This is a genomic window from Pseudomonas sp. GL-RE-29, from assembly GCF_019947275.1.
In the GTDB taxonomy this organism is placed as follows: domain Bacteria; phylum Pseudomonadota; class Gammaproteobacteria; order Pseudomonadales; family Pseudomonadaceae; genus Aquipseudomonas; species Aquipseudomonas fluorescens_A.
This window is the reverse complement of sequence record NZ_JAGYGD010000021.1, coordinates 1-115,029: the sequence shown is the minus strand read 5'-3', so window position 1 is coordinate 115,029 and position 115,029 is coordinate 1. Positions and strand designations below refer to the sequence as shown.

General features: G+C 60.3%; 103 protein-coding genes (1 of these 103 only partly in view). 58 read left to right on the top strand and 45 right to left on the bottom strand.

Translation table 11 applies throughout. From position 1 onward, the window contains the following. The 11 genes in view from KGB21_RS18425 to KGB21_RS18375 are tightly spaced (at most 30 nt apart) and all read left to right on the top strand, a layout consistent with a single transcriptional unit that may run on beyond the window. A protein-coding gene (locus KGB21_RS18425) for a hypothetical protein (RefSeq protein WP_034151248.1) crosses the window boundary here: on the top strand, nt 1–317 show its final stretch. 487 nt of this gene lie to the left of the window's left edge; the window shows 317 of its 804 coding nt (coding positions 488–804); its start codon lies beyond the left edge, outside the window; it ends in the stop codon at nt 315–317. A gap of 1 nt (nt 318) precedes the next feature. After that, the gene (locus KGB21_RS18420; protein WP_034151249.1) at nt 319–864 is read left to right on the top strand and encodes a PilN domain-containing protein; all 546 of its coding nucleotides are present in this window, start codon (nt 319–321) and stop codon (nt 862–864) included. Then, nucleotides 851–1,399: a GspMb/PilO family protein gene (locus KGB21_RS18415; protein ID WP_034151250.1), complete on the top strand. Its 549-nt coding sequence runs from the start codon at nt 851–853 to the stop codon at nt 1,397–1,399. The genes KGB21_RS18420 and KGB21_RS18415 overlap by 14 nt, the downstream gene beginning before the upstream one ends. After that, nucleotides 1,399–1,917: a hypothetical protein gene (locus tag KGB21_RS18410; RefSeq protein WP_223506206.1), complete on the top strand. Its 519-nt coding sequence runs from the start codon at nt 1,399–1,401 to the stop codon at nt 1,915–1,917. The genes KGB21_RS18415 and KGB21_RS18410 overlap by 1 nt, the downstream gene beginning before the upstream one ends. Beyond that, nucleotides 1,914–3,746 carry a secretin N-terminal domain-containing protein gene (locus KGB21_RS18405; protein WP_223506204.1) on the top strand — a complete coding sequence of 611 codons (1,833 nt, stop codon included), beginning with the start codon at nt 1,914–1,916 and terminating at the stop codon, nt 3,744–3,746. The genes KGB21_RS18410 and KGB21_RS18405 overlap by 4 nt, the downstream gene beginning before the upstream one ends. Nucleotides 3,747–3,748: 2 nt before the next feature. Then, nucleotides 3,749–4,222, top strand: a complete 474-nt coding sequence (locus KGB21_RS18400; protein WP_223506202.1) for a type II secretion system protein — start codon at nt 3,749–3,751, stop codon at nt 4,220–4,222. A 4-nt stretch (nt 4,223–4,226) separates the two neighbouring features. Next, nucleotides 4,227–4,601 carry a type II secretion system protein gene (locus KGB21_RS18395; RefSeq protein WP_034151254.1) on the top strand — a complete coding sequence of 125 codons (375 nt, stop codon included), beginning with the start codon at nt 4,227–4,229 and terminating at the stop codon, nt 4,599–4,601. Further along, nucleotides 4,576–5,115 carry a type II secretion system protein gene (locus tag KGB21_RS18390; protein WP_034151255.1) on the top strand — a complete coding sequence of 180 codons (540 nt, stop codon included), beginning with the start codon at nt 4,576–4,578 and terminating at the stop codon, nt 5,113–5,115. The genes KGB21_RS18395 and KGB21_RS18390 overlap by 26 nt, the downstream gene beginning before the upstream one ends. Further along, entirely contained in the window at nt 5,112–5,501 is a 390-nt protein-coding gene (gene csgE / locus KGB21_RS18385) for a curli production assembly/transport protein CsgE (protein WP_034151256.1), read from the top strand. Before KGB21_RS18390 ends, csgE begins: the two co-directional genes overlap by 4 nt. Beyond that, nucleotides 5,498–5,932 (top strand): curli assembly protein CsgF, encoded by a 435-nt coding sequence (locus tag KGB21_RS18380; protein ID WP_223506200.1) that lies wholly within the window; start codon nt 5,498–5,500, stop codon nt 5,930–5,932. The genes csgE and KGB21_RS18380 overlap by 4 nt, the downstream gene beginning before the upstream one ends. 30 nt (nt 5,933–5,962) lie before the next feature. After that, entirely contained in the window at nt 5,963–6,829 is an 867-nt protein-coding gene (locus KGB21_RS18375; protein ID WP_034151258.1) for a CsgG/HfaB family protein, read from the top strand. A gap of 1,431 nt (nt 6,830–8,260) precedes the next feature. Here KGB21_RS18375 and KGB21_RS18370 read toward each other — a convergent pair. The 4 genes from KGB21_RS18370 to KGB21_RS18355 are packed head-to-tail and all read right to left on the bottom strand — an operon-like array spanning nt 8,261 to nt 13,890. Then, nucleotides 8,261–9,709, bottom strand: a complete 1,449-nt coding sequence (locus tag KGB21_RS18370) for a curlin (RefSeq protein WP_223506198.1) — start codon at nt 9,707–9,709, stop codon at nt 8,261–8,263. Nucleotides 9,710–9,736: 27 nt separating this feature from the next. Continuing rightward, the gene (locus KGB21_RS18365; protein ID WP_034149859.1) at nt 9,737–10,198 is read right to left on the bottom strand and encodes a curlin; all 462 of its coding nucleotides are present in this window, start codon (nt 10,196–10,198) and stop codon (nt 9,737–9,739) included. Nucleotides 10,199–10,258: 60 nt separating this feature from the next. Next, nucleotides 10,259–12,508, bottom strand: coding sequence for an Ig-like domain-containing protein (locus KGB21_RS18360; protein WP_223506196.1), 2,250 nt, complete (start codon nt 12,506–12,508; stop codon nt 10,259–10,261). 35 nt (nt 12,509–12,543) lie between these two features. Then, nucleotides 12,544–13,890, bottom strand: coding sequence for a hypothetical protein (locus KGB21_RS18355; RefSeq protein ID WP_034149857.1), 1,347 nt, complete (start codon nt 13,888–13,890; stop codon nt 12,544–12,546). 292 nt (nt 13,891–14,182) lie between these two features. Here KGB21_RS18355 and KGB21_RS18350 point away from each other — a divergent pair, with 292 nt between their 5' ends. The 5 genes from KGB21_RS18350 (at nt 14,183) to KGB21_RS18330 (ending at nt 22,730) form a co-directional block, all read left to right on the top strand. After that, nucleotides 14,183–15,631, top strand: a complete 1,449-nt coding sequence (locus tag KGB21_RS18350) for a sensor histidine kinase (RefSeq protein WP_223506194.1) — start codon at nt 14,183–14,185, stop codon at nt 15,629–15,631. Nucleotides 15,632–15,806: 175 nt separating this feature from the next. Continuing rightward, nucleotides 15,807–18,614: a multicopper oxidase domain-containing protein gene (locus KGB21_RS18345; RefSeq protein WP_223506192.1), complete on the top strand. Its 2,808-nt coding sequence runs from the start codon at nt 15,807–15,809 to the stop codon at nt 18,612–18,614. Further along, on the top strand, nt 18,611–19,735 hold the full coding sequence (locus KGB21_RS18340; RefSeq protein WP_034149854.1) for an SCO family protein: 1,125 nt from the start codon (nt 18,611–18,613) through the stop codon (nt 19,733–19,735). Before KGB21_RS18345 ends, KGB21_RS18340 begins: the two co-directional genes overlap by 4 nt. Before the next feature lie 102 nt (nt 19,736–19,837). Next, nucleotides 19,838–21,331 (top strand): sensor histidine kinase, encoded by a 1,494-nt coding sequence (locus KGB21_RS18335; RefSeq protein ID WP_223506190.1) that lies wholly within the window; start codon nt 19,838–19,840, stop codon nt 21,329–21,331. Then, a complete protein-coding gene (locus KGB21_RS18330; protein WP_223506188.1) occupies nt 21,300–22,730 on the top strand; it encodes a sigma-54-dependent transcriptional regulator in 1,431 nt (476 codons plus the stop codon). Before KGB21_RS18335 ends, KGB21_RS18330 begins: the two co-directional genes overlap by 32 nt. Before the next feature lie 52 nt (nt 22,731–22,782). Here KGB21_RS18330 and KGB21_RS18325 read toward each other — a convergent pair whose 3' ends face one another. The 5 genes from KGB21_RS18325 to KGB21_RS18305 all read right to left on the bottom strand — a co-directional run bounded on the left by KGB21_RS18325 (nt 22,783) and on the right by KGB21_RS18305 (nt 26,159). Next, complete coding sequence (locus tag KGB21_RS18325) at nt 22,783–23,163, bottom strand: hypothetical protein (RefSeq protein WP_034149851.1); 381 nt, start codon at nt 23,161–23,163, stop codon at nt 22,783–22,785. 111 nt (nt 23,164–23,274) lie between these two features. Continuing rightward, nucleotides 23,275–23,583 carry an addiction module antidote protein gene (locus KGB21_RS18320; RefSeq protein ID WP_223506187.1) on the bottom strand — a complete coding sequence of 103 codons (309 nt, stop codon included), beginning with the start codon at nt 23,581–23,583 and terminating at the stop codon, nt 23,275–23,277. Nucleotides 23,584–23,585: 2 nt separating this feature from the next. After that, a complete protein-coding gene (locus tag KGB21_RS18315; RefSeq protein WP_034149849.1) occupies nt 23,586–23,879 on the bottom strand; it encodes a type II toxin-antitoxin system RelE/ParE family toxin in 294 nt (97 codons plus the stop codon). Nucleotides 23,880–24,013: 134 nt separating this feature from the next. After that, the gene (locus KGB21_RS18310; RefSeq protein ID WP_223506185.1) at nt 24,014–24,808 is read right to left on the bottom strand and encodes a ChbG/HpnK family deacetylase; all 795 of its coding nucleotides are present in this window, start codon (nt 24,806–24,808) and stop codon (nt 24,014–24,016) included. Between the two features lie 301 nt (nt 24,809–25,109). Then, complete coding sequence (locus KGB21_RS18305) at nt 25,110–26,159, bottom strand: AraC family transcriptional regulator ligand-binding domain-containing protein (protein ID WP_223506183.1); 1,050 nt, start codon at nt 26,157–26,159, stop codon at nt 25,110–25,112. A 71-nt stretch (nt 26,160–26,230) separates the two neighbouring features. Between KGB21_RS18305 and KGB21_RS18300 the strand changes: the two genes are divergently transcribed. Further along, nucleotides 26,231–27,145 (top strand): LysR family transcriptional regulator, encoded by a 915-nt coding sequence (locus KGB21_RS18300; protein ID WP_034149846.1) that lies wholly within the window; start codon nt 26,231–26,233, stop codon nt 27,143–27,145. A 166-nt stretch (nt 27,146–27,311) separates the two neighbouring features. Here the strand turns inward: KGB21_RS18300 and KGB21_RS18295 are convergent, their stop codons facing one another. Next, nucleotides 27,312–28,235 (bottom strand): LysR family transcriptional regulator, encoded by a 924-nt coding sequence (locus tag KGB21_RS18295; protein WP_034149845.1) that lies wholly within the window; start codon nt 28,233–28,235, stop codon nt 27,312–27,314. Between the two features lie 97 nt (nt 28,236–28,332). Here KGB21_RS18295 and KGB21_RS18290 point away from each other — a divergent pair, with 97 nt between their 5' ends. The 5 genes from KGB21_RS18290 (at nt 28,333) to KGB21_RS18270 (ending at nt 36,221) form a co-directional block, all read left to right on the top strand. Then, complete coding sequence (locus KGB21_RS18290; protein ID WP_034149844.1) at nt 28,333–29,172, top strand: AraC family transcriptional regulator; 840 nt, start codon at nt 28,333–28,335, stop codon at nt 29,170–29,172. 995 nt (nt 29,173–30,167) lie between these two features. Next, nucleotides 30,168–31,994, top strand: coding sequence for a DUF1302 domain-containing protein (locus KGB21_RS18285; RefSeq protein ID WP_223506181.1), 1,827 nt, complete (start codon nt 30,168–30,170; stop codon nt 31,992–31,994). An 11-nt stretch (nt 31,995–32,005) separates the two neighbouring features. Continuing rightward, entirely contained in the window at nt 32,006–33,343 is a 1,338-nt protein-coding gene (locus KGB21_RS18280) for a DUF1329 domain-containing protein (RefSeq protein ID WP_223506179.1), read from the top strand. Between the two features lie 146 nt (nt 33,344–33,489). Continuing rightward, the gene (locus KGB21_RS18275; protein ID WP_223506177.1) at nt 33,490–34,839 is read left to right on the top strand and encodes a DUF1254 domain-containing protein; all 1,350 of its coding nucleotides are present in this window, start codon (nt 33,490–33,492) and stop codon (nt 34,837–34,839) included. Beyond that, on the top strand, nt 34,836–36,221 hold the full coding sequence (locus tag KGB21_RS18270) for a DUF1254 domain-containing protein (RefSeq protein WP_223506175.1): 1,386 nt from the start codon (nt 34,836–34,838) through the stop codon (nt 36,219–36,221). Before KGB21_RS18275 ends, KGB21_RS18270 begins: the two co-directional genes overlap by 4 nt. Before the next feature lie 171 nt (nt 36,222–36,392). On the opposite strand, the gene KGB21_RS18265 is transcribed toward KGB21_RS18270, so the two are convergent. Beyond that, nucleotides 36,393–38,366, bottom strand: a complete 1,974-nt coding sequence (locus KGB21_RS18265) for an alkyl/aryl-sulfatase (protein ID WP_223506173.1) — start codon at nt 38,364–38,366, stop codon at nt 36,393–36,395. Nucleotides 38,367–38,503: 137 nt separating this feature from the next. Here KGB21_RS18265 and KGB21_RS18260 point away from each other — a divergent pair, with 137 nt between their 5' ends. From KGB21_RS18260 to KGB21_RS18235, 6 genes are all read left to right on the top strand, one after another. Further along, on the top strand, nt 38,504–39,172 hold the full coding sequence (locus KGB21_RS18260; RefSeq protein WP_223506171.1) for an ABC transporter ATP-binding protein: 669 nt from the start codon (nt 38,504–38,506) through the stop codon (nt 39,170–39,172). Between the two features lies 1 nt (nt 39,173). Continuing rightward, nucleotides 39,174–41,645, top strand: a complete 2,472-nt coding sequence (locus KGB21_RS18255) for an ABC transporter permease (protein ID WP_223506169.1) — start codon at nt 39,174–39,176, stop codon at nt 41,643–41,645. Then, complete coding sequence (locus KGB21_RS18250) at nt 41,635–42,708, top strand: lipocalin-like domain-containing protein (protein ID WP_223506167.1); 1,074 nt, start codon at nt 41,635–41,637, stop codon at nt 42,706–42,708. Before KGB21_RS18255 ends, KGB21_RS18250 begins: the two co-directional genes overlap by 11 nt. 119 nt (nt 42,709–42,827) lie before the next feature. Further along, nucleotides 42,828–43,070 carry a hypothetical protein gene (locus KGB21_RS18245; RefSeq protein ID WP_034150359.1) on the top strand — a complete coding sequence of 81 codons (243 nt, stop codon included), beginning with the start codon at nt 42,828–42,830 and terminating at the stop codon, nt 43,068–43,070. Nucleotides 43,071–43,080: 10 nt separating this feature from the next. Beyond that, entirely contained in the window at nt 43,081–43,248 is a 168-nt protein-coding gene (locus KGB21_RS18240; RefSeq protein ID WP_223506165.1) for a hypothetical protein, read from the top strand. A gap of 86 nt (nt 43,249–43,334) precedes the next feature. Then, nucleotides 43,335–43,916, top strand: a complete 582-nt coding sequence (locus KGB21_RS18235; protein ID WP_034150358.1) for a hypothetical protein — start codon at nt 43,335–43,337, stop codon at nt 43,914–43,916. 344 nt (nt 43,917–44,260) lie between these two features. Here KGB21_RS18235 and KGB21_RS18230 read toward each other — a convergent pair whose 3' ends face one another. Beyond that, on the bottom strand, nt 44,261–44,779 hold the full coding sequence (locus KGB21_RS18230; RefSeq protein ID WP_034150357.1) for an Hcp family type VI secretion system effector: 519 nt from the start codon (nt 44,777–44,779) through the stop codon (nt 44,261–44,263). 327 nt (nt 44,780–45,106) lie between these two features. On the opposite strand from KGB21_RS18230, the gene KGB21_RS18225 reads away from it, so the two are divergent. Next, nucleotides 45,107–45,784, top strand: coding sequence for a type 1 glutamine amidotransferase domain-containing protein (locus KGB21_RS18225; RefSeq protein WP_034150356.1), 678 nt, complete (start codon nt 45,107–45,109; stop codon nt 45,782–45,784). Between the two features lie 91 nt (nt 45,785–45,875). On the opposite strand, the gene KGB21_RS18220 is transcribed toward KGB21_RS18225, so the two are convergent. From KGB21_RS18220 to KGB21_RS18210, 3 genes are all read right to left on the bottom strand, one after another. Beyond that, entirely contained in the window at nt 45,876–47,252 is a 1,377-nt protein-coding gene (locus tag KGB21_RS18220) for a VOC family protein (protein ID WP_223506163.1), read from the bottom strand. 104 nt (nt 47,253–47,356) lie between these two features. Further along, the gene (locus KGB21_RS18215; RefSeq protein WP_034150354.1) at nt 47,357–48,313 is read right to left on the bottom strand and encodes an alpha/beta fold hydrolase; all 957 of its coding nucleotides are present in this window, start codon (nt 48,311–48,313) and stop codon (nt 47,357–47,359) included. Nucleotides 48,314–48,335: 22 nt separating this feature from the next. Further along, entirely contained in the window at nt 48,336–49,790 is a 1,455-nt protein-coding gene (locus KGB21_RS18210) for a flavin-containing monooxygenase (RefSeq protein ID WP_223506160.1), read from the bottom strand. A gap of 281 nt (nt 49,791–50,071) precedes the next feature. Here KGB21_RS18210 and KGB21_RS18205 point away from each other — a divergent pair, with 281 nt between their 5' ends. After that, on the top strand, nt 50,072–51,145 hold the full coding sequence (locus KGB21_RS18205; protein ID WP_034150352.1) for a diguanylate cyclase: 1,074 nt from the start codon (nt 50,072–50,074) through the stop codon (nt 51,143–51,145). A 130-nt stretch (nt 51,146–51,275) separates the two neighbouring features. Here the strand turns inward: KGB21_RS18205 and KGB21_RS18200 are convergent, their stop codons facing one another. The 3 genes from KGB21_RS18200 to KGB21_RS18190 all read right to left on the bottom strand — a co-directional run bounded on the left by KGB21_RS18200 (nt 51,276) and on the right by KGB21_RS18190 (nt 54,394). Then, the gene (locus KGB21_RS18200) at nt 51,276–52,145 is read right to left on the bottom strand and encodes an oxaloacetate decarboxylase (RefSeq protein WP_034150351.1); all 870 of its coding nucleotides are present in this window, start codon (nt 52,143–52,145) and stop codon (nt 51,276–51,278) included. Between the two features lie 169 nt (nt 52,146–52,314). Then, the gene (gene astA / locus KGB21_RS18195; protein WP_223506158.1) at nt 52,315–53,349 is read right to left on the bottom strand and encodes an arginine N-succinyltransferase; all 1,035 of its coding nucleotides are present in this window, start codon (nt 53,347–53,349) and stop codon (nt 52,315–52,317) included. A 28-nt stretch (nt 53,350–53,377) separates the two neighbouring features. Then, entirely contained in the window at nt 53,378–54,394 is a 1,017-nt protein-coding gene (locus tag KGB21_RS18190; RefSeq protein WP_223506156.1) for an arginine N-succinyltransferase, read from the bottom strand. 595 nt (nt 54,395–54,989) lie between these two features. On the opposite strand from KGB21_RS18190, the gene KGB21_RS18185 reads away from it, so the two are divergent. Beyond that, entirely contained in the window at nt 54,990–55,562 is a 573-nt protein-coding gene (locus tag KGB21_RS18185; RefSeq protein WP_223506154.1) for a histidine phosphatase family protein, read from the top strand. Beyond that, the gene (gene cobF / locus KGB21_RS18180) at nt 55,562–56,317 is read left to right on the top strand and encodes a precorrin-6A synthase (deacetylating) (protein WP_223506152.1); all 756 of its coding nucleotides are present in this window, start codon (nt 55,562–55,564) and stop codon (nt 56,315–56,317) included. The genes KGB21_RS18185 and cobF overlap by 1 nt, the downstream gene beginning before the upstream one ends. Nucleotides 56,318–56,425: 108 nt before the next feature. Here the strand turns inward: cobF and ftrA are convergent, their stop codons facing one another. Next, complete coding sequence (ftrA, locus tag KGB21_RS18175) at nt 56,426–57,400, bottom strand: transcriptional regulator FtrA (protein WP_223506150.1); 975 nt, start codon at nt 57,398–57,400, stop codon at nt 56,426–56,428. 101 nt (nt 57,401–57,501) lie between these two features. Here ftrA and KGB21_RS18170 point away from each other — a divergent pair, with 101 nt between their 5' ends. From KGB21_RS18170 to KGB21_RS18155, 4 genes are all read left to right on the top strand, one after another. Then, on the top strand, nt 57,502–57,930 hold the full coding sequence (locus KGB21_RS18170) for a rhodanese-like domain-containing protein (protein ID WP_223506148.1): 429 nt from the start codon (nt 57,502–57,504) through the stop codon (nt 57,928–57,930). A gap of 428 nt (nt 57,931–58,358) precedes the next feature. Continuing rightward, a complete protein-coding gene (locus KGB21_RS18165) occupies nt 58,359–59,141 on the top strand; it encodes an ABC transporter substrate-binding protein (RefSeq protein ID WP_223506146.1) in 783 nt (260 codons plus the stop codon). A 217-nt stretch (nt 59,142–59,358) separates the two neighbouring features. Continuing rightward, nucleotides 59,359–60,471, top strand: a complete 1,113-nt coding sequence (locus tag KGB21_RS18160) for a succinylglutamate desuccinylase/aspartoacylase family protein (RefSeq protein ID WP_223506144.1) — start codon at nt 59,359–59,361, stop codon at nt 60,469–60,471. Between the two features lie 147 nt (nt 60,472–60,618). Further along, nucleotides 60,619–61,335 (top strand): alpha/beta hydrolase, encoded by a 717-nt coding sequence (locus tag KGB21_RS18155; RefSeq protein ID WP_223506142.1) that lies wholly within the window; start codon nt 60,619–60,621, stop codon nt 61,333–61,335. A 2-nt stretch (nt 61,336–61,337) separates the two neighbouring features. Here KGB21_RS18155 and KGB21_RS18150 read toward each other — a convergent pair whose 3' ends face one another. From KGB21_RS18150 to KGB21_RS18140, 3 genes are all read right to left on the bottom strand, one after another. Continuing rightward, a complete protein-coding gene (locus KGB21_RS18150; protein WP_034150342.1) occupies nt 61,338–61,910 on the bottom strand; it encodes a hypothetical protein in 573 nt (190 codons plus the stop codon). 281 nt (nt 61,911–62,191) lie between these two features. Then, on the bottom strand, nt 62,192–62,866 hold the full coding sequence (locus KGB21_RS18145; RefSeq protein WP_034150341.1) for a glutathione S-transferase family protein: 675 nt from the start codon (nt 62,864–62,866) through the stop codon (nt 62,192–62,194). 84 nt (nt 62,867–62,950) lie between these two features. Next, a complete protein-coding gene (locus KGB21_RS18140; protein WP_223506140.1) occupies nt 62,951–63,742 on the bottom strand; it encodes a hypothetical protein in 792 nt (263 codons plus the stop codon). Nucleotides 63,743–64,032: 290 nt separating this feature from the next. Here KGB21_RS18140 and KGB21_RS18135 point away from each other — a divergent pair, with 290 nt between their 5' ends. Beyond that, nucleotides 64,033–65,352, top strand: a complete 1,320-nt coding sequence (locus tag KGB21_RS18135) for an Nramp family divalent metal transporter (RefSeq protein ID WP_223506138.1) — start codon at nt 64,033–64,035, stop codon at nt 65,350–65,352. A gap of 273 nt (nt 65,353–65,625) precedes the next feature. On the opposite strand, the gene KGB21_RS18130 is transcribed toward KGB21_RS18135, so the two are convergent. Genes KGB21_RS18130 through KGB21_RS18120 form a run of 3 tightly spaced genes read right to left on the bottom strand, consistent with a single transcriptional unit; the run spans nt 65,626 to nt 68,219 of the window. Further along, nucleotides 65,626–66,807, bottom strand: coding sequence for an acetyl-CoA C-acetyltransferase (locus KGB21_RS18130; protein WP_223506136.1), 1,182 nt, complete (start codon nt 66,805–66,807; stop codon nt 65,626–65,628). A gap of 11 nt (nt 66,808–66,818) precedes the next feature. After that, nucleotides 66,819–67,484, bottom strand: a complete 666-nt coding sequence (locus KGB21_RS18125; RefSeq protein WP_034150337.1) for a CoA transferase subunit B — start codon at nt 67,482–67,484, stop codon at nt 66,819–66,821. 36 nt (nt 67,485–67,520) lie between these two features. Next, a complete protein-coding gene (locus KGB21_RS18120) occupies nt 67,521–68,219 on the bottom strand; it encodes a CoA transferase subunit A (RefSeq protein WP_034150336.1) in 699 nt (232 codons plus the stop codon). A 273-nt stretch (nt 68,220–68,492) separates the two neighbouring features. On the opposite strand from KGB21_RS18120, the gene KGB21_RS18115 reads away from it, so the two are divergent. Beyond that, nucleotides 68,493–69,398, top strand: a complete 906-nt coding sequence (locus KGB21_RS18115) for a LysR family transcriptional regulator (RefSeq protein WP_223506134.1) — start codon at nt 68,493–68,495, stop codon at nt 69,396–69,398. A 109-nt stretch (nt 69,399–69,507) separates the two neighbouring features. Here the strand turns inward: KGB21_RS18115 and KGB21_RS18110 are convergent, their stop codons facing one another. Together KGB21_RS18110 and KGB21_RS18105 are read right to left on the bottom strand one after the other, a co-directional pair. Next, nucleotides 69,508–70,350: an NAD-dependent protein deacetylase gene (locus KGB21_RS18110; protein WP_223506132.1), complete on the bottom strand. Its 843-nt coding sequence runs from the start codon at nt 70,348–70,350 to the stop codon at nt 69,508–69,510. A 148-nt stretch (nt 70,351–70,498) separates the two neighbouring features. Further along, nucleotides 70,499–71,545 carry a class I SAM-dependent methyltransferase gene (locus KGB21_RS18105; protein WP_223506130.1) on the bottom strand — a complete coding sequence of 349 codons (1,047 nt, stop codon included), beginning with the start codon at nt 71,543–71,545 and terminating at the stop codon, nt 70,499–70,501. Between the two features lie 445 nt (nt 71,546–71,990). Between KGB21_RS18105 and KGB21_RS18100 the strand changes: the two genes are divergently transcribed. From KGB21_RS18100 to KGB21_RS18085, 4 genes are all read left to right on the top strand, one after another. After that, entirely contained in the window at nt 71,991–73,325 is a 1,335-nt protein-coding gene (locus KGB21_RS18100) for an acetamidase/formamidase family protein (protein WP_223506128.1), read from the top strand. 144 nt (nt 73,326–73,469) lie between these two features. Beyond that, complete coding sequence (locus KGB21_RS18095; protein WP_223506126.1) at nt 73,470–74,309, top strand: DUF692 domain-containing protein; 840 nt, start codon at nt 73,470–73,472, stop codon at nt 74,307–74,309. Further along, nucleotides 74,302–75,063 carry a DUF2063 domain-containing protein gene (locus KGB21_RS18090; RefSeq protein ID WP_223506124.1) on the top strand — a complete coding sequence of 254 codons (762 nt, stop codon included), beginning with the start codon at nt 74,302–74,304 and terminating at the stop codon, nt 75,061–75,063. The genes KGB21_RS18095 and KGB21_RS18090 overlap by 8 nt, the downstream gene beginning before the upstream one ends. A 360-nt stretch (nt 75,064–75,423) precedes the next feature. Beyond that, nucleotides 75,424–77,049 (top strand): methyl-accepting chemotaxis protein, encoded by a 1,626-nt coding sequence (locus tag KGB21_RS18085; protein WP_223506122.1) that lies wholly within the window; start codon nt 75,424–75,426, stop codon nt 77,047–77,049. Between the two features lie 43 nt (nt 77,050–77,092). Here KGB21_RS18085 and KGB21_RS18080 read toward each other — a convergent pair whose 3' ends face one another. Further along, nucleotides 77,093–78,403, bottom strand: a complete 1,311-nt coding sequence (locus KGB21_RS18080) for an ATP-binding protein (protein WP_223506120.1) — start codon at nt 78,401–78,403, stop codon at nt 77,093–77,095. Beyond that, complete coding sequence (locus tag KGB21_RS18075; RefSeq protein WP_034150327.1) at nt 78,400–79,140, bottom strand: response regulator; 741 nt, start codon at nt 79,138–79,140, stop codon at nt 78,400–78,402. The genes KGB21_RS18080 and KGB21_RS18075 overlap by 4 nt, the downstream gene beginning before the upstream one ends. A 305-nt stretch (nt 79,141–79,445) precedes the next feature. On the opposite strand from KGB21_RS18075, the gene KGB21_RS18070 reads away from it, so the two are divergent. The 3 genes from KGB21_RS18070 to KGB21_RS18060 all read left to right on the top strand — a co-directional run bounded on the left by KGB21_RS18070 (nt 79,446) and on the right by KGB21_RS18060 (nt 81,341). After that, nucleotides 79,446–79,709: a DUF2790 domain-containing protein gene (locus tag KGB21_RS18070; RefSeq protein ID WP_223506118.1), complete on the top strand. Its 264-nt coding sequence runs from the start codon at nt 79,446–79,448 to the stop codon at nt 79,707–79,709. 48 nt (nt 79,710–79,757) lie between these two features. Continuing rightward, the gene (locus tag KGB21_RS18065; protein ID WP_034150325.1) at nt 79,758–79,970 is read left to right on the top strand and encodes a hypothetical protein; all 213 of its coding nucleotides are present in this window, start codon (nt 79,758–79,760) and stop codon (nt 79,968–79,970) included. A gap of 156 nt (nt 79,971–80,126) precedes the next feature. After that, nucleotides 80,127–81,341: a cytochrome c biogenesis protein DipZ gene (locus tag KGB21_RS18060; protein WP_223506116.1), complete on the top strand. Its 1,215-nt coding sequence runs from the start codon at nt 80,127–80,129 to the stop codon at nt 81,339–81,341. Nucleotides 81,342–81,372: 31 nt separating this feature from the next. Here KGB21_RS18060 and KGB21_RS18055 read toward each other — a convergent pair whose 3' ends face one another. Then, complete coding sequence (locus KGB21_RS18055) at nt 81,373–82,359, bottom strand: AraC family transcriptional regulator (protein WP_034150323.1); 987 nt, start codon at nt 82,357–82,359, stop codon at nt 81,373–81,375. A 188-nt stretch (nt 82,360–82,547) separates the two neighbouring features. On the opposite strand from KGB21_RS18055, the gene KGB21_RS18050 reads away from it, so the two are divergent. Together KGB21_RS18050 and KGB21_RS18045 are read left to right on the top strand one after the other, a co-directional pair. Further along, nucleotides 82,548–82,817 carry a DUF4242 domain-containing protein gene (locus KGB21_RS18050; protein WP_223506114.1) on the top strand — a complete coding sequence of 90 codons (270 nt, stop codon included), beginning with the start codon at nt 82,548–82,550 and terminating at the stop codon, nt 82,815–82,817. Between the two features lie 46 nt (nt 82,818–82,863). Then, a complete protein-coding gene (locus KGB21_RS18045) occupies nt 82,864–83,676 on the top strand; it encodes a class I SAM-dependent methyltransferase (protein ID WP_034150321.1) in 813 nt (270 codons plus the stop codon). Nucleotides 83,677–83,782: 106 nt separating this feature from the next. On the opposite strand, the gene KGB21_RS18040 is transcribed toward KGB21_RS18045, so the two are convergent. Together KGB21_RS18040 and pcsA are read right to left on the bottom strand one after the other, a co-directional pair. Then, nucleotides 83,783–84,169, bottom strand: coding sequence for a DUF488 domain-containing protein (locus tag KGB21_RS18040; protein WP_223506112.1), 387 nt, complete (start codon nt 84,167–84,169; stop codon nt 83,783–83,785). A 4-nt stretch (nt 84,170–84,173) separates the two neighbouring features. After that, the gene (gene pcsA / locus KGB21_RS18035; protein WP_034150376.1) at nt 84,174–84,896 is read right to left on the bottom strand and encodes a phosphatidylcholine synthase; all 723 of its coding nucleotides are present in this window, start codon (nt 84,894–84,896) and stop codon (nt 84,174–84,176) included. 249 nt (nt 84,897–85,145) lie between these two features. Between pcsA and KGB21_RS18030 the strand changes: the two genes are divergently transcribed. Next, nucleotides 85,146–85,895, top strand: coding sequence for a tellurite resistance TerB family protein (locus KGB21_RS18030; protein WP_223506110.1), 750 nt, complete (start codon nt 85,146–85,148; stop codon nt 85,893–85,895). A 147-nt stretch (nt 85,896–86,042) separates the two neighbouring features. Here the strand turns inward: KGB21_RS18030 and KGB21_RS18025 are convergent, their stop codons facing one another. After that, nucleotides 86,043–86,501, bottom strand: a complete 459-nt coding sequence (locus KGB21_RS18025; RefSeq protein WP_223506108.1) for a cupin domain-containing protein — start codon at nt 86,499–86,501, stop codon at nt 86,043–86,045. A 192-nt stretch (nt 86,502–86,693) separates the two neighbouring features. Between KGB21_RS18025 and KGB21_RS18020 the strand changes: the two genes are divergently transcribed. Continuing rightward, complete coding sequence (locus KGB21_RS18020) at nt 86,694–88,079, top strand: iron-containing redox enzyme family protein (protein ID WP_223506106.1); 1,386 nt, start codon at nt 86,694–86,696, stop codon at nt 88,077–88,079. Between the two features lie 56 nt (nt 88,080–88,135). Then, nucleotides 88,136–90,727 (top strand): DNA ligase D, encoded by a 2,592-nt coding sequence (gene ligD / locus KGB21_RS18015; protein WP_223506105.1) that lies wholly within the window; start codon nt 88,136–88,138, stop codon nt 90,725–90,727. Between the two features lie 159 nt (nt 90,728–90,886). Here ligD and KGB21_RS18010 read toward each other — a convergent pair whose 3' ends face one another. The 3 genes from KGB21_RS18010 to KGB21_RS18000 all read right to left on the bottom strand — a co-directional run bounded on the left by KGB21_RS18010 (nt 90,887) and on the right by KGB21_RS18000 (nt 94,569). Continuing rightward, nucleotides 90,887–91,567: a DUF3313 domain-containing protein gene (locus tag KGB21_RS18010; RefSeq protein ID WP_034150315.1), complete on the bottom strand. Its 681-nt coding sequence runs from the start codon at nt 91,565–91,567 to the stop codon at nt 90,887–90,889. Nucleotides 91,568–91,609: 42 nt separating this feature from the next. After that, nucleotides 91,610–92,878, bottom strand: coding sequence for an OmpP1/FadL family transporter (locus tag KGB21_RS18005; RefSeq protein WP_034150314.1), 1,269 nt, complete (start codon nt 92,876–92,878; stop codon nt 91,610–91,612). 77 nt (nt 92,879–92,955) lie between these two features. Next, entirely contained in the window at nt 92,956–94,569 is a 1,614-nt protein-coding gene (locus KGB21_RS18000) for an arylsulfatase (RefSeq protein WP_223506103.1), read from the bottom strand. 324 nt (nt 94,570–94,893) lie between these two features. On the opposite strand from KGB21_RS18000, the gene KGB21_RS17995 reads away from it, so the two are divergent. From KGB21_RS17995 to KGB21_RS17985, 3 genes are read left to right on the top strand one after another with little or no spacing between them, the layout of a single operon-like run. Beyond that, the gene (locus KGB21_RS17995) at nt 94,894–95,706 is read left to right on the top strand and encodes a transporter (RefSeq protein ID WP_223506101.1); all 813 of its coding nucleotides are present in this window, start codon (nt 94,894–94,896) and stop codon (nt 95,704–95,706) included. 57 nt (nt 95,707–95,763) lie between these two features. Further along, nucleotides 95,764–96,588 (top strand): DUF2092 domain-containing protein, encoded by an 825-nt coding sequence (locus KGB21_RS17990; RefSeq protein ID WP_223506099.1) that lies wholly within the window; start codon nt 95,764–95,766, stop codon nt 96,586–96,588. A 16-nt stretch (nt 96,589–96,604) separates the two neighbouring features. After that, nucleotides 96,605–97,429 carry a hypothetical protein gene (locus tag KGB21_RS17985; RefSeq protein ID WP_223506096.1) on the top strand — a complete coding sequence of 275 codons (825 nt, stop codon included), beginning with the start codon at nt 96,605–96,607 and terminating at the stop codon, nt 97,427–97,429. Nucleotides 97,430–97,778: 349 nt separating this feature from the next. Here KGB21_RS17985 and KGB21_RS17980 read toward each other — a convergent pair whose 3' ends face one another. From KGB21_RS17980 to KGB21_RS17960, 5 genes are all read right to left on the bottom strand, one after another. Further along, the gene (locus KGB21_RS17980; RefSeq protein WP_223506094.1) at nt 97,779–99,365 is read right to left on the bottom strand and encodes a class I adenylate-forming enzyme family protein; all 1,587 of its coding nucleotides are present in this window, start codon (nt 99,363–99,365) and stop codon (nt 97,779–97,781) included. A gap of 40 nt (nt 99,366–99,405) precedes the next feature. After that, nucleotides 99,406–100,182 (bottom strand): SDR family NAD(P)-dependent oxidoreductase, encoded by a 777-nt coding sequence (locus tag KGB21_RS17975; RefSeq protein ID WP_223506093.1) that lies wholly within the window; start codon nt 100,180–100,182, stop codon nt 99,406–99,408. A gap of 72 nt (nt 100,183–100,254) precedes the next feature. After that, the gene (locus KGB21_RS17970) at nt 100,255–101,412 is read right to left on the bottom strand and encodes an acyl-CoA dehydrogenase family protein (RefSeq protein ID WP_223506092.1); all 1,158 of its coding nucleotides are present in this window, start codon (nt 101,410–101,412) and stop codon (nt 100,255–100,257) included. Between the two features lie 11 nt (nt 101,413–101,423). Continuing rightward, nucleotides 101,424–102,671: a thiolase family protein gene (locus KGB21_RS17965; protein ID WP_223506091.1), complete on the bottom strand. Its 1,248-nt coding sequence runs from the start codon at nt 102,669–102,671 to the stop codon at nt 101,424–101,426. Nucleotides 102,672–102,699: 28 nt separating this feature from the next. Beyond that, nucleotides 102,700–103,485, bottom strand: a complete 786-nt coding sequence (locus KGB21_RS17960; RefSeq protein WP_223506090.1) for an enoyl-CoA hydratase/isomerase family protein — start codon at nt 103,483–103,485, stop codon at nt 102,700–102,702. Nucleotides 103,486–103,828: 343 nt separating this feature from the next. On the opposite strand from KGB21_RS17960, the gene KGB21_RS17955 reads away from it, so the two are divergent. The 4 genes from KGB21_RS17955 to KGB21_RS17940 all read left to right on the top strand — a co-directional run bounded on the left by KGB21_RS17955 (nt 103,829) and on the right by KGB21_RS17940 (nt 109,772). Then, nucleotides 103,829–105,880, top strand: a complete 2,052-nt coding sequence (locus KGB21_RS17955) for an alkyl/aryl-sulfatase (RefSeq protein ID WP_223506089.1) — start codon at nt 103,829–103,831, stop codon at nt 105,878–105,880. 10 nt (nt 105,881–105,890) lie between these two features. Then, complete coding sequence (locus KGB21_RS17950; protein WP_223506088.1) at nt 105,891–107,342, top strand: coniferyl aldehyde dehydrogenase; 1,452 nt, start codon at nt 105,891–105,893, stop codon at nt 107,340–107,342. A 102-nt stretch (nt 107,343–107,444) separates the two neighbouring features. After that, a complete protein-coding gene (locus KGB21_RS17945) occupies nt 107,445–109,217 on the top strand; it encodes an arylsulfatase (protein ID WP_223506085.1) in 1,773 nt (590 codons plus the stop codon). Nucleotides 109,218–109,220: 3 nt separating this feature from the next. Next, nucleotides 109,221–109,772 (top strand): DUF2889 domain-containing protein, encoded by a 552-nt coding sequence (locus KGB21_RS17940; protein ID WP_223506083.1) that lies wholly within the window; start codon nt 109,221–109,223, stop codon nt 109,770–109,772. A 220-nt stretch (nt 109,773–109,992) separates the two neighbouring features. Here KGB21_RS17940 and KGB21_RS17935 read toward each other — a convergent pair whose 3' ends face one another. The 3 genes from KGB21_RS17935 to KGB21_RS17925 form a co-directional block, all read right to left on the bottom strand. Then, a complete protein-coding gene (locus KGB21_RS17935) occupies nt 109,993–111,120 on the bottom strand; it encodes a CaiB/BaiF CoA transferase family protein (protein ID WP_223506081.1) in 1,128 nt (375 codons plus the stop codon). A gap of 89 nt (nt 111,121–111,209) precedes the next feature. After that, on the bottom strand, nt 111,210–111,569 hold the full coding sequence (locus KGB21_RS17930; RefSeq protein ID WP_223506079.1) for a hypothetical protein: 360 nt from the start codon (nt 111,567–111,569) through the stop codon (nt 111,210–111,212). After that, nucleotides 111,538–113,199: a GMC family oxidoreductase gene (locus KGB21_RS17925; protein ID WP_223506077.1), complete on the bottom strand. Its 1,662-nt coding sequence runs from the start codon at nt 113,197–113,199 to the stop codon at nt 111,538–111,540. The genes KGB21_RS17930 and KGB21_RS17925 overlap by 32 nt, the downstream gene beginning before the upstream one ends. A gap of 211 nt (nt 113,200–113,410) precedes the next feature. Here KGB21_RS17925 and KGB21_RS17920 point away from each other — a divergent pair, with 211 nt between their 5' ends. After that, a complete protein-coding gene (locus tag KGB21_RS17920) occupies nt 113,411–114,460 on the top strand; it encodes an AraC family transcriptional regulator (RefSeq protein WP_223506075.1) in 1,050 nt (349 codons plus the stop codon). A 54-nt stretch (nt 114,461–114,514) separates the two neighbouring features. On the opposite strand, the gene KGB21_RS17915 is transcribed toward KGB21_RS17920, so the two are convergent. Next, a complete protein-coding gene (locus KGB21_RS17915; protein ID WP_223506073.1) occupies nt 114,515–114,958 on the bottom strand; it encodes an REP-associated tyrosine transposase in 444 nt (147 codons plus the stop codon). Nucleotides 114,959–115,029: the final 71 nt, after the last annotated feature.

Sequence of the window (115,029 nt, the reverse complement as noted above, 5' to 3'; positions counted from 1 at the left end):
AAAGCTTCGGCGCCGGCGACTTCCTGTTCGTCGTCGCCGAACCGGTGCGTAGCGTGATGCTGGTGGCGCGCGAAGGGCGCTGGACATCGGTGCGTTCGGTGGGCAGCAGCGACAGCGATGCCGCACTTACCGCGCTGATCGGTCGTGAAAGCCAATTGCAGGCCTCGTCCAGCGAGCGGCCGCTGAACGTTTACCTGCATGCGCCGGCGCGCATCGACTCGCACCCTGAAGTGCCAGGTGTTCACCTGCGCACCCTCGAAGAGGACCGGACAGCCGTACACGATTGCCTGTACGTCATGTCCCGGGCGGTGGCCTGACATGCGCCCCTTGATGCTCGACTTTCAGCCGCGTCGCCGCTCAAGCCCTCTGGGTTGGAGCCTGCTGGCCGGTGGCGTGGTGCTGGCGCTGACCTGCACCGTCATTCAGCAACACCTCAGTGAGCAGGCCGAACAACAGCAAGGTCACCTGCAAACCGCGCAACGCGTGCTCACCGGCGACAGCGGCACCAAGGTCAGCCTGACCCCGGCGGAAACCCGCGAGCAGGCACAGAACCTGGCCGAAATGCGCAAGGTCTCGCAGCAATTGCGCCGCCCTTGGGAGCGTCTGTTCGCCACGCTCGAAGCCATGCCCCGTGAAAACGTTGCCTTGCTGACCCTGACCCCGGACGCCCGCAAAGGCCAGGTGCGGATCAGCGCCGAGGCGCGGGACCTGGACGCCATGCTCGACTTCCACCGCCGCCTCGAAGCCAGCGACGAGCTGTCCGATGTGTCGCTGCTCAGCCACGAAATCGTCGCCAACGTGCCGGAACAACCGGTCCGTTTCAACCTGTCGGCTACCTGGGAGATCGGCGATGCAAATCCCTAGATTGATCGTCCACGAATACCTGCAAAGCCTGGGCGTGCCCGGTCTGGCAGGGCTGGCCATGCTGCTGGTGGCGCTGACCTACGGCCTGGCCGGATTGTTGCCGGACTGGCAGTCGTTGCAGCAGTTGAGCCAGCAGACCCGCGAAGCCAGTGAATATCTGGCCAAGGTCGAGGAGGGCAGCGTGGCCGCACCGGTGGTGCCGCAGCGTCAGCTCGATGATTTCCGCAGCAAGCTGCCATCGCAACCTCAAGCCACCGTCGCCATCGACAAGATCTACGCGTTGGCCGCACAGGAGCGCATCACTCTGTCGCGCGGCGAGTACTCGCTGGGCATTGATCCGAAGACTCACCTGGCGCGCTATCAGATTCTGTTGCCAGTGCGCGGCAGCTACCCGCAACTGCGGCGCTTCATGCACGCCTTGCTCGGCCAGTTGCCGGCAGTGGTGGTAGAGGAACTTGAGTTGCAGCGCAAAAAGATCGCCGACACCGACCTTAACGGGCGGATCCGCATGACCCTTTACCTGTCGAGGTCATGATGAACAACAAACGTGCAGTGGGTTGGGTGGCGTTTCTCGGCGTGGCCGCGGCGCTGACCTGGTTCTCCGAATACTTCCAACAGGCCGATGACAACGACCTTGCAGTGGCGGTAGTGGCCACGCCCGCCAAAGGCAAGTCCGGTGGCGTGTTGCCAGCCGCAAAAGCCGCCGGTGCGCCCGTGGCGATCAAGGACCTGAGCCCGGCCGGCGACCTGTTCGCTTCCCGCAGCTGGAAGGCTGCACCGGCCCTGGCCAGCGTCACCGAAAAACCCGTCAACGTCGCACCGGTGGTGCAGATCCCCACTGCACCGCCCATGCCTTTCCAGTTCATTGGCCGCATGGATGACCGCACCGACCTGCAAGTGTTTTTGCAGAACGGCGAAAAAATATACGTCGTGCGCAAAGGGGATGTGATCGACGAAACATGGAAGATCGAGCGGATTTCCGACATGGAACTGAGCCTGGTCTATCTGCCTCTGCATTTGTCCCAGACTCTGTCTGTGGGGAGCGCGCAATGAACAAATCCCGTTTGCTGATGAGCCTCTGTCTCTGTGCAGGGCTGGCCGCGTGCAGCTCGGCGCAGGTGGCCAAGGAAGAAGCCTCTGAGCTGATCGAACAAGGTCAGTACGAAGCGGGCCTGGCCCGGATCGAAGAGGGCTTGCGGGAAGACCCTCGCGACACCGAGCTGCACATTGCGCTCAACAGCTCCCGTGCCCGTGCGGTCACGGCGCTGCTGACCCAGGGCGACATGGACCGCGCCCAGCGCGATTTCGCCTCGGCGCGCATGGCTTACGGTCGGGTGTTGACCATCGAGCCGAACAACCGCCGCGCTCAGGATTCCATGCGCCAGCTCGAACATATGCGCAGCCTCGATGAAAAACTCGAACTGGCCCGTGGCGACCTGCGTCGCGGCGACATCTACGGCGCCGAGCGTCAGGTCAAGCAGATCCTCGAACTGGACCCGAACAACGAAGGCGCCCTGGAGCTGCAAGGCAACATCCGCCTGGTGCAGAGCCGCAACGTGGTGGCGTATCCACAACTGCGCACCCGCCTGGACCGGCCGGTGACCCTGGAATTTCGCGACGCCAACCTGAAAACCATTTTCGAAGTGCTGTCCCAGGTCGCCGGTTTGAACTTCATCTTCGACAAGGACCTGCGACCGGACATGAAAGCCACCATCTTCGTGCGTGATGTACGCATCGAAGACGCCGTGGAGCTGCTGCTGCAACAGAACCAGCTGCACCAGAAAGTGGTGAACGAAAACACCCTGCTGATCTACCCGGATTCGCCGCAGAAGCTCAAGGATTATCAGGAGCTGGTGATGCGCACTTTCTACCTGACCAGCATCGACGCCAACACCGCGCTGAACATGGTCAAGACCATGCTCAAGACCCGCGACGTGTTCGTCGATGAACGTCTCAACACCCTGACCATGCGCGACACCGGCGATGCCGTGCGCATGGCGGAAAAGCTCCTGCAATCCCAGGATCAGTCCAACCCGGAAGTAGTGCTGGAAGTGGAAGTGATGGAAGTCGCCACCCAGCGGATTCTCGACCTTGGCCTGCAATGGCCGAACACTTTTGGCGTGGTCAACAGCGACGGTTCGGCGGTGACCATTCTCGATCAACTCAAAGGCATCAACTCCGGCCGGATCACCATCAATCCATCGCCGCAGGCCAAGATCAACGCCGCAGACAAGGACATCAACACCCTAGCCAGCCCGGTCATCCGCGTCAGCAACCGTGAGCAGGCGCGCATCCACATCGGTCAGCGCGTGCCGATCATCAGCGCCACCTCCGTGCCGTCGACCCAAGGACCGGTGATCACCGAAAGCGTGACTTACCTGGATGTCGGTTTGAAACTGGAAGTGCAGCCTACCGTGCACTTGAACAACGAAGTGGCGATCAAAGTGGCCCTGGAAGTCAGCAACGCCACGCCGCTGGAACCGACCCGCCAGGGCACGATTCCGGTCCAGGTCGATACGCGTAACGCCCAGACCACCCTGCGCCTGCATGACGGCGAAACGCAGATCCTCGCCGGCCTGATGCGTAACGACCATGGCAGCACCGGCAACAAGATTCCCGGCCTTGGCGACATTCCCGGCCTTGGTCGCCTGTTCGGCAGCAACAAGGACGACGTCAGCAAATCCGAGCTGGTGCTGTCGATCACCCCGCGGATCGTGCGCAACCTGCCGTACCAGAGCCCGTCGGACATGGAGTTCCCTACCGGTACCGAAACCAGCATGCACATCCAGGCGCCGGATCGTTCGAAGGTCGAGGTCGAAGAGGTTAAAGCCAATGGCATGAGCGCACCGATCGCTACCACCGTTACCGTCGGGAAGCCTTGATCATGAACGCCTCGCAACGCGGTTTTACCTTGATCGAAGTCGTGGTGACGCTCGCGCTGATCGGCCTGTTGGCCGGTATGGCCGCGCCACTGACCGAGACCGTGGTGCGCCGGGGCAAAGAGCAGGAATTGCGCACCGCGCTGTACCAGATCCGCGATGCCATTGACGCCTACAAACGTGCTTTCGACGCCGGCTACATCGAGAAGTCGCTGAGCAGCAGCGGCTACCCGCCGAACCTGAAAGTGCTGGTGGAAGGCGTGCGCGATGTGCGCAGCGCCAAGGGGGCCAAGTTCTATTTCCTGCGGCGCGTGCCCCACGACCCGCTGGCCGCGGTCAAGCGTGACGACGAAGGTGGCTGGGGCGTGCGTTCCTATGACAGCACGGCTGAAAACCCACGGGAAGGCGAAGACATTTTTGACGTCTACTCCAAGGCCCGTGGCAAGGGTCTCAACGGCATCGCGTATCGGGAGTGGTGAGCATATGCGCCGGCAAAAGGGTTTTACCCTACTCGAACTGATGGTGGTCATGGCAATCATCGCGACGCTGATGACCATCGCCTTGCCACGTTATTTCAACAGCCTGGAGGCCTCGAAAGAGACCACCCTGCGCCAGAGCCTGTCGGCGATGCGCGAAGCACTGGATCACTACTACGGCGACACCGGGCGTTATCCCGACTCCATCGAGCAACTGGTCGAGCAGCGTTACCTGCGCAACCCGCCGATGGACCCGATTGCCGAACGCAAGGACACCTGGGTCATGGTCGCGCCGCCTGACGGCGTGGCGGGCGGGGTGGCCGATATCAAGAGCGGTGCCACAGGGAGGGCGCGTGATGGCAGCCTTTATTCCGAGTGGTAAGCCTGCTTCAGAAGACGGCTTCACCTACCTGGGTGTGCTGTTTCTGATCATGGTGATGGGCATGGGCCTGGCGAGTGCCGGCGAGTTGTGGGCCACGGCCGCACGTCGTGATCGCGAGCACCAACTGCTGTGGGTTGGCACTCAATACGCCCAGGCGCTGCGCAGCTACTACCGCAGTTCGCCCGGCCTGGCCCAGTACCCGAAAGAGCTTGCCGACCTGTTGCAGGACGAGCGTTTTCCCAGCGCCAAACATCACATCCGCCAGCTCTACCCGGACCCGATTGGCGGTGGCGAATGGTTCCTGATGCGTGGTTTCGACGGGCGCATCACCGGCATCAGCAGCCCGTCCACGGACAAGCCACTGAAGCAGGCGGACTTCCCCACCCAGTGGTCGGACTTCAACGGCATGGCCAGCTACAAGGACTGGCAGTTCGTGGCCGAGAAGTCGTTCCTTGATGGATCCTCGGGCCCGGCCAAAGGCCAGTCCCCATCGCCTCAGGCGTTGCAGCCATGAACCGCTTCTGCCTGGCCTTGATCCTGGTGTTGTCGACCTCTGTCGCCTCGGCCGCCGAAGAGGAAGAAATGCTCGGTTTCATTATCGACGACACGATCTCGCACATCGGCCATGACTTTTACTACTCGTTCAGTGAACGCCTGCGGGCCACCAGCCCGATGGATTTCAACCTGGTGGTACGCGAACGACCTTCGGCGCGCTGGGGCAGCCTGGTGACCGTGGAATTTCAACAACGTTTGGTTTATCGGCGCTTCCTGCCGCCGAACACCGTGGAACTCAAGGACGAGGCCTATGCCGCCGCCGACTGGGTACGCGGGCAGATTGTCCAGCGCAAGCTGGAAGCCTTGTTGCAGGACACCACGGACCTTGAGAGGGACGAATTATGAAAGCGAAAACGTTCTTGCAGCGCCACGCGCGCTCATTGGCCGGCGTCTGGTTGGTCGGGCTCGGCAGTTGCGGCCTGGTCCAGGCCACAGAGTTGGTCTACACGCCGATCAACCCGTCGTTCGGTGGCAACCCGTTGAACGGCACCTGGCTGCTCAATAACGCCCAGGCGCAAAACGACTACGACGACCCTGATTTGAAAGACCGCGCCGCATTGACCGGGACTTCGGCCCTGGAGCGGTTCAGCAGTCAGTTGCAATCGCGATTGCTGGGGCAATTGCTGGACAACATCTCCACAGGCAACACGGGGAGCCTGTCCACCGATGCATTTATCGTCAATGTCCTCGACGACTCGGGCGCGCTGACGATCGAAGTGACCGACCGGGCTACCGGCGAAGTTTCGGAAATTCAGGTGAATGGCCTGGCCCCTTGAGGGGATTCTGGTCAATGGGGAGTAAAGGACATGAAAAAAATAATAGCGCTAGGGCTGATGTTGGCGGCATTACAAGGGTGCAGTCTGCGCGAGCCAATGTCGGCCGAGCAGGACACTGAAACCCCGACCCTGACTCCGAGGGCCTCGACCTACTACGACTTGATTAACATGCCCCGACCCAAGGGCCGGTTGATGGCGGTGGTGTATGGCTTCCGCGACCAGACCGGGCAATACAAACCGACCCCGGCCAGCTCGTTCTCCACCAGCGTGACCCAAGGTGCGGCCAGCATGTTGATGGACGCCTTGCAGGCCAGCGGCTGGTTCGTGGTGCTGGAACGTGAAGGGCTGCAGAACCTGCTGACCGAGCGCAAGATCATCCGCGCCTCGCAGAAAAAACCCAATACACCGGTGAACATCCAGGGTGAGCTACCACCGCTGCAAGCTGCGAACATGATGCTCGAAGGCGGGATCATCGCCTACGACACCAACGTGCGTAGCGGTGGGGAAGGGGCACGCTACCTGGGCATCGACATTTCCCGCGAATATCGCGTGGACCAGGTCACGGTCAACCTGCGGGCGGTCGACGTGCGCAGCGGCCAGGTGCTGGCTAACGTGATGACCAGCAAGACCATCTACTCCGTGGCTCGTAGTGCCGGGGTGTTCAAGTTTATCGAGTTCAAGAAGTTGCTTGAGGCCGAGGTCGGCTACACCACCAACGAACCGGCGCAATTGTGTGTGTTGTCGGCGATCGAGGCGGCGGTGGGGCATATGCTGGCCCAGGGGATCGAGCGGCATTTGTGGCAGGTGGCGGGGGATAATTCGCCGACCAATGCGACGCTGGATCGGTACCTGACGCAGAACAAGGTTATGCCTGAGGGTGAGGCTGAAGATGAGTGAGTCGAGGTCGCCTTTAGAAGCTGACTTGCCAGCAATGGCGGCCTGATAGCCGCCCCCTCACTCACGGCTGTACCCGATCTACTGTAGGAGCTGGCTTGCCAGCGATGGCGGCCTCAAAGCCGCCCACTCACTCACGGCTGTACCCGATCTACTGTAGGAGCTGGCTTGCCAGCGATGGCGGCCTCAAAGCCGCCCACTCACTCACGGCTGTACCCGATCTACTGTAGGAGCTGGCTTGCCAGCGATGGCGGCCTCAAAGCCGCCCACTCACTCACGGCTGTACCCGATCTACTGTAGGAGCTGGCTTGCCAGCGATGGCGGCCTCAAAGCCGCCCACTCACTCACGGCTGTACCCGATCTACTGTAGGAGCTGGCTTGCCAGCGATGGCGGCCTCAAAGCCGCCCACTCACTCACGGCTGTACCCCGATCCACTGTAGGAGCGAGCCTGCTCGCGAAGGCGGCCTGACAGCCGACCTGTCTTTTATTGTTCGCGTACATATCCATTTCAGCGGTAACGGCCACTTATGGTTTCGCCCTTACAGCGACTCACTTTTTTTTCAAACGCCAAAAAAAAGTAAGCAAAAAAAGGCTCGCCCCGAGCGTCCGGCCCCTCGCTGGGGTTCGGCGTTCCTTCGCTGCGGTATCCATCCGGGGACACTGCCCTCCGGTCGGCTTCGCTTCGACCTACATGCAGCGTGTTCGACTGCGTCGAACGGCGCTGCGCGCCACTCCCCGGATGAACACCTCCACTCAGCCTCCCGAAGGGGCGGGTGGATCAAGATCAAAAGCTGCGGGCGAGCTATCGCTCGGCCTGATGAGTGGTGAAGAGCATGGGGGCTGCGCTTTTCTTTTCTGTGGGAGCTGGCTTGCCAGCGATGGCGGCCTGACAGCCGGCGAATCTCTCGCAGACACTTCCGATCTCCTGTAGGAGCTGGCCTGATGTTTTGCGTTCCATAAAAAACACGCGGTAAATCCGCCGCTGGATAACCTCAACCCGCAAGCATAAACGCTGACCTAATGTGGCGAGGGAGCTTGCTCCCGCTGGGTTGCGCAGCGACCCCAAACCCGGCGAATGCGGTATATCAGAAAAAACGCAGTTAACTGATTTGGGGCCGCTTCGCACCCCAGCGCGAGCAAGCTCGCTCGCCACAGTTGTTTTGCGGCTCATAAAAAAAGCGCGGTGAATCTAGCACTGGATAATCTCAACACGCCAAGCCAAACGCTGCCTCATTGTGGCGAGGGAGCTTGCTCCCGCTGGGTTGCGCAGCGACCCCAAACCCGGCGAATGCGGTATGTCAGAAAAAACGCAGTTAACTGATTTGGGGCCGCTCCGCGCCCCAGCGCGAGCAAGCTCGCTCGCCACAGATGCTTTGCGTTCCATAAAAAAACCGCGACTCCACAAGGGGCCGCGGTTTTTTAATACCCAACGATTACTTCTGCAAAACAGTCGCCGAGTTAGCCGAACCAATCTGTTGCACGTTAGCCAACTGAGTCGTGCCGCTCTGATCGACACTGGCAATGTTGCCCGTACCGCCCTGGGTCACGTAGGCCACGTTCATGGTGTCAGCCTGCTTGATGGTGATCAGGTTGTCTTCGCCATACAGCTGAGTGGTGAAGGCCTGGTTGCCGGTGCCCTCCTGGTTGAACTCGGTGCTGTTGCCAGTGCCGTTGCTGCTGCCTTGGGCCAGGTTGGTGGTGCCGCGCTGATCGGAGATCAGGATGTTGTCGCTGCCGTTCTGGTCGAAGTACAGCTCGTTGTAAGAGTTGGCCTGGCTGACGGTGGTTTTGTTGCCGCTACCGGATTGGCTGGTGGTCATGATGTGGCCGATGCCGTCCTGTTTGAAGCTGGCGACGTTGCCTGTGCCGTTCTGGTTGACGGTGGCGCGCTGGTTGCTACCGAATTGACCGCCCAGTTGTGGGCCTTTCCAGTTGCTGGCATAGACCTTGTTGTCGCTGCCCACCGAGTTGGCGTTGAGCACTTGGCTGTCGCCATTCTGGTAAGTGAAGTGCACGTTACCGGTGCCCTGTTGGTAGAGCGCAACGGTTGAACCCAGGGACTCGAACTGGTCGGCGTAGATCGCGTTGAGGTCGCCAACTTGCAGCACGGTGGCGACGTTGTTTTCGCCGAAGCTCTGGTCGAGCACGGTTTCGTTGGCCAGCCCGTTCTGGTTGACGGTGGCCTGCGCCGCAGTTTGGGTGTCTTGCCAGACTTCTGTGCCGTTGCCGTCACCGTACTGGTTGATGGTCAGGTTGCCGCCGTCACCGTAGCGTTGGTCGCCATAGGCATAGTTGGTGCTGCCAGCCTGGTTGATGCCGATCTGGCCGCCCATGTGGTTGATCTGTTCGGCGGTGGCGTAGTTGGTGGTGCCGTACTGGATGATCACGGCGTTGTTGGCTACGCCCAACTGGATCTGTTCGATGTTGGCTTCGTTGCCGTCACCATACTGGTAGGTTTTACCGCTGGTGCCATCCTGGCTGTCTTGATAGATGAACGAGAAGTTGCCCGTGCCTTGCTGTAGCTGCAACGCCTCGCCGTTGCCAGCGCCGATCGACTGGCTGGCATGGCTGATGTTGAAAGCGCCGCTCTGGGTCTGGGTGATGGTGCTGTTGTCCTCGAACAGTTGTTCGGCGTAACCGGCGTTGAAGTCACCGTTCTGGGTCTGGGTAATGGTGCTGGTGGCCGTGTCTTGCACGGCGGCCGCATCGTTGCCTTCGCCGCTTTGGGTCTGAGTGGCGGTGCTGAACGGCGCAGCGGTCTGCTTCACATCAGCGATGTTGGCAGTACCGGCCTGGTCCTGGTTGGACACGCTATCGGCAGCCATTGCCTGGGCACTGACAATGACCAGAATGGCGGCGGTGAGGGGCGTCAGTTTGAACATGATGAAACCTCCAAGTGGTGCAGTGCTTTAGCGATATTGGGTGACCGATACGCTCATGCCATTGCCGGCCTGGGTGACAGCGCTTTGCTGACCCGTACCGGCCTGGACGATGCTGGCGTCGTTGTTGTTGCCGTTTTGGGAAATCTGCGCGCGGTTATGGCTGCCGGTTTGATTGATTGACGCGGCGTTACCGGAACCTTGCTGGTTGATCAAGGCCATCAGGTCGCTGCCTTGTTGCAGAATCCAGGCTTCCTGATTACTGCCCGACTGCACGATCTGGCCGAGCAGCGATTGGCCGTCCTGTTGCAACAGCGCGACGTTGGCCTGGCCGTTCTGATCGATCAGGGCTTGCTGGCCTACCGGAGGTGGCAGCTCGCCGAGGTCGACGCCGGGTGCAATGTCGTCGTTCTCCATCAAATCGTCGGCACGCACGCCTGCACTGCTGCAAAGCAGGAGCAGGCAGAGCAGGGCGGCGGTCGGCGTTTTCATGGCGTTTTCCTTGGGTTAGAGGCTTGCCCCATCAGCCGACATGACCGATGGGGCGAGGGCTCAGTTCGAGATCACTTGCACTGTGCGCACGGTGCCTTGGGACGAGGTGATGGTGGCTGTCGGGTTCGCCGACGGAATCACCGTTGTGCTGTTGCTCACGGTCAGCCTCCAGCGTCCGGTCAGCGGCACTGTGGTGCTACCCAGCGTCACCAGCCCGGTCGGCGTGGTCACCTGGACGGTGATGGTGTTGCCGGTGGTCACCGATGAGGTACCGCTGAAGTCCCAGTTGAAGCGGTTGTTGGAACGGGCCGTCACCGTGGCTGCCGTAACCGCGAAGGTTTCCGCAGCAGGCCGTGGCGAGACTTGCACCGTGACCGTGGCCGGTGTTGTCGACTGGGCGCCGAAGTTGTCCCGGACGAGGTAGGTGAAGGTCGTGGTGAAGGCCGTCGTGACCGTGGCCGGTGGGGTGTAGGTCAGAACCGTGCCATTGCTGGTGACGGAGCCGCGATTTACCGGTGGTTGAGTGAAGCTGGCGACCGTTAGCGGCAGGTTGCCTTCCGGATCGGTGTCGTTGGCCAGCACGTTGATTGGTATCGAGACACCCAGAGTCGCGATGCTGTCGGCGACGGCCACCGGAGGCTGGTTAGGCGCTACGGTGATGGTCACGGTCGCCGCAGCGGTCGAGGCCAGGCCTTTGATGTCTTGAGCCTTGTAGGTGAAGGTCGTGGTCAGCGGCGCATTGACCACGGCTGGCGGGGTGTAGACGACGGCTGTTGTACCGTTCAACGCCACGGTGCCTTGCTCAGCGGGTGGCTGTGTCAGCGCGGTGATGCTTAGCGGGTTGTCGTCGTCCGGATCGTTGTCGTTGGTCAGCAGGTTGAGGGTGATCGGTACCCCGAAGGTGGTGCTGCCACTGTCGGCGACGGCGATCGGTGCCTGGTTCTCACCGGTATCCGGTGCCGTACCGACGACGACCACAGGCTCGGTATCGCTGCCGCCCGAAGCGGATTTGATGGTGACGGTGGCCGGTGGCTGCGTCATATCAGCGACGGTCAGGCGTTGCAAGGTGCCGGATTTGGTCAGGCGTCCGTAGCCCTGGGCGACCATGTCCGGTACCACCACTTCGTCCGACGAGGTGGCTTCGATCAGCAGGCTGTGGTTGCTCCAGTTGTAGCGAGCGGTCTGGACTTTCACCACGTCGGTGACTTTGCTTGAAACCGCTGTCGGCCGGGTGGTGCCGCTTGGGTCGGTCGCGGTGAGCACCACCAGCGGAGGCACGGTGGAACCCGTCAGACGATGACCGAAGAACTGACCGGTGTTATCGCCGAGCATGCTGGTCAGGCACGGCGTCTGTGGTGGTCCGGCAACCAGGGCCACGGTTTCGCGGAAGCACAGGCTCGAACCGTTGGCCGATTTACCGAAGACTTCAACCCGGGTACTGCTCGTCCCGGGACCTGTAGAGGTTCGGCGGTAAGTGGCGCGGCCGATTTCCGCAGGGGTTTGCGCACGGCTGTCGAGGACTTTGCCAGACACGGTAAAGAGGTTGGTCTCGATGGTCCCGGCCGGACCCTGAATACGCAGGAAGTTAGTGTTGTTGGGGCTGCCGGTGACGGCCTCGGTAAGGTTGGGGTCGCCGACAAAAGTATCAATGGCGCCGGTGTCCGGGTTCACTTCGGTGTATGGACCGTTGACGCTGCGCAGGAATGGTCCGACCTGCCCGTTGAGGGCACCGGAGAAATCGCCCGGTGCGCCGATGCCGATGTCGCGGGTGATGTTGATCGCCCGACGGCCTGGAGCGGTGACGTTGACGACCTCTACCCCGTACGGGTGAGTAATGGTGTAGGTCCCCGCGACAGGAATGTTCACCCGCAGACGAATCCGCGCGAAGCTTGCCTGATCACCGTCGACAGGGTTCTCGGACGCGAATGCCGCTTCGATCCCGGCCACATAGGCGTCGACGCCATAGCCGCCGACATCGGCAATGGTGGTTTCGGCGAGGTACCAGAAGGTTTCCGGTGGCCAGTTATCCGGGAACACCATCGGCAGGGTGTCGTCGTAAACCCCGGGTTCCGCGTTCAGGATGCACATGTAGGCAGGCGCGCCGGGAGCACCCGGTGACCGCGAACTCGTCGCCCGCGACTGGCACAGTTCCAGCTTCAGCAAGTTGTTGTCCTGATACCACATGGGGAATTTCCCCGTGGCAAAGGTGTAGGGGCCGGGGTCGACGGCAGCGAGTTGCGCGAATGCACTGCCGGACAACGATAGAGTCAGCCCCAGGGCGTTGAGCGCCAGGCGTGGCAATTTGTTCATGATGCCTCCTGATGAGGATCTGGGCATGTGTGCGTTCATTGCACGACGACCACTTCTTCGGTATCGCTGCCGCCATTGGATGACGTCACTCGAACCTTGGCCGGTGGAATCGGCGAGATGCCGGTCGACAGGGATTTCACCGCGCCGTCACCACTGAGCGCGCCGATGGCGACCCCGGTGCCGGTAGTCACCGTGAGGACCGGTGGCGATGTTTCATCGCTGGTCGATGCGACGACAGTGATCTGTCCGCTATTGAGGCTGTACTCGGCCCGTGAGATCACGACCAGGTCGGTCAACGGCATGGACAAGGTAGTTGGCGAACTGGTGGGGATGGCCAGGTGGTTGTCAGCCGTCACTACCAGGTCGCTCGGCAACGTCGGGTTGGTGGACGATTGCGCGTACCAGTGACCGGTGGTGTCGGCTTCGGTCAGGTTCAGGACCGGGCTGTTGCTGTCCAGGGTCACGCTGGCCGGTGGTGGCGGGGCCATGACGAATACGTCCTGCTGGGCCACCGGTGCACTTTCCCCGGCTTTGCGTGAGTAGGTGCTGCGCTCGGCGATGATCGGGGTGGGACGGACCACCGTCGACAATTTGCCGGAAATGGCCATCACCGTCGTGCGCAAGTCCAGCCCGTTAGGCCCTTCAATGCGGATGTAGTTGGTGTTGAAAGGGCTGCCGGTGAAAGCTTCTGACAGGTTCGGATCGCCAACGAATTGATCGGCTTGACCCGTGACCGGGTTGGTTTCGGTGTAGGGGCCATTTACGCTGCGCAGGAACGGGCCGATGTCACTTCTGAGCGCGCCGTCGTAGGTTTTCGGCGAGCCGATGCCGATGTCCCGGGTCATGTTGATTGCACGGTTGCCACCGGCGGGAACGTCAAAAATGTCGACGCCGTAGGGGTGAGTGATGGTGTAGACGCCCGCGGTGGGCACATCCACCCGAATACGGATACGGCCAAAACTGACCTGATCGCCTTCTACCGGGTCTTCAGCGGCGAAGGCGGCTTCCACGGCGCTGACATAGGTCAGGTCGATGCCGCGTGCTGCATCGACGATAGAGCCGTCGCCCGTGAACCAGAACGTTTCATCGGGAAAGTTGCCCGGGAAAACGATGGGCTGGGTGTCGTCGAAAACCCCGGGAGCCGGATTCAATACGCACATATAGGAGGGCGCGCCAGGCGCGCTGGGAACCCTGGAACTGACAGCCTTGGACAAACACAAATCGAGTGTTCGTCCGTGGGAGTCCTGATACCAGGAAGCGAATCCGCCAGTCGCTGGCAAATAGGGGCCAGGGTCGACGGCAAACAGTGCTGCCTGGGCAACACCTTGGGCCAGAGCGCTCACGACCAGGGCGATCGTGGTTTTGGACAGTAAAGGGTGCATGTGTATTCCCTCTATCAGAGTACCTGCCCCTTGGATATGGGTCAGTTGACAGGGCTTCGGCAACTTCCATACCAACCTGTAAAAAACGCCGGTAAGCGCCCGGAAACAAAGGTGTTTGTTGCCCAGGTGCGATCAGTTCCCCAGTTGTGGGACCGGGCCTTTTTCCCCAGCATTGGGGGTGGATAGGGTTAACCAGCGGGTGGGGAATTGAGCGGGGCAAAAAACACCCAATGTCGGGCAAATAGCCAGCAGTGGGCTATAAACCTAAAGGGCATTCCGGGGAACAACGTCGATGACTACGCCGGCCAAAACACTCTCAGCCGATAAGGGTGATATTCGCTTGAGCACGCGCAAACAGCCGTTCAATCTGTTGCGCTGGTTTTCACTGATCAGCATGGCGGTGATTGGCACCGTAGCGGTGGCGTTGGGCTCGGTGTCCACCAAGTTCGTCATCACTGAAAGCGTGCAACGGGATGCTTTGCTGACCTCGCAATTCATTCAGGCGATTGCCTCGGCCGAAGTACGCCACGTTTCAATTCCCAATGTGCGGACCATGGGCGAGTTGCTCGACCCGCGCAAAGATCGGGACTTTCCCGACGTCGACCCAATGGCCCGCGCCAATGCCCGTGGCGAATTCCTCGACCACATCGAACATTTGCCGGACGTGATCCTGGCCAACATCTACGCCCCCGACCGCATGGTGATCTGGTCGACCAATCCGGCGCTGATGGGCACCACGATTCATTCCGATGGCGACCTGGATCAGGCTTTCGCGAAGAAGATGCCGGTCTCGGCCAGCTATCACGATGTCGACAAGTCGCGCATGGAGCAGAAGTTCGTGACGCCGCCGGAATACATCTTCATCGAAAACTACATTCCGTTGTTCGATGCCGATGGCAAGAACGTCACGGCGATGGTCGAGATCTACAAGGAACCCCAGGACTTGATCAATCGCATGGAGCGCGGCCTGGTGCTGATCTGGCTGGCCACGGCCCTGGGCGGCGGCCTGATTTATCTGGGGCTTTACTGGATCGTGCGTCGTGCAGCGATCCTGCTGGCGGTGCAACAAAAGCAGCTGATCACCAACGAAACTTTTGTCGCCCTGGGAGAGATGTCGTCGGCGGTGGCTCACAGCCTGCGCAATCCGTTGGCGACCATTCGCTCAAGTGCCGAACTGGCGCTGGAATTCGACAGCGGCCCGGCGCACAAGAACATCAATGACATCATCGGCCAGGTCGACCGCATGTCAAAGTGGGTGCGTGAACTGCTGCAGTCGTTGCGCCCACTCAGTGACGAGGCCGAGCCAGTGAACCTGGTGGCCGCGCTGCATGACAGCCTGATGTCCTACGAACAACAGATCGCCAAGGCCAAGATCACGGTGGTGTTCGAACCCAAAGAAACGCCGATGGTGTTGAGCCAGCAGGTACAGCTCACGCAAATCCTCAATAGTTTGCTGGCCAATGCGCTGGAGGCCATGGACGACGGCGGTACGCTGATCATCACCCTGGAACCGACCGACGCTCAGGGCGTCTGCGTGGTAATCGGTGACACGGGCAAAGGCATGACTGAAGAACAGCGCACCATGGCGTTCAGGCCGTTTTTCACCACCAAGCAGGGCGGACTCGGGGTCGGGCTGGTGCTGGTCAAGCGGATCATGGAACGATTTGGTGGTTCCGTGAGGCTGAACAGCCGCGAAGGCGAGGGCACGCGCGTCCGTTTGTCGTTCAGGCGGATTCCCTGACAATGGGTGTGAACTTCCCCCGCTAGCGGGTGCCATTCCCCAGTCGTTTCCCCAAGTCATGGCAAATTGATGTTGATAAGCCATTGTTTCAGCGTGCATTAACATCTCGTTACAATTTTGGCGAGGTAATTGCAAAACCCTCATCACCCCCTTCACGCATACGAGGCGGCTGGTGATGAACAGAAAAGCGCGGTATCCCTTCAAGTGGTTCGGCCTGTTGACGCCCCTGAGCGTCTTGCTATCGATGACGCTAAGTACAGGGACGTTGCGCGCCAGCCCAATCGACGACGAGCGACAGCCAGAACCAACCGATCCTTCAGCGTATTACGACGAACCGGCCGACAAGGCGGGGGCGTTGAACGCCATCCTGACCATGCCGGAGGCCAACGAAGATTCCTTCGATTTGCCTGACGACACTAAAGGCTCACGGGATACCACGCGAGTGGAAAACGTGCTGCCGCCCACCATGCAGACCAGTTTCAACTACCCCACCAATGGCAAGCCCAGCCCGTTGTTCGGCGCTCAGCCGTTCACTCAGCAATTGGTACTGTTCGAAGAATTCGGCCCGGAAAAACTCGACCCCACCACACCCTCGGCACCCTTGCCGTTTCCTCCGGCGGCCATTGGTCCATTACCGGCGCAGGACCCCACCAGCGCCGCCCGCAGTGCGCCTCCCGGTCCGGCCCTTGATGCGTTTTTACGCCAGCCGGGGCTGACACCGTTCCCCAGCCAGTATTCCAACGTGGTGGACCGCAACCCGTGGCAGGCGCAGATCGAATACTTCCTCAATCGCCATATCGGTTCGTCGGCGGAAGGTCGTCCGCCAGGAAAGGGCTGGTCGCATCAGCGCTGGAACGAGTTCTACCCGCAAGCGGCCTACAAGACCGTGCAGACCGGTGCGCGAATCAACGGCGGCCTGCGCGACCCACTGCAACGGCACGGCTATGCCTTGGGCGAATTCGGCCCCGGTGGTCTATATCACAACGTCGCCGGTGTGCCGGCAACGGATGGCACCGCCAAAGGCGTCGACCCGCGCTTCCATCCGAACATGCCGGTGCAGAACCACAACTCGGTGTGGACCTTCGACGGCACCCTGCCGCCCAAATTGCTGATGGTCCGCTATGGCCAACCGGTGCTGATGCGCCACTACAACGGTTTGCCGATCGACCCGTCGGCGAACATGGGTTTTGGCCTGCACACCATCAGCACCCACGAACACAACGGCCATGCACCGGCGGAAAGCGACGGCTATGCCAACGCGTTTTTCTTCCCAGGGCAGTATTACGACTATCGCTGGCCGATCCAGTTGGCCGGTTACGACAGCATCAACACCGACGCCCATGATCCCCGCGCAGCATTCCCTTGCTCGCCGGGTGAAACCCTGTGGACCAACGACGTCAACCCCAGCCGCAAGATCTGCGAAAACGGCACGATCAAGATTCGCGGCGACTGGCGCGAAACCATGAGCACCCACTGGTTCCACGACCACATGCTCGATTTCACCGCGCAGAACGTCTACAAGGGCAACGCGGCGATGATGAACTACTACAGCGCCCTCGACCGTGGCAACGAATCGGTGAACGACGGCGTCAACCTGCGTTTCCCCAGCGGCAGCGCCTTGCCTTGGGGTAACCGCGACTACGACGTCAACCTGGTGTTCGCCGACAAGGCCTGGGATGCCAATGGTCAGCTGTGGTTCAACCCGTTCAACACGGACGGCTTCATCGGCGACCAGATGCTGGTCAACTGGCAGTGGAAACCGACCCTGGACGTACGCGCCCGCAGCTATCGCTTGCGCATGCTCAACGGTTCGGTATCGCGTTACTTCAAGCTGGCGCTGGTGCGTGAAATCAAGGGCACCAGCGGCGAGTTCCAGGGGCCAAAAGGATCGGGTGTGTCCTATGCCCGCGTGCCGTTCCACATGATCGGCAACGACGGCAATATCATGGAACACAGCGTGCCATTCGACGGCACCATGGACCTCGACGCCGACGGCGATAAACAGAACCACAACGCCATCCTGCCGACCCAGGGCATTGCCGAGCGCTTCGACATCATCGTCAACTTTGCGAAAAACGGCATCAAGCCAGGGGACAAGATCTTCTTCGTCAACCTGCTGGTACATGACGATGGCAAAGGCCCGAAAGAGCCGGTGTCGCTGGCCGACGCGCTCTCCGAAAACTACAAAGCGGTGATCAAACAAACCAGCAAAGGGCCGATGTGGGACAAGGGCGATCCGGCGATAGGCAAGGTGTTGCAACTCAACGTCAAGCCTTACACCGGCCAGGACCTGGCCATGGACCCGGCAGCCTACGAGCCTGCCAAACCGGGCAAGGCTGAAGGCCTGGTGATGATCCCGCTGAAAATCCACCGCGACAACGCCGCCGACAAGGCGCTGCTGGCCAAGGCTCGCCACCGTACTTTCATCTTTGGCCGTTCCGACGGCACCGATCAAGCACCGTGGACGGTCAAGACCGATGGCGGTTTCGGCTTCCACATGGACCCTCGTCGCTTGAACGCCTCGACCCAGTTGAACAGCGGTCCCACCGATGCCGGCGCTGCCGGGTTCGGCACCCTGGAAGTGTGGAACATCAAGGCCGGCGGTACGGGCTGGAGCCATCCGGTTCATGTGCACTTCGAGGAAGGGATCATCCTCAGCCGTGGCGGCAAGGCACCACCGGAATGGGAAAAATGGGCACGCAAGGACGTGTACCGCATCGGCTCGGAAAAGGATGGCCTGGACAGCGTCGAGATGGCGATCAACTTCCGCGAATTCGCCGGGACCTACATGGAGCACTGCCACAACACCCAGCATGAGGACAACTCGATGCTGCTGCGTTGGGATATTGAGAAGCCCGGTCAATTCCAGTTGATGCCAACACCGCTGCCCAGCTGGGATGGCGTGCGCTACGTGAACTCTGCCGCGCTGCCAACCTTCCGCACTGGCGATGGCTTCGGCCCGAAAGTGACGGTCAAACAATGAACCGGGAGGGTGTCGACATGAAGTTGCATACACCACGTACACGCGCTCTGGGCATGCACCTGGTGCTGATCCTGGTGACCAGCGTGTTGGCCAGTCGGCTGCTGGTCGCCAACCAGGCGCCGTCGACACCCGCTCCGGTATCTGCTCCTGTTTCTGCTCCTGTTTCAGAGTCTGCCACCCCGTGGGGTGGCGATTATTTTCCCAACACCTTGTTGACCGATCAGAACGGTCAGCAGGTGCATTTTTTCGATGACCTGATCAAGGGCAAAGTGGTGGTGATCAATTTCATCTTCACGTCCTGCAGCGACTCATGCCCGCTGGAAACCGCGCGCCTGCGCCAAGTGCAGAAATTGCTCGGCGACCGGGTCGGCAAGGACATCTTTTTCTACTCCATCAGCATCGATCCCTTGAGCGATACACCGGAAGTGCTCAAGGCCTATGCGCAACGTTTCCAGGTCGGGCCGGGCTGGCAATTTCTCACCGGGGAATTCGCCGATGTCACCGAGCTGCGGCAAAAACTCGGGCTGTTCATCGAAGGCGTCGACAACGGCCGCAGCAAGGACCACAACCTGAGCCTGATCGTCGGTAATCAGCAAACGGGACGCTGGATGAAAGCCTCGCCGTTCGAGAACCCCTGGATACTCGCCGATCAATTGGCAAACACTTTGCATAACTGGAAACAGCCGAGCATTGGCGAAAGCTACGCGAACGCGCCGGAAATCCGCCCACCGAGCAATGGGGAAGAATTGTTTCGCACCCGTTGCGCGTCGTGCCACAGCCTCGGTCCGCAGGACGGGCAGGGCATCGGCATGCGCAGCATCGGCCCGGACCTGATTGGCGTGACCCGCCAGCGTGATCCGGCCTGGCTCAGTCGCTGGATTCAGGAGCCGGACCGCATGCTCGCGGAAAAAGACCCGATTGCTGTGGAGATGTTCGAACGTTTCAACAGGATCCCGATGCCCAACCTGCGCATGGATGAGCACTCCGCGCAGTCGATCATCGAATACTTGCAGGCTGAGACCGACCGCCAGCATCCACCGGTCGCGCCGTTGGCCGCCGGCAACGACGAACCGGAACATCATCACGCAATCGCGGCGCCGAACACGACGCAGGTGCAATAGTGGCGAAATACTTTCATTGGTCCGTCTGTCGCGAACAATGCCACCTACACTGAACCGAAACACGGCTGAAAAGGCTAGATCACCAGCATCCAGGACAATGTCATGCAGACACTGGAACAACAAAAAATACCTGCGCCGACGACAACGGCAGCAGAGAGCAAGGGGTGGCGTCCGCCGTTCAATCTTGTGCGCTGGTTTTCATTGGCGAGCTTTTTCATCATCGCCGGTGTGGCATTGGGGCTGGGCTACATCTCCACGCGTTTTGTGGTGGAGGAAAGTATCGAGCGTGACTCGATGCTGACCGCGCAATTTGTTCAGGCCATCGGCGAAGCGGAAATTCGCCATGCCGCGATTTCGCCGAAACGCACCATGGGTGAAATGCTCGACCCGCGCCAGGACAACGCTTATCCCGATGTCGATCCGGGGGCGCGCGCCGCTTCGCGCATCGAATTTCTCGACCATGTCGAGCATCTGCCGGACATTCTGCTGGCCACGGTGTACGCCCTCGATCGCACCGTGGTCTGGTCGACCAACCCGGAACTGATCGGTGTGCACATCGAGGACGATGACGAGCTGGACGAGTCCTTCGAAATGAAAGAAGCGGTGTCCACCAGCTACCACGAAATCGATGAGGAGCGTCCCGAGCAACGCTTGCTGCGTGAGCCGCAATACCTGTTCATCGAAAACTACATTCCGATGTTCAACGCCGACAAAAGCAAAGTGATTGCCATGGTGGAAATCTACAAGGAGCCGGCGGATCTGGTGGAGCGCATTCAGCGCGGCTTCAAGGCGATCTGGCTGGCAACCCTGATCGGCGGCGCGGTGATTTACCTGGGGCTGTTCTGGATTGTGCGGCGCGCGGCGATGTTGTTGCAGAGTCAGCAGAAACAACTGATCGCCAACGAGACGTTTGTGGCCCTCGGGGAAATGTCCTCGGCAGTCGCCCACAGCCTGCGCAATCCATTGGCGAACATCCGTTCCAGTGCTGAACTGGCCCAGGAAATCGCCAGCCAGACCGCGCAGAAGAACATCGGCGACATCATCAGTCAGGTCGACCGTATGTCGCGATGGGTTCGCGAATTGCTGGTGTCGTTGCGGCCGGTCAATGACGACTCGGAAAGTGTGGATCTGGTACTGGCCATCGACGACACCCTGAGTGCCTTCGAACCGTTGATCAAGCGATCGAACGTCGAAGTGAGCTTCACTCCCAAAAGCGTACCGCCGGTCGTCAGCCAACAGGTGCTCCTGACGCAAATACTCAATAGCCTGTTTGCCAATGCCCTGGAAGCGATGCCCAAGGGTGGGGTGTTGAGTATCGATCTCGAATCGCCGACGCCAGGCCAGGTTTGCATGATCCTCAATGACACCGGCAAGGGCATGACCAAGCAGCAGCAACAGATGGTCTTCAAACCGTTCTTCACCACCAAACAAGGAGGGTTGGGCGTTGGCCTGGCCCTGGTTAAAAGAATAATGGAGCGTTTTGAAGGCTCGGTCGAACTGACCAGCCAAGAGCAGGAAGGAACCCGCGTCAGTCTCAATTTTAAAGTGGCAACGGGAGGGGAATATGGAACACAGCATTCTGCTGGTCGAGGATGATGAACTCCTCGCCGAGAATATTCAGACCTACCTGGAGCGCAAAGACTTCGAGGTGACGGTCTGCCACTCGGCTGAAGACGCACTGGAGCAGTTGGTGACTTTCGTGCCTGACGTGGTGCTCACCGACAACTCATTGCCAGGCATGAGTGGTCACGACCTGATCCAGAAGCTGCGCATCAGCGCACCGGATCTGAAAGTGATCATGATGACCGGCTACGGCAATGTCGAAGACGCCGTGGTGGCGATGAAGGAAGGCGCATTCCATTACGTGACCAAACCGGTGGCCTTGCCGGAGCTCAAGCTGTTGCTGGACAAGGCCCTTGCCACTGACCGGATGGAGCGCACGCTGTCGTTCTATCAGGAACGCGAAGCGCAGAAATCAGGCGTGCAGGCATTGATCGGCGAATCAGCACCGATGCTTTACCTCAAAGGCACCATCGCCCAGTTGCTGGATGCCGAGCGGCGGATGGCCAACACCGATCTGCCGCCCGTGCTGGTAGAAGGCGAGACCGGCACCGGCAAGGAACTGGTGGCGCGGGCGCTGCACTTCGACGGTCCGCGTGCCAAAGGCCCGTTCATTGAATTCAACTGCGCGTCGATTCCGTCCAATCTGGTGGAGTCGGAGCTGTTCGGTCACGAGAAGGGCGCCTTCACCGACGCCAAGGACCGCCGCACCGGGTTGGTGGAAGCGGCCGATGGCGGCACGCTGTTTCTCGATGAAGTGGGGGAGATGGACCTGCTGCTGCAAGCCAAGCTGCTCAAGCTGCTGGAAGACCGGACCATTCGCCGGGTCGGCTCGGTGAAGGAGCGCAAGGTCAATTTGCGGGTGATCAGTGCCACCAACTGCAACCTCGAACAAATGGTCCAGCAGGGCAAATTCCGCCGCGATCTGTTTTTCCGCCTGCGCATCATCTCGATCAAGGTCCCGCGCCTGTATGCCCGGGGTAACGACGTGCTGCTGCTGGCCCGACACTTCCTGGCAACCCATGGCAAACGTTATGGCAAGCCGAACCTGCATTTCAGCGACCAGGCCGAAGAGTTGCTGCTCAGCTACAGCTGGCCGGGCAACGTGCGTGAATTGCGCAACATGCTTGAGCAAACCGTGCTGTTGGCGCAAAGCGACACCATCGCCGCCCATCAGTTGAACGTCTGCCTGAGCCTGGTGGATGAGCCGCCGCTGTTTCAGCACGAACCTGCCCCCAGCGAGCCGCGCCCAACCTACAACGGCAATGAGTCGATGAACCTGCCGGAAGTCGAACGCGACATGGTGCGCAAGATGCTCGACAAAACCGACTGGAACGTCACCAAGTCCGCACGGCTGCTGGGCCTGAGCCGCGACATGCTGCGCTACCGGATTGAAAAACTCGGCCTCGCACGGCCGGATAAGCGGCAGTGGTAGGAAAGGGGCAGCTTCAAGCTTCAAGCCTGGAGCTGCAAGCAGGAGCGGCGAGTTACAAGGCCGGGTCCGGCGCGCTGCGACAGGCCTGCATGCAGGTAGGGTCGACGACCTCCTGGTTAACGTAGACACCGCGTTCCGGGTCGTAGAAGCGGATGAACACACGAACGGTCGCATCCGCCACCGTCGGCAATTGGGAGTCAGAGAACACGTGCTGGCTCGAAACCGGAATGAAGTCCCCCGGCGATGTCGGGATGTACGACCCAGGCGGAACGGTGTTGATGGACGGCGGCGAGGGGTGGGCGAAGGGTTGGTCTGACCCGTAGTAATGAAACTCGGTGTTTGATTGATCGGTTTGCATCAAGCTGTCGTCCGCCTGGGCCCAGGTGGCAGAAAGGCTGAGGGCAAGCAATAGCGTCTGTACGGCTTTGTTCATGGCAACACCTGCGACGTCGGTTTTCGCGCATTTCCCCAAGGTGATTAACTATAGCGCTCCGGTGGAGGAGCGTTGGTTGGGTGGGCCAGTGGTCTACCGCAGAACAAGCGCTCAGAGATCTGAGTGATTGATGATATGGCCCGGCTGAGCGTAGAGATTGATGCCAAGGGCATGAATCACCTTTAAGACCGTATCGAAACGTGGCTTCGCACCTGGTGCGAAGGCCTTGTACAGACTTTCGCGCCCCATACCGGAATCTTTGGCGACCTGTGTCATGCCACGGGCTTTTACCACGTAACCGATAGCGCGAAGAAACTCCTCGTTGTCACCGTCGGCCAGCACCTGGGAAAGGTACTCGCTAATGGCTTCGTCACTGTCGAGCAATGATGCCATGTCGAAAGTAGTCAAAGTCTGGCTCATGTTTAAACCTCCTTTGCCAATTTTTTTGCACGTCTGATATCAGCGCTTTGTGATGATTTGTCACCACTCGCCAATAAGACAATGACGACGCCGTTTCGCATCGTGAAGTAAATTCGGTAGCCGGCACCGACGTCTACGCGCATTTCTGAAACCCCATCGCCTACTGGCTTGATATCGCCGAGATTTCCAGAAGCGGCGCGGTCAATACGACGAGCTATTGCAACCTTAGCCCGCAAATCGCGAACTGAGGTATGCCATGCCACGAAAATGCCGGTTTGCTGAACAAGATAATTCATTGTTCGAATGTATCCAAATGGATACGAGCGAGCAGTCAGACATTTCCTTGGTTACTTCAGGCATTTCTGCGAAGTGTGTAGGTGGCAAGAATCTTTCGAAGGGGGAAATCTTAGGCGCAATGGCGCGGCCCCCTTTACTCCATCACCGTCTCGGTGCCGCTGCTGACAACTTTCCCCGCAACTCCATAAGCAACCCTCGGAACCCCCGGCAATCGCTGTTCCAGCAGCGCGCTCAAAGACTCGCCCTGATCCAGATAAGCATCGCCAAAATCGGCGCCGAGTTGATTGGGGTGGGCAACGATTTCCAGAATGCCGTCGCAGGGTGGGGCGGCGTGGCGCAAGTCTTGGGGGGTGCAGACGTAGTCGGCAGTGGCGCCCGCCAGACTGTTCAAACGGCGGTTTAGCAGATCCTTGAGGACGCGTTTCGGCAGGCTCTGGTTTTGCCCCAGATTGCGCGCCAGCCGCACGGGAATCCCTTGGCGTGCGGCGAAGCGTGCGACGATTTCACCGATGGGCCAAATGTTGTGCACTTGTTCATGGGAGTCCAGGTGACTGGGGCGCAGGCCGTTGTCCAGGCAGCGTTGCCATTGGGCTTCGAGTTCTTCCGTGACTGCATGACGATCCTCGCGACTCAACCAGAAGCGGCGGCGGGACAGGTTCAGGTCGAATGCGCCGGCAACGTCGCAGAAGGTCCGGCGCGTGAGAATGCGCCGGCTCAACGGGCGGCCACTGCTGAGGTTGAAGTGCAGGCCGATGCGCCCCTCCAGCAACGGATGCAGGGCCAGGGAACACGCAGCGTCAAAGGCCGGCATGTTGGCCATGATGGTGGCGGAACTGATGATCCCGGCCTGGAACGCTCCCAGAATCACCGCGTTTTCACCGGCACTGAGGCCGAAATCGTCAGCGTTGACTATGACTTGGTGAGGCATATTCGTCCCCCATGAAGGTTGGATGGTCGCCGTCGCTATGCAGTTTGATGGATCAGAAATGAGACTGTCAGAAGGGTATAGACCAGCGTCAGGCAACCGCGTCAGTCAGTTGAGCCGTTACTTCGGCATGAAATGGGGGCAAGTTGCCATCAAGCTCTTGCCCTGTCTGGGTTTGCGCGGATGACGAGGGAGTCTGAAGATTTTCAGCAAACCGATAGACGGTAAAAAAGCCTTGAAATACAAGGTGTTCAGAGTCTCTAAGCGTCAGAATCGAGGCGATTTATTTTTGACGGTTTCAGCGTTACAGAGAGCCTTCAGTCTTCTGTCGGCTGTCCCACCGCGTCCGATATACCCCGGGCGCACACCCCAGCCAACGCAGACACGCGCGATTGAAACTCTGTACATCGCTGTAGCCCAACCGATCAGAAATCTCTACCAGTTCCAGATCCGCTGCCTGCAACAAATCTTCAGCGCGACACCGCCGATACTCATCGAGCAACTCGGAAAAACTCCAGCCCAATGCCTTCAAGCGTCGAGCGGCGGTGCGTTCGAGCAAATGATGGCTAACGCAAAACTGCTGCCACTGGGCGCCGGCGAGGTCGGCGATCAAGTGATCGCTGACTTGCTCCAGCAAAGTCGGTTCGCTGTTGCGCCGGGTTTGCTCAAGCAGTTCCACCAGGGTCTGTTCCAGCTCATGGTTGCCGGGTGTCAGCGCGGTAACGAACAGCTGTGGATCGAGGTGAATCGAATGCTGCGCCGCCGCCCAATGCACCGGTACGCGGAACGCCTGCTCATGCTGTTCAGGATGGGCGGAACGCGCGGTGGCCAGATCGACGCGCAGGATCGGATCGCGCTCCAGGCCACTGGCCAGGAACTTACGACGTAGCATGCTGCACAGGCTGATGAGGATGTAATCGGCAATCGGTGCGCTGGCTTTCACGCTGCCGCAATCGAGCAGGCGCAGTTCGACGCCGCCGTCATGACGCACGACCCGCGCCTGGAAATGCCCATTGAAGAACGGAAAGAATCGCTCGAAATACTCACAAGCACTTTCCAGCGATGCCGCCACGTCGAACAGGTAGGTCAGGCCATTGGTGGCGGTCGAGACGAAACGCCGGCCCGCCGCCAGCCCGATCAGCGGATCACCCGTCTGCTCCAGCGCGAACGCCCAGAAGCGTCGCGACAGGAACAGCGGAACCCGCATGAATGGCGTGCGCAACTCGAACAAACTGCGGTGGAACAGACGTTCAATGGTCTCCCGGGCAATGCCACGGGCGAGCAATTCCTCGATGGCCGGCAACAAGGTCGGTGCATAAAACGCGTTGGGTGAAGGCTGATCGCTTTTTGTCATGTAGGGCTCACAGCTTGTTTGGTAACACTGGTTAGGCTGCCCGACGTTAAGCGATTTGCCGGAGCAAGACCATGCTTGATTTACGCCAGCTCGACCTGAACCTGCTGCTCGCCTTCGACGCGATTTACCAGCAACGCAGCGTCACCCGTGCCGCCGAGGTGATGTGCCTGTCGCAACCGGCCATGAGCAATGCACTACGGCGCCTGCGCGAACTGTGCGGCGATCCGCTGTTCATCAAAAGCCGTTTGGGCGTGACGCCGACGCTGGTCGCGCACCGACTGGCCGACTACGTGCGCGCCGCCCTGGAATCGTTGCGCGATGGTTTGCGCATGATTCCCGCCGCGCGCCAGAACAATCCATTGTTGCGCATCAGTTGCCTGGACTGCCTGCAACCGGTGCTGCTCGATGCGCTGCTCGAATCCCCCCATGCCGATTGGCAGGTGCGCTATTTTCAGCCACGTCGGCGCGACGCGTTGCAGGAACTGGCCAGCGGCAAGCTGGACATCCTGATCGACCTCGACCAGCCCCTGGCAGGACTGGCCGGCTTGCATAAACAAGTGCTGCCTGCCGATCATTACGTGTTCGCCTATGGCGCAGCACTGCGTGAGCCGCCGCGCACCCTTGAGGCTTACTTGCAGCAACCGCAAATCCAGATTTCCAGCCGTCGCGACGGGCTCAGCCCGGTGGACTTGCACCTTGGCTTGAAAGGCCTGCGTCGCACGCTGGCGGTGAACACCCAAAGCACATTGGCTGCCCGGGTGATGGCCGATCGGCAACCGTTCGGCATGAGCCTGCCGAGCCGCGTCGCCAGTGTGCTGGGCTTGCAGCAAGTGCCATTGCCGCTGGATGAACCGGTGCAATTGAAACTGGCGTTGTACATCGAGTCGCGCTACCGCTTTGAACGCAGCCGGGAGGAGGCGATGCATTGTTTGTTGCGGGCCTTGGGTGAGCCACGGGCGTTGCAATCGGTGGCACGCCGCGCCTAATACATCCGACAGATGTTGATGGCCTGTTGATCATTTGTGGCGAGGGAGCTTGTCGGATCGCCGCACCGTTCCGCTCGGCTGCGCAGCAGTCGCAGAATCTTGGGGTCGCTTCGCAACCCAGCGCGAGCGAGCTCGCTCGCCACAAAAAAAACATTTGTCGCGGACTTTATGTTTGATTCACCGCCAGCAAACGCTGGTCGACTTGCATAATCGCTTCAACCATCGCCAGCGCCGCCGGTGTCAGGGAATAACCGACACGACTGACGATGCCGTAGTGCAGCTGCAAACCGGGATCGTCCCGGGGAATGTCGGCAAAATCCAGCAGCCGTATCAGGCCTTGATCGACCATTTCGGCGAGGGCTTCCAGGGTGGCGATGCCCACCGCGTCGGAGCGCATCACCACGCGGCAAATGGCATCGAACTGCGCGCATTCAACGCTGGGGTTGAAGTCCGGTTCGCCCTGCACGTCGGCCAGGATCTTGCGGATCATCGGCGGAATGCGCGTTCCAACCACGGCGTAATCGAGCAGGGCGCGCAGCGACAGGTTTTCGCGGTCGGCCAAGGGGTGATCGACGCGGCAAAAAAATCGTCCGGACCGTGGCCGCAGCAATTGCACCTGGTACTGCGGATCGCCGGTGAAGTAACGCGCATCGGCGACCAGAAATTCGATCTGCTGCTCACGCAACCACAGCGCCAGTTGTTCCCAGTCACCGAGCTGGAAGCGGGTGCGGATCGCCGGATGCGCCTGGATGAACTGCGCCAGCGCCTCGGGCACCAACAGCTGCGCCGGATAAGGGCCGCTGCCGAAATACAGCTCGCCGCCGGTCAGGCCGTTGTATTGCGTCAGTTCGTTGTGCAGCGCCTGGCTCCCGGCGAGCAGACGCCGGGCGTGCTGAAGCACCAATTCACCCTGGCCGGTCAGCCGAAATTCGCGGCTGCTGCGCTCCACCAGTGCGCAATCGAGATCGCGTTCCAGGGTTTGAATGCTGCGACTGAACGCTGGCTGGCTGAGATTGATCGCCTCGGCGGCGCGGCCGAAACTGCGGTAATCGGCCAGTGCGACGAGGTGGCGAAGCTGTCGTAGATCCATCATGCGTCTCCTGCATTCAGCGGATACTTTTAATGCATTTGATCGATAACATAACCGCTGGCATAAGTACACGCCAGCCCACTTGTTGCCGTCCGCCATGCTCAGTCAAACCTTCGCTTCCAGCGCCTTCACCCGCACCATTCTCAGCCATGCCCAACAGTCCGGCCTATGCCAGGACCAGTTGCTGCAACGGGCCGGGATTTGTCTGTCGTTGCTGGATGGGCAAGGGTTGCGCGTGCCGGCGCATCTGGTCGAGCAATTGTGGAGCGAGTGCGAAAGCGCCGGGGTCAGTGCGACGTTTGGCTGCGAGCTGGTCAACGGCATGGCGACCAATTGTCTGCAAGGCCTGAACATTCTGCTCGACTCCGCTGCAACCCTGCGCGCCAGCCTGGCCTGTTTCACCGAGTTCCTGCCACGGGTGACCAACTATGTGCTGGCCGAACTGGAGGAAGACGATGGACAGGTTCGCTTGCACCTGCGCGGCGCTCATCAGCAGCCGCACTTTTTCGGCTTGGATGCGGCGACATTGACTCTGGTGCGCAACATTGCGCGACGACTTGGCCGGGCGCCGGGGGAGGTGTTTCTTGGCGTGACTTTGACGCCGGAGCAGGCGGCTGGCGAGTGGTTGCGCAGTGTGGGCATCGAGGTTCGTGAAGGTTCACATCCTTGCCTGACGCTGCCCGTGGCGTGTCTGGACGAGCCCTTGTTGGGGGCTAATCCGTTTTTGCATCAGAGCATTTTGCGGCACTGGCAAACCGAGGCGGCGCAGTACAACCGTAGCGACAGTCTGGAGATGGCGCGGCATTGGTTGACGGCGGGGGATCAGCCGATCGAGCGGATTGCCGAGCGTCTTGGGTATCGTCAGCCGAGTAATTTTATTCGGGCGTTTCGCAAGCAGTTCGGGATTACGCCCAAGCAGTTTCGGTTGGGGTTGTAGGGGCGGTTTTACTGCTGACTTGGTTTCGAAGTTGTCGCTGGTCTTTTGTGGGAGTGAGCCTGTTCGCGATGGCTTTATGTCAGGCGACTAGGGTTTTTGAAAGTGTACATATCCGTTTTTTTGTAATGGCGGCTTATGGTTCCGCTCTTACAGCGGGTCACTTTGGAAAAGCGCCAAAGTAACCAAAGCGATTTGCCCCTTACGTTCGGTGCCTCGCTGTGGCTCGGCATGCCCTCGCTCCGGTCCTGCTCCGTGGGCCCGCCGCCATCGGCCGTCCATGGCCGGGGGCGGCTACCGCGGCATCCCTGCCGCGGTGCCCACTGCGCAGAACCTCCACTCGGCCTCACGAGGGGGCGTACACCGCAACAGCACCGCGAGGCGAGCTAACGCTCGACCTCGTTGTTCGGTGGTGTACGCGTTCACCCTGTAGGAGCCGGCTTGCTGGCGATGGCATTCGATCAGGCGATCAATGTGTCGACTGACCCTCCGCTATCGCTGGCAAGCCAGCTTCTACAGGTGATCGGTGGCAGGCCCCAATTCCGAGTCCACATGCCGTTGCCGTTGCCGTTGCCGTTGCCGTTGCTTTGGCTTTGGCTTTGGCTTTGGCTTTGGCTTGTGACCTTGATCTACCTGCCCCTTTCCCAGAGGCCGAACGCAGGCATTGCGCAGGGGGCACCGCGGCAAGGATGCCGCGGTAGCCGCCCCCGGCCATGGATGGCCGATGGCGGCGGGCCCCCGGAGCAATGCCGGAGTGAGGGCATGCCGAGCCTAAGCGAGGCACCGAATGGAGGGGCAAAGCGCTTTGGTTACTTTCGCGCTCTTCGAAAGTGACCCGCCGTAAGGGCGGAACCTTAAGCAGCCATTACCGCAGAAACGGATATGCACACAAACCCTCAAAGCCCCCAATGATTACTTTTTGTCACCCACCGCTTGCGCACCCAAACCCCCACTAAGGCACCGTGACCACGCTGAGTAATCCTGACCGGAGCCTAATAATGATAAAAAAATGCTCGGCCACAGCCGGAGTCCGCCAACGACTCCAACGGCTTGGCCACACCCGCCCGCAACCCCTGGTGCTGGCGGTTCTCGCCGCCATGGCGGGCCCGACCCAGGCGACCACCTTCGACCTCAACGAAGACTGGAGCCTGTCGACCAAAACCACCCTGAGCCTGGGCAGTAGCTGGTCGACGCAAAGCCCCGACAAAAGCCTGATGACCCGCGCCAATGCCCTGCAGGCGCAAGGCGTTCAGGCCAACGGCACCAGCGTCAGCGCCGATGACAACCGGCTGAACTTTGAGAAGGGCGACCCCATTTCGCAGGTGTTCAAGGGCCTCACCGATTTCAGTCTCGATGGCCAGGGCCAGGGTGCGTTCGTTCGCTTCAAATACTGGTACGACCACGCCTACGAAACCCGTCAGGCGCGCTTCAAGGATTTTGACGATTCGGGCTGGGACGACCTGGCGAAGTTCAAGGGCTTCGAGATGCTCGATGCCTATGTCTGGAAAGATTTCCAGTTGGCCGAGCATCCGTTGAACGTAAAAGTCGGCAACCAGGTGTTGTCCTGGGGTGAGTCGCTGCTGATCCAGAACGGCATCAACGTGATCAACCCGCTGGACGTCTCGGCGTTCAACCGCCCCGGCGTGGAAATCAAGGAAGGCCAGTTGCCGGTGGAGATGCTCTCCTTCAGTTTCGGTCTGACCGACACCACCAACCTCGAAGGCTTTTACCAGTACAACTGGCGCCCCAGCGTGCTGGACGGTTGCGGCACGTTCTTCGCCGCCAGCGACGCGATCCAGAAGGGCTGCGGGCCGCTGTACCTGAGCCAGGTGCAGACCGATCAGCAAATGCAGGCCGCCGGGTTGTACGCCACATCCCGGGGCAACGAATCACCGTCCGACAACGGCCAGTTCGGCTTCGCCCTGCGCCAGATGATCCCGGCGCTGAACGATGCCGAAGCGGCGATCTACTTCATCAACTATCACTCGCGACTGCCATATTTCACCCTCGACGCGAAGAACATCGGTGTGCCCGGGACATTCCCCGGTGGCATTCAGGCACCGAGCTACGCCGCCGCGTTTCCGGAAAACATTCGCCTGTATGGCATCAGCCTCAATGGCGTGGAACCCAATAGCGGGATTTCCCTCGCGGGCGAGTTGAGCTATCGACCGAACATGCCGCTGTCGATCAACGCGCCGGACGTCAACGTCGCGGTGATTTCCGGCCCGGCGGGCAGTTCCTGGGTGCAGTTGCCGCCCGGTTTCAACATCAACCGCGGCAGCCGCTTTGACGCGTGGGAGCGCAAGGGTGTCTGGCAGGGGACCCTTTCTGCCACCCAGGCCTTCGATAACGTGTTGGGTGCCACACGCCTGAGCCTGTACGGCGAGGCCGGGGTGGTGCACATCGACGACCTCGGTGACGAACGTCTGGGCCGCAACGCCGCGTTCGGTCGCAGCTCGACGGTCAACGGCACGCCGTGCAACACCGTGGCCTCGGGCGTCACCAATCAGTACTGCACCGACAAAGGCTTCGCCACCGATTGGTCGTGGGGTTATCGCCTGCGCGCCAGCCTCGAATACAGCGACGTGCTGCCCGGCATCAACCTGATTCCGGCCGTCAACTGGCGGCATGACGTCGAGGGTTATTCCTACGATCCGCAAGGGCCGTTCCAGGAAGGTCAGCAAGCGTTGGGCGTGAGCCTGACCGGCGTCTACATGAACGATTACAGCGTGGAACTGGCCTACAACAGCTTCTTCGGTTCCAACGACTACAGCACCCTCGACGACCGCGACTTCGCATCCGTCAGCTTCAAGGCAGACTTCTAAGGAGAACCGTTATGCGTATGCAATTGTGCGTGCTGGCCCTGGCCTGCAGCGTCGGCCTGGCTCAGGCCAAAGGTACCGATCCGGCGCCGCTGGGCAAAACCCTCACACCCATGGGCTCGGAAATGGCGGCCAATGCCGACGGCAGCATTCCGGCTTGGACCGGGGGCCTGGCGAGCAACGCCGGCACCGTCGACAGCAAGGGCGGCTACAGCGATCCGTACGCTGCCGAAAAGCCGTTGTTTACGATCACCGCGAAGAACCTGGCGCAGTACGAGAAATTCCTCAGCCCTGGGCAAATCGCGTTGTTCAAGCGTTTTCCCGACACCTACAAGATGAACATTTACCCGTCGCACCGCAGCGCCAATCTGCCCAAGGATGTGTTGGCGCAGAGCCGCGATAACGTCGCCAAAACCAGCATGGCCGATGGCGGCAACGGCTTGCACGACTATGCGCGGGGCATTCCGTTTCCGTTGCCGACTGAAGGGCTGGAGGTGATGTGGAACCACATGACCCGCTATCGCGGCGGCAGTTACGAGCGCATCAGCAGCGCCGCACTGGTGCGTGAAAATGGCGCCACCAGTTATGTGCGCAACCAGTCGCTGATCAACTTCGCCGACACCGTCGGCGGCCTGGAATCGGGCTCGAACATTCTGTTCATGTTCAAAAGCCGGGTGTTGGAGCCGGCGCGTTTGTCCGGCGAAGCGGTGCTGGTGCATGAGCCGATCGACCAGGTCGCCGAGCCGCGTTCGGCGTGGCAATACCTGCCGGGTCAGCGTCGGGTGCGCCGCGCGCCAATGATCGCTTACGACAACAGCGCCCGTTACAGCAACGGCCTGATCACCGCCGACAACATCGACGGCTACAACGGCGCGCCGGACCGTTTCGACTGGAAACTGGTGGGCAAACAAGAGCTGTTCATCCCGTACAACAGCTACAAGATCGGCAGCCGTGACATCAAGTACGACGACGTGATCAAACCCAACCACGTCAACCAGGACCTGGCGCGCTACGAGAAACATCGGGTGTGGGTGGTGGAAGCCACCCTCAAGCCTGGCGCCCGTCACATCTACGCCAAGCGCCGCTTTTATGTGGACGAGGACAGTTGGCAAATCGCCCAGTCGGACCAGTACGACAGCCGTGGCGAACTGTGGCGCAGCGGTGAGTTGCACGCGATTCAGCAGTACGACCATGGCTTCACCTACAACGTGCTGGAAACCTCTTATGACCTGATCTCCGGCCGCTACTACGCCGGTGGCCTGGCCAACGAAGAAACCGAACCGATGCGCGTCGGCTTCGCCGCCAAGACGGACGACTACACCCCGTCTGACCTGCGACGCTGGGCCAAATAAAACTGACACACCACTGCCCCTGTAGGAGCTGCCGCAGGCTGCGATCTTTTGATCTTGATCTTAAAAATCAAAGTCAAAAGATCGCAGCCTGCGGCAGCTCCTACAGGGAAGCGGTCGGCTTATGTTTATCTGCAAGGAGATCTAACGTGCGCCACTGGATATCCGCACTGGCCCTGGGCGCAAGCCTGGGCACCGTTCACGCTGCAACCCTCGATCAATCCCAGGCAAAGGCGCTGGCCCAAGAGGCTTACGTCTTCGCCTACGCCACCGTCGAGCACGACAAGGTGCTCAGCGCCATCGCCGCCAAACTGCCGTTCAACCGCCTCTACAGCGAGCCGCGATTACTCGGCCCGCAAGACAACAAAGTGGTGTCGCCGAACAACGACACCTTCTATTCCCGCGCCTTGCTCGACCTGCGCGGCGAACCGCAGGTGCTGCAAGTGCCAGCGGTGCAAGGGCGCTACTACAGCTTTCAATTGGTCGACATGCGCACCGACAACCTCGACTACATCGGCACCCGCGCCACCGGCAATCAGGCCGGGCGTTACCTGATCGCCGGGCCGGACTGGCAGGGTGAAGTGCCGGCGGGTTTCAGCGGCGTGATCCGTTCGCCGAGTCGCCTGGTGTTTCTGCTCGGGCGCACCGAAGTCAAAGGTGAGGCCGACCAGAAAGAAGCGGCCAACCTGATGACGGGTTATGCCTTGCAGCCACTGTCCAAAGTGATCGCCGGGACCTCTCCCGAGGTGTTGCCCTCACTGCAATTGCCGGCTTATCAGGACACCAAACAAGGTCCGGCTGAAGCACTGTTCAACACCTTCAATGACCTGGCGCCGTTGCATCAATGGAACGCCAATGAACAAGCAAAGCTCGCTCGCTTTGCCGCCATCGGCATCGTACCCGGAGCAACGTTCACGGCGCCGGCGGGGCTCGCCGATGCAGTCGCCCAAGGCGCCGAAGCCGGTCGTGAGCAGGTGCGCGCCGCGTCCAGTCAGGTCTCGGTGGAGCAACAAGGCTGGTTTCGCTCTCCCGCCAACGTCGGCAAATTCGGCGATGACGATCTGACCCGAGCGGCGGTGGCCTGGCGTTACATCTACGCCAACGATGCGGTGGAAGCGGTTTACCCGATGGCGCTGCACGATGCTCAAGGCCAGGTGCTGGACGGTCGCAAAGTCTATCGCCTGCATTTCCCCGCCGGGCAATTGCCGCCGGTAAACGCGTTTTGGTCGTTGACCCTGTATGACGGCCGAACCCAGTTGCTCTCCGCCAACCCGATCCAGCGTTACGCCGTGGGCGATCGCAGCCCCGACCTGCGCTACGACGCCGACGGAGGGTTGACCCTGCTCCTGCAACCCCACGCACCCGAGGCAACGCAGCAGGGCAACTGGCTGCCAACGCCGGAAGGACCTTTCAATTTGCTGTTGCGTCTGTACCTGCCCAAGGCCGGTGCGCTGGACGGCAGTTATCGCTTGCCGACGATCGAGAGGGTGGAGCCATGAATATGATTTTCAGTCGTCGCCGCCTGTTGGGCAGCATGGGTGTGCTGGGAGGATGTCTGATGTTGCCGCGTGGATTGCTCGCCGCCGATGCCGATGACCTTCGGGGAATTGCCCGGGAGGCGTGGATCTATGCCTACCCGATGCTCATGCACTACCAGACCCTGGAAAAGCAGGTGCTCAACCCGGCTGCTGCGGAGTACGTCGGCGGCTTCAATCGCTTTCGTCACTACAGCGAGTTGTACACGCCGAGCAATCGCGAAATCGTCACGCCGAACAACGACACGCCATACTCCTGGGCCTGGCTCGATCTGCGCAGCGAACCGCAAGTGTTGAGCGTGCCGGCGGTCGCGGATAATCGCTACTACGTGCATCAGTTGGTCGATCAATACACGCATAATTTCGCCTACGTTGGCGTGCTCAGCACCGGTCGCGAAGCGGGGGATTACCTGATCGCCGGGCCGGACTGGCAAGGCCCGACACCGGCCGGGATCAAGGCTGTGCTGCGCAGTGAAACCCAGATCGTCATGGTGCTCGGCCGCACCGGTCTGAAAAACGCCAACGACTTGCCGGCCGTGCGCGCGTTGCAGCAGCAATATCGGTTGCGCGCCTTGCATGAATACACCGGCGCTGCCGCACCCATCGCGGCGCCTGCGATTGCATGGCCGGTCTGGGACAGTAAAACCGGGTTGGGGCCGGAATTTATCGCGGTGCTGAATCAGATCCTCACGCTGTGCCCGACACAACCGTCCGAACAGGCGTTGCGCGAACGTTTTGCCCGTATTGGCATCGTGCCGGGTCAAGGTTTTGATGTCGCCGCTTTACCGGAACAAACCCGCCAGGCATTGAGCGCCGGCATCCAGGATGCCCAGGCGCAGTTGCAAGCGGCGGTGGCGCGGGTGCGGACCACCTTCGGCCTGTTCGGTACCCGCGAGGCGATGCAGGGCAATTACCTCAATCGCGCCGTCGCCGCCCATGTCGGCATCTATGGCAACAGCGTCGAAGAGGCGTTCTACACCGGCACGCGCCAGGACAATCAGGGGCAGCCGTTGCAGGGCGGACGCAGTTATCGAATGCACTTTGCACCGGGGCAACTGCCACCGGCCAGCGAGTTCTGGTCATTGACCCTGTACGACTTGCCGGATCGACAACTGGTGGTCAACTCGATCGATCGTTATTGCCTGAGCAGTCGGGATCATTTACGCATGGATGCGGACGGTGGCCTGACGTTGCTTATGCAATCCTCAACTCCAAAAGAACAGAGCAATTGGTTGCCGACACCGGCGAGCGGGGCGTTTTCGTTGGTCCTGCGTTTGTACGGGCCGGAGCGGCAGGTGATCAAACAGCAATGGCAGATGCCGGTGGTTGAACTGGTTTCTATCTAGCTCCTGTCCCCCTGTGGGAGCGGGCTTGCCCGCGATGGCGGTGTGTCTGAGAAGGTGATGCTGACTGGTATGACGCAAAAGATCGCAGCCTGCGGCAGCTCCCACAGGAAATCGCATTCCAATGTAGGAGCTGCCGCAGGTTCGGGCCGCGTTCGGACGATCTTTTGATCTTTACGGCGTAACGATATTGAACTGCGGGCTGAAGCTATCCAGGCTACCCATCAACTCCCCGAGCTTCTTGCCATTCCCTTGAATCTTGACCAAGCCTTTCTGCATTGCCGTCGGGAAATCCAGTTGTTTCAGACTGATCTGTTCCAGCGTCGCCTTGCTCAGGCTGACACTGGCATCCGCCGCCGGGTTGAGCCCGGAACGATGCGTCAGCACGCCGTTGCGCAGGGTCAGGTTGAAGTCCTGGTGCTGGTCCTCGAAGGTCCAGTTCAGGGTCAGGTCATGGCCGGCGGCTTTTTCGCTGTCGAGCCGAATTGCCAGGAAATCGAAGAACATATCCGGGGTCATCGCCCGCATCATGTCCACCGACACCGAACTGCCAGCATGTTGCGGCACGCCGTTGCGCAGCTCCATCGCCCCGGTCAGGTACATGTTGCGCCAGGTGGCGTTTTCGCTCTGATAGCCCAACTGCTCCAGTGCCTCGGCCTGGGCAGTGCGAGCCGCGACATTGTCCGGTTCGGCAAACAGCAACTGATTGCCCAGTTGCGCGGCCCAGCGATAGTCACCTGTGCCCATGGCCGCGCGCATTTTCTCCAGCACGGCTGCGCCGCCGCCCATCGCCTCGACGCTACGCTTGGCGGTTTCCACTGGCGGCAACGGATTGAGGTTGGCCGGGTTGCCGTCGTAGAAACCCAGATAGCGCTGATACACCGCGCGCACGTTGAAACTCAACGACCCGTAGTAGCCGCGTGTGTACCACTTCTGATCCAGCGCCCCCGGCAGTCTCTTGATCGCATCAGCCACTTCCAGTGGGGTCAGGCCCTGGTTCAGCAGGTGCAAGGTGCGGTCGTTGAGAAACGCGTACATGTCGCGCTGATCAGCGAGGAAAGTGCGGATGCGCTCACCGCCCCAGGTCGGCCAGTTGTGCTGGGCGAACAGCACGTCACTCTTGTCGCCGTAGCGCGCCAGGCTGTTGTCGAGGTATTGCGACCAGGCCTTGGCGTCACGCACTTGCGCACCGCGCGGGGTGAGGATGTTGTGCATCATTTGCGTGGCGTTTTCCGCCATGCAAAGGGCGCGCAATTGCGGCAGGTACAGGTTCATTTCCGCCGGGGCTTCGGTGCCCGGGGTGAGCTGGAATTCCATCTCCAGACCGGCAATGGTGCGGGTCTCCAGTTCCTTGGTGATCAGCTCGGTCGGCGCGATCAAAGTGATGGTGCCGCCGCTTGGCGTACTTTTGCCGAGGCCGGCGTCCACCTGGCCTTTTTCGCCACGGGGCAACAGGCTGCCGAACTGGTATTGCGCGCGGCGGCTCATGGCGTTGCCGGCGAACACGTTTTCACTCATCACGTGTTCCATGAATCCGGATGGCGCAAACACCTTAACCTTGCCGGCCTTGACGTCGGCCTCGTCGATCACCCCGCGCACGCCACCGAAATGGTCAACGTGGGTGTGGCTGTAGATCACCGCCACCACCGGTTTGCGCGGTCGGTTCTGGTAGTACAGATCCAGCGCGGCTTTCGCGGTTTCGGACATGGTCAGCGGGTCGATGATGATCAGCCCGTCCTCACCCTCGATGATCGTCATGTTGGCCACATCAAGGCCACGCACTTGATAGATCTTCGGGCTGACTTCGAACAGCCCGGCATGGGCATTGAGCTGCGCCAGGCGCCAGAGGCTCGGGTTGACCGAGTCGGGGGCCTGGTCCTTGAGCAGGAAGTCATAAGCCTGGACATCCCAGATGACCTTGCCGGACGCGTCCTTGATCTGGCCCTTGAACGGTGCGATCAAGCCTTTGCTGACCGACTCGTAATCGGTGCGATCGCTGAAGGGCAGTTGTTGCAGTACGGCGCTGTTGCTGGCAGCGGTTTGCGCACTGGCCGCGACCGGTTCATTGGCAGCGCTTACCGATTGCGCGAGGCACGCTGTGATCAGGCAAGCCAACAGCCCGCGAGGGCTCAAAGTGAAACGAGGCATGGCGTCTCCGTTTTTTATCGTTATGGTTAGACCAGCCTCGAGGGTAGGGCGGTGGCCCGGCAGGGTTGCAATCAGCGTCGGACAAAAACCATTCAGGGCCGCTATCCTTGGCCCACGCTTATCGAACGGGTTCTCCCATGCTTGAAGTCCACGGCGTCTTCAAAAGCTACGCCACCCCGCAAGGCCCTTTGCCGGTCCTTCAAGGTGTCGACCTGACCCTCAAACCCGGCAGCAGCCTGGCATTGATGGGCGAGTCGGGCAGTGGCAAAAGCACCTTGCTGCACCTGATCGCCGGGCTGGACAAGGTCGATCGCGGCAGCATCCGCAGCGGTGAGCATCGCCTGGAGCAGATGAACGAAGGGCAACTGGCGAGATGGCGGCGCACCGAGATCGGTCTGGTGTTCCAGCAGTTCAACCTGATCGGCAGCTTGCGGGTGGAGGACAACCTGGCGTTTCAGGCACGCCTGGCGGGGCGCCATGACCCGCGTTGGCTGGCGCATCTGGTGCAGCGCCTGGGGCTGGCTGATTTGCTGCGGCGCTATCCCGAACAACTCTCCGGCGGCCAGCAGCAACGGGTCGCGTTGGGCCGGGCCCTGGCGTCGCAGCCAAAACTACTGCTGGCCGACGAGCCCACCGGCAGCCTCGATGAAGCCACCAGCGACGAAGTGCTGAAGTTACTTCTTGAGCTTCTGGATGACAGTTCCACCACCCTGTTGATGGTCACCCACAGCCCCAGCGTTGCGGCGCGACTGGCAGAAAAAGTGGTGCTGCACGGTGGGCGTCTGGCCGATGTGGACGCGCGCTGAGATGCGCATTTTTCTCGAGACATTGCGTGCGCTGCTCAGCCATTGGCGGCAGCACCCGGTGCAGTTTTTCAGCGTGCTGACCGGGCTGTGGCTGGCCACCAGTCTGCTGACCGGTGTGCAAGCGCTGAACAGCCAGGCGCGGGACAGTTATGCCCGGGCCAGCCAGTTGATCGGAGGTGAACCCCAGGCCAGTCTCGGTTCGCCCAATGGCGCGACCTTCGCGCAGCAGTTGTTTGTCGACTTGCGCCGCGCCGGGTGGCCGGTGTCGCCGGTGTTGCAGGGGCGGGTCACGCTCAAGGGGCATGAAGACCAGCGCTTGCAACTGATGGGCATCGAGCCGGTGTCGTTGCCAACCGGCGCCGAGGTCGCCGGGCAGGCATTGGCGATCGAGCAGGTTGTCGAATTTTTTACCCCGCCGGGCAGCACCTGGATTTCACCGCAGACCTTACAGGCACTGGGACTGAAAGAGGGTGAGCGGCCGCTGGCATTGAACGGTCAGACGTTACCGCCGCTGCACGCTCAAGTGGACATGGCACCCGGTGTGTTGCTGGTGGACATCGGTTTCGCCCAGCAGATTCTCGGCTTGCCGGATCAGTTATCACGCCTGCTGTTGCCCAAGGATTTCGTCGCGACACTCCCCGATGCGTTCAAGGGACAGCTCCAGCTCAAGACCAGTGGCGAAGAAAATAATCTGGCGCGCCTGACCGAGAGCTTTCACCTGAACCTCGACGCCCTGGGTTTTTTGTCGTTCGTGGTCGGCCTGTTCATCGTTCACGCCGCGATTGGGCTGGCGCTGGAACAGCGTCGCGGCTTGCTCAGAACGATGCGCGCCTGCGGGGTCAGTGCGCGGATGCTGATCGCCTGTCTCGCCGTTGAACTGGGCGCGCTGGCCTTGATCGGTGGCGTCGCCGGGGTTGTCAGCGGTTACCTGCTGGCCAGCGTGTTGCTGCCGGATGTCGCCGCCAGCCTGCGCGGGTTGTATGGCGCCGAAGTGGCGGGGCAGTTGAGCCTGAGCCCGTTGTGGTGGCTCAGCGGCGTCGGACTGAGCCTGCTCGGCGCCGTGCTCGCGGGCGCCAATAGTTTGTGGCGGGCGGCGCGTTTGCCGTTGCTGGCCCTGGCCGATCCTCAGGCCTGGCATCAGGCTCATGCTCGCTGGTTGCGGCGTCAGGGTTGGGTGGCGGCGCTGGCCTTGGGCATTGCGTTGCTGGCGTTGGTGCGCGGCGACAGCCTGGCCAGTGGTTTTGTGCTGATGGCCGCGTTGTTGCTGGGCGCCGCGCTGGCCTTGCCGGTGCTGCTCAACGCGCTGCTCAACGGGCTGCTGAGTCGCGGTCATTCGGTGCTCGGCCAATGGTTTCTCGCCGATTGCCGCCAACAACTTCCGGCCCTGAGCCTGGCACTGATGGCGCTGTTGTTGGCACTGGCGGCCAACATCGGCGCCGGCAGCATGACCGCCGGTTTTCGTCAGACCTTCAGTAACTGGCTCGAACAACGGCTGACCGCCGAGCTTTACCTCAACCCACAGAACCCGGCCCAGGCTCGGGAGATGTACGACTGGCTCAAGCAACAACCGCAGCTCACGGCGGTGCTGCCCAACTGGCAGGTCGCGATTCAATTGCAAGGCTGGCCGGCGGATGTCTTCGGCGTAATCGATCACCCGACCTATCGCCAGCACTGGCCGTTGCTCGAAGCGCTGGGCGACACGCCTTGGGATCGCCTGGCCACAGACGACGCGGTGATGCTCAGCGAGCAACTGGCGCGGCGCTTGAAGGTGAAACTCGACGATCGCCTGACGATTGCCACCCCCAATGGCCCATGGTCGCCGCGCATCGTCGGGATCTACGCCGACTACGGCAATCCGAAGGGCCACCTGCTGGTCAACGTCAATCACCTGCTGCGCGGCTGGCCGCAACTGACGCCCAACCGCTTCAATCTGCGCATCGAGCCGGCACTGATTGCGCCGTTCGTGACCGCGCTGCAAGCACGTTTTGCGCTGGAGGAAAGCCGCATCGTCGATCAGGCCCGGCTCAAGGGCTGGTCGACGCAAGTGTTCGAGCGCACCTTCGCCGCCACCGCCGCGCTCAATAGCCTGACCCTGTGTGTGGCGGGCGTGGCGTTGTTCATCAGCCTGCTGACGCAAAGCCAGAGTCGTCTCGGGCAACTGGCGCCGCTGTGGGCGCTGGGCGTGACGCGCCGGCAACTGATGCTTCTCAACCTCGGGCAAACCTGGCTGCTGGCGGTGTTGACGCTGGTGTTGGCGTTGCCATTGGGCATCGCCCTGGCCTGGTGCCTGGACACGGTGATCAACGTCCAGGCATTCGGCTGGCGCCTGCCGCTACGGGTGTTTCCGCTGCAATTGCTGCAGTTGATGGGGTTGGCGTTATTGGCGACGCTGCTGGCGTCGGCGTGGCCGTTGTATTCGCTGTATCGCACGCAACCGGCGGACCTGCTGAGGACGTTTGTCCATGAGGATTAAGTTCGGGTTATGCCTGATCCTGGCGTTGCTCGGCGGTTGTGAGCAGTCGACGCCGGATGAAAAAGGTTTCGCCGGGCTGGGCAATCAAGCGACCGCGTTTACGCCGGTAGTGCCCGGGCGCGTATTTTATTTTCCGGCAGATCATGGCCCTCATGACGGCTTTCGAATCGAATGGTGGTACGTCACCGCCAACCTCAAGGATGAGCAGGGTCGCCAGTTCGGCGCCCAGTGGACGTTGTTTCGCAGCGCCTTGAAAGCGACGCCTGAGCAGTCCGGGTGGAGCAATCAGACGATATGGCTGGGCCACGCGGCGGTTACCTCGGATTCGGTGCATCACGCCGCCGAACGCTATGCCCGTGGCGGCGTCGGACAGGCCGGCGTGAACCTGACACCGTTCAATGCGTGGATCGACGACTGGGGTTTCAGCAGTCAGGCCACGGCCGCTGATCCTCTCACCGATCTGCAACTCAGCGCTCGCGACAAGTTATTCAGCTACCAACTGCGACTGACCTCGAATCGGCCGCTGGTGCTGCAAGGGGACAAGGGGTTTAGCCAGAAATCCGAACAGGGCCAGGCGTCGTATTACTACAGCCAACCGTTTTTTCAGGCCAGCGGCATGCTGGAGATCGACGGCAAGCAGTATCAGGTCAGCGGTCCCGCGTGGCTCGACCGCGAATGGAGCAGCCAACCGCTAACCGCCAACCAGAGCGGCTGGGACTGGTTTTCCCTGCACCTGGACAGCGGCGAGCAGGTGATGCTCTATCGCATGCGGCAAAAGGACGGTGAACCTTACCTGACCGGTACGTGGATCGATGCTCAGGGCCAGACGCAGATGCTGAAGGCTGATGATATTCGCCTCACGCCGCAGGACACCGCCAAGGTGGCCGGGCGTTCGATGCCGGTGCGATGGTCGATTCAGATTCCCGGCAAACACCTCGATATTGTGATCAACGCCCTTAATCCCGATGCCTGGATGGATTTGCGCATTCCCTACTGGGAAGGGCCGGTGCGCTTGAGCGGCAGTCATGGCGGACAGGGGTATCTGGAAATGACCGGTTATTAAAAGGATCGCGGTCCCCTGTAGGAGCTGCCGCAGGCTGCGATCTTTTGATCTTCCAATCAACCGGAACTCCTTCCGGCGTCCACCTCTCTACCGTACGAATACCCCTGCTGGAGCTCGCCATGCGCGAAGACCTCACACCCCCCGACCTCGACGCATGGCAACGCCTGTTCGAAGACGAGGCCTATTGGCAGCAGTCCCCGGATTCTTACTTCATGGATTTGCAGCGCCTGGCAGACGATCTGTTGGGGCAGGGTGCCATTGATCTCGAGCAATGGCAGGAGCTGAAGAGCAGGGCGGAGCAATCCCACAAAGACTCACCGGCGATCAACGTAACCCGGGAGCTCGACGATCCCGAAGCCTGAGGACACCCACATGAAAACCACCCCCGACACCGAACACCCCGACGAGCCACGGCCACCCGGAGAAACCGAGCGCGACAACGACGCCTTGCGCCCAACCGACCCGACCCGACGCAAGGAAAGCGGCAAAGGCACCGCCAGCGGTGAATCGACTGCGCAAGAAACTGCGAACACTCCCTGATCAGCGTCTATGCTCATTCGACACACGGTGTTGAACCCGCATTTCGGCGCCGTTTGTCATCATTTATCACAGGGAATGTTCTGCCTATGAAACTTCACGCACTGACTAAAGCCGTCACACTCGCCACCTTGCTGTCCGCCGCCAGTTTTAGCGCCGTTGCAGCAGACATTCCGTTATCCGCCGTCGTGGAAGCTGATCAGATCACCGCCACTGTCGTCTCAGTCGATGCCGCCAAGCATCAAGTGGTTCTCAAGGGGCCGGACGGTCGCGAGGTCCATTTTCAACTAACCGACAAGGCGAAAAACCTCGGCAACCTGAAAGCTGGCGATCAGGTCGACATCAAAGTCGCCCGCTCTGTCGCTGCCTATCTGGACACCGATGTCGACAAAGGCTTGCCAGGCACTACGGAAGGCGTCGGTGAAGCCCGCAACGCGCCGGGTAGCGCCCCTGGCGGCGAAGCTTATCGTCAGGTACAAGTCCAGCTGAAAATCACCGCAATCGATGTGAAGAAAAACCAGGTCACCTTTGAAAATCCGAAAGGGGAGAGCAAAACCATCACTGTCGAAAAACCGGAAATTCAAGCGAAGCTTAAGGACCTGAAAGTTGGGCAAAGCGTCTACGTGACGTATACCGACTTTCTACAAGTGACCAGCAAATCCGGAAGTTGAGTTTTTAGTTCTGCGTATTGATTAACCCTGTACAGGTTTTGTATAGGGTTAATCAATTTCTTTGAACTGACTGGTGGGTTTGGTCACTTGGTCTGAAGAATAATTGGAGCAGTGATCGAGAGAAGATGTGTCTGCAAATTTCATGTTTCAGGCGCGGATTTCTTCAGCGACTTCATTTAAAATACGCCCCGTTCGTCCAGTGTCAGGGCTCCTTACCAGTGCATGGAATGCCGAGGCTTTTGCACTGGGCGAACACTATTCTAAATAGTCATTTCTGTCTGTTTTCCACTTGCCAAACTAAATCGGCCAGCAGTGCTGACCGATATGTAAACCATGGAACTGACTTAGTCCATTTTTGGCTTGCGCCAGTCATCCGATCCCGAAGTTCCGGATGCTACGTGCGTCCAGGTTATGTTGCGATAACTGAAGTGCACATCTTGTAGATGGGTGAAATGCGAGTTTGCCGGGTCCTGGCAGTTATGCATGTAGTCCTTGATGACGACGATGATCGCATCTTCAAGTTTAGTGGTGTAGTAATGCTCCTGGCCTCCTTGACCTTTAGGGCGATACCACTTGATCTCAACGGCAGTCATGCGCTCGCCGGAAGTCAGTGCTTCCAGCAACAGCGGGGACGCTTTGTCGAAAACCTTGGTGATCACGAGGGGTTTGTGAATGCGTTGACCGGTTGTATTACCCGACTGTGGGTCTCGCGGTATCGTGAGTTCGTGGCTGAAACCCTGAACCATGACCTGGTCTTCGTGACCCTCCTGGTAGGTATTGCCAACGGAATCTGCGGTAAATGCTCCGGCAGTGATCAGTCCCTGTTTCTCGCCTGTAACGGACATGTATGCGGGTGTAGCCATGGATGCTCTCCTTGCTAAAGTAAATTAATGCGCCCGAGGGCGATTTCGCTCAGTGGGGGCTGACTATTAACAAGGTCCGTGCCAACAGCCTGAAAGCTGTATAAGTCGTGTAGCCGAGTGTTTTTTCGCAACATTTGACGCTGAAATTCAATGAGGTTTGCGCAGAAAGTTGCACATTCAGCCGCATGGTTTGCGCACCTGATCGAAAGGCTTCACAGGCCGAACGATCAACCCCGTACCAAGGTCTTACGCCAGGATCATCGCGCAGGTTTTTGCGCATCACGGCCACAAGCCACCACCGCAGTCCCGAGACGGAGTGAAGACGACATGAAAATCCTGATGGTTTTAACGTCCCACGATCAATTGGGTGACACCGGCAAGAAAACCGGATTCTGGCTGGAAGAATTCGCTGCACCGTATTACACGTTCAAGGATGCTGGCGCGCAGTTGACCCTGGCCTCGCCCAAGGGCGGCCAGCCACCGCTGGACCCGAAAAGCGACGAGCCAGACGCGCAAACCGAAGCCACCGAGCGCTTTCGCAAGGACCCGGCGGCGCAATCGGCATTGGCGTCAACCGTCCTGCTCGGCTCGGTGAAGGAGGGCGATTACGACGCGATCTTCTATCCGGGCGGCCATGGCCCACTCTGGGACCTGGCCGAAGACCAACAGTCGATCGCGTTGATCGAGGCGTTTTACAACGCGGGCAAACCAGTCGCCACCGTCTGCCACGCGCCAGGCGTCCTGCGGCATGCCAAAGGCCCGGACGGCCAGCCGTTGGTCAAAGGCAAGAAAGTGACGGGGTTCACCAACAGCGAAGAAGAAGCGGTGCAATTGACCAATGTCGTGCCGTTTCTGGTGGAGGATGAGCTTAAGGCCAAGGGCGGGTTTTTTTCAAAGGGACCTGATTGGGCGAGCTATGTGCTCACCGATGGCCTGTTGGTTACCGGGCAGAATCCGGCGTCGTCGCAGGCTGCGGCTGAAGCGTTGTTGGCGAAATTGAAATAGACATAAATCCTGTAGGCGCCCGGCTTGCCGGCGATGGCGGACGTGAAATCGCTATCGCTGGCAAGCCAGGCTCCTACAGTTTTGTGGTGGACTAACGAAGCGCTGCAAAACACTGCTCAATCGAGCGCCGCTGCGTCTCTGCATACAACCCCAACTCATCTATCGTCGAACGCCCCAAGGCCTTTTCAAACGCTTGCTGGTTGGCGTGCACGCCGTAATGGGTTTGCGCCGCATCCCCCAGGTTTGACTGAAAAATCCCTGCGGCACTGACGGGCAGGAAATCTTCGTACACCAACGGTTCAACCCGCAGATAGCCGTCGCTGATCAGATCTTCGAGCGTCGCGGTTTTCAGCTCATGCGCCGCCAAACCTTTTTCCGTCACGAAATAGCGAAAGTACGCCAGTTCCTGTCGGCGCATGCCTTCGTAGGTGTCAGGAAATTCGCTGAAGTGCTGCGACATCAGCGCGTTGTAGCGCGCGGCGTTGGCTTCGTTGGGGAAGTCCTTGAGTTCGTCCCGTGCGGCATTCAGCAAACGGTCGTAAAGCGCTCGGCCTTTCGGCGTAAGGGCGGCGCCGCGTTGTTCGATTTCACCGAAACGGGCGCTATGGCTGCCGCGAGCGTCGGCCTGATCGGTGAAGGCAATCGGTTCGTCGAGCGCCTTGAAACTGGTCTGGCGCAGCAGGATCGGGCATTGACGGCGTGGCGGGCCTTCGATCACCGCTTTGGGGGTGATGCCATGGACGGGCATTTGTGCCTGGACGATGTCGATGTCCAGAGTACGCGGTGTCAGGTGATTGATGTGCGGGCCTTTGAAGGCCACCACATCGGCAATGAGGCGATGTTGGGCGCTGAGCTGCTGGTATTGCTCGGCAGTCACCGTGGCGCTGTGATGCCAGCGGAACGTTTCCAGTGCCTCTTTGACGAATTCGTCAGCCTCTTGCTCGGTCAGGCCGCCGTGGGTTTCGGCGCGGTCGATGAGCGTGAGCGCGGCGGGGGTGAAGATCGAACGCTTGTTCAATGCCGACTGGGCGAAGGCGCGCAATTCCAGGTCTTCGATCAGCTCCAGGCGCAGCAGTGAGGTGAACACCCGGAACGGGCTAATCTGCAACGCCGCTTCATGCACGGCACGGAATGCAGTGGAATGCACCGGCACCCCGGCCGGTGTCAGGTCGTAGTAACCCACCGGTTGCATACCCATCACAGCGAACAGGCGGGCGAGGGTTGCCAGTTCAGCGGCTGTACCGACCCGGATCGCGCCGTGGCGCTCCAGGTCCAGGCGCTCGATTTCGCCGGTGCTGTTCAACTGTCGAGCCACTTGTGGATCGCTGTCCAGCACGTGGCGGTTGGTCTTTTCCACCAACTCCATCAGCGCGCCGTACAGCGGCACTTCTTCGCGGTACATGTCGGACATCGCTTTGGAAAAGCGTTGGCGGATCAGGTCGGGGCTGACGAAACTCGGGTGGTTCATGAAGACAATTCCTGGCGCGGTGACGTTAGGCAAAAGATCGCAGCCTTCAACGTCGCCGACAAACGAAGTTTCTGACGAACTTCATTCTGCAAAGGACTGCATCCTCAATGCAGTCGTTGATCCTGTGGGCTTTCCGAGCGCAGCGATGCCAAAAACTCCCGATACAGGCGCGCCGAACCGGCAGGCGCTTCCAGCATCGGCATATGACCGATGCCTTCCCATATTTCCACCCGCAGATCGGCGATGCCTTTGCTCCAGATAGCCACGCTGCTGACATCGATCAAGCGATCCTTGCGCCCCCAGAGCAACAGCGCTGGCGCCTTGATCGAGGGGAGTTTCGGCTCCATGGGCGGGCTGGCGCGAAAATCACGGAAGATTTCTTCCAGTTCGTCGCGCGACTGTTCGTAGCGATGGGCGATGGCATCCAGCACCACGCGCGGCATCCACGGTGGTTCGGCCATGGTCATGGCATAGAGATATTTGAATTCTTCGCGCGAATTAATCAGGAACGGGTTGTGGCCCTTGGCCAAGTGGCGTTCCAGATCACTGGGTTCCGGCGAGGCGACGCCGGCCGGGTCGAACAGGGCGACCGAGACGATCCGCTCCGGATAGTTGGCCGCGAGCCAGGCGGCGATGTAGCCGCCCATCGAGTTGCCGATCACGTGTACTTTTTCGACGCCGCAAACGTCGAGCAGCTGAATCATCCGCTTGGCTTGCAACGCAATGTCATAGCCGCCGCCAGCCTTGAAGCCGGTTTCACCATGGCCTGCGATGTCGGGAATGATCACCCGGTAATTGCCGACAAAGTGCCGGGCAAAGCGCAGCCAGAGGTTTTTGTCGGCGCTGAAACCGTGCAGCATCAAGACATTGCTGGATGCTTCATACGGCCCGCCTTGCCAGGTCGAGACCGTCATTTCCGAGATGGGCACGACGATTTTGTGCAGCTTGTACAGCTTGGCTTCGGTGGCCACGCTCAAGTCATAGAGCCAGTACCCGATCGCTGGATAGCTTAACCAGCTCCAGGCTGCGAAAACCGCGATTGCGACAACCAATAGGAGCATCAGGCGTCTTCCTTCTAACGGTTCAGGACAAGATGTGATCGGCGGGTTTCAGGGCTCGGGTCAATCGATGAAAGCTGAAACTGAACCCCGGAAACATGGCAATCACATGACCGCTCTTGCTTTGGTACCAACTGTGGCAGCCTCCAGACTTCCACACGGTACGTTCCATTTCTCTATGGATCATTTCAGTGTAGGTACGTTCTGCCTCGGGGCGAACTTCGATGCTGCGCAAACCTTGTGTTTTTAATGTGCGAATACAGTCGAGGATGTAATTCATCTGCGATTCGATGATGAACAGCGCCGACGTGTGGCCGATTCCGGTGTTCGGGCCGGTGACGATAAACAGATTGGGAAAGTCCGGCAGGCTGGTACCGAGGTAAGCCCGGGGATACTCAGCCCAGACATTTCGCAGTTGTGTGCCGTTTTTTCCGGTGACCGGGTAGGAAATCACCCCGTCGGTGGCGTCGTAACCGGTGGACCAGACGATCAGGTCGAGATCGATGTGCTGGCCGTCCTGCATGACGATCCCGGTTTCGTCGATTTCGGCAATGCCTTGTTCGCGGCTGTGCAGCGTCACGTTGCTGCGAGCCAATGCCGGATACAGCGTGCTCGACAGAATCACCCGCTTGCAGCCGATGGTGTAATCCGGTGTCAGTTTTCGCCGCATTTCGGCGTCGGGCACCTGGCGCTTGATAAACCGCAAGGCCTGATGCTGGACCACGCGCATGGCGGGTTTCGAATATTTGAAAGCAATCACCCGGGTTTCGAATTGCCAGTAGATCATCCAGCGCAGCAGCTTGTAGGCCGGTTTCAGCCCCAGCAACCAGCGCTGGAACCGGCCGAACGTACGGTCGGCCCGGGGCAACACCCAATGCGGCGTGCGCTGAAACACATGCAGGTGCTCGACGTCCGGGGCAATCGCCGGAATCACCTGGGCTGCACTGGCGCCGCTGCCGACGATAGCCACGCGTTTTTGCCGGTAGTCGTAGGAATGGTCCCAATTGTTGGTGTGAAAACTTTTGCCTTGGAAGCGCTCCTGGCCTTCGAAGTGCGGGATCACTGGTTGACTCAAGGGACCGGTGGCGTTGATCAGGAATTGCGCATAAAACGTGCCTTTGCTGGCGGTGTGAACGGCCCAGCGCTTGCCTTCGTCGTCCCATTCGACCCGCTCGACATTGGCCTCCAATTCCACCCGGTCGCGCAGGCCGAATTGCTCAACTACATAGCGGGTGTAGCGATGCAATTCGGCTTGTTCAGCAAACATCTGTGTCCAGCGGTAGGGGGCGAAGGACAGTGAGTACAGCGGCGAGGGCACGTCGACCGCCGCGCCGGGATAGGTGTTCTGGCACCAGGTGCCGCCGAAAAAGTCCCGCCGTTCCAGCAGGCGAAAATCCGTGATGCCGGCCTTGAGCAAATTGACCGCCGCACACTGTCCGCCAAAACCGCTGCCGATGATCAACACTTGAAAGGTCTGCATGGGCCTCCTTTTTATCGTTATTAGTCCAAACCTATCTTGATGTATAGCCAAATCGCGAAGCATTGCTTTCGCTTTTGTAGGAGCAAGCTTGCTCGCGATTCGGGCGCCGCTGTGCATCAGGCTAACCGAGTTATCGTTCTTCGCGAGCAAGCTTGCTCCTACAGATACCACGGTATTCAGCCCGCCGGCCGGTGATGGCTATTTAACGTTGCCCTGTTAGACTTCGGGCACACCCGCAACCCCGGTGTCAGCAGGTTCCGTTCTGTGGTGCAGAGGTCCCAATGGGAAAGATGGGAGGAAAAGGACTTTCACTGGCCAGGAGGCTCTACACATCGCGCACGCTCGGTCTGTTGCTGGGTCTGGTCTGCGTGAGTGTGGCGATGTATCCACTGAACCCGGCGCCGTGGGTCTGGGCATTCATGTTGGTCAACGGCCTGCTCTGGCCGCACCTGGCCTATCAATGGGCGCGCCGGGCCAAGGCGCCGTATCACGCGGAACACCGCAACCTGGTGGTAGACGCCTTTCTCGGTGGCTTCTGGGTCGCGGCCATGCAATTCAATCCTCTGCCCAGCGCGACCACCATTTCCATGATGGCGATGAACAACGTGGCCATTGGAGGCTTGCGTTTTCTGCTGGTGGGCAGCGTCGCGCAGATCCTCGGCATTGGCGTTGGCTGGCTGATCTTCCGCCCGTTGTTCATCCCTGAAACCAGCCAGCTTCAGCTCTACGCCTGCTTGCCCTTGATGTGTTTCTACCCGTTGGCGCTGGGCTGGATCTGTTTCCGCCAGGCCCATACCCTCGGTCGGCAAAAGCGCGAATTACTGGCCCTGAGCCGTACCGACAGCCTGACCGGGCTGCTCAATCACGGCGCCTGGAAGGATCAACTGGAAATCGAATTCCAGCGTTGCCAACGCCAGCACCAGGGTGGGGCGATTGCGCTGATCGACATCGACCATTTCAAAAGCATCAATGACACCTACGGCCATGTCGCCGGGGACATTGTCTTGCGGCAACTGAGCAAGACGCTCAAGCAGAATTTGCGCGCCACGGATGTCGCCGGGCGTTACGGTGGGGACGAGTTCTGCGTGATTCTTCCGGATATGCCCCTGAACAACGCCGCTGCGGCAATGGACGCTTTGCGCGATCGTTTCGCCACCCTCGGGTATGAGCAGAGCCCGGCGTTGAAAGTCAGCCTGAGCATTGGCCTGGCTGCCTTCAACGCCAACCACAGTGACGCAACTTTATGGCTCAACGATGCCGACCAGGCGCTGTACGAAGCCAAGACCACCGGGCGTAATCGTGTTATTTGCTCCAGCAATGATCAGCCGTATCACGAGTTGCTTGATTCGGTCTGACTGTCCTGCATTGCCCCTGTGAGAGCTGGCCTGCCAGCGATGGCGGCCTGACCGCCGACCAATCTCTCACAGCCGCACGCAATCCTCCTGTAGGAGCTGCCGCAGGCTGCGATCTTTTCGGCGCCCCCCGTTACTCCTTAACGTGCATAAACTCTTGCGCCCAACGGATGTATTCCTCGGGTTGCGTGTAGGTATGTGTCAGTTCGGTCGCGCTCAAATCCGAGGCCTGGGTAAATATCTGACGTTGTTCGCGCAGGCTGTCGTAGGTCGCCTTGATCGCAGCGAAGTAGGCGCCGTGGCCGTCAATGACGACGCGCACGCCCAGTTCGGCCAGGCGTTTGTCATCACGCAACAACGGATTGCCGTAGGTCACCAGCATCAGTGGCACGCTCAGGTGCTCGGCGATTTGCTCCAGATGGTCGAAGTCCTTGACGCCCACCATGCAGATGCCATCCGCGCCGGCGGCCTGGTATTGCTTGGTACGGCTGATGATTTCCTGAACCGGCAGAATGCCCGCGTGGGTGCGAGCGATGATGGCCATTTCCTTGTCACACCGGGCTTCCAGTGCAGCGCGGATCTTGCCGACGCCTTCAGCGACGGTGATCAGGTCGGTGGATTTGCGACCGAATTGAGCGGGCAGCAAGGTGTCTTCGATGGTCAGGGCGGCCACGCCGGCGCGTTCCAGCTCGACGATGGTGCGCATGACGTTGAGTGCGTTGCCGTAGCCGTGGTCGGCGTCGGCGATCACCGGGAGTTGGGCGACACGGCCGATGCGGGTGGCTTGTTCGGCGAACTCGCTGAGGGTGATCAAGGCAAAGTCAGGGGCGCCCAGGACCTGCAACGAGGCGACCGAACCACCGAGAATTCCCACCTCGAAGCCCAGGTCGGCGGCGATGCGTGCCGACATCGGGTCGAAGACCGACGCGGTGTGATAGCAGGTTTTGGAAGCGAACAGTTGACGGAAATTGCGGCGCAAATCTTGATGAGAAAGCCTGGACATATGAGTTCCACCAATGGAAATGGAAGGGCTTGAGCAAAAGTGTCAACGCCGAAGATGTAAAAGGCTATCACGGGGGCGGGTTCAGAATGATGACGAATTTGCAGGTGATTACTGCCTGACACCCAATTCTGTGGCGAGCGTGCTGTTTCTCAGGCGAGCCGCTGATCGATCACGCCGCCACGACTTGTTGCAGTTTATTGAGCAGCGGCACGGCACGCACCGAGTCACCGGGTTGTAGTTGCAGGCGTTTCGCGGTGAGACGGTCGACGACCAGGCTGTTGCTGACCTGTCGCGCCGGGGCGGCGGTGATGCGACAGTTTTCCAGACGGCGGTTGTGTATCAGCCACAGCGGTGCCCGGTCGTCCGGGGTGCCAATGGTCAACTCCAGGCGTTGACTCTCGCGCACGGTGCGGATGTTTGAAATCTGCGCCTCTATCACCGGGCCCGCGTCGAAGATGTCGATGTATCCCTGATGGGCAAAACCTTCGGCGGTGAGGATTTTAAGTGCCGGCTCGGTATCTGGATGAGGCTGGCCGATAACGGCCTGGGCTTGTTCGGTGAGCATGCAGGTGTAGATCGGCTGACGGGGCATCAGTTCGGCGATGAAGGACTTGTTGCCCAGCCCCGACAAATGATCGGCATGGCTGAAGTCCATCTTGAAAAAGTGCCGACCCACGCTGTCCCAAAAGGGCGAGCAACCTTGTTCGTCGGCGCTGCCGCGCAGTTCGGCGATCAGCTTGTCGCCAAACAGGTGCGCAAACTCGGCGACAAACAGCAAGCGCCCCAGGGAAAGCAATCGACCGTGACTGCCATGGCGGTGATCGCGGCGCAGGAACAACGAGCAGAGTTCAGATTGCCCGGTCATTTCATTGTTCAGGAACAAGGTCGGGATGTGGCGCTGGATGCCGAGGTCCGGTGAGGAACTGACCGTCAGTCCGACGCGATAGTTGTACCAGGGCTCGCGCAGGCCAACGGCCCCCGTCAGGGCGCTGACGCCCACCACCTGTTGATCATCGTCTTCAAGCACGAACAGGTAATCGGCATCAGCGCGTTCGACTTGTTCGGCGAAGGTTCGTTTGGCCCAACGCAAGCGGTGGTTCAAGCGTTCTTCGCTGGCTGGCAGGCTGGTCAACCCGCGTCCCGCCTGCCGTACCAGCTCCAGCAATGCGGGCAGGTCGGTGACCTGAACCGGACGAAAAATCATCGGTTAGTTCCTTGCGTGCGGATAGTGCTCACAGGGCAATCAGCCGGATAGGGCTGCCTTCGCTGACCTTCAAGGCTGAGCACATCCCGGCGTCCAGAGCCACGGCTTGGTCGGGGTTGTAGTCCAGTTCGGCGACGATGGCGCGATAATCGACCAGTGAATCGTTACTCACCAAGTAGCGTCCACGGGCATCGATGGCTGCGCCGGTCTTCACCAATGCGGTATGGCTATGGGAGATGGAGCGAATGCTAGTATTGCGGGCGTACAACGTCGGACCGCCATCGAATAGATCCACATAACTGTTGGTTTCGAATCCCTCGCGTTCAAGGATATCGAAGGCTTCCTGGCCATCAGGATGGATACGACCGATGCAGTCTTGCGCAGCCTGGGGCAGCATCGGCACATAGATCGGGTATTGCGGCATCAATTCAGCGAGAAACGTCCGGCTCTCAAGGCCGCAAAGACGCTCGGCCTCGACGTAGGGCAGATCGAAGAAATGCTTGCCCACTGCATCCCAGAAAGGTGAGTGCCCGTCTTCGCTGCTGTATCCGACGATCTCGGTGATCACCGCGTCGGCAAAACGCTGTGCATGCGCCGCGATGAACAGCAGCCGTGCCCGTGACAACAATTCGGAAAACGCAGAACGCTCCAACGCCGCATCGATGTGAAAGCCGCGCAGTAACGTGTGGCCGCTGAGGTCGTGACACAACGATAGCGCCGGCACGCCGTGTTCGATGTTCAGCTCCCGCGAGGCGCTGGTGAAGTGGCGGTTGCGCAGGCTGTAGAAGGGTTTGTTGAATCCGGCGGTGGCGAGGATTTCCGAGCAGCCCGCCAGGCGTTGGGCCACCTGATCTTCCAGCACGAAGAAGTAGTTTTCCGGGCCGTGACGCTGGACGTTTTGCTCGAATGACCTGACGGAGTCGAGAATTTTTTCCCGCAAGCACTCACTGTCGTCCGGCAAGGATGTGACCCCCACCAGGCTTTCGTGAGCCAGTCGCTGCAATTCGGGCAGGTCGGTTAATTCCACTGGGCGCAAGACCAGCATGGACGAACTCCTGTATCAATGGGTTCGGCGATTAACACCGAACCTGACAATCACTGTCGGTTTCCACGCATGGGCGGTCGCTTGAAGGTTTTTCAGGCGCCGCTCTATTTTTATTCAGTCAGTTTTACTAGGGCAGTCACACGCGCTCTCAGGCCTGAACCGTAGCAGGGTCCGGATTGGTCAAGTCGCGTAGGGCTTTATGTTCGGACGGGGTGTTGTCCGGATTGGAATCGGCGATCGGGTCTTTGAATGAAAGCATCCGGGCTCCTGCTGGATGGGGGGGGCGATAGTCCGTTGAGGGGCAGTATTTAATCAACGCGCATTGCCTGTCTAGTTAATTTTCGTAGGTTTTTCAACACATGGGCCATGGGCGAAATGCCCGTACGTAGAGGGCTACGTGGATGTAGATGATGTTTGTAGGCCATTGCCTATAAACAGGTCAGAGATGGTCACGGTTGTGAGATGAAATACGTCTCCGACCCCGGACGCACTATCTGAAATGAAACGCCCCCCCGATCCCTTTACTTACGGCACAATTGCGCGGTGACTTGCGGCGTGACGCCGGTTTTCCCTTTCAGCTACAGAGTGATCTTTCGTGCAGGCGACCCGTTTGACCTTGATATGCCACGCCCGAACCGTCGCACAGAAGTTGGCGCGTTTTCCTACGGACGAGCCCGTGGAGATGGATTGGCAGTCGGCGAAAGATTCGCGCAGTTTTCTATACAAGGGGATACCGCGGCTCATGTGCGGGCCGGAAATGCGCACCCGGCAGACGGCACAACTGTTCGGCGACACAGCGGAAATTATCGACGCCCTCAGAGAGTGCGATTTCGGGCGCTGGAACGGTGCCCGGATCAATGACTTGCAACAATCCGAACCTGAACATCTCCAGGCCTGGCTCACCGACCCGAAGTCGGCACCCCACGGTGGCGAGTCGGTGACGCAGGTCGTTGCGCGAGTGGCGGCGTGGTTGAACACACTGCAAACGGCACCGGGACACGTGGTTGCCGTGACTCATCCGTTTGTCATACGCGCCGCGCTGACCCATGTCCTGCAAAGCACGGCGTTCAACCTGATTGATATAGAGCCGCTGTCGGCCATCGAGTTGAGATTCAATGGTTGCTGGCGGCTACGTTTGCCGGGTACTGAACTTGAGGAAGCGCTTTGATGAAAAAACTTCTGGTCATTGGCATCGGTGCCGGCAATCCCGACTACATCACTATTCAGGCCGTGAAGGCGCTGAATCGGGTGGACGTGTTTTTTCTCATGGACAAGGGCCAGAGCAAGGACAAGCTGATCGACCTGCGTCGCGAGATTTGCGAGCGCTACATTACCGATCGCGACTACCGTTTTGTCGAAGCTCAAAGCCCGGAGCGCGAGCGCGGTGATGTGGATTACAAGGCGAGTGTCGATGATCTCAACCTGGCCAAGCAGCAGACCTTCGAACGACTGATCAAACAGGAAATGTCCGACGACCAGTGCGGCGGTTTCCTGGTGTGGGGTGACCCGGCGTTGTACGACAGCACCATCCGCATCCTCCAGGCGATTTTGGCGTCAGGCGCCTGTGCGTTCGAATTCGAAGTGATCCCGGGCATCACCAGCGTCCAGGCGCTGGCAGCGCAACACAAGGTGCCGCTCAATCAGATTGGCCGCTCGGTTGAAATCACCACCGGCCGGCGGCTGGCGGCGGGGCAGGTGAGCGATGCCGACAGCGTGGTGGTGATGCTGGATGCGCAGGATGCCTACCAGCAGGTGGCGGATCAGGAGAGCGAGATTTATTGGGGGGCTTACCTGGGGACCCCGGATGAAATTCTCATCAGCGGCAAACTCAAGGACGTGGCGGATGAAATCGAACGGGTGCGCAAGGCGGCGCGGCTGGCCAATGGCTGGATCATGGATACCTATTTGTTGCGCAGGCCTTGAGGGCTGGGTTGCCTGTTCGGACCCCATCGCGGGCAAGCCCGCTCCCACAGGGATTTCCGCCGTCCATGTGGGAGCGGGCTTGCCCGCGGTGGGGTCCGTAAGGTCACCTCACAAAACAGCTTTGACCTCCCGCCCAAACCGCTCCCGATACACCGAAGGCGGTACACCCACCACGCTGCGAAACGCCACCCGAAAGCTTTCCACCGAACGATAACCACAATGCAGAGCAATCTGCTCAGTGTTGTGACTCGTGCTTTCAAGCAGTTCGCGGGCGCGGCCCAGGCGCTCGTGTTGCAGCCACGTCTTGGGTGATTGGCCACTGGCTTCGGTGAAACGTCGTAGGAACGTGCGCTCACTCATGGCCGCTTCGCTCGCCAGGTCGCGCACCTCCAGGGGTTCGTGCAGGCGTTCGCGTGCCCATTGCATAACGCGGGAAAGATCGCTGCGCGGTGTAGGACTGACCGGCGTTGGTATGAACTGCGCCTGGCCGCCGGTGCGTTGCGGTGACATCACCAGCCGCCGCGCGACTGAATTGGCCACTTGCGTACCGAAATCCCGTGCCACCAGATGCAGGCAAGCATCTATGCCGGCGGCGCTGCCGGCCGAGGTGATCAACTGACCGGAATCGACATACAGCACGTCAGGGTCCACCAGAATGTTTGGAAAACGCTCGGCCAGCTCCGTGGTGTAGCGCCAGTGCGTGGTCGCGCCTCGCCCGTCGAGCAGCCCCGTGGCGGCCAGCACGAACACTCCGGAACAGATCGACAGCAGCCGCGCGCCCCGGGCATGGGCCTGGCGCAAAGCGATCAGCAACGCCTCGGGGACTGCCGCGCTGCGGTCGCGCCAGCCGGGAATAATGATGGTTCGGGCCTGTTGGAGCAGTTCCAGCCCGCCATCGGCCAGCACCTGGATACCGCCCATGGCGCGCATTGGCCCCTGATCGACGGCGGCGATTTGATGGGTGTACCAGGGAAAGTCGAACTCCGGCCGCGCCAGGCCAAAAATCTCCACGGCGATGCCGAATTCGAATGTACAGAGGCCGTCGTAGGCCAGAATCGCGACCAATCCAGGGGAGGGCTGCATTTGGCGGAAAGTTCCCGGTGAGTGTCTTGTGCGCCACTGTAGCCGCAAGTGGCGGGCGGATAAAGTCTGTTCACACCCAACGACACTCAGGAGAAGTACCCATGACCAGCCTCGTTCGCGAAATCCCCGCCGCCCCATCGGCCATTGCCCTGATGCATTTCAGCAATCGTCTGACCTTCGAAACCGATTGTTCCGACGTCCATGGCAGCCAGACTGCTAGCGAAGTTGATTTCATTCTGGTGGACGTGCGCGGACCGTTGGCGTTCGAGCGTGGGCATGTACCGGGAGCGATCAATATTCCGGCGCGGATGCTCAACGCTGAAGCCCTGGCGGCTTACCCGAAAAACAGCTTGTTCGTGGTCTATTGCGCTGGCCCTCATTGCAACGGCGCGAACAAGGCAGCGGTGAAACTGGCGGCGCTGGGTTACCCGGTCAAGGAAATGATCGGTGGCGTGACCGGTTGGCTGGATGAGGGATTCCAATTGAGTGTGGTGTCGCAGCGCCCAACTGTAATTGGGTGCGAATGCTGATCTCCGATCACCCCTGATCCCCTGTGGCGAGGGAGCTTGCTCCCGCTGGGCCGCGAAGCGGCCCCCCCCATTTGTACGCAATGTACAGGGGGCGACTGCTGCGCAGTCGAGCGGGACGGTGCGGCGATCCGACAAGCTCCCTCGCCACAAGGGCATGTACGACTCTTCACTCGGAAAACACCGAAAATCAGGTAGGTTTTATCTGAAATAAGGAATTGTCCGACAGTCCTTGCACCGCCATGGCGCACACCACAATCGTCATCATGCCTACGCCACTTTTCTATAAGTAATTGTCGCTTAAAGACAATTTGCCCTCCTGTAGCCCCTCTAGACTGCCGGCCACTTCGGTCTTAACCAGCCACAAGCTAGCGACCGAACGCTGCCAATCGAAAGCTGCCAATAAAAGCCTCCGCACACAGGAGTTATAAATGAAGAAGCTAGTGATGTTCGGTGCCCTGGCACTGTCGATGTTGTCCCTGACCGCCGTGGCCGAAGACGCCAAGCCGATCCGCATCGGTATCGAAGCCGGTTACCCGCCATTCTCGATGAAAACCCCTGACGGCAAGCTCACCGGTTTCGACGTGGATATTGGCGACGCACTGTGCGAGCAGATGAAAGTGAAGTGCACTTGGGTCGAGCAAGAGTTCGACGGCCTGATCCCGGCGCTGAAGGTCAAGAAAATTGACGCCATCCTGTCGTCCATGACCATCACTGACGATCGCAAGAAGAACGTCGACTTCACCATCAAGTATTACCACACCCCGGCGCGCTTCGTGATGAAGGAAGGCACCGACGTGAAGGACCCGCTGACCGAGCTCAAAGGCAAGAAAGTCGGTGTGCTGCGCGCCAGTACCCACGACCGTTTCGCCACTGAAGTGCTGGTGCCGGCCGGGATCAACCTGGTTCGCTACGGCTCCCAGCAAGAAGCCAACCTGGACATGGTCTCCGGCCGCGTTGACGCGCTGCTGGCCGACTCGGTCAACCTGGACGACGGTTTCCTGAAGACCGACGCCGGCAAGGGTTTCGCTTTCGTAGGTCCTGAATACAACGATCCGAAATACTTCGGCGGTGGCGCCGGCATTGCGGTGCGCAAGGGTGATACCGCGCTGGCCGAGCAATTCAACAAAGCCATTACCGAAATCCGCGCCAACGGCAAGTACAAGCAAGTGCAGGACAAGTACTTCAAGTTTGACGTGTACGGCGAGGAATAATCGAGCCGTTCCAGAAAGTGGCAGCCGTTGACGCGGCTGCCACTTTTTTTATGCTCATGATTTATCCTGCCCCCCACATTTCCAATGTTTCCCATGTAGGAGCTGCCGCAGGCTGCGATCTTTTGATCTTGTTTTTAGAAAAGCAAAATCAAAAGATCGCAGCCTGCGGCAGCTCCTACAGGATCTCTGCTTTAGCAGTTTTCAACGGAGTCTCCCCATGCAACGCATCGATCACTCTCTGCCCTGGAGCCATCTGGGCTCCGAACGCACACTCAGCGTGTTTCGTTACGGCGCCGGCACGCGCAAGGTCTACATCCAGGCCAGCCTGCATGCCGACGAATTGCCGGGAATGCGTACCGCCTGGGAACTGAAAAAACGCCTGACCGAACTCGAAAATCAGGGGCAGATGCAAGGCGTGATCGAACTGGTGCCGGTGGCCAATCCCATCGGTCTCGATCAGCACCTGCAAGGCAGCCACATGGGCCGCTTTGAGTTGGGCAGCGGCAAGAACTTCAACCGTGCGTTCGTTGAACTCAGCGCGCCAGTGGCGCAATTGATTGGTGATCGTCTGGGCAACGATGCCGAGGCCAACATCGCGCTGATTCGCCAGACCATGGGCCAGGTACTCGACGGTTTGCCGGCCCCGGCTTCGCAACTGGAAGCGATGCATCGGCTGTTGCTGCGCCACGCTTGCGACGCGGATATCACCCTCGATTTGCATTGCGACTTCGACGCAGCCATTCACATTTACGCGTTGCCGCAACACTGGCCCCAGTGGCAATCCCTAGCTGCCCGTTTGAAGGCCGGCGTCGCGTTGTTGTGTGAGGATTCGGGTGGCAGCTCGTTCGACGAATCTTGCTCCTCGCCGTGGTTGCGACTGGCCCGGGCGTTCCCCGAGGCGGCCATTCCACCGGCCAACCTGGCGACCACCCTGGAACTGGGGAGCATGGGTGACACCCGCGTCGACCAGGCGCAAGCCAATTGCGAAGCGATTCTTGGTTTCCTCGCCGAGCAAGGATTCATCAGCGGCAGTTGGCCAGTGGCGCCGGTTGAATGCTGTGAAGGCATGCCGTTCGAAGGCACCCAATACCTGTTCGCGCCGCATCACGGGGTTGTGAGTTTCCTGCGCGAGGCCGGGGAGTGGGTGGAGAAGGGCGATGCGCTGTTTGAAGTGGTTGATCCGTTGAACGATAGGGTCACGACCGTGTGCGCGGGAACCAGTGGCGTGCTGTTTGCGATTGATCGCGGACGCTATACGCAACCGGGCACCTGGCAGGCGAAAGTGGCGGGGCGAGAGCCGATTCGGGTGGGCAAACTGATCAACGATTAACCCGATTCATCTGTAGGAGCTGGCTTGCCAGCGATGGGGGCCTCGAGATCGCTATCGCTGGCAAGCCAGCTCCTACAGAGGGGAGTGCGTAGCCGGGAAGAGATGTTAGGCTCTGAACCGAATCCTGCGCACTGTGAAGGAAGGCCTATGTTGAAGTTTCTCGCTCTGCTCACGCTGCTGGCATCCGCCGCCGTCCACGCTCAAACCCCGCTGCAAACCGACCTGCCGCTCAAATACCTGGAGCAGGCCAACTCCGATTCCCACGATCAGCCACTGGTGATTTTTCTGCACGGTTACGGCAGTAACGAGCAGGATCTGTTCGGCATCAAGGATGAGTTACCTGCGCAGTACAACTACCTGTCGGTGCGCGCGCCGATGGTGATGCAAGAGGGCAGTTACCAGTGGTTTCGCAAGAAGGGCGATGGTGCCTACGACGGTGAGACCGATGATCTGAAAGCCAGCGGCCAAGTGCTGCTGGATTTCATCAATCAGGCAACGAAGAAATATCACACCGACCCGGGCAAGGTGTTTCTGGTGGGGTTCAGCCAGGGGGCGATCATGTCCTACGAGGTCGCCCTGCGGCATCCCGAAGCGGTGGGCGGGATCGCCGCGTTGAGCGGGCGGATTCTGCCGGTGCTCAAGTCCGAGCTGAAACCGGATGAAAAACGCCAGTCGCTGGCGATTTTCATCGGTCATGGCACTACTGATCAGCGACTTCCGTACAGCGATGGCACCGACGCCAACAGCCTGTTGCAGAGCATTTCACTCGAGCCCGAGTTTCACACCTATCAAGGTCTCGGGCACAGCATCAGTGCCGAGGAGATGCAGGACTTGAGTGCCTGGCTGCAGCGCCTCAACCCTTAAGGCTATTTGCCGCTGACGATCTGCTTGATCAGCGTTTCGTGGGCCGCCATGTCGCCGGGTCGGGAGATGACCTGAATCACCGTCATGCGGTTTCCGGACGCTGCCATCAGCGTGGTGTTTAAGGTCACGCCGCCGCCCTGGGTAGCGGTGCTGTCGACCTGACGCACGCCCAGCCCGGTGCTTTTCAGGGTCAGGCTTTTTTCGCTGAGTTTGTTGTAATCCGGCAGCGCCTTGTGTTGTGACGCGTCGAAATCGGCGGCTGTGCCGTCGAGGAACTCACCGTCGTTGTCCTTGACCTGAGTGCCTTCCGGCAGGTTGTTTTCGGCCGCGATGACTACGGTTTTGGTGGTCTCGTTGCTGTACAGCGTGCCGCTCGCGCCGGTAGGACTGGCCGGCAGCGGGTTGGCGATGAAGCCTTTGGGCAGGGTGAAAGTGAACTTGCCGCCAAGCAGCGAGACTTTCTGAGTTTGCGCCGTTTCCTTGGCCGTAGCCTTGGCAGCCTGCGCATTCAAAGCCCCCAGGCTGGCAACCGCTGCCAGCAACAGGACAACGGCTTTTTTACTCAACAGTGACATTCGGAATCTCCAGGGATGGTCGCGCGGTGGGGGCGCGATCATCCCATGGAGGTTGTGGCGGGTTCCAGCGCGGGCTAACGGACGGTCTCTCTTCTCTGGCGAATGCAGTACCTGTGGCGAGGGAGCTTGCTCCCGCTCGGCGGCGTAGCCGTCGCAAATACTGCCGGGGCGGTATATGCGAAAGAATGCCGGAGGCCGCTTCGCAGCCCAGCGGGAGCAAGCTCCCTCGCCACAGAGTCTGAGCCGAAACGTCGGACTCACCTTCAAAGTCGGGAGCCGAATTACTGCGCCTGATTTTGCGGGAACAGATTGCGGCGGGTTTCTTCGTCGAACTCGGCCTTCAATACCAGTTTTTCCTTCAAACCAAGCGCACGCTGAGCCGCCGGGCGTGCGCTGATTTCGTCGAACAGGCGCTTGACGTTCGGGTAGGCCGCCAGGCCGCTTTCACCGAGGATGTACGGCGCGTAATTGGCCCACCCCCAGAGTGCCATGTCGGCGATGCTGTAGCTGTCGCCGGCCAGGAATTGATGAGCGGCCAGGCGTTGATCTAGCACGCGATAGTGGCGTTCGACTTCCTTGAGGTAACGGTTTTTCGCGTAAGGCAGGTCTTCCGGGGCGTGGTGCAGGAAGTGCACGGCCTGGCCGGAGAACGGCGACAGGCCGGTGGCGATGAACATCAACCACGAAAGAAGCTCGGCATTGCCGGCAGCGGAAGTCGGCAAGAAGCGCTGATGTTTTTGCGCCAGGTGCAGCAGGATCGCCTGGGAGTCGAAGACCGTGGCGTCGCCATCAACCAGGGCCGGGACCTTGGCGTTCGGGTTGATGGCCAAAAAGGCTGGCTGGTGTTGCTCGCCCTTGAAGGTGTCGACGCCGATCAGTTCATAAGGGGTTTGCAGCTCTTCGAGCAGCAGGGCGACTTTCATCGGGTTGGGCGAAGGGTGGAAAAAGAATTTCATGGTGTAGGCCTCAGTCATTGGTTGGTTGTGAACTGAGGCTGATGGTGGGCGAAACCTGTTCGAATGACGCACGAGTTTGTTGCTCTACTCGTGCGAAATCATCGAAGGTTTTGCGGGAGTTTTTACCGGCCGCGCCAGCAAGCGTTTGGTCACGCCCAGCATCGCCACGGACACGGCAACACCGAGGGCAAACGCGTTCATCCCCAGGCTTGGCAACGCCAGCGTCAGGACCAGGCAAAACGCCGAGAACGAGTACATGCCAGTGGCCGTCGCCCGCAGCAGCGCGGCGGTAAACGCCGGGCCTCGGGTTTGCTGGGAAAACACCGCCATCACGCTGCCGAGCACCGGGAACACTGCGAGCAGGCCGCTCCAGCGATCACCGACGGTGCTGGCGAGCAAGGTGACCGCGAGGGTCAGCAGGGCACCGGCGATCATGCGCAGCAGCAACTTGTCCGACCTGGGCGCCGGGCCGGAAACGATCGGCTGCACCGACGGGAACAGATAGGGCGCGGCCAGCAGCGCAGTCGCGGCGGCGATCACCGAGAACAACAGTGACGGCGGGACCAGTGACAGCACCACCGCAGCCACGGACCACACCGACAGCGAAACCGTCAGCGCCAGTGGCCATCCGGCTCGTTGGGCAACCTGCGCGTAGGTCACGCAAAAGGCAATCATGGCGAACATCGCCGACAGCGCGGCCATGGCCGATTGAGCCGCGAACAGTTCTCCTTGTTCGATGGCGAGGAAGAACAGAATCGGCCCGACCACCACGGGCAACCCCGACAACCAACCGGCCACGCTCGGCCCCCAACGCTTACCGGCCAAGGAAATCAGCAGCAAAAATCCTGGAATCACCAGCAGTTTGAGCATCAGCACGCGCACATCTCCAGTCCGTTTCTGGCGGCAACGTTAGCACCGATTGCTCTATAGATACCGAAAATTTGTATACAAACCACAATCCCTGTAGGAGCTGCCGAAGGCTGCGATCTTTTGATCTTGATCTTCAGCGGTCTCAGCTTCGCTCAAAAACTAGATCAAAAGATCGCAGCCTGCGGCAGCTCCTACGGGGAACTTCATTTAAACGGAACGGACGTAACCCGTAGAGGTTTTGTGTGGGCAGCGGAACGTCTAAGCTGGGCGCTTCCCACCTGTTGATGGACCATCGAGTGAAATTCAGTTTGCCCAAAGTCGGCACCGCGCCGTTTTGTCCACCCGAAGTGGCGGGCAGTGTTGCCGTCGATCCCGGCGCATCTTTTTTAAAGCGTGTCCTGCGCTTTGCCGGTCCTGGCCTGCTGGTGTCCATCGGCTACATGGACCCGGGCAACTGGGCGACCGCTATCGAAGCGGGCTCGCGGTTTGGCTACAGCCTGTTGTTCGTGGTGCTGCTGGCCAGTCTGGCGGGCATGGTGGTGCAGTGTTTGTGTTCGCGCCTGGGCATCGCCACCGGGCGTGATCTGGCGCAGTTATGCCGCGAGCGCTACAGCACGCGGACCGCGCGCACGCAGTGGGTGCTGGCGGAAATCTCGATCATCGCCACCGACCTCGCCGAAGTCCTCGGCTGTGCCCTGGCGTTCCATTTACTGCTGGGTTGTTCACTGACCTTCGGCATCGCCCTCACGGCGTTCGACACATTGTTGGTGCTGGCCCTGCAGAACCGGGGCTTCCGCCGACTGGAAGCGATCATGCTGGTGCTGGTAGGCACCATTGGCGTGTGTTTCTTCGTCGAACTGCTATTGATCAAACCGTACTGGCCGGACGTTGCCCAAGGCTTCAAACCGTCACTGTCTGCGCTCGCCGATGCCGCGCCGTTGTACCTGGCCATTGGCATTCTCGGCGCCACGGTGATGCCGCATAACTTGTACCTGCACACCTCGATCGTGCAGACCCGGCTGATCGGCAAAGACCTGGCCAGCAAGCAGGACGCTGTCAAACTCGCGCGTATCGACACCATCGGCTCCCTGGCCCTCGCGCTGCTGGTCAACGCGGCGATTCTGATCCTCGCCGCCGCGGCGTTTCATCAGAGCGGACACACCGACGTGGTCGACATCCAGGACGCCTATCACCTGCTCGATCCACTGGTGGGCGGGGCGCTCGCCAGTGTGCTGTTTGGCGTCGCGCTGCTCGCGTCGGGGCAGAGTTCGACGTTCACCGGCACCATCGCGGGTCAGGTGATCATGGAGGGCTTCCTCAACTTGCGCCTGCCGTGCTGGCAACGGCGTTTGATTACCCGCGGGCTGGCACTGATCCCGGCGTTCATCGGCGTGTGGCTGATGGGCGACGATGCGATTGGCAAGCTGCTGGTGTTGAGTCAGGTGGTGTTGAGTTTGCAGCTGCCGTTTGCGTTGTATCCGCTGATTCGCATGACCAACGATCAGAAGCTGATGGGGCCGTTGGTGAATCGGCTCCCGACACGGGTGTTGGCTTGGGGGTTGTTTGTGGTGATCAGCGGGGCCAACAGCTGGTTGATTTTGCAGTTTTTGGGCTGAACGCTTGAAAGATCGCAGCCTTCGGCAGCTCCTACAGGAATACGCGTTCCTCTGTAGGAGCTGCCGAAGGCTGCGATCTTTTGATCTTGATGTTCGGCGCTATTCAAATCGCTAAAAATCAAGGTCAACAGATCGCAGCCTGCGGCAACTCCTACAGGGGGAGCGGGTTTACAGGTTCAGAAATGCGAAAACCCGGTGCGACGTGAATCGCACCGGGTGTTTTTCCAGACTGCAGCGGTTCTTCGTGGGTCCCCGCGCAGCCTGTTGAACGCTTTAAGCTCGTTCGAGCGCCAGTGCCACGCCTTGACCACCACCGATGCACAGGGTGGCGAGGCCTTTCTTGGCGTCACGCTTGATCATTTCATGCAGCAGGGTCACCAGTACGCGGCAACCCGAGGCACCGATCGGGTGGCCGAGGGCGATGGCGCCGCCGTTGACGTTGACCTTGTTCAAGTCCCACTCCAGGTCCTTGGCCACGGCCAGCGATTGTGCGGCGAAGGCTTCGTTGGCTTCAATCAGGTCCAGTTGATCGATGGACCAACCGGCCTTGTCCAGGCAGCGGCGGGTGGCCGATACCGGGCCGATGCCCATGATCGCCGGGTCCACGCCAGCGTTGGCGTAAGCGGCGATTTTTGCCAGTACCGGCAGGCCTAGGGCCTTGGCTTTTTCGGCGCTCATCAGGATCACGGCGGCGGCGCCGTCGTTCAATGATGAAGCGTTACCGGCCGTCACCGAACCGTCCTTCTTGAAGGCCGGTTTGAGCTTGCCCAGGGATTCGGCGGTGGTGCCGGCCCGTGGTTGCTCATCGGTGGCGAAGGACAGCGGATCGCCCTTGCGCTGCGGGATCAGGATCGGCGTGATCTCATCAACAAAGCGTCCACCTTCGATGGCAGCCACGGCTTTCTGCTGCGAGGCGGCGGCGAACGCGTCCTGTTGCTCACGGGTCAGGTTGTACTTCTCGACCAGGTTTTCGGCGGTGATGCCCATGTGGTAATCGTTGAACGCATCCCACAGGCCGTCGCTGATCATGGTGTCGACGATTTGCGCGTTACCCATGCGCAGGCCGGTGCGCGCGCCTGGCATGACGTAGTTGGACAGGCTCATGTTTTCCTGGCCACCGGCAATGATCACGTCGGCATCGCCGCAACGGATCGCCTGGGCACCCAGATGCAGAGCCTTGAGGCCCGAGCCACAGACCTTGTTCAGGGTCATGGCCGGCACGGCGAACGGCAGGCCAGCCTTGATCGACGCCTGGCGCGCAGGGTTTTGCCCGGCGCCGGCGGTCAATACCTGGCCCATGATCACTTCATCGACTTCAGCAGGGTCCAGGCCGGTTTGCGCCAGCAACTGACGGATCACCGCCGCGCCCAGGTCAACGGCGGAGATGTTCGCCAGGGAACCCTGGAAACTGCCGATGGCGGTACGTGTGGCGGCAACAATGACGACTTCTTGCATGGAATGATTCCTCACTGGTCAGCAAACTGCATTTCCGGAACGTGGTCCGGCACGATCAGTTTACCAGCGGTTTTGGCGACGATTTCCTCGACGCTGACGCCTGGAGCGCGTTCCTTGAGGACAAATGCGCCATTTTCGATTTCCAGGTAAGCCAGGTCGGTCAGCACGCGCTTGATGCAGCCGGCGCCGGTCAGCGGCAGGCTGCATTGGGACAGCAGCTTGGACTCACCGTCCTTGGACGCATGGGTCATGATCACGATGATGTTGTCAGCGCCGGCCACCAGGTCCATGGCGCCGCCCATGCCCTTGACCAGTTTGCCCGGGATCATCCACGAGGCGATGTTGCCTTGCACGTCGACTTCAAAGGCGCCCAGCACGGTCAGGTCGACATGGCCACCGCGGATCATCGCGAAGGACTCGGCCGAGGAAAAGATCGACGCGCCGGTGCGTGCGGTCACGGTTTGCTTGCCGGCGTTGATCATGTCGGCATCGATGGTTTCTTCAGTAGGAAACGGACCCATGCCGAGCAAGCCGTTTTCCGACTGCAGCATGACTTCCATGCCTTCGGGAATGTAGTTGGCGACCAGGGTCGGAATACCGATGCCCAGGTTCACGTAGAAGCCGTCCTGCATTTCGCGGGCGACGCGTTGAGCCATTTGTTCGCGGGAAAGTGCCATTGTTGTTATTCCTTCATTCGGTCCGGGGGCAGGGGATCACTTACGCACGGTGCGCTGTTCGATGCGCTTCTCGAACGTGCCGCAGATGATCCGGTCGACGTAGATGCCAGGGGTGTGGATCTGCGCCGGGTCCAGCTCGCCCGGTTCGACGATTTCTTCGACTTCGACCACGGTGATCTTGCCGGCGGTGGCGGCCAGCGGGTTGAAGTTCTGGGCGGTGTGGCGATAGATCACGTTACCGAAATGGTCGGCTTTCCAGCCTTTGACGATAGCGAAGTCGCCGGTGATGGATTCTTCCATCAGGTATTTGCGGCCATGGAATTCACGCACTTCCTTGCCGTCGGCAACCGGAGTGCCCACGCCGGTGGCGGTGAAAAACGCCGGAATGCCGGCGCCGCCTGCGCGCATTTTTTCGGCGAGGGTGCCTTGCGGGGTCAGGGTGACTTCGATTTCGCCCTTGAGCAGTTGCTCTTCGAACAGCTTGTTTTCGCCGACGTAGGAGGCGACCACTTTGCTGATCTGACGGTCCGTCAGCAGGACGCCGAGGCCGAAACCGTCGACGCCGCAGTTGTTGGAAACCACGGTGAGGTCGCGTGTGCCCTTGCGCTTGATCTCGTTGATCAGGTTTTCCGGGATGCCGCACAGGCCGAAGCCGCCAGCGATCACGGTCATGCCGTCTTCAAGACCTGCCAGAGCTTCCTCATAGGAACTCACGCGCTTGTCGAAACCTGCCATATGCACCTCTTTTATTCTTTGTGGGCGGCTGGCTAGCCGAATGGGGTTGAGTGTCGCGCCGTCGTATTGATTTGTTAAGTTGATTTTTAAGGTTGATTAATAGATAAAACTCAACAGTGTAGGAGCTGCCGAAGGCTGCGATCTTTTGATCTTTGTTTTTTGGCGAAGCTGAAATTGCTGACGATCAAAGTCAAAAGATCGCAGCCTGCGGCAGCTCCTACAGAGAATGCGCGTTGAAGTTGAAGAAATGTAGTTGCCTTGGAGAGACCTCGCATGACCGTCAAGCAGATCCGCGCCTTCCTGGCCGTGGCCCAGAGCCTGAGCTTTGCCGTGGCCTGCGAGCGCCTGCACCTGTCGCAATCGGCCTTGAGCCTGACCATCAAGGCGCTGGAGGAAGGACTGGGTGGGCGGCTGTTTACCCGCAACACACGCAATGTAGCGCTGACGGCTGAGGGCGAATCCCTGGTGCCACTGGCGCGCCGACTGATCGCCGACTGGGACAACGCCGAGGATGAACTGCGACAGCGCTTCACCCTCCAGCGCGGTCGCGTGACCCTGGCGGCCATGCCGTCGTTTGCCGGCAATCTGCTGCCGCCGATCCTCAAGACGTTCCGCGCCCGGTATCCGAAAGTCAACGTCACGGTCAACGACGTGATCAACGAGCAAGTGCTGGAAATGGTCCGTGACCGCCAGGTGGAGCTGGGGGTGGCGTTTGAACCGACCCAGAGTTCGTCGCTGCAATTCACACCGTTGTACATCGACCGCTTTGTCGCGGTGGTGCCCCATGACTCGCCGCTGGCCGTGCTGGATGACATCGACTGGCAGACGCTGCTCAAAGAACCGTTCATCACCTTGCAGCGACCGTCGACACTGCGGGTCATGCTGGAAGAACACTTGCAGGCCCGGGGCATGAAATTGCCGGTGGAATTTGAAAGCCACCAACTGGCGACGGTCGGGCGGATGGTCGCCAGCGGACTGGGGGTTAGCGCCGTTCCCGCGTTGTGCGCCGGGCAGATGCGTGAATTGGGCGCACGCTGCATTACCTTGCGCGACCCGGTGGTGGAACGGGCGATTGGTGTGTTGACGTTGCCGGGCGGAGAGCTGTCGGCGGCGGCGCAGGCGTTGTTTGATGTACTCAAGGAGGAGAACCTCGGTCAGCGAGTCTCACCTCGAGACTGAACGCGACCTTTGTAGGAGCTGCCGCAGGCTGCGATCTTTTGACTTTGCTTATAAAAAACAAGATCAAAAGATCGCAGCCTTCGGCAGCTCCTACAGGGATTGGGTTTTGTCAGGTGTTTAGGCGTTGGGCCAACAGGGGCAAAAGCTGTTCGCAGGACATCTCGATCTTCATATCCAGAATGTCGTCTGCCCGCGTCTTGCCCAAGTTGATCGCCAGCAACGGCTTGCCCTGATCCACCACCGCCCGGCACAGGCGAAACGCCGAGTACGCCATCAGCGACGAGCCCACCACCAGCAATCCCGCCGCCTTTTCTACCGCCGCCATCGCCTTGGCGGCGGTTTCCTGGGCGACGTTCTCGCCAAAGAACACCACGTCCGGCTTCATCCGCTCGCCAGCGCAGTGCGGGCAGTGCGGCACCTGGAAGCGCGCTTCGAAGGCTGGGTCGAGCAGGGTGTCGCCGTCCGGAGCTTGCACCGCGTCTACGCCTGCCAGATATGGATTCTGGGTTTCCATCAGTCGCTGGATCGAATCGCGCTCGCTGCGCCGGCCGCAATCCAGGCACAGCACCCGATGCAGGCTGCCGTGCAGTTCGATCACGTCATGGCTGCCGGCCTGGTCGTGCAAGGTGTCGACGTTCTGGGTGATCAAGCCGCTGATCTGCCGGGTGCTTTGCAAACGGGCGAGGGTGTCGTGGGCCACATTCGGCTGCGCCTGGCGCACCCGCGGCCAACCGAGCATGGCCCGCGCCCAATAGCGCCGCCGGGACTCGGGAGCGGAGAGAAATTCCTGGTACATCATCGGCTGCCGGCCACGCCGTACGCCCTGATTGTCGCGATAGTCCGGAATGCCCGACGGGGTGCTGATCCCGGCACCGGTCAGGACCACGAACGGCTCGTCGGCCATGAGTTTTTGAAGCCGGTCGAGCTGATCGTGGATAAGGCTGTCGAGCATGTTCAACACTCCGCAGAATCTCGGGTGCAAGCAGCGTAGCACTGTTACGCACGCCCCCTGTAGGAGCTGCCGAAGGCTGCGATCTTTTGATCTTGTTTTTTAAAATCAAAATCAAAAGATCGCAGCCTTCGGCAGCTCCTACAGGTGATTATTTGCGTGCTTCGAGTATCAGGTTGAACGGCGTTTCCGTGGCCCGGCGGAAACTCGAGAAACCCGCCTCGGTAAACACTTTACGCAACCGCGCCTCGCCCGCCTGGGCGCCGAGACCGAGGCCGACCTCCTGGGACAGCGAATTGGGCGTGCAGATGAACGTTGAAGCTGCGTAGAACAGCCGTCCCACCGGGGTGATGTTGTCGTCGAGGGAGTCATTGGCGAACGGTTCCACCAGCAGCACCGTGCCGTCCGGTTTCAACGACTCATAGGCATGTTTGGCTGCGCCCACCGGATCGCCCATGTCGTGCAGGCAGTCGAAGTAGCAGACCAGGTCATAGTCGTTGCCGGGATAACTTTTGGCCGTGCCCTGAAAGAACCGGGCGCGGCTGCCCACGCCGCCTTCTTCGGCGCGTTGGGTGGCGACGGTGACGGACGGGGCGTGGTAGTCGAAGCCGACGAAGCGCGAGTCCGGAAACGCCTGGGCCATGATCACCGTCGAAGCACCGTGCCCGCAGCCAATGTCCGCCACTTTGGCCCCGGCCTCCAGTTTCGCCACCACGCCGTCGAGGGCCGGCAGCCATTCGGCGATCAAGTGCGCCTTGTAGCCGGGCCGGAAGAAACGCTCTGTGCCGCTGAACATGCACGGATGGTGATCGCCCCATGGCAGGGCGCCGTCGCCGCGCATGGCTTTGACCAGTTTGTCTTTGTCGTGGAAAAACGACGCGACCACCCCGACGCCCCCGGCGATGTAGACCGGAGAATCTTCGATGGCCAGGGCCAGGGCTTGTTCTTCGGGCAGGCGGAATTGGCCGTCGGTGTGTTCCATGTAGCCGGAAGCGGCGTGGGCGCTGAGCCATTCGCGCACCAGGCGGGGGTTGCAGCCGGTTTTGTCGGCGAGCGTTTCGGGGCTGACGGGTTGACTGTCGGCCATGGCCCGGTACAGCCCGAGCTCTTCGCCGAGGATGACGTTGGCGAGCATCGCCGCGCCGCCCATGTCATTCACCAGTTTGCCCATGAAATCGTTGAGTCTGGCCTCGTCCATCACGTGTGCTCCTTCAGAAAGGATCACGGTCCAGAGGCTTTGTTTGCCTGGGCATACGCCGCTGGGCGGTGGTCGTGGGAATGGGCAGGACATAGGGATGTCCTGTGTGGATTAAGTTTAGTTCGCTGGCCGAATGCCGCGTTTCCAGGCGACGAAGGTGCCCTGTGACTGGATTTTCCGGGTTCGACACGGAACCCTGTGGGAGCGGGCTTGCCCGCGATGAGGCCGGCAGATCCAGCACATTTGTTGTCTGACATACCGCTATCGCTGGCAAGCCAGCTCCCACAGGTTTTTGGTAAGCAGGACCTGCGCATGTATCCCACTGTATCTAACCCGCCTCTCGATACAGTCCCCCTCAATTCACGGCCACCCCCGAACACAGACCAGATACAAACCTGCGCTGAACTGTGAAGACCAATCGCTCCAGACACCGTAGGGGATAACAATGACAACGCTTGTGCCTCAACCCAATCTCAACACCACGCCGGTCAATCGCCTGCGGGTCGATCACTACACCAACGGCATCATCGGCCCGAGCCAGCCGATGCTTGGACCACTGGCTGACGGCGGCACCCTGATCACCGGGACACCGCCGGGTTGCTGGGGGCCGATGATCACGCCAGCCTTCGAAGGTGGCCATGAAGTGACGCAACCGGTGGCCGTCGCCGGCGCACAAATCGGCGATGCGGTGGCGATCAAGATCAAAAGCATGCGGGTGACCTCGCTGGCCACATCCTCCGGCGTGATGAAGTTTGTTGAAGGGCGCTACAACGGTGATCCGTTTGTTTCGAAATTCTGTTCCAAGTGCGGCACTGAGCATCCGGCCAGCCACGTCGAAGGCATCGGCGAAGATTCGATTCGCTGTAACAACTGTGGCGCCGAAGTCAGCGCGTTTCGCTTCAGCCATGGCTACGTGATTGTGTTCGACGCGCAGAATCAGGTCAGCCTGACGGTCAATCAGGACATCGCCAATCAACTGGCCGGCAACGCCTCGCAAATGTCGGCACTACCGGAGTTCGCCGCGCAGCATTCGATCCTGTCCCTGGCCCGCGCCGACATTCCGGGCGTCGCCGCGCACATGCGGCCGTTCCTCGGCAACATCGGCACCATGCCATCCCGCGATATACCGGACTCGCACAACTGCGCCGACTTCGGCCAGTACCTGATCAACGCCCCGCACCGTTTCGGCATGAGCCGCGAAGAGCTGCACGCGGCGAAGACCGATGGCCACATGGACACCAACTCGATCCGCGAAGGTTGCGTGTTGATCTGCCCGGTGAAAGTGCCGGGGGCCGGGGTGTACATGGGCGACATGCACGCCCAGCAAGGCAACGGTGAAATCGCCGGGCACGCGACCGATTGCTCCGGGGAAACCGAAGTGGTGGTCGAGGTGGTGAAAAACCTCACGCTGGACGGCCCGATCCTCCTGCAAAACCTTGATGACTTGCCACCGATGGCGCGACCAATGAATGCCGAGCAACGGGCCAAGGTCCGCGAACTGGGCGCACGTTGGGGCCAGCATGAGATCGAGCAGAGCGGGCCGATCACCTTCATCGGCAGCGGTGAAAATCTCAATCTGGCGGTAGAAAACGGCCTGAAACGCGCCGCTTCCGTCACCGGCCTGCCGTACGACGAAGTGCTCAACCGCGCCACCATCACCGGTTCCATCGACATCAGTCGCCTGCCGGGCACCGTGCGCGTGACGTTCCTGTGCCCGATGGACGTGCTGGATCGCATAGGCATTGGCCATCTGGTGCGCGAGAAATACGACCTGACGTAATCCTGTCCGGCGGGTTTGTATTTGAATGTGTACAGACCCGCTGGCGATACACGCTCTGCCGTTTTCTGTCAGTGCGCAACACAGTCTCGATACACCGTTTCGATTAACTGTGATTCCGTACTGACAACCCATGAGACCGACATCATGCAAACCCCCATCACATCCGCCAAGGCCAGCGCCGGGCTCGGCTTGCGTCGCGGTTTAATGAAGGACCTCCTGGCGGCTCCCGCCGGTCACTTCGACTTTCTAGAAGTCGCGCCGGAGAACTGGATCGGCATCGGCGGCGCCCATGGCGCGGCGCTGCGGGCCCTGGCCGAGCGCTATCCGTTGTCCTGTCACGGCTTGTCCCTGTCCCTGGGCGGGCCGTCGCCGCTGGACGTCGGGTTTCTGCAAGAAGTGCGTGTGTTCCTTGATCACTACAACGTGCCGCTGTACAGCGAGCACCTGAGTTACTGCAGCGATGACGGTCACCTCTACGACCTGTTGCCGTTGCCCTTTACCGAAGAGGCGGTGCATCACGTCGCCGCGCGTATCCGGCAGGCCCAGGATATTCTCGGTCGACGCCTGGCGGTGGAAAACGTCTCCTACTATGCCGCGCCGCAGCAGGACATGGACGAGGTGACGTTCACCAACGCCGTGCTGCGCGAAGCTGATTGCGATCTGTTGCTGGACGTCAACAACGTCTATGTCAACTCGATCAACCACGGTTTCGATCCGCAAACCTTTCTCGCAGGCATCGATTCGAACCGCGTGGTGGCCATGCACATTGCCGGGCATTTCGATGAATCCGACACCTTGAAAATCGATACCCACGGCGCGTCGGTCAAACCGGCGGTCTGGTCATTGCTGGCCGAAGCCTATGCCCGGTTCGGTGCGCAACCGACGCTGCTGGAGCGGGATTTCAACTTCCCGGCGTTCTCCGAACTGGTCGGCGAATTGCAGACGATTCGCCGCTTGCAATCCAAGGAGGTGAACCGTGGCTAAGCGCTCGCTGCATGAACAACAAAACAGCATGGGCCTGTACCTGCGCGACCCTGACCACTGCGCGCCACCGCCGGAAATGGACCCGGCGCGGGCACAGGTTTACCGCGACCTGGTGTTCGCCAACCTGTCATCGCTGATCAGCGGCACCTTTCCGGTGTTGGTGAAGATTCTGGGTGATCAACGCTGGCGTGAACTGGTGCGCATCTTTCTGCGCGACTACCGCGCCCACACGCCAAAATTCGGCGAGATCGCCGAGGAGTTTGTCGAGTTTCTCGCTTCTGAACCTGCAGCGCTGGCCGACGGATCGTGGCCGCCGTTCATGGTTGAACTGGCGCATTACGAGTGGGTGGAAATGGCCCTGCAACAGTCCGAGGCCGAGCCGTTGCCCCCTGGCGATGGCGCGTCGTTGCTGGATCTTCCGCTGCGGGTTTCACCATTGGCGTGGCCGTTGGCCTATGCCTGGCCGGTGCAATTGCTGGGGCGGGATTTTCAGCCCGATGTGGCCCCGGATCAGCCGACGTTGTTGCTGGTGCGTCGTGACCTGGATTTCAGTGTGAAATTTTCCGGATTGAGCCCGTTGGCGTTTCGGTTGTTGCTGCGCATCGATGAATTTCCCGGGCTGACCGGTCGAAGGCACTTGCAACCACTGGCCCAAGAGGCGGGGATGACCGGTTCAGCCGAGTTTCTCGATAACGGTTTGGCGCTATTGCGGCAGTTGCATGATCAAGGTGTGGTGGGTCACTTCACTGACTGACCCATCCTTGAACCATCCCGAATCTCCTGTAGGAGCAAGCTTGCTCGCGATGAGGGATTGCCAGTCGCCAGCGATGCAATCTGAGACACCGCTATCGCGAGCAAGCTTGCTCCTACAGAGGCGAGGTGTCGGTGGAATATGGGTACATCCGTCCCAATTGTCTCGCCTGTGAACCAGTCCTAACTATTTGAAAATTATTTGCTAAATCCCCGCAATAAACCTCAAGCCTGGCCGATATAACCACCAGGCGCAGACAAGTTGATTACAACAATGGCGCCGGCCTGAATGGGGGGGCGCCAATGCCTGCCTTTCGGAAAAACGGCATGGACGCTCGCCGCCACATCACCCGAGAGTCATCCTATGTCACTGCGCAATCTGAATATCGCGCCTCGCGCGTTCCTCGGTTTTTCCTTCATCGCCTTGCTGGTCATCGTGCTCGGTGTGTTCGCCGTAAACCGCATGACCGTCATCCGCGAAGCCTCCATCGACATGGAATCGACGCAACTGCCCAGCGTCGGTTTTCTCGGCAACATGACCGAAAACGTTCTGCGTATGCGCATCCTGTCGTTCCGGGTGCTGGTCAACCGTGAACCGGCGGCGTTGCAGGAAGCCCAGACGCGCATCGGCGTGCTGGTCGATAAGTTGCGCAGTGCGCAAGCCAGCTATGCCGCGCTGCCGGCCGGTGCCGAAGAGGCGCAACTGTACAAGACGTTCACCGCCACGCTGGACAGTTACATGCAAGCCCAGACTCAGATGATGGAGCTGTCGCGGCAGAACAAGCTTGATGAAATGCGCTCGCTGATCAACACGCGGATCAAGGACGGCACGGATCAGATGGGCGAGCAACTGAACAAACTGGTGGCCCTCAATACGGCCGATGCAAAGGGCGCTTCGGCGGTCGCGGGTGCCAACTACGACAGTGCAATTACCGGTATCGTCGCGGTCGCCGTGATCGCCGCGTTGCTCACCGTGCTGTTGGCCTGGCTGTTGACTCGCAGCATCGTCACGCCGTTGAACCGCGCCGTACTGGCAGCCCAGACCATTGCCGAAGGTAATCTGAGTAAAGTCATCGACGTCGATGGCAAAGACGAACCGGCGCGGTTGCTCGGCGCCTTGGCCACGATGCAGGCCAGCTTGCGCAAAACCATCGAACAGATCGCCGGCTCCGCCACACAACTGGGCACTGCCGCCGAAGAACTCAGCGCGGTGACTCAAGACGCGTCCCGTGGGTTGCAACAACAGAACAACGAAATCGAACAGGCCGCGACTGCCGTCAACGAAATGACCGCTGCTGTGGAAGAAGTGGCGCGCAATGCAGTATCGACCTCCGAAGCTTCGAACCAATCGACTCAGGCCGCCCGCGAAGGCCGGGACCGGGTGGTGGAAACCGTCGATGCGATCCAGACCATGACCCACGACGTGCACAACACCTCGTTGATGATTGAAGGTCTGGCGACCCAGGGACGTGACATCGGCAAGGTGCTGGACGTGATCCGTGCCATCGCCGAGCAAACCAACCTGTTGGCGCTGAACGCGGCCATCGAAGCGGCCCGTGCCGGTGAAGCCGGTCGTGGGTTTGCGGTGGTGGCGGACGAGGTTCGGGCGCTGGCCCATCGCACGGCGCAATCGACCCAGGAAATCGAGAAGATGGTCGCCGGCATTCAGAACGGCACCGGGGAAGCGGTGGCGTCGATGCAGCAAAGCAATCAACGCACCCAAAGCACCCTGGAACTGGCCCGCGCCGCCGGTGTGGCGCTGGAGCAGATCACCCAGTCGATCCATCTGATCAACGAGCGCAACCTGGTGATCGCCAGTGCCTCGGAGGAACAGGCGCAGGTGTCTCGCGAAGTCGACCGCAACCTGGTGAACATTCGCGATCTGGCCACGCAGTCCGCCGCGGGCGCTAACCAGACCAGCACCGCCACCCATGAGTTGTCGCGTCTGGCGGTGGATTTGAATGCGCTGGTGTCGCGGTTTGTCATCTAAATCGACCCGCTGATCTGTAGGGGCCAACGTGCCCCTTCAGGTATTAGCCGCGTAATTTGAGTTCGGCGCACAAGCCACCACCCTCGCGATTACTCAACGTCAACGATCCCCCGATCGCCAACGCCAGTTGCTGCGCGATTGCCAGGCCCAGACCGGTGCCGCCCGTGCTGCGGTTGCGTGAGTTTTCCACGCGGTAGAACGGCTCCATGACCTGGGCCAATTCGTCTTCGGCAATGCCTGGGCCACGGTCCATGACTTTCACCGAGACGCTGCCATCGACTTTCTTCTCGACCAGCAACTCGGCGGCACCGGCGAATTTCAGGGCGTTGTCCGTCAGGTTCACCAGCACCCGGCGCAAGGCGTGGGGGCGGGTGTCGATGACGGTGGCGCTTTTGCCGCTCAACTGAACTTCCTTGCCCACGTCCTGATAATCGAACACCAGGCTGTCGAGGAATGAGTCCAGGTCGGTGCGGCGACTTTCTTCGGTGGCACCGTGGACGCTGCGCGCATAAGCCACGCCCTCGCGCACCAGATGCTCCATCTCGCCGAGGTCGTTCCAGAGTTTGTCTTTCTCCACGCAATCATCCATGAACTCGGCGCGCAGTTTCATCCGGGTAATCGGTGTTTGCAGATCGTGGGAGATCGCCGCCAGCAATTGCATGCGTTCCTTCAGGTACGCGGCGATGCGCGCCTGCATGGCGTTGAACGCCTTGGCGGCGTGGGCGACTTCGGTCGGACCTTTTTCGTCCAGCAGCACCGGGTGCGTGTTGGGGTCGAGGGTATCGACGGCTTCGGCGAGGCGGGTCAGAGGACGGATGGCGATGCGCACCGCCAGCCAGGTGCAGGCGAGCATCAGCGCAAGTTGCCCCAGCAACATCATTGGCAACCAGGGTGACAACGGCACCATCGATGGTCGCACGTCGATGGTCAGCGGGCTGCCATCCGTGAGCTTCAGGTGCACCTGAAAGTGCTTCCTCGGCCCCGGGATGTCGGTGAAGGTCATCGGGTAATCCTTGCCGATGGCGTCCTTGATCGAGGTCATTGCGATGGGCGCTTCAGGCGTGTCCGTGTTCATCGGGTTGCCGTTGGCGCCTTCACTCAACAGATAGCCGTAGTTCTTGCGCTGCAACTGTTGCAGCCAGCCCGCACGTTCGTTGGCCGGCAAACGGTCGAGGATGGCAATGGAGGTCGAGACGTCGGTTTCCAGATTGCCGAGCATGGTGTTTTTCGCGCTTTCGTAACGCTCGTAGTACTGCGCACCGAAAGACAGTGCCTGGGCGAGGATCAGGCCGATCAGGAAAATCAGCGACAGTCGTGAAGCCAGGGTGCGAGGCCAACGCATCGAGAGGTTCATGCTGGCGCCCCGACGATCTCCACCGGCAAGGAAAACACATAGCCCTCGCTGCGCACGGTCTTGATGTAGGCGGGTTCGCGGGCATCGTCGAGCAAACGCTGGCGCAAGCGGCTCACCAGCAAGTCGATGGAGCGATCGAACAGATCGGCGTCGCGGCCCTGGGTCAGGTTGAGCAGCTGGTCGCGGTTGAGCACCCGTTGCGGGTGATCGAGGAACACCCGCAGCAAGCGATATTCCGCGCCGCTGAGGGCGACCATGGTGCCGTCGTCATCCAGCAGGTGCCGGGCCGAGGTGTCCAGCTGCCAGCGACCGAACGCCAACAGGCGGCTGCTTTCGGTGACCACCAGGTTCGGCGGAAGCATGCGCGTACGGCGCAGCACAGCGTTGATCCGCGCCAACAGTTCACGGGCGGCGAACGGCTTGACCAGGTAATCGTCGGCGCCCATTTCCAGGCCGATGATGCGATCGGTTTCATCGTTGCGGGCGGTGAGCATCAACACCGGGGTGGCCTTGTGTTTGCCGGAACGCAGTTCGCGGCAGAGCATCAGCCCATCGTCGCCCGGCATCATGATGTCCAGCACGATCAGGTCCACTGGCGTGGATTCAAGGAAGGTGCGCATCTGCCGCCCATCCGCCACGACCGTCGTGCGCAGGCCGTTCTTCTTCAGGTAGTTGCCCACCAGTTCGCGGATCTCGCGGTCATCGTCAACGATGAGAATGTGATCGACGTGTTCCATGGGCCTTGCCTCTATCAGTTGGGGGATGTCGCACAGTCTATCGAGCCTTTGCCGGCTCGCCCGCAGCCCTTTGTATTGCAGTGTATCTGGCTTGTCGGTGGATACACACAGACGCAAAAACGCCGATTTTCGGGGGTTTTGTATCCCTGTGTATCCCGGCAGGGCTCAGATACTTACCGATTTATCCGAGCCTGTTTCCGACACATGCGGGATACCTCGCAAGCTTTAAATAGGTTCCATCGAGGCAAGCCAAACCGCCTCTACCCATAAACGATTGAACCTATCGAAACCTTGAGGAAACCGCCATGAACACTAAAGCCATCTACGCCGCTTGCCTGTTTGCCGCACTGAACATCTGCACCTTGCCGGCCCGCGCCGAGGCTGATGTTACCCCGATGGACTACAGCTACGGCACGCACCTGGACATCAAGAAAGTCGTGTCGCTGAAACAGGATGCCTCGCCTTCCTGCGGCGTGGTGAATGCGCAGCTGACCTACCTGGATTCCCAGAGCAAAACCCAGGTCCTGGACTACCGCAAACTGGCTGATAACTGCAACTCGGACAACTGAGTCCAGCGATCACCTTTAACGCCACCCAACGAATCCAGGAAGAACATCATGAACAACGTCACCCGCTTTTTGACCGCTGCTGCGTTCTCCTTTGCCGGCGCCGCGGCCCATGCCAACGCCGCGGTAGAACAAAACGCCTGCGGCAGCAGCACCTGCTTTCAACTGACGCCGGTGGCGGAGAAGGGCGGTAGCGACTTCGTCGCCGAAAACGGTTCCAGCCGTACGACCCAGGGAAAATTGCTGGATGGTCAGACGGCTTGACTCTGCTCTGCAAACACCACCGATCCCCTGTAGGAGTGAGCCTGCTCGCGATGGCGGTCCTTCATTCAGAAATGATGTGACTGACACACCGCCATCGCGAGCAGGCTCGCTCCTACAGGGAATGTGTCGCCCTCAAAATTGTAATAGGTGATCCCCATGTTACTCATCGCTTTCCTGGGCGGCATATTGACCGTCCTCAGCCCCTGCATTCTGCCTGTCGTGCCGTTCCTGTTCGCCGGGGCCGACCGCACGCGCTCGTCGATCATGCTGACCTTAGGTGGCATGGTCCTGACGTTCGCCCTGATCTCCAGCCTGGCGGTGGTCAGCAGTGAATGGGTGATCGAAGCCAGCAACACCGGCCGCCACGTGGCGTTGATCGTGATGGTGCTGTTCGCCCTGTCGCTGATTTCCGCACGGGTTGGCGACTGGTTGGCGCGGCCGTTCGTGGCGTTGGGCAATCGCATCGACCCCAACAGCCGCAAAATGTCCGGCCCGCTCAGTTCGATCATGATCGGCGTCGCCACCGGCCTGCTCTGGGCACCCTGCGCCGGGCCGATCCTCGGGGTGATCCTCACCAGCGCCATGCTGCAAGGCGCGAACGCCGGGACCAGTCTGTTGCTGGTGGCCTACGGCCTGGGTAGCGCGTTGTCCCTGGGCACCTTGATCTTCGCCGGTCGTGGCCTGGTCAATCGCTTGAAACCGTCGATTCCGGTCACTGGCTGGTTGCGTCGCGGTGCCGGTGTGGCGGTGTTGGCCGGCGCGGCGGTGATTTCCACCGGCGCCAACGATGTGCTGCTGGCCAATACCTCGTCGGAAGGTGTCAGCAGCGTCGAGAAAGGCCTGCTGGAAACCGTGCCGAAAGTCGTCGATTACTTCGTCAGCAAGGTCAAGGCCGAGTCCATGGACAACGCCCAGGGCGCTATGCCTTCGCTGACCGGCGCGGTGGAATGGATCAACTCACCTGCGCTGACCAACGAATCGCTCAAGGGCAAAGTGGTGCTGGTGGATTTCTGGACCTTCGACTGCATCAACTGCAAGCACACCCTGCCGTACGTCAAGGATTGGGCGAAGAAGTACGAGAAGGATGGTCTGGTAGTGATCGGTGTGCATACCCCTGAATACGGGTTTGAACGCATCATCGATAACGTCAAGGACAAGGTGAAGGAATACGGCATCACCTACCCGGTAGCGATCGATAACAACTACGCGATCTGGCGCAACTTCGACAACCAGTACTGGCCGGCGCACTACATCATCGATGCGAAAGGGCAGGTGCGTTACACGCACTTTGGGGAAGGCAGCTATGAAACTCAGGAGAAGGTGATTCAGCAGTTGTTGGAGGAGGCCAAAGCGGCTGCTCCGGCGGTGTAGGAGCTGCCGAAGGCTGCGATCTTTTGAGGTATCAATGGCTCACCTCACCGTGGGCCATTGTGCGTTTCTCCTGACTGCGCCGCCACGCCGCTGGCGGTGCTCCGTACTCACGCCGAAAGGCCCGGCTGAACGCCGTGTCGGTCTGGTAACCCACCTCTTCGGCAATGCGCAGCAAGGAACTGTTACTGCTGCGTAACAGATTGGCCGCAAGCAGCATGCGCCATTGCGTCAGGTACTGCATCGGCGAAATCCCCACCAGTTGCTGAAAGCGTTCCGCCAGGACCGATCTTGAGGTACCGGCGGTACGCGCCAGCTCATCCAGGGTCCAGGTGTGACAGGGTTTTTTGTGCAGCGCATTGAGCGCGGCGCCGACGATTCGGTCGCTCACCCCCGCCAGCCAACCGGTGCGACCCTTGCCCTGTTCGTGCATGTACAAACGCAGCACTTCGATGAACAACACCTCGGCCAGTTTCGCCAATACGCCTTCGCCACCCGGCCTTGGCGAGCGCGCTTCGGCCAAGGCATAACGCACCGACGATTCAAGCCAGATTCCGGCATTCGAGCCGCGCACATTGACCCGCACCACCGCCGGCAATCCGGTCAGCAACATCCCCGCCAAACGCGTATCGCACGCCAGATAACCGCAGACCAGACGCGTCACCGCGCCGCCACCGCCATAGCTCAACTGCCGCGGCCGTCGCGCCAGGACCTCGTCCAGCCGCGCACCCTTGGCCGGCGGCAAACCTGGCTGCGAGCTCATGCGATGAGCATCACCTTGCGGGAAAATCACCACGTCGCCAGCGTTCAGCCGCAGCGGCGGATCGTCCCCCAGTTCGACGTAACACTCGCCCTCGGTGATCAAGTGGAAAATCACTACGCGTTCGGCGTTGGGCTCCAGGAATGGCGCTGCCGTGTCCGCACTCGGCGACTGGTAGCACCAGGGCGCGGTGAACCGGGCGTTGATAAAAATCGCACCGACCAGGCGGACGACGCGCAGGGTCTGTGACAAGGCGTCCATGGGCGTTTTCCCGTGCGGGGATGGTGGCTCAAGGGTTGATTGTGAGCCTGTCGCCGCAAAGCGTGAAAGCTCCGGACGATCGGGCAGTGTTGGCCGACGATCGGGCAGGACGCCAACCTTGCCCGGCGCGATAGTGGGCTCACAGGGTCTGCCGGCCCTGTCATCCATAACAAGAATGAGAGGTTGCCATGCCTAAGTTCGTCATAGAACGGGAAATACCAGGTGCTGGAACACTGTCAGAAAGGGATTTGAAAGCAGCATCGCAAAAGTCCTGCCGGGCCTTGCGCGAGTTGCCTGAGGTGCAATGGCTTCAAAGTTATGTCACCGGAGACAAACTGTACTGCGTGTACATCTCGCCAAGCGAAGAGCAGATCAGGGAACACGCCAGGCAGAGCGGTTTCCCGGCCAATCGCATTTCCCAGGTCATGAACATCATCGATCCGACCACGGCGGAGTAAGTCGCCGCCAGCGTTTGATCCGTGTTCCAACCCAGAGATTGTCCCCATGAGTACACCCATTGATCTGACTGCCCTGAAAAATCGCCAGATGGCCGCTTGGGCCAGCGGCGACTACGCCGTGATTGGTACCACTTTGCAGATTGTCGGCGAACAACTGGCCGAAGCCTGCGACCTGCTGTGCGATGAACTGGTGCTCGATGTGGCTGCCGGCAACGGCAACGCCACACTGGCCGCCGCCCGCCGTGGCTGTATCGTGCGCTCCACCGACTATGTCGCCTCACTGCTCGAACGCGGCGAGGATCGGGCCAAGGCGGAACGCCTGAGCGTCACGTTCCAGGTGGCCGACGCCGAAGCGCTGCCCTTTGAAGACGCGAGCTTCGATGTCGTGCTGTCGACCTTCGGCGTGATGTTCGCGCCGGACCAGCCCAAAGCCGCATCGGAATTGGCGCGGGTCTGCCGGCCTGGAGGCCGCATCGGCCTGGCGAACTGGACGCCGGAAGGCTTCGTCGGCCAGATGTTCAAGACCCTCGGCCGGCACCTGCCGCCACCGCCCGGCGCGCAACCACCCTCGCAGTGGGGCACTGAAGCCTGGCTGCACACGCACTTCGACGAGCGCAACTTCCTCGTCCAGGTGACGCGCCGGACCTTCAACTTCCGCTATCGCTCGGCGGCGCACTTCATCGACACCTTCCGTACCTGGTACGGCCCGGTCCACAAGGCCTTCGCGGCATTGCCGCCGGACGGCGCGCAGGCCCTGGAGGCCGACCTGACCGAACTGATCAACCGGTCGAACCGGGCAGGCGAAAAGTCGCTTGTAGTGCCGAGTGAATACCTGGAGGTGGTGATCACCCGACGTTAACGCAAACCCTGTAGGAGCTGCCGCAGGCTGCGATCTTTTGATCTTAAAAAATCAGGATCAAAAGATCGCAGCCTGCGGCAGCTCCTACAGGGGATTGTGGTGGTTTCTAGACGACGCTCGCGCCTCGGGCTTCCAGCAACTCGCGCAACACCGAGCGATGGCAATGCGCTTCTTCCTCGCAATAACAGCCAACGGCCAGCGAGGTTTGATGGGAGAGGGCGGCCAGCAGGTCGAGCAACTGGCCGGGGGCAGGCTGGTTCATTTCGGCCTTGAACTTGCGTTTGAACGCGTCCCAGGCCTTCTCGTCTTCAGCGGTCTGGGCTTCGTGCACCAACTCCGCACTCGGCGACAGCAATGGTTGCCAGACATCGTAGAAATCCCGACTGGCAAATTCGGCCTTGGGCACGCCACGAGGCGGGCGCCGCACCGTGCCCAGGCGCAGGCCTTCGCCGGGCAGGCGCGGAGAACCGAGGCGCACGATATGGATAGGCATGGCGTTACTTGAGCCGCGATCCGTCGAACCACTCCAGCGCCGTGCGCCAGAAGCAGATCCCCAGGAAATACGCCGACATCAGCAGCCATAGCCCCATCACCATCGGGTTGATCACCGGGTGGTTGATCACCAGCGACAGGCTGCACAGCAGCCAGATGGCCGTCACGGCGATGTTGATCGGCATGAAGCGACGCACGCGAAACGGGTGGAGGAATTTCATGCGAGTCAGGGTCAGCAGGGCCAGGCCTATTACGGTCAGGAAAGTGATCCAGGGTGACGGATCGATGATGTACAGGCACAGGGCAACCACGTTCCATGCCGCGGGGAAGCCCTGGAAGTAGTTGTCTTTGCTTTTCATATTGACGTTGCAGAAACAGAACAGCGACGACACCAGAATCAGCGACACCGTCAACAGCAGCGTGTAGTCCGGCAGCGGGATGTAGCGATAGATGAACAGCGCCGGAATGAACACGTAGGTCAGGTAGTCGATGACCAGGTCGAGGATCGAGCCGTCGAAGCTCGGCAATACCGACTGCACGTTGACCTTGCGCGCCAGTGCGCCGTCCAGGCCATCGACGATCAGGGCGACGCCGAGCCACAGCAGGCAGGTGGTCGGCTGGTTTTCCAGCAGGGCGAGGGTCGCGAGGAAAGCAGTGACCACGCCGGTGGCGGTAAAACCATGGGCTCCCCACGCTTTGAGCCTGGCGATGTGTAGAGTCGAAATCACGGGGGTGTTCTCCAGAAAGTGCAGCAAGCCAGTCAACGCCCTCATCTGGCGGGCGGCGGCAAACCGGTTGGGGTTGCAGGTATCGACCGGGTATCCGGGAATAAGGTTCACCACCCATGAATCTTAGCTGCGGCGCAAAAAAATACCCCGGATAAATCTGGGGTCACGTCAGCCAAACGGTGGTGGCACATTTACGGGCGAGGACTATTGTTGCCTGACTGGATCACTCCCTTCGATGAGGACGTCGTCATGAACACCAGCGATTTGCTCGAACAATTACTGCGCGGCAGCCAAGGCGCGATGCCGCGACAGGGCGGCAGCGCGGCGGGGCAAGGTGACCTCGGCGACCTGGGCGGATTGCTCGGTGGCTTGTTGGGCGGTGGTGGCGGCGGTGGCTCCAGCGCCGGGGCCGGTGGCCTGGGCGGGTTGGGTGGTTTGCTCGGCGGCCTGCTGGGTGGCGGCTCGCCGATGGGCGGTGCGCCGCAGAGCCGTTCCAGCGGCGGCACCAACTATGCCGCACTGGCTTCGCTGGGGATGATGGCATTCCAGGCCTATCAAGCCTGGCAACGCAGCCAGTCCGCGCAACAGCAACAGGCGCCGCAGCAGGCATTGAACACGGTGGACATGCTGGAAGGACCGGACGTCGAGGAACACAGCCATGCGATCCTGCGTGCATTAATAGCAGCGGCCAAGGCTGACGGGCGGATTGACGACGCCGAGAAAAAGATGATCGGCAAGGAAATCGGCCGTCATACCGACGACCCGGAGCTTCAGCAATGGCTTGATAACGAAGTGGCCAAGCCATTGAACCCCGTTGAAGTGGCGCAATCGGCTACGGATACCGCCATGGCGGCGGAAATGTACCTGGCCAGCGTGATGCTGGTGGACGATCAGCAGGATGCCGAGCGCAATTATCTGGATGAGTTGGCGGCGGCGTTGGGCATTGAACCGGATTTGCAGGTGCACCTGGAACAGCAGGTCAAGGGTACGGCCGCTTGAATATCGGGTTGGCCGTGAGGACGCCATCGCGGGCAAGCCCGCTCCCACAGGTAATCGAGGCGTATACCCCGATCCCTGTGGGAGCGGGCTTGCCCGCGATGAGGCCAGTACGTTCTGTATCAAGCGACGGTCAGAGCACCTTTGCGGTCAACCTGCCGAAGAGTCGACCGACTTCGGCACCAGAAACGTCACGCCAAACCGCGCGGCCACTTCATGAATGCGCGCTAGATCCTCGGGCACTTTGAACTGATCCATGGCCGCGAAGAACTGCCCGCCACGCGGATCGGAGACTACGCCGATGATTTTCGCCGTGGGGCTGACGTTCTTGTAGGCATGGATCGAACCGCCGGGGATGTGCACATAGCCGCCGGTCGACACCGTGGTGGAGCGGCCTTCCACCGTCACTTCGACCTCGCCATCAATCACATAGAATGCTTCGTCCCACGGGTGAAAGTGCGGGGGAGGCCCGCCGCCTTGCACGCCTTCCTGGATGTGCACCTCAAAGGGTTTACTGAGGTCCCCGCCAGCGAGAATGGTGATCGCCTCGCCAACGACATTGACCGGCGCGGGAATGTTCGCCGCGTCGATGACGTGAACCGTACGCATGATTGCTCTCCAGGGGTGAGTCAACACTGGCTGAGTATATTCACTTGAGTGCAGGCTATGTGCCGCCGGGCGCTCCGTCTGTCCGGGCAATTTCAACGCCGATGGAATTTTTGTCCCGGCGCCTCGCTCTGCTGAGGGAAGGACGTGTTGATTGCGCGTCCTGCCACTGGCCTCCGAGCGAGATATCCGCCAATGACAGCCCTGACCACACTTGCATCCAAGCCTACCCACGAACACTCGATGTCGCAGCCCGGCAGCATCCGCCAGATCTACGAGCAACTATTGCTTGAGGATGACGCAGAGCAACGGCGCTCGCTCGCCGAAACTTTCCTGCGTGCTCAGTTACAACAAGCCGAAGACCTGCCGAATGACCTACCGCGCGAACCCACAGCGCTACAAGATTGGGTCCGGGAACACTGCACCGACGTGGCCCGTCAGTACGCCGATTACCTGCAACAGCGCAAGGCCGGGGGACCGCGGCAGTACTTCAGCACTAAATCCCATGCGTTGTTTTTCCTGCAAGCCGTGGCCCCGACCAAACTGGTCGATGGCGCCTGGCTGTACGGGTTATTGCAGCATTGGCGCGACCCGCGTTTCGAAGGACTGATTTGCACCTATCTCGAAGAATTGGGCGATGGCAATCCGGCGCAAAATCACGTCGCGATCTACCGTCGGCTCCTCGCCGAACATGGCCTGCCGAACGGCGACCACCTCGACGACGAGCATTACCTGCAAGGCGCGTTGCAATTGGCCCTGGGTTACTGCGGCGATGAGTTTTTGCCGGAGGTGATCGGCTACAACCTTGGCTATGAACAACTGCCTTTGCATTTGCTGATTAGTGCCTACGAGCTCAGCGAATTGGGCATCGATCCTTATTACTTCACCCTGCACGTGACCATCGACAACGCCAGCACCGGCCATGCGCAAAAAGCCGTGCAAGCGGTGTTGCAGCTGTTGCCGATCACCGGCGATCAGGACGATTTCCTGCGCCGGGTAGCGCTGGGGTATCGCTTGAATGATCTGGGCCAGGGCAGCCGCGCGATCATCGAATCGTTCGAGCTGGAGCGCGAACTGCTCGCCATGCTCGAACGCAAACGCCCGTTCGGCCAGCACATGCATTCGGACTATTGCCGCTTTGAAGGCCAGACCGTCAATCAATGGCTGTCATCCCCGGAGCAACTGCCCGGATTCCTCGCGGCCATGGAAAACAAGGGCTGGATCAAGCGCCAGCAAAACCCGCAAGACAGCCGTTTCTGGCAGTTGATCGATGGCGACGGCGCGGCGATGTTCGGCGTGTTCAGCCCTTATGAAAAGCAGCTGTTGCATGACTGGATCGCCGGAGACTGGAAGCCCGAACGTTCAGCACCCTCGGTGCGACGCGGCGCCAGTGTGACGGTCGAGCCGGCAGTGCCGGACAACGACCCGGACGTCCAGGCGCTAAAGGCTGCGCTGAAGGGACTTGCCGCGCACGAGCAGATATCGGTGTTGATCCCTTGGCTCAGCGCCCATCGCCATGCACACCCCGCCGGGTTGATGGCGACGCGGCGGTTTATCGAGCTCAGATCCAGTATTGGCTAGGAAGCACAACAGCAATCAGGAAGAGCAGCCACGCGCTGCCGACCAGCAGGTGAGCCATGAGCAAGAATCTGGATGATTACAACCGCATGCGCGATTTTTCCGCGACCTCGGAACCGGCCGCCGTCAAACGTTCAAGCCGGAAAAACGCCAAGGATCACGCCTTGCAGTTCTGCATCCAGAAGCACGACGCCTCACGCCTGCATTACGATTTTCGCCTGGAACTTGATGGCGCACTAAAGAGCTGGGCGGTGCCCAAAGGCCCGTCGCTCGACCCCAAGGTCAAGCGTCTGGCGGTGCATGTCGAAGACCATCCGATTGACTACGCCACCTTTGAAGGCAGCATTCCGCAAGGGCATTACGGCGCGGGCGACGTGATTGTCTGGGATCGTGGCGTGTGGATCCCCCAGGAAGATCCGGCCAAAGCTTATGAAAAGGGTCGGCTCAAGTTCGAGCTGCAAGGCGAGAAGCTCGCAGGCCTTTGGAACCTGGTGCGCACGCACATGCCGGGCAAGCAGGAGCAATGGTTTCTGATCAAGCATCAGGACGGCGCGGCCCGGCCGGAAACCGATTACGACGTGGTAGCCGCCGAACCTGACAGTGTCCTGAGTGAGCGCACCATTGTGGCCAAGGCACCCAAAACGGCAAAACCCAAAGCCGTCAAGAAACCCGCCACCCCGGCGCGCAAGGCACAGTCCGCGCAATTGACCGGCGCCCACAAAGCCAAACTGCCGGATCAGATCAAGCCGGAACTGGCGACGCTGGTGGAAAAAGCCCCGGATGGCCAGTGGAGTTACGAGGTCAAGTTCGACGGCTATCGAATCATGGCGCGCATCGACCATGATGAGGTCAAACTCTTCACCCGCAACGGTCACGACTGGACCCACAAATTGCCCGGCCAGGCCAAGGCGCTGGCGAGCCTGGGTGTCGAGTCGGCCTGGCTGGACGGTGAAATGGTGGTCGCCGACGAGCACGGCGTACCGGATTTTCAAGCCCTGCAAAACGCCTTTGAGGCCAATCGTAGCGGCAACATTCTCTATTACCTGTTTGATTTGCCGTACCTCAATGGCGTCGACCTGCGCGAGGTGCCCGTCGAGGAACGCAGGGCGGCGCTGGCGACGCTGCTGAAAGCCAACAACGATGATCCGCTGTTGCGGTTCTCCGATGCTTTCAACGAAGACCCGGAAGCCTTGCTCAACAGCGCCTGCCAGATGCGCATGGAGGGGCTGATCGGCAAGCGTCTGGGTTCGGCTTATGTGTCGCGGCGCAGCAGTGACTGGATCAAACTCAAGTGCAAACACCGGCAAGAATTCGTCATCGTCGGCTACACCGATCCCAAGGGTTCGCGCAACGCCTTTGGAGCGTTGCTCCTGGGTCTGCATGACCGCGACAGCGGCGAGTTGCGTTACTCAGGCAAGGTCGGCACCGGGTTTACCGAGGCGACCCTCAACAGCATTCACGAACAACTCAAGCCGTTGCAGACCAAGAAACCGGCTGTGGTCAATCCACCCAGCGGTGCCGAATTCAAGGCTGTGCATTGGCTCAAACCCAAGCTGTTGGCGGAAGTGGCTTTTGCCGAAATGACCAAGGACGGTTCGGTACGTCACGCAGTGTTCCATGGCCTGCGTGACGACAAACCTGCCAAAGACATTACCGAGGAGCGTCCGACTGCCGTGAAAACTGCCCCCGCGAAAAAAGCCGCTGCCACCAAAGCGCCTGCCGCGAAGAAGAAGGCCGAACCTGCACCGTCGCAAATTGGCCTTGACCAGGGCAAGGTACGCATCACCCACCCGGACCGGGTCATCGACGCCAGCAGCGGCGCGACCAAAGTGCAACTGGCGGAGTATTACGCCAGCGTCGCCGAGTGGATTCTGCCGCAGCTCAAGGACCGCCCCGTAGCGCTGGTGCGTGCGCCGGATGGCATTGCCGGTGAACTGTTTTTCCAGAAGAACGCCGAACGCCTGGCGATCCCCGGCATCACCACCCTAGACCAGAAACTCACCGGCCAGCCGATGATGGTCATCAACAACGCCGAAGCCTTGATCGGCGCGGTGCAGATGAGCACCGTCGAGTTGCACACCTGGAATGCCACCTCGGACAACCTCGACAAGCCCGACCGCTTTGTCCTCGACCTCGACCCGGACCCGGCGCTGCCGTGGAAGCGCATGGTCGAGGCGACTCAGTTAACGCTCTCGGTGCTTGATGAACTTGGGCTCAAGGCATTCCTCAAGACCAGCGGCGGCAAGGGCATTCACCTGGTGGTGCCGCTGACCCGCAAGCTCGGTTGGGATGAGGTGAAGGATTTCAGCCACGCCATTGTCAGCCACATGGCGAAGCTGCTGCCGGAGCGCTTTTCAGCAGTGTCGGGACCGAAGAACCGGGTAGGGCGGATCTTCATCGATTACCTGCGCAACGGGCTGGGGGCGACCACCATTTGCGCCTACGCCGCGCGCACCCGCGAAGGGCTGCCGGTGTCGATGCCGATTTTTCGGGAAGAAGTGGAGGAGCTCAAGGGCGGCAACCAGTGGAACATTCATAACGCGCATGAACGTCTGGTTGAAGTGGGTGATGAACCGTGGGCAGACATGAAGAAAACCCGTCAGACAATCACAGCCGAGATGCGCCGGCGGGTCGGGATGAAAAAAAACTGACGATTCCAGTGATGAAACCTATTGTGGCGAGGGAGCTTGCTCCCGCTCGACTGCGAAGCAGTCGCTAAAACGGTGATTGCCAACCGAATTTTGGGGCTGCTGCGCAGCCCAGCGCGAGCAAGCTCGCTCGCCACAATGGCGTGTTGTTAGCCGACGATGTTATTTGTTGTTGATGAACGCCTGGAAGTCGCTACCCATTTTGTCGATTGCTGTCTTGAAGTCCTGGGCGGTGATTTTCTGTTTGTCATTTTCCAGCGTGGTGCCAAAGACCTTGCGCACGACCCTGCCTACGGACTGATTGTTTTTCGCGTCGATGAACTCGGCTTCGATAAACAGTTCGGTGTTTTCATCCCGGATACCGGTAACGGCGGACACACCACCCACGACCGCTGCGATAGGCACCACTTCATACCAGTGCATGCCTTCAGGCGAGGCACTTACCCCGGTGATGGCTGCACGCATGACGAGGAGTTTTGCGCCGGCCGGCGCGGCGTTCGAGCTGGATACGACCCGGTACTTCTGCCCCAACGTGGTCTTGGCCTTGTTAGTCATGTAGTTCTGAATGTCGTTCAGCGTCTGCTGGTTGACCCGCTCGTTGGGCTTGGGTGCCGGATACATTTCCAGCCGGGAGAAGGCCACAGTGTCATAGGCATTCGGGTTCCACGACGGGCTCACCCAGCGCATCGCCGTACCGCCGCTTGGCGTTTCAACTTCCTGCAGGTTGTTGTAGGTGGACAGGTAGCCGGAGTACTGCTCCTTCTCGGTGACTTTTGACGTACAACCACCGAGCAGAAGCCCGGCCATGGCGGTGCCGACGAGCAATTTACGGGTCAGGTTCATAGTGCTGTTTACTCCTTGGTTAAAGTCTTTTTTTTTTAGTAATCAGAAACGCCAGGTCATGTTCCCGGTCAGGGCCGAAATCCAGGCACTGTCGAACTGACCGGAAGTTCGAAAGCCCGACGTGGATTTGGTCTGGTCAACCGGCATATCACCAAGATAGACCATGGCCCAACTTACGTTGAGGTCGGTGTCCTTGTTCACAGCATAGGTGGCTCCTGTGGCAATGCGCCAGGATTCTGCCATCGGTACGGTGAGAGTGCGGTCGCTGTCCGAAACGGGACTGCTGTCGTAAGCCACGCCCACGTTCCACAAGAGTTGCGGGGTGGCCTGGTATTGCGCGCCGAGCGCCAGTTGCCAGGTGTCTTTGTATTTGGCGTCGATGGTGGTCGATCGAGCATCGAACGCTGTGGTGTCGACCTGCACACCGACCTCGCCGAACTCCGACCAGTCCTGCCAGTTGACCGAGGCCAGCAAGGCCCATTGCTGGTCCAATTGCTGGAACAGGCTCAGCGTGACGGTCTGTGGCACCGTCATGTCGAGTTGCGTGTTCAGGCCATTCAACCGGTCCAGTGCCGGGCCGTTGCCTTTGATGTCCAGCCCGTCTTCGAAATCCAGATCGACCTTGCTGGTGTAGGTCAGGCCGATGCGTGTTCCAGCTTGCGGGGCGTAGATTACTCCGACGTTCGCGCCAAACCCCCAATCCTCGTCCTCGTATTTGAACTGGCCGTCGCTGCGTTCGGTGAAGCCAAAGGGCGCGCGGTCGATGGCTGTCTGCGCCTGGAGCATGCCGTACATGGCTTTGACGCCGACGCCCACCGACCATTGCTCGTTGAAGCGGTAAGCCACACTCGGCACAAAAGACAAACCACCGAGGCTGGCGTTCTGTGCGAAGTAGCGTCCCGACCAATCGTTGTCGTAATTCACCGCCAGGCCGAAGTCGGCGTATTGGCCGAAGCCGATGCTCCAGTGATCATCCAGCTCATGAGTGATGAAGAAACTGCCGCCGGGAATCACATCGAGGGCATTGCCGCTGCCACTGCCCGGGACATTGGTGTCGCCGTCGCGATTGAATTCGAGGTTGCCGTAGAGCACCTGCAAGCCACCGGTGATTTGCGTGCCTGGCAAGTAGCTCATGCCCGCCGGGTTGCTGGCAATTGTAGAGGGACCTTGTGCTCGGGCGGCCGCACCGGCGTTGGCGAGACCGGCATTATCGGTGCCGATTTCGTAGAGCATGATGCCGCCGGCGTAGGCCTGCTGGCAGCACAGCGCAAGCAGGGTAAAGGCGGGCAGGGCGGAGGTTTTTATCTGCATGTTAATTCCCTACTGCGTCAATAAACGTCCGTCAGAGATACGGGTGGCCAGCATCGGCCACCCGTGATCTCGACGCCTTACTTGGCCATTTCTGCCCGAGCCGCAGCGATCTTGGCTTTGACCGAATCTAGGTTGAAGCTCGCGCCTTTTTGCATCGGCGGGAACTCGATCGCGGTTTCTGCCAGTTTGGTCACCTGTTGCTGGACGAACACGAAGCGCCAGAACTGGAACTTGAACCAGTCGAAATACTGCTGCGAACCTTGCGCGGCTTGATTCTCCGGCCAGCCCATACGTTCGAAGGGGTCGAGGCGCAGGTTGGTCAGGATCGGTACGTCGACCGCCACCTTGGCGCCCATCCACCCGCCTGGCTGGTCAATAAAGCGATATTTGTAGTCGCCGATTCGCACTGCGCCCAGCGCACTCTCACCAAAGTAGAAGATTTCATTACGGGTCGACGGACCTTTGCCGGTGATCATCGGCGTCTGGTCATAGCCGTCCAGGTGCACCTTGTAGGTACGGTCGCCCAGCTGCTTGCCCTTGAGCAATTCCTGAGTGATGTTCGGGTTACCGGCCGCCGCGACCAGGGTCGGGAACCAGTCCATGCCGGACATGATGCCGTTGGCAATCTGATTGGCCGGCACTTTACCCGGCCAACGAATGATCGCCGGAACCCGGAATCCACCTTCCATGATGGTGCCCTTGCCCATGGCAAACGGCGTGGTGCCGCCATCTGGCCAAGTGAAGTTTTCTGCACCATTGTCAGTGGTAAAAATGACAATGGTGTTGCCGTCCATACCGTCTTTTTTCAGCTTGGCCATGACGTCACCGACGATATCGTCGAGCTGCGCCATGCCGGCTTCCTGTTCCGACCAGCCGTTTTGCGCGTTGCGCATGGCTTCGTACTTGTCGGAAAGGTGCGTGACGATGTGCATGCGGGTCGGGTTGAGCCAGAGGAAGAATGGTTTGTTGTCCTGTTTGGCCTTGTCGACGAAGGCGAAGGCCTTGTCGCGAATCTCGTCGTCGACGGTTTTCATACGTTCCGGATACAGCGTGCCGGCGTCTTCGATTTTCTGTTTGCCGACCTTGCCCCAGCGCGGCATGACGGTCGTATCGTCCGTGGCGGTGGCCCAACTGTGAACCATGTTGCGCGGGCCAACGGTGGCGAGCAGTTCCTGCGGATAGTTGGGGTGCGCCGGGTCTTCCATGGCGTCGAGGTGATAGAGGTAACCGAAGAACTCGTCGAACCCATGCACGGTCGGCAGGAATTCGTTCAAGTCGCCCAAGTGATTCTTGCCGAACTGCCCTGTGGAATAGCCCATGGCCTTGAGGGCGGTGGCAATGGTGACCGCTTCGGCCGGAATACCGATGGGCGAGCCGGCCTGGCCAACAGTGGTCATGCCGGTCCGGATCGGCAGTTCGCCGGTAATGAAGTTGGCACGCCCGGCGGTGCAACTGGCCTCGGCGTAATAGTCGGTAAAGCGCATGCCTTCATTGGCAAGTTGATCGAGGTTGGGGGTGCGGCCGGCCATCATGCCCTGGTTGTAGACACCGATATTGGACCAGCCAATGTCGTCACCCATGATCACTACGATATTCGGTGGGGCATCGGCTGCCTGGGTGATGGAAGGCAGGACCACTGCTGGCAACAGCATTGATACCGCGAAAAGCCTGGAAAGCGTTGTCCGGTTCATATCGAGATCCTGTGCACTGTTGCTGGCGTTGTGAGAGCGGCCCCCCGGCCACTCGTGAAAATTGGATCCCCCCGCGAAGAGCGTAGGTAGCAATGTCGAAATATCCAGAAAATATTTGTGGCGTCGGCGTGTTTAGCGAGGCTTTGTACAAGTTTTTTTGAGATTGAATGGCAGCTGATATAAAACTGAGCTTTGCTGGTATCACCACAAAACCTTCGCTGGCAAACAGGTTGCGTGGTGGACGGTAGTCAATAGCCGTCCAAGATCGGGTTCTGCGGTGCATAGCACTGTTGGCAACGGGTGATACCTCGAGGGCGTCAATTCATGCGAAGCCTGCAACCGAAACAGTGTTGGTTGCCCTGTGCATTTTTTCTTTGGGTGGGCGCTGCTGATGCCGAAGATTCAGCTGAACTGGCCAAAAAAGCGCTCAACCCGGTTGCGGCCATGTACAGCCTTCCGGTTCAGTACAACTGGGACCAGAAAATGGGCATAACGGGGGAGGGCATGCACAGTGTCACCAACATCCAACCGGTGTTGCCATTTGAATTGAATGACGAATGGAATCTGATCTCGCGCACGATTTTGCCGGTCATCGACCAGCATGGACAGGCTCCGGACGGACTGGCGGACAAGACCGGCACGGGTGACGTGACCCAAAGCTTTTTCTTCTCGCCCAAGCATCCGACGCATAGCGGCTGGATCCTGGGGGCGGGGCCGGCACTTCTGATCCCCACTGGCAGCGACAGGTTGCTCAGCAGTCGCCAGTGGGGGCTCGGGCCGACAGGGGTGGCGCTGAAACAGTCGAACGGCTGGACTCGCGGCATTCTGGCCAATCACATCTGGAGCCTGAGTGGCGAGCAACCCAATGCACAGAAGGTCAATCAAACGTTCTTGCAGCCTTTTTTGTCATACACCACCCACACCTACACCACGTTTGGCGTGAACACTGAGTCGACTTACAACTGGCAGACCCGGGAATGGTCTGTACCGGTGAACCTGACAGTCACTCAGCTACTCAGGTTGGGCGGCCATCCGCTGACCATTCAGCTCGGGCCGCGTTATTGGGCCGACAGTCCAGAGGACGGCGCGCACGGCTGGGGATTTCGTGCAGCGATTACGTTTTTGTTTCCCCGATGATTGCACCACCACGCAACCCGAACCGCCCCATTTGCAGGTCTCTGCGGAGAACAAAGGATGCCAACCCTTCAACAGCATGTCCGGTTGTACTCACTCGGTTTAGTTCTGGGCCTGTTCGTGGTCCCGCTGCACGCTGCACAAGCCCCCGCTACCGATCCCCCGCCGGCGCAACTGGAGCCAAAGGCGCTGGAGGTTCTGAAGGCCATGAGCGCACGGTTGGCGTCCACCCAGGGCATGAGTTTCAAAGCCGTTACCACGTATGAAAAACCCAGCCGGCTAGGGCCGCCCCTGGCCTATGGAACGGTGGACATGGTCAATGTGCAACGACCGGATCGCCTGCGTGTGTTGACCTCCGGCGACGGTCCGGCCACCGAGTTCTACTACGACGGCAAAAAAGCCTATGCCTTCGAACGTAAAGACGACTTGCTGGCCGAGGCGGACGCGCCGCCTACCATTGATGCGACCCTGGAGGCCGCGTACCAGCGTGCAGCGATCTACTTTCCGTTTACCGACGTGATCGTCGCTGATCCCTATAAGGATCTGTCCCGGGACATGCGTGTGGCGTTTTACATTGGCCAAAGTACGGTCGTCGGTGATACCACCACCGATGTGATCGCCTACACCAGCGACAGTGTGTTCGTCCAGGCGTGGGTCGGCTCGCAAGACAAGCTGCCGCGCCGGTTACGCGCCGTGTTTCTCGATGATCCGACCCGATCCCGGCATCAAGTCGATTTCACTGACTGGAAGCTCGAATCGGCGATGTCTGCGGATTTCTTCAAACCTGACCACATCGATAAGGCACACCGCATTCAGTTTGCCCCGCCGCCCGATCTTCGTGTCCCGCAAGGGGTTAAAGATCCAGCGGAAAAACCAAAAACCTGAACAAGGAGACTGAACCATGAACAGATCTACCTTGAAATTCGCCGGCCTGTTTGTCGCGGTGCTCAGCTGTAACGAGGCGGCAGCCTGGTCCCATGCTTCCGGCTTCGGGCGCACTTCCGGAGGGGGTGGCTCATGGAGTCACTCCGGTGAATACGGCTCGGCTTCGGGCGGTGGTGGCAGTTGGAGTGGTGAAAGCAATCGCGGCGGGTCGGCTTCCGGAGGTGGGGGGAGCTGGAGCGGCTCCGGCTATCGCGGTGGCTCGGCGTCGGGTGGCGAGGGCAGTTGGAGCGGTCGGACCGAGAGTGGCGGGACTGCCTCCGGTGGCGAGGGCTCCTGGCACGGCACTGGCGCGGAAGGTGGAACGGCTTCGGGTGGCGAAGGGGCCTGGCATGCGCAAGGGGCATATGGCGCTGAGGCCGGCGGTTATCACGCAGATGGCTATGGCACGACGGCTTACCGTCCGCCCGTTTATGGCACCACCGCTTACCATGCCGTGCCTTACGGCACCGCTTACTACCATCCGCCAACGGCTGTGATTGCCAGCAGTGGCTGCTACAACTGTGGCTATAACGAGGGGGTCAATCCGGCTGCTGCGGCTGCGGCGGGTGTAGCCGTCGGTGAAGCGGCGGCGACGGTGGCTGAGCGGAACGCCAGTTATAACGCCGGAATGGTGGCCTCCGCACCACCGACAATGCCCATGGGCGCGACGTATGCGTCATTGCCTCCAGGATGTGGCTTGATCACCTTCGCCAACAACACCTATTACCAGTGCGGCAATTCCTGGCTGCGCCCGGCCTATGGCGCCAACGGCGTTTACTACACCGTAGTACCAACCCCCTAATCCCTGCAGGAGCTGCCGCAGGCTGCGATCTTTCGATCTTGATCTTAAGAAACAAGATCAAAAGATCGCAGCCTGCGGCAGCTCCTACAAGGAGTACGCGGTCATTTGTAGGAGCCGGCTTGCTGGCGATGGCGTCGGTGGCTATCACATCAAATTTGTCTGCCCCACCGCCATCGCCAGCACGCGGATGCGTATACCGTCGGACCGCGCCGTTTCCGCAGCGTCGAATATGAGCACCACAGACACGCCCCTGCAGGAGCTGCCGAAGGCTGCGATTTTTTGATCTTGATCTGTAAAAGCAAGATCAAAAGATCGCAGCCTGCGGCAGCTCCTACAGGGAATGTGGGGTTTAGCTGATGTTGCGCGAAGACCCCTTCCAGTACTTCTCGCGGACCTGTCGACGTAGAACTTTGCCCACTACCGAAGTTGGCAGTTCATCCACAAACACCAGCGATTTCGGCGCTTTGTAGCCGCCCAATCGAGTGCGCGTTTGTGCGATCAACTCTTCACTCGTAACCGTTTGCCCCTGACGCAGAATCACCTCGGCATGCACCGCTTCACCCCATTCGGCGTGCGGAATGCCGACCACGGCCGCCATCAATACGGATGGATGCGCCGCCAGCGCCGCCTCGACTTCCACCGCGTACACATTGAAACCGCCGCTGATAATCATGTCCTTGAGCCGGTCGACGATGTACAGGTAGCCGTCGGCATCGATGTAACCCAAGTCACCGGACTTCCACGCACCGTCGTCAAACTCCGCCGCCGTGGCCTCAGGGTTTTCGTAGTAACCCTTGATGATGGCTTTGCAGCGGATGCGGATTTCGCCGGTTTCGCCAATCGGCAACGGCAGGCCATCGGCGTCGGCGATAAACACTTCGACACCGGGGGTAGGCCGGCCAGCCGAGGACAGATGGCGCAGGGCGGCGGCATTGCCGGGTTGATGCGCAGCCTTGTCCAGCGCAGCGATCATCATTGGCGACTCAGTGGCGGCATAGCCCTGGACAAAAATCTGCCCGAAGCACTCCACCAGTTCGCCCAGTTTGTCCGGGCTCATGGGCGCGGCGCCGTAGATCAGCGTGGTCAGCGAAGAGAAGTCTTTCGGATTGGCCCGCTGCAATTCCAGCAAGCGATACAGCACGGTCGGCACCAGGAACGAATGGGTCACGCGTTCGCTCTCGACAATCTGTCGCCAGTTTTCCATGTCCAGTTGATTCAGGGTGATGTTGGTGCCACCGCCGTAAACCGTGGGGAAGAACAGCATGATCGTGCCATGGGACAACGGCGAGACGTGCAGCAAGCGGGTCTTGCTGGACAAGCCCAGATCGGTGTTGATGAACGCCGCGTCACGGCAGGCCATCCAGTTGTCGATGGAGTACATCGCGCACTTGCCCTTGCCGGTGGTGCCACCGGTGAAGCGCAGCATGCAGATGTGCTGGTCGGTATCCAGGGTCACGTCGTTGTCGAGATCCGACGCAGCCTCCACCAACGGCCAGAAGCTGTGCACGCCGGAGAGGGCGGCTTGCTCGGTGGTGGGCGGGTCCATCACCACGATCTCGCAGCCACGGCTACGCAGCATGCCGTAGTAACTGTCCAGCAAACGGGTTTCGATAAACACCACACGCGGCTGGACCAGGTCGACCTGCCGCGCGTGCTCATCGAGCGGGTCGCGCAGGTTGGTCATGACCACCGTGCCTTCCTGCTTGAAGGTGCTGGGAAACATCATCAGGCTGAGGTTGTCGTTCTCCAGGATCAGCATGAAGCGTTCGCCCGCCTGCACCTGCAGAGTCGAGCGCAGGACGTCGGCGATGCGGTTGGTCAGCAGGTGGTACTGCTCGTAGGTGAAGCGCCGGTTGCGCTCGACGTTGACGATCGCTTCCTGGTCGCGATGACGCAGCGCGAGCAAGCGCATGATTCGGCTGAAGTTCATTTTCATGGTGAATGGCTCCCGTCACTCAAGAAGATCGCAGCGCGCGTTATCGGGCACGCATGCGCGACGCGGCATCGAGACGGATGGTCTCGCCGTTGACGTAGGCGTTCTCGATCAGGAAGGCGCAGCAATGGGCGAATTCACGCATGTCACCCAGGCGCTTGGGCGATTCCATTTGTTCTTTCAGCGAGTTCAGGACCTTCTCGTCGAGGCCGGCGACCATGGTGGTCAGGAATAGCCCCGGTGCGATGGCGTTGACCCGCACGCCAATGGCGCCCAGTTCGCGGGCAGCAGGCATGTTCATGCCGATCACGCCGGCCTTGGTGGCGGCGTAGGCGCACTGGCCGACCTGGCCTTCGTAGGCAGCGCCGGACGATACGTTGATCACCACACCGCGTTCTTCGCCAGCCTCGGCTTCGTTGTTGGCCATGTGCTCGGCACACTTGGACATCACGTTGAACACACCGTTGAGGTTGATCGCCGTGGCCAGGGCGAATTTGGACAGCGGCGCCGCCTTGCCTTCCTTGCCCAGCACTTTGAAACCATTCGGAACAGCGGCGCCGTTGATGCACACGTGGATGGCGCCGAACTTGTCGATCACCGCATTGACGGCGTTCTGCACCGAGGCTTCATCGCTGACATCGGTCTGCACGAACATCGCGCGGTCGGCGCCAATCTCCGCGACAGCCTGTTCGCCGGCTTCGATGTTCAGGTCGAAAATCGCCACGCGGGCGGCTTTTTCGCCGGCCATGTAACGTGCGGTAGCCAGGCCCAGGCCCGAAGCGCCGCCGGTGATCACGATGACTTTGTCTTGAATACGCATGAGGGTGTCCTTGTTCGCTGCCCGGCTCAAAGGAGCCGGGTTGTTATTGTTAGAAATGGAACGGGCGACTGATCAGAACGCGTTGACCCCGGTCAGGGCGCGGCCAATGATCAGTTGCTGGATCTGCGAAGTGCCTTCCGGAATCGGCACGATGATCGCTTCACGGGCGAGTTTCTCGACCAGGAAGTCGGTGGTCACACCGGCGCCACCGTGGATCTGCACGGCTTGACGGGCGATGGTCACGGCGGCTTCGCAGGCGAAGTACTTGGCCATGGCCGCTTCCATTTCCGCCGGGATGCCGGCACCGATCATCTCGGCGGCGCGGTAGGTCAACAGGCGTGCGGCGTCGACGTTGGTGGCCATTTCCGCGAGCATCGCGGAGATCAACTGGTGGCCGGCGATCACTTTGCCGTGTTGCTTGCGCTCCTTGGCGTAGCGCACGGCTTCTTCCAGTGCGCGACGGCCGATGCCCAAGCCTTGCGCGGCGACAAACACGCGGGAGCGTTCGAAGAACGACAGGGTGTTTTTCAGAGCCTGGCCTTCGCCGCCGATGATGTTGCTGGCCGGGACGCGCACGTCATTGAGGAAAATCTGCGCGGTGGACTGGCTGTTCCACGCCATTTTGTGGATGTTCTGCACTTCATACGGATGTTCTTTGCGATCCAGCAGGAAGTGGGTCAGGCCCTTGCGCGGGTCTTCGCCGGTGCGGCAGGTGCAGATCAGGAAGTCGGAGTACGAACCGTTGCTGATCCAGGTTTTCTCGCCGGTGATGATGTAGTCGTCACCGTCGCGACGCGCGCGGGTCTTGATTTCAAGAACGTTGGAGCCGACGTCCGGTTCGGAAATGCCGACGCTGACGAACGAATCGCCGCTGATCAGGCCCGGCAGGTAGCGCTCGCGCAGGTGATCCGGAGCGAGTTTTTCCAGCATCTGCGCGCCGAAGGAGTTGATCACCACCGGCGTCGACAGGTCCACCGAACAGGCGGCGACTTCTTCGAACAACATGGTCATGGTCGGCCAATCCAGGCCCAGGCCGCCGTTGGCTTCGCTGACGGCGCCGGAGACCATGCCGAACTCGGAGAGTTGGCGCATCATCTCGGCCATTTTCTCTTTGGGCATGAACTTGTCGCGGTATTCCTTGTTGAACACCGGGTCGACTTTGTCGGCCAGGAAACGACGGAAACTCTCGACGGCTTCGAGTTGTTCCGGGGTGCGCATGACGTGTCCCATGGGGGTTCTCCTTAAATATTGTTGTTGGCGAGAATGTTGACGGCGACCACGGCTTCTTCGATGCCGAACAGTCCGCCGCCGTTTTCCTGGATGGCGATGCGCGCGCCTTCGACCTGGCGCTTGCCGGCCTCACCGCGCAGTTGCGTGACCAATTCGTGGATCAGCCCCAGACCGGTCGCACCAATCGGGTGGCCCTTGGATTCGAGGCCGCCGGACGGGTTGATCGGCATGCGCCCGCCAACGGTGAAATCACCGCGCTCGGCCGCCGGGCCACCTTCGCCGAACGGCACCAGCATCAGCGATTCGGCATTGAGGATTTCGCCGATGGCGGAGGCGTCATGCACTTCGGCGACGTCGACGTCGGAAGGATCGATGCCGGCCTGGGCGTAGGCTTTTTTCGCCGCGAGGTGGGCGACGATTTTTTCCGGCTCATCGAGGCCACGGTTGCTGCCGGTCTGCACCACGCTGGCGAGGACGCGAACGGCGCGGTCGCCGGCATTTTTCAAACGCTTGAGACCTTCGGCGTTGCACAGCACCACGGCGGCGGCACCGTCGCTGATCGGCGAGCACATCAGGGTGGTCAGCGGGTAGCAGATCGGTGGCGAGGCCAGCACTTCGTCGATGCTGAAGGCTTGCTGGAACTGCGAGAGCGGGTTGTGCACCGAGTGCTGGTGGTTCTTCGCCGCGACGGCAGCGATCTGCCGTTGGGTGGTGCCGTAACGCAGCATGTGATTGCGGCAAATCGCGGCATACACGTCCATGAACACGCTGTACGGGCGCTCGGAAACAGTGCCCGGCGGCGGCTCGATGCCTTCGCCCATGGCCAGCAGGATGTATTTGTTCTGCTCAACGGTGGCGACGTCCCAGCCGCCATCGAACACGGCGAACATCTTCGCCTTGTCCGGCACGTTCATTTTTTCGGCACCGACCGCCAGGGCGATGTCGCACTGACCCGCACGCAGGGCCAGGGTGGCGAGGTTGAACGCCGAGGAGCCGGACGCGCAGGCGTTTTCCACCGAGAACACCGGTACGCCTTCGATGCCGATGCGGCGCATGGCGATCGGGCCCGGAATGCCGGTCTGACCCTGCAACATGCCGTTGGTCATGGTGCTGTAGTACACCGAGCCGACGTCGGCGGTGGTCGCGCCGGCATCTTTCAAGGCCAGGCCCACGGCTTCGTCGACCATGTCGTAGACGCTGCGCTCGAGCAACCGGCCGAACGGCGTCATGCCAACGCCCACTACGTAGATATCGTTCATTGTCTGTTCCTGATGAGAGCGGGGTGCCTTAGCGGCCCTTGAAGTTCGGAGCGCGTTTTTCGCCAAAGGCTTGCAAGCCTTCCTGGAAATCGGCGGTGCGCAGGTGCTGGCGCAACATCACTTGCTCGTGTTGCAAGGCGTCGTCGCGAGATTTGTCGGAGGAAGCGCGGGCGACTTCTTTCATGCGGCGCAGGGCGATCGGGCTTTTCCTGGAGATCTGGTTGGCCAGGGCCAGCGTGGCGTCGGCGAGTTCGGCGTCCGGGTGGACTTCGCACACCAGGCCGTAGCCTTTCATCTCCGTGGCCGAGAGGGATTTGCCGGTCAGCAGCAGGTACATCGCCATGTTCAGCGGGATCAAACGCGGCAGTACCGCCGCGCCACCGGCACCGGGGTAGACACCGAAGTTGGCGTGGGCGTCGGCGAGGGTGGCGGTTTGCGCGGCGACCACGATGTCGGCGCACATGGCCAGTTCCAGGCCACCGGCCATGGTCACGCCGTTGAGCGCGGCGATCACCGGTTTGGGGAAATTGCGCATTTGACCGAAGACCTGGTTGGCGCGGTCGAGGAAGTCGGCTTCGCCCGCAGGCAATGTGGCGCCGGCCAACACTTCTTTCAGATCGGCACCGGCGCAGAAGGCCGGGCCATTGCCGGTGAGAATCACCACACGCAGTTCATCGTTGCTCGCGATGTCATTCAGGCAGCGCTCAAGCTCGGCGAGTGTCGCCAGGTTCAGCGCGTTCATGGCCCGTGGCCGGTTCAGCGTCAGGCGCGCCACCGGGCCGACGATTTCATACAGCAAGACATCTTCACTCATGACAACACCCTTTTATTGTTAGTCGCGCATTTGGCGTAGTTGATGAGCCGATAGTAGGAATGCGCGGGGTGGTGTCGCAGGTCATTGCAACGAAAGCGGTTGTCTGTAGGGGAGGGATGCACGCAGGCGCAAGGCAAAGGAAATCCCTGTAGGAGCTGCCGAAGGCTGCGATCTTTTGATCTTGCTTTTAAAAGATCAAAAGATCGCAGCCTTCGGCAGCTCCTACAGGGTCCGCAGGTCGTCCTGTGAAGACAGATGAATTGACTGAGAAGACCGGCAAGTCACGCCACTTGCTTGCACCATCGGAACGGTATTCGAACAACAATTACAGAGAGACCGTGCGATGAAGAAAATCCGCGTAGTGCTGACGGTGTCAGTGTTGGCCGCCAGCATTGTCGGGGCGCTGCAATGGTCGCGGGGGCAAACCGGCGTTCACTTGCCAGCGGCAGAAAACAGCGCAGGGCAGGGTGGCCAGAAAGCCGCGACGGCGGCGACCATCGCCGTCAATGCCGCCACGGCGCACAACATGCCCGCCGTCGATCCGGAAGTGGAAGCCGACATCCAGCGCGGCTTTATCACCAGCCTGCCGGACGCCGAAACCATCGCTGCCGATGGGCACGTGGTGTACAGCCTCAAGGGTTACGAATTTCTCGACAGCCCGGATGCGCCGGCCACGGTCAACCCGAGCCTTTGGCAGCAGGCCCGCAAAAGCATGGCCAACGGTCTGTTCAAGGTCACCGACGGTTTTTATCAGGTACGCGGCCTCGACCTGACCAACATGACCATCATCGAAGGCAAGACCGGCCTGATCATCATCGACTGCAACCTGGCCACTGAGGTGGCGCACGCTTCCCTTGAGCTGTATTACCAGCATCGGCCGCGCAAACCGGTGGTGGCAGTCATCTACAACCACAGTCATGTCGATCACTTCGCGGGGATTCGCGGCATCGTAGACGAAGAGGATGTGAAGTCGGGCAAGGTGCAGATCATCGCTCCGGCAGGCTTCATGGAAACCTCGGTCGCCGAGAACGTGATGGCAGGCAACGCCATGAGCCGCCGCGCCGAGTACCAGTTCGGCACCACCTTGCCGCGCAGTGCCCAGGGGCAGATCGACCTCGGCGGGGCCAAGGCCTTGTCCAACGGCACGATCACCATGATCCCGCCGACCCTCGAGCTCGATAAGCCGGTGCAGACCATGACCATCGACGGCGTCGAGATCGTCAACATGCTCGCCCCCGGCACCGAAGCGCCGGCCGAATTCATCCACTACTTCCCACAGTTCAAAGTGCTCGATACCGGTGAGCTGGCGCTGCCGACCCAGCATCAGTTGCTGACGCTGCGCGGGGCAACCATCCGTGATGGCCTGGCCTGGTCGAAATACCTCAACGAGGCGCTGCATCAGTTCGCCCCCGGTTCCGACATCCTGGTCGGGCAGCATGGCTGGCCGGTGTTTGGTCATGAGCGGGTGGTCAACTATTTGTCCAAGCAACGGGACATGTACAAGTGGCTGCACGACCAGTCGTTGCGCCTGATCAACAAGGGTTACAAACCGGTCGAGATTGCCGAGTACATGCGCGATCACGTCCCGGCGAGCCTGGCTAGCGAAACCTTCACCCATGGTTTCTACGGCTCGGTGCAGCGCAATTCCAAGGCGGTGTATCAGCAATACATGGGTTGGTATGACGCCAATCCGGCCAATCTGGATGCGTTGTCCGACACGGATTACGGCAAGAAATTCGTCGAGTATGGCGGCGGAGCCGAAGCCGTGCTGGCCCGTGCGCGCAGCGATTTTGCCAACGGTCAATACCGTTGGGTCGCGCAGGCCATGAGCCATTTGACCTACGCCGAACCCAACAATACCGCGGCGCGAGAACTGGCGGCCGATGCCCTTGAGCAATTGGGTTACCAGGCCGAGTCGGCGGTCGAGCGCAACAGTTATCTGGCGGCCGCCATGGAGCACCGCAGCGGCGGCAAGAAACTCGCTTCGCCGCTGCGCACGGCCAGTCCGGACATGCTTCGGGCGCTGACCATCGAGAACATTTTCGATTACCTGGGCGTGCGCCTGAAGGCCCCGGATGTCGAAGGCAAGCACATCGTTCTCAACTGGAATTTCACCGACATCGGCACCTCAGGCAAGCAATACATGCTCAATCTGGAGAACTCGGCGTTGACCTATATCGCTGATTACAACGCCGAGAAGGCCGATGCCACGTTGACCCTGACGCGCGAGACCCTCAACGCCATTCTGGCGGAGAAAATGTCGCCGATCGAAGCAGTGTTCAAAGGTGACCTGAAGATCGATGGCAGCAAACTGGCGGTGTATGACGTGCTCGGTTCGCTGGACAAATTCTCACCGGACTTTGAACTGGTCGGGCCTAACGCGCCGGCACGATAGGAATCGCAATATGCACCCTGTGATGGACGACATTGTTACTCCTCCCAACACTGCGATCGACGGCGTGCGGGCGGTGCTGGCCCGACAACAAGCGGCGTCCCGGATCGAAGGACCTCCTTCGGCCAGGCTGCGGATCGAGCGCATCGACCGGGTCATCAACCTGTTGGTCAATCATCAGCAAAGGCTGTGCGAAGCGCTGGCCGAGGACTTCACCTGGCGCAGCCATGATCAATCGCTGATGGCCGATGTGTTGTTGCCGATCCGTGGCCTCAAATATGCCCGTGACCACGTTCGCCGCTGGATGCGCCCCGAGCGCCGCAAGGCAGAACTGGGCGGCGGCTGGCTGGGCGCGAAGGCTGAGATTCACTATCAGCCATTGGGCACCATCGGCATTATCTCGCCGTGGAATTTCCCGATTGCCATCGCGCTGGGCCCACTCGCCGAAGCACTGGCAGCGGGCAATCGCGCGATCATCCTGTTCTCCGACCAGTCACCGGCCACGGCGAAACTGCTGATCGAACTGCTGGCCGAACAGTTCGATGACAGTGAAGTGGCAGCCTTTATCGGCGGCGCTGAACTGGGCGCGGCGTTCTCCGCCATGCCGCTCGATCATCTGGTGTTTACCGGCAGCCCACGGGTCGGGCGCCTGGTGATGTGCGCGGCGGCACAAAACCTGACGCCGCTGACGCTTGAGCTGGGCGGCAAGTCGCCGACCATCATTGGTCGCGGCGCGGACCTGGAAAACGCCGCCCGGCGCATTTGGGGAGGAAAGGGCGTCAGCAGCGGGCAGGCCTGTATCGCGCCGGACTATGTGTTTGTGCACGAGGACGACTGCGAGCGCCTGTTGAGCTCCATGCAGATCGAACTGCGACGGATGTTCCCGACGCTGCTGGACAATCCTGACTACACGGCGATGGCGACGGCGGGGCAATACCGGCGGATGCAAGCCTGCCTGCAAGACGCCCGGGAGCATTGCGTGCGGGTGATCGAGGTCAACCCGGCCAATGAGGACCTGAGCGGTTCGCGCAAGATTGCACCGACCCTTCTGATTGATCCGCCGGACTCGACACTGGCGATGCAGGAAGAAGTATTCGGGCCGTTGCTGCCGATTCGCAGCTATCGCCACATCAACGAGGTGCTCGACTACATCAACGGGCATCCACGGCCATTGGCGCTGTATTACTTCGGCGATAACCGCGCCGAGGCGCGGCATGTGCTGGAGCGCACCCATTCGGGTGGCGCTTGTATCAATGAAGTGATGCAGCACCTGTTCCAGACTGATCTGCCGTTTGGTGGCTGTGGTCACTCGGGGTTTGGCCGGTATCGCGGCGGGTATGGCTTCAAGGCGTTCAGCCTGGAGCGTGCGGTGTTTACGCCGCCGCGCTGGGATGTGATGGGCGTGTTGCGGCCGCCTTACGGCAAGTTGTTTCGCCGGGTGATCGGCGCGTTGTTGAAACCTTAAAAATCAAAAGATCGCAGCCTTCGGCAGCTCCTGCAGGGGAGCGCATTTCAATGTGTCGAACGCTGCGATCTTTTGATCTTCCCCGTCCAAAGGACCTCGTGAATGATCCCGTTGAAACCTCTTGTTCTGGCGATGGGTTGCCTCGCTTTCGGTACTCACGCTTTCGCCGCACCCAAACGCCCAAACATCGTGGTACTGGTCGCCGACGATTGGGGCTACAGCGATGTCGGCGCCTTCGGCAGCGAAATCGCCACGCCGAACATCGACACCCTGGCCCGTGAAGGCGTGCGCTTTTCCGACTTCCACGTCACGGCCTCCTGCTCGCCGACGCGCTCAATGTTGCTGACCGGTGTCGACAACCACCGCAACGGCGTCGGCAACATGCCGGAAACCATGCCCGACGAACACCTGGGCAAACCCGGCTACAGCGGCGTGCTCAACGACAACGCCATCACCGTCGCCAGCCTGCTCAGGGACAGCGGTTACAACACCTACATCACCGGCAAATGGCACCTGGGCAAGACCCCGGACACCTTGCCGAACAATCGCGGTTTCGAGCGCTCGTTCATCCAGGCTGATAGCGGCTCCGACAACTGGGAAGAGCGGCCCTACGCGCCGCTGTACGACAAGGCGGCCTGGTTTGAAAACGGCCAACCCGCGCACCTGCCGAAGGACTATTACTCCTCGACCTTTATCGTCGACAAGGCCATGGACTACATCGCCGCCGATCGACAGGACGGCAAACCGTTTTTCGCTTATCTGGGCTTCCAGGCCAATCACGTCCCCATCCAGGCACCCAAAGACATCATCGACAAGTACCGTGGCCGTTATGACCAAGGCTGGACCGCCCTGCGCCAGGCCCGGCGTGACCGCGCGGTGGAACTGGGCCTGATCCCGGCCGGTGCCGGCCTGCAAACCATGGCCAGCACCGCCGATTGGAATGCGCTGGACGAGCATGAAAAACGCTACGAAGCGCGGCGCATGGAAGTCTATGCCGGCATGGCGGAAACCATGGACCAGCAGATCGGCCGTTTCATCGCACACCTGAAGGCCACCGGCGAGTACGACAATACGGTGTTTGTGTTCCTCTCCGATAACGGCAGTGAGCCGACCGATCCGTATGCGATTCCGGCCATTCGCCTGTGGCTGGAAATGAACTACACCCGCGAGCTCGATCGCCTGGGCAGCAAGGGGGCTTTCACCAGCATCGGCCCGAGTTGGGCCAGCGCGGCGGCGTCGCCGTTCGGTGGCTACAAGTTTTTTGCCGGCGAGGGCGGCTTGCGCACGCCGTTGATCGTTGCCGGTGTACCTGGCATCCAGAGCAATCACATCGCCAAGACTTTCACCCACGTCACCGACATCGTCCCGACCTTGCTGGAAGTGGCCGGCGTGCCGGCGCATAACGGCGAGTACCAGGGACGGGCGGTTGAACCGTTGATCGGCAGCAGCCTGATGCCGGTGCTGCAAGGCACGGCTGAACGCGTGCATCCGGAGGATCAGGCCATCGGTTATGAACTGTCCGGCAGCGCGGCGCTGTTCAAGGGTGACTACAAACTGGTCAAGAGCCTGAAGCCGGTGGGCAACGAACAATGGCATCTCTACAACATCGTCACCGATCCCGGTGAAACCATCGACTTGCAGGCGCAGATGCCCGAGCGCTTCCAGCGCATGCAGGCCGACTATGCCGAGTACGCCCGCGTCAACGGTGTACTGCCGATGCCGGTCGGCTATGACTACATGCACCAGGGGCAGATGTATGCGCTCAACCATGTGGTGATTCCCAAGCTCAAGGCCGTCGCACCGCCGCTTGTCGCGGTCGTCGTTCTGCTGGTGGGCGTGGTGGTCTGGCGTCGGCGTCGCAAGAAGGGGGCGTGAGTGATGATCGACGACGTTGACGAGTGGGGGCGCCGGTTGATCCACCGGCGCAAAGTCGAGTGTCAGGGCTTTTTGCGGGCCGATGGGTTGTGGGATATCGAAGGCCGGTTGAGCGACAGCAAGACCCATCCCGTGACCCTCGCTGAAGGGCGGACGGTGGCGGCGGGGCAGACCTATCACGGCATGTTGATTCGCCTGACCCTGGACGATGATTTTGTTGTGCGTGAGGTGCATGTGGCGATGCCCGATGTGCCCACCAGTCAATGTCGCGGTGCAATGCCCGGCTATGAAAAACTGCTCGGCGAGCGCATTGGCCCGGGGTTCTCGCGGCGAATCAAGGAGCTATTTGGCGGGATCGGCGGTTGTGTGCACTTGACCGAGTTGCTGCTGCCGATTGCCACGACGGCGTTTCAGACCATTCCGATGGCGCGGGCAATGGTGGCGCCGCGTACGACGGCGGATGCCGAGGCTTATAGCAACGCTACCGGCAGGCTAATCAACACCTGCTACGCCTTGCGCGAGGACAGTCCCGTCGCCGTATTCCTCAAAAAATAAACACGGACCCTGTAGGAGCTGCCGCAGGCTGCGATCTTTTGATTTTGATTTTTAAGATCAAAAGATCGCAGCCTTCGGCAGCTCCTACCGTGTTCGTTGTGTCAGTGGTCTAAAGAAATAACCACGTTCCCCTGTAGGAGCTGCCGCAGGCTGCGATCTTTTGATTTTGATTTTTTAAGATCAAAAGATCGCAGCCTTCGGCAGCTCCTACAGGGGGGGTTCAGGTCGTTATTAGGTGTTCAATCTGGGTGTCGCTGAAGCCGGCTTTTCGCAAGATCAGCGCGGTGTGTTCGCCACGCTTGGGGACCGGGCCGGCCGAAGAGGGCGTCGTCGAGAAGCGTGGAGCGGGGGCAGCCTGCAATACGCCATCCTGACGCGAGTAGACACCGCGCTCGGCCATGTGCGGATGGGTCAGCGCTTCGGCTGGCGTCAACACCGGGGCGAAGCAGGCGTCGCTGCCTTCGAGCAGATCGATCCAGTGCTGGCGCGGCTGGCTGGCAAACACGGCGGCCAGTCGTTTGCGCAAGGCGCCCCACAACCGTGGGTCGTAGGGGTTCTTGAATTCCGCGTCATCGCCCAGGCCAAGCTTGTTGAACAGCAGCGCGTTGAATTGTGGTTCGAGGGCTTGCACGCTGACGAACAGGCCATCGGCGCAGGCATAGGTGCGAGCCCAGTGCGCGCCGTCGAGCAAGCCGCAACCGCGTTCCAGCGGCTGTTGACCGGCGGAGTGTGCCGACAGCAGCAAGTTCATCAGGTTGGCGCTGCCGTCGACAATCGCCGCGTCCACCACCTGACCAATGCCATTGGTGCCGGCATTGATGATCCCGGCGAGGATGCCCATTGCCAGGTACAGCGCGCCACCGCCCAGATCGCCCACCAAGGTAGGAGGGGCCATCGGCGGCTGACCGGCTTCACCGCTGAACCACAACGCGCCGGACAACGCGATGTAATTGAGGTCGTGCCCGGCGGCCTGGGCCAATGGGCCTTGCTGGCCCCAACCCGTCATGCGCCCGTAGACCAGTCGCGGATTGCGCGCCAGGCACGCGTCAGGGCCTAGCCCCAAGCGTTCCATGACGCCTGGGCGCATGCCTTCGATCAAGGCGTCGGCGCCTTCGATCAAGCGCAATACGGCTTCGACGGCTGCCGGGTCTTTCAAGTCCAGGGCAATCGACTGTTTGCCGCGATTGACGATGGCGTGCTTGCCCAGGTCCAGCATGTCAGCGCCTTTGCTGCCGGCGCGCTCCACCAGGATCACTTCGGCGCCCATGTCGGCCAGCAACATGCCACAGAACGGACCCGGGCCAATGCCGGCGATTTCGACGATACGAACGCCGTCCAATACTCCCATGCGAGTACTCCTTTGGATCATCAGAAAATGGGGGGGTAGATCTAAAGATCGCAGCCTTCCGCAGCTCCTGCAGGTGCGATCTTTTGACGTTAACGACGGGCCAACAACGCGGCCATCACGGCGTGAAACACCACGGCGGGCCACAACAACAACCCGCTGCTGACAAACACCCCGACATACGCCAGGTACAACGCAACGGCCCCGTTGTAGAACAGCATCGAGCGCACCGCGGCAATATTTTCCGGCCGAGGCCAACAGGCAATACCGAGCGCGATCAGGGCCACACCGAAGAACCGCGCAAACAGATTGGTTGCCTCGGTGCCGACAATCCCCAACAACAGACTGCTGAGCAGAAGGGGAGTGAGCAGGAATGCCAGGCCGGTGGCGATTTCCACCACGGCGCAAACCGTCAGCAACTTATGCGGGGTGATGACGCGTGCTGGATGCATGATCGTCCTCCAATGACACAGCGGCGCGGGCTGCGCGATCCTCGCGGATGAAGTCGGCGGCTTTTTCGCCGATCATCACGGTGGCAGCTGTGGTGCTACAGCCAATGATAGTCGGCATGATCGAAGCATCGACCACCCGCAGGCCTTGCAGACCGTGGACTTGCAATCGAGCATCCACCACTGCCATCGCATCGCTGCCCATTTTGCAGGTGCCCACCGGGTGATACAGGGTGTCGGAGCGGTCGCGCAGGACTTGTTCGATTTCGGCATCGCTGGTCATCGGCGCGTCAAGCACGTCTTTCGGATCGAACGACTTGAAGGCGTCTGTCGCCATGACTTTTTCAATCACCCGATAGCCCTGGATCAGCGTCTTGATGTCGTCTGGATGGGTCAGGAAGGCCGGGTCGATCAGCGGTGGTGCCAGCGGATCGGCGCTCGCCAGTTTCAGTTGGCCGATGCTTTTCGGGTGCAGCAGACAGGCATGCACACTCAGGCCATGACCGCGATACAGCGTGCGGCCGTGGTCGGCGAACATGGCGACGGTCAGGGCCAGTTCGATATCGGCCTGACGCAACGCCGCAGAGGTTTTGACGAACGCGCAGGCCTCTGCAAAATTGGTGGTCAGCGGGCCCGTACGCTTGCGCCAGTAACTGAATACGGCTTTGGTCACGTCCCAGATGCCCGCCAGCGAAAGGCCGATCAAGTGGCGAGATTTGACGCGGTAGGAGTGCACGTAGTCGATGTGATCCACCAGGTTCTGGCCCACGCCCGGCAGTTCGTGAACCACCGGGATGTCGAGTTTCAGCAAGTCGTCGGTCGGGCCAACCCCGGACAACAGCAACAGCTGCGGGGAATTGAATGCGCCGGAACTGAGGATCAGCTCATGGCGTGCACGCAAGGATCGCTTAATGCCGTTTTGCACGAACTCAATGCCGACGGCACGTTTGCCGTCGAAAACAATTCGCGTGGCGTGGGCGTGGGTTTCGATGCGCAGGTTGGGCCGGTGACGGTTAGGCGTCAGATAGGCCTTGGCCGCGCTGCAACGCTGCCCGTCCTTCTGCATCACTTGCACGCGGCCGAAACCTTCCATGCTCGCGCCGTTCTGATCCGGGCATGCCGGATAACCAGCCTGCACGCCGGCCTCGACGAAGGTTTCACCGAACGGGTTGGGCGAGGCTTGGAAGCGCACATTGAGCGGGCCGTTCTGCCCGTGCAGCGCATCCTTGAAGTGTTCGTTGTGTTCGGCGCGCTTGAAGAACGGCAGCACCTCCTGATAGCTCCAGCCGGGGTTGCCCAACGCTGCCCAGCGGTCGAAATCTTCAGGATGACCCCGGTGATACGCCATGGCGTTGATCGAAGAACTGCCGCCCAGGGTCTTGCCCCGTGGCTGATAGCCGATACGGCCGTTCAAACCCGGTTGCGGCACGGTCTGGTACTGCCAGTTGTTGATCGAGGTGGGCACCATGGCAGCAACGCCTGCAGGCATGTGCACCAGCGGGTTGGTATCAGGGCCGCCGGCCTCGAGCAAACACACCGAAAGGGTCGGGTCTTCCGACAAACGACTGGCCACGACACAACCGGCAGCGCCCGCGCCAACTACGATGTAATCGAATTCTGCGTTCAGGTTCATGCTTTTTCTTCTCTTTATTCGCGGCATCACTTGAGCGCATTGTGAGCACCTGGGCGGTTCGTCACTGGTCAATTGAATCAATTCGCAGGTCAGCGGGGCAGGTGACTATCGCGCCAAGCATCGGAACATCGAGGCCATGTCCCTGATGGATCATTGACCGATGCAGAATCGGGAGCGAGTATCGGCGTTCGTATACCCATAAGGCAGGCACATGTCAGGTTCGAAAACGGAGACGCCGGGCGACGAAATCTCGTTGTTCGAAGAGGCGTTACAGCCCACCACCATCAGCAGTTACACCGTCGCTATCGCGGGGGCGCTGGACGCCAGTGGCGTGGACAGCAAACGGATTTTTGCCGCCATGGGCATTCCAATGGGTGTCGCTACCGACCCGATGACCCGTTTGCCTGCGGCGACGATGACGCGTCTGTATCAAACCTGCGTGGATGTGACCAACAACCCGTATTTCGGGCTGACCGTGGCCAAGCATATTCATCTGACGCACCTGCATGCGTTGGGTTACTCGCTGGCGGCCAGCGGTTCGCTGATGGATTTCTGCCGACGGCTGGAGCGCTACTTCCGTTTGGTCTCCCAGGTGGCGAAGGCCAGCCTCAGTCAGACCGACTCGCAGGTTCTGATGCGCTTCGATCACCTGGTCGAACTTTGCGGCGAAACAGAAGATGCGTTTTTCGGCTTTCTGATTCGAACCATGCGCCTGCTCTACAAACAGGAGTTCAAACCGGCTCGCGTGGAATTGTGCCGGCCGATGCCTCACGAAGGTGGCGCGCCGTATGAAGCGTTGTTCAGGTCGCCGGTGTTGTTCGGCCAGGCCTCCAGCCTGCTGGTGATCGACAAGGCTGACGTGATGCAGGCGCTCAGCGGTTCTTGCCCGGAGCTGGCGCAGGTCAATGACAACATCATCATCAGTTATCTGGCGCGTCTGGATAAAAGTGATGTGATCACCGGCGTGACCCAGAAGATCATCGAGTTTCTCCCGGACGGCGACTGCACCCGCGACAAAGTCGCCAGCGCGTTGTGCATGAGCCCGACCAAGCTGCAACTGAAACTGTCCCAGCGTGGCACCAACTTCCAGCAATTGCTCGATGACACCCGCAAGGAGCTGGCTTGCAGCTACCTGAGCCAGGCTTCGCGCCCAGTCACGGAAATTACCTTTTTGTTGGGGTTCAGCGACACCAGCAATTTTACCCGCGCATTCAAGCGCTGGACCGGGTTATCGCCGACGGATTTTCGGCAGCAGGGGTGAAGGGCAAGATCAAGATCAAAAGATCGCAGCCTTCGGCAGCTCCTACAGGGTCTTCTAAACCCAAATGGCGTCCCACAACGGGTAATCGCCTGCGCGTGTGACCAACCCCGCACGTATGGGATTCATGACGATATAGCGCGCGGCACCTTTCAAATCTTCATTCCGCCGCAACGCCCGATCGTAATAACCCCGCTGCCATAACCGGCCTTGTTCAATCGAACGACTACTGCGGGATTTGATGCGGCACATCAGTGCCGCCAACGTACCTCGCCACAGCTCGACCAGCCAATGCAGGTGATCGGGCATCACAACCCAGGCCAACGAATTAACTAAAGCCACATCGTCCGCACTCCGAAGCTGCTCGACCACCCGCCGCCCCACCCGCCAATCCGCAAACACCGGCTTGCGCTGACAAGTAACCACCGTCAGCACATAAATCCGCCCCAATTCAGAAACCCGACCCTTGCGCAGATGACATCCGTTTGCAGCGACAGGCATTCCGTTGCCCTCCATAAAGGTGTTGTCCCGTAAACGTTAGCTTCTGTTTTACCGACCGGAACGACCAACCC

Coding starts and splice junctions, on each gene's coding strand:
- KGB21_RS18230 (WP_034150357.1), bottom strand. CDS start 44,779: ATGGCTACACCCGCATACATGTCCGTTACAGGCGAGAAACAGGGACTG.
- KGB21_RS17990 (WP_223506099.1), top strand. CDS start 95,764: ATGCCAACCCTTCAACAGCATGTCCGGTTGTACTCACTCGGTTTAGTT.
- KGB21_RS17995 (WP_223506101.1), top strand. CDS start 94,894: ATGCGAAGCCTGCAACCGAAACAGTGTTGGTTGCCCTGTGCATTTTTT.
- KGB21_RS18270 (WP_223506175.1), top strand. CDS start 34,836: ATGAATATGATTTTCAGTCGTCGCCGCCTGTTGGGCAGCATGGGTGTG.
- KGB21_RS18415 (WP_034151250.1), top strand. CDS start 851: ATGCAAATCCCTAGATTGATCGTCCACGAATACCTGCAAAGCCTGGGC.
- KGB21_RS18170 (WP_223506148.1), top strand. CDS start 57,502: ATGACCAGCCTCGTTCGCGAAATCCCCGCCGCCCCATCGGCCATTGCC.
- KGB21_RS18235 (WP_034150358.1), top strand. CDS start 43,335: ATGAAACTTCACGCACTGACTAAAGCCGTCACACTCGCCACCTTGCTG.
- KGB21_RS17965 (WP_223506091.1), bottom strand. CDS start 102,671: ATGAACGATATCTACGTAGTGGGCGTTGGCATGACGCCGTTCGGCCGG.
- KGB21_RS18085 (WP_223506122.1), top strand. CDS start 75,424: ATGTCACTGCGCAATCTGAATATCGCGCCTCGCGCGTTCCTCGGTTTT.
- KGB21_RS18315 (WP_034149849.1), bottom strand. CDS start 23,879: ATGAATTATCTTGTTCAGCAAACCGGCATTTTCGTGGCATGGCATACC.
- KGB21_RS18370 (WP_223506198.1), bottom strand. CDS start 9,709: ATGTTCAAACTGACGCCCCTCACCGCCGCCATTCTGGTCATTGTCAGT.
- KGB21_RS18410 (WP_223506206.1), top strand. CDS start 1,399: ATGAACAACAAACGTGCAGTGGGTTGGGTGGCGTTTCTCGGCGTGGCC.
- KGB21_RS18340 (WP_034149854.1), top strand. CDS start 18,611: ATGAACCGGGAGGGTGTCGACATGAAGTTGCATACACCACGTACACGC.
- KGB21_RS17960 (WP_223506090.1), bottom strand. CDS start 103,485: ATGAGTGAAGATGTCTTGCTGTATGAAATCGTCGGCCCGGTGGCGCGC.
- KGB21_RS18350 (WP_223506194.1), top strand. CDS start 14,183: ATGACTACGCCGGCCAAAACACTCTCAGCCGATAAGGGTGATATTCGC.
- cobF (WP_223506152.1), top strand. CDS start 55,562: ATGAAAAAACTTCTGGTCATTGGCATCGGTGCCGGCAATCCCGACTAC.
- KGB21_RS18005 (WP_034150314.1), bottom strand. CDS start 92,878: ATGCAGATAAAAACCTCCGCCCTGCCCGCCTTTACCCTGCTTGCGCTG.
- KGB21_RS18335 (WP_223506190.1), top strand. CDS start 19,838: ATGCAGACACTGGAACAACAAAAAATACCTGCGCCGACGACAACGGCA.
- KGB21_RS18305 (WP_223506183.1), bottom strand. CDS start 26,159: ATGACAAAAAGCGATCAGCCTTCACCCAACGCGTTTTATGCACCGACC.
- KGB21_RS18345 (WP_223506192.1), top strand. CDS start 15,807: ATGAACAGAAAAGCGCGGTATCCCTTCAAGTGGTTCGGCCTGTTGACG.
- KGB21_RS18000 (WP_223506103.1), bottom strand. CDS start 94,569: ATGAACCGGACAACGCTTTCCAGGCTTTTCGCGGTATCAATGCTGTTG.
- KGB21_RS18360 (WP_223506196.1), bottom strand. CDS start 12,508: ATGAACAAATTGCCACGCCTGGCGCTCAACGCCCTGGGGCTGACTCTA.
- KGB21_RS17935 (WP_223506081.1), bottom strand. CDS start 111,120: ATGGGAGTATTGGACGGCGTTCGTATCGTCGAAATCGCCGGCATTGGC.
- KGB21_RS18045 (WP_034150321.1), top strand. CDS start 82,864: ATGAGTACACCCATTGATCTGACTGCCCTGAAAAATCGCCAGATGGCC.
- KGB21_RS18310 (WP_223506185.1), bottom strand. CDS start 24,808: ATGCCTCACCAAGTCATAGTCAACGCTGACGATTTCGGCCTCAGTGCC.
- KGB21_RS17985 (WP_223506096.1), top strand. CDS start 96,605: ATGAACAGATCTACCTTGAAATTCGCCGGCCTGTTTGTCGCGGTGCTC.
- KGB21_RS18110 (WP_223506132.1), bottom strand. CDS start 70,350: ATGCTCGACAGCCTTATCCACGATCAGCTCGACCGGCTTCAAAAACTC.
- KGB21_RS17950 (WP_223506088.1), top strand. CDS start 105,891: ATGCACCCTGTGATGGACGACATTGTTACTCCTCCCAACACTGCGATC.
- KGB21_RS17980 (WP_223506094.1), bottom strand. CDS start 99,365: ATGAAAATGAACTTCAGCCGAATCATGCGCTTGCTCGCGCTGCGTCAT.
- KGB21_RS18225 (WP_034150356.1), top strand. CDS start 45,107: ATGAAAATCCTGATGGTTTTAACGTCCCACGATCAATTGGGTGACACC.
- KGB21_RS18375 (WP_034151258.1), top strand. CDS start 5,963: ATGAAAAAAATAATAGCGCTAGGGCTGATGTTGGCGGCATTACAAGGG.
- KGB21_RS17940 (WP_223506083.1), top strand. CDS start 109,221: ATGATCGACGACGTTGACGAGTGGGGGCGCCGGTTGATCCACCGGCGC.
- KGB21_RS18210 (WP_223506160.1), bottom strand. CDS start 49,790: ATGCAGACCTTTCAAGTGTTGATCATCGGCAGCGGTTTTGGCGGACAG.
- KGB21_RS17925 (WP_223506077.1), bottom strand. CDS start 113,199: ATGAACCTGAACGCAGAATTCGATTACATCGTAGTTGGCGCGGGCGCT.
- KGB21_RS18165 (WP_223506146.1), top strand. CDS start 58,359: ATGAAGAAGCTAGTGATGTTCGGTGCCCTGGCACTGTCGATGTTGTCC.
- KGB21_RS18245 (WP_034150359.1), top strand. CDS start 42,828: ATGCGCGAAGACCTCACACCCCCCGACCTCGACGCATGGCAACGCCTG.
- KGB21_RS18215 (WP_034150354.1), bottom strand. CDS start 48,313: ATGCTCCTATTGGTTGTCGCAATCGCGGTTTTCGCAGCCTGGAGCTGG.
- KGB21_RS18155 (WP_223506142.1), top strand. CDS start 60,619: ATGTTGAAGTTTCTCGCTCTGCTCACGCTGCTGGCATCCGCCGCCGTC.
- KGB21_RS18030 (WP_223506110.1), top strand. CDS start 85,146: ATGAACACCAGCGATTTGCTCGAACAATTACTGCGCGGCAGCCAAGGC.
- KGB21_RS18220 (WP_223506163.1), bottom strand. CDS start 47,252: ATGAACCACCCGAGTTTCGTCAGCCCCGACCTGATCCGCCAACGCTTT.
- KGB21_RS18320 (WP_223506187.1), bottom strand. CDS start 23,583: ATGAGCCAGACTTTGACTACTTTCGACATGGCATCATTGCTCGACAGT.
- KGB21_RS17915 (WP_223506073.1), bottom strand. CDS start 114,958: ATGCCTGTCGCTGCAAACGGATGTCATCTGCGCAAGGGTCGGGTTTCT.
- KGB21_RS18400 (WP_223506202.1), top strand. CDS start 3,749: ATGAACGCCTCGCAACGCGGTTTTACCTTGATCGAAGTCGTGGTGACG.
- KGB21_RS18065 (WP_034150325.1), top strand. CDS start 79,758: ATGAACAACGTCACCCGCTTTTTGACCGCTGCTGCGTTCTCCTTTGCC.
- KGB21_RS18160 (WP_223506144.1), top strand. CDS start 59,359: ATGCAACGCATCGATCACTCTCTGCCCTGGAGCCATCTGGGCTCCGAA.
- astA (WP_223506158.1), bottom strand. CDS start 53,349: ATGATTTTTCGTCCGGTTCAGGTCACCGACCTGCCCGCATTGCTGGAG.
- KGB21_RS18255 (WP_223506169.1), top strand. CDS start 39,174: ATGCGCATTTTTCTCGAGACATTGCGTGCGCTGCTCAGCCATTGGCGG.
- KGB21_RS18115 (WP_223506134.1), top strand. CDS start 68,493: ATGACCGTCAAGCAGATCCGCGCCTTCCTGGCCGTGGCCCAGAGCCTG.
- KGB21_RS18095 (WP_223506126.1), top strand. CDS start 73,470: ATGCAAACCCCCATCACATCCGCCAAGGCCAGCGCCGGGCTCGGCTTG.
- KGB21_RS18295 (WP_034149845.1), bottom strand. CDS start 28,235: ATGGATCTACGACAGCTTCGCCACCTCGTCGCACTGGCCGATTACCGC.
- KGB21_RS18020 (WP_223506106.1), top strand. CDS start 86,694: ATGACAGCCCTGACCACACTTGCATCCAAGCCTACCCACGAACACTCG.
- KGB21_RS18250 (WP_223506167.1), top strand. CDS start 41,635: ATGAGGATTAAGTTCGGGTTATGCCTGATCCTGGCGTTGCTCGGCGGT.
- KGB21_RS17955 (WP_223506089.1), top strand. CDS start 103,829: ATGAAGAAAATCCGCGTAGTGCTGACGGTGTCAGTGTTGGCCGCCAGC.
- KGB21_RS18100 (WP_223506128.1), top strand. CDS start 71,991: ATGACAACGCTTGTGCCTCAACCCAATCTCAACACCACGCCGGTCAAT.
- KGB21_RS17970 (WP_223506092.1), bottom strand. CDS start 101,412: ATGGGACACGTCATGCGCACCCCGGAACAACTCGAAGCCGTCGAGAGT.
- KGB21_RS18060 (WP_223506116.1), top strand. CDS start 80,127: ATGTTACTCATCGCTTTCCTGGGCGGCATATTGACCGTCCTCAGCCCC.
- KGB21_RS18105 (WP_223506130.1), bottom strand. CDS start 71,545: ATGGACGAGGCCAGACTCAACGATTTCATGGGCAAACTGGTGAATGAC.
- KGB21_RS18300 (WP_034149846.1), top strand. CDS start 26,231: ATGCTTGATTTACGCCAGCTCGACCTGAACCTGCTGCTCGCCTTCGAC.
- KGB21_RS18070 (WP_223506118.1), top strand. CDS start 79,446: ATGAACACTAAAGCCATCTACGCCGCTTGCCTGTTTGCCGCACTGAAC.
- KGB21_RS18205 (WP_034150352.1), top strand. CDS start 50,072: ATGGGAAAGATGGGAGGAAAAGGACTTTCACTGGCCAGGAGGCTCTAC.
- KGB21_RS18150 (WP_034150342.1), bottom strand. CDS start 61,910: ATGTCACTGTTGAGTAAAAAAGCCGTTGTCCTGTTGCTGGCAGCGGTT.
- KGB21_RS18380 (WP_223506200.1), top strand. CDS start 5,498: ATGAAAGCGAAAACGTTCTTGCAGCGCCACGCGCGCTCATTGGCCGGC.
- KGB21_RS18325 (WP_034149851.1), bottom strand. CDS start 23,163: ATGAACAAAGCCGTACAGACGCTATTGCTTGCCCTCAGCCTTTCTGCC.
- KGB21_RS18405 (WP_223506204.1), top strand. CDS start 1,914: ATGAACAAATCCCGTTTGCTGATGAGCCTCTGTCTCTGTGCAGGGCTG.
- KGB21_RS17920 (WP_223506075.1), top strand. CDS start 113,411: ATGTCAGGTTCGAAAACGGAGACGCCGGGCGACGAAATCTCGTTGTTC.
- KGB21_RS18395 (WP_034151254.1), top strand. CDS start 4,227: ATGCGCCGGCAAAAGGGTTTTACCCTACTCGAACTGATGGTGGTCATG.
- KGB21_RS18330 (WP_223506188.1), top strand. CDS start 21,300: ATGGAACACAGCATTCTGCTGGTCGAGGATGATGAACTCCTCGCCGAG.
- KGB21_RS18285 (WP_223506181.1), top strand. CDS start 30,168: ATGATAAAAAAATGCTCGGCCACAGCCGGAGTCCGCCAACGACTCCAA.
- csgE (WP_034151256.1), top strand. CDS start 5,112: ATGAACCGCTTCTGCCTGGCCTTGATCCTGGTGTTGTCGACCTCTGTC.
- KGB21_RS17930 (WP_223506079.1), bottom strand. CDS start 111,569: ATGCATCCAGCACGCGTCATCACCCCGCATAAGTTGCTGACGGTTTGC.
- KGB21_RS18280 (WP_223506179.1), top strand. CDS start 32,006: ATGCGTATGCAATTGTGCGTGCTGGCCCTGGCCTGCAGCGTCGGCCTG.
- KGB21_RS18145 (WP_034150341.1), bottom strand. CDS start 62,866: ATGAAATTCTTTTTCCACCCTTCGCCCAACCCGATGAAAGTCGCCCTG.
- KGB21_RS18390 (WP_034151255.1), top strand. CDS start 4,576: ATGGCAGCCTTTATTCCGAGTGGTAAGCCTGCTTCAGAAGACGGCTTC.
- KGB21_RS18260 (WP_223506171.1), top strand. CDS start 38,504: ATGCTTGAAGTCCACGGCGTCTTCAAAAGCTACGCCACCCCGCAAGGC.
- KGB21_RS18120 (WP_034150336.1), bottom strand. CDS start 68,219: ATGGCAGGTTTCGACAAGCGCGTGAGTTCCTATGAGGAAGCTCTGGCA.
- KGB21_RS18420 (WP_034151249.1), top strand. CDS start 319: ATGCGCCCCTTGATGCTCGACTTTCAGCCGCGTCGCCGCTCAAGCCCT.
- KGB21_RS18200 (WP_034150351.1), bottom strand. CDS start 52,145: ATGTCCAGGCTTTCTCATCAAGATTTGCGCCGCAATTTCCGTCAACTG.
- KGB21_RS18240 (WP_223506165.1), top strand. CDS start 43,081: ATGAAAACCACCCCCGACACCGAACACCCCGACGAGCCACGGCCACCC.
- ftrA (WP_223506150.1), bottom strand. CDS start 57,400: ATGCAGCCCTCCCCTGGATTGGTCGCGATTCTGGCCTACGACGGCCTC.
- KGB21_RS18080 (WP_223506120.1), bottom strand. CDS start 78,403: ATGAACCTCTCGATGCGTTGGCCTCGCACCCTGGCTTCACGACTGTCG.
- KGB21_RS18055 (WP_034150323.1), bottom strand. CDS start 82,359: ATGGACGCCTTGTCACAGACCCTGCGCGTCGTCCGCCTGGTCGGTGCG.
- KGB21_RS18130 (WP_223506136.1), bottom strand. CDS start 66,807: ATGCAAGAAGTCGTCATTGTTGCCGCCACACGTACCGCCATCGGCAGT.
- KGB21_RS17975 (WP_223506093.1), bottom strand. CDS start 100,182: ATGCGTATTCAAGACAAAGTCATCGTGATCACCGGCGGCGCTTCGGGC.
- KGB21_RS17945 (WP_223506085.1), top strand. CDS start 107,445: ATGATCCCGTTGAAACCTCTTGTTCTGGCGATGGGTTGCCTCGCTTTC.
- ligD (WP_223506105.1), top strand. CDS start 88,136: ATGAGCAAGAATCTGGATGATTACAACCGCATGCGCGATTTTTCCGCG.
- KGB21_RS18125 (WP_034150337.1), bottom strand. CDS start 67,484: ATGGCACTTTCCCGCGAACAAATGGCTCAACGCGTCGCCCGCGAAATG.
- KGB21_RS18025 (WP_223506108.1), bottom strand. CDS start 86,501: ATGCGTACGGTTCACGTCATCGACGCGGCGAACATTCCCGCGCCGGTC.
- KGB21_RS18050 (WP_223506114.1), top strand. CDS start 82,548: ATGCCTAAGTTCGTCATAGAACGGGAAATACCAGGTGCTGGAACACTG.
- KGB21_RS18365 (WP_034149859.1), bottom strand. CDS start 10,198: ATGAAAACGCCGACCGCCGCCCTGCTCTGCCTGCTCCTGCTTTGCAGC.
- KGB21_RS18265 (WP_223506173.1), bottom strand. CDS start 38,366: ATGCCTCGTTTCACTTTGAGCCCTCGCGGGCTGTTGGCTTGCCTGATC.
- KGB21_RS18355 (WP_034149857.1), bottom strand. CDS start 13,890: ATGCACCCTTTACTGTCCAAAACCACGATCGCCCTGGTCGTGAGCGCT.
- KGB21_RS18010 (WP_034150315.1), bottom strand. CDS start 91,567: ATGAACCTGACCCGTAAATTGCTCGTCGGCACCGCCATGGCCGGGCTT.
- KGB21_RS18290 (WP_034149844.1), top strand. CDS start 28,333: ATGCTCAGTCAAACCTTCGCTTCCAGCGCCTTCACCCGCACCATTCTC.
- KGB21_RS18040 (WP_223506112.1), bottom strand. CDS start 84,169: ATGCCTATCCATATCGTGCGCCTCGGTTCTCCGCGCCTGCCCGGCGAA.
- KGB21_RS18075 (WP_034150327.1), bottom strand. CDS start 79,140: ATGGAACACGTCGATCACATTCTCATCGTTGACGATGACCGCGAGATC.
- KGB21_RS18190 (WP_223506156.1), bottom strand. CDS start 54,394: ATGCTGGTCTTGCGCCCAGTGGAATTAACCGACCTGCCCGAATTGCAG.